Source organism: Sporosarcina sp. Y352 (genome assembly GCF_056786535.1).
The window spans coordinates 403,700-519,042 of record NZ_JBXCJE010000002.1 but is presented as its reverse complement, the minus strand read 5'-3'; the positions used below and the strand labels follow the sequence as shown (position 1 = coordinate 519,042).

At 40.4% G+C, this 115,343-nt stretch carries 101 protein-coding genes and 1 pseudogene (1 of these 102 cut by a window edge); 13 read left to right on the top strand and 89 right to left on the bottom strand.

The genetic code is table 11. The annotated features are described in order from the left end of the window. Positions 1–639: 639 nt before the first annotated feature. The 4 genes from AC1TO6_RS05440 to AC1TO6_RS05425 all read right to left on the bottom strand — a co-directional run bounded on the left by AC1TO6_RS05440 (position 640) and on the right by AC1TO6_RS05425 (position 3,215). Complete coding sequence (locus AC1TO6_RS05440) at positions 640–819, bottom strand: hypothetical protein (RefSeq protein WP_482100582.1); 180 nt, start codon at positions 817–819, stop codon at positions 640–642. A gap of 55 nt (positions 820–874) precedes the next feature. Continuing rightward, positions 875–1,489: a hypothetical protein gene (locus AC1TO6_RS05435; protein ID WP_482100581.1), complete on the bottom strand. Its 615-nt coding sequence runs from the start codon at positions 1,487–1,489 to the stop codon at positions 875–877. Positions 1,490–1,517: 28 nt separating this feature from the next. Next, positions 1,518–2,147 carry a hypothetical protein gene (locus tag AC1TO6_RS05430; RefSeq protein WP_482100580.1) on the bottom strand — a complete coding sequence of 210 codons (630 nt, stop codon included), beginning with the start codon at positions 2,145–2,147 and terminating at the stop codon, positions 1,518–1,520. Between the two features lie 78 nt (positions 2,148–2,225). After that, on the bottom strand, positions 2,226–3,215 hold the full coding sequence (locus tag AC1TO6_RS05425; RefSeq protein ID WP_482100579.1) for a helix-turn-helix transcriptional regulator: 990 nt from the start codon (positions 3,213–3,215) through the stop codon (positions 2,226–2,228). Between the two features lie 405 nt (positions 3,216–3,620). On the opposite strand from AC1TO6_RS05425, the gene AC1TO6_RS05420 reads away from it, so the two are divergent. After that, entirely contained in the window at positions 3,621–4,262 is a 642-nt protein-coding gene (locus AC1TO6_RS05420; protein ID WP_482100578.1) for an SDR family oxidoreductase, read from the top strand. A gap of 140 nt (positions 4,263–4,402) precedes the next feature. On the opposite strand, the gene AC1TO6_RS05415 is transcribed toward AC1TO6_RS05420, so the two are convergent. The 4 genes from AC1TO6_RS05415 to AC1TO6_RS05400 all read right to left on the bottom strand — a co-directional run bounded on the left by AC1TO6_RS05415 (position 4,403) and on the right by AC1TO6_RS05400 (position 6,907). Then, positions 4,403–5,110, bottom strand: a complete 708-nt coding sequence (locus tag AC1TO6_RS05415; RefSeq protein ID WP_482100577.1) for a DUF421 domain-containing protein — start codon at positions 5,108–5,110, stop codon at positions 4,403–4,405. A 1,133-nt stretch (positions 5,111–6,243) separates the two neighbouring features. Beyond that, positions 6,244–6,492 carry a hypothetical protein gene (locus AC1TO6_RS05410; protein ID WP_482100576.1) on the bottom strand — a complete coding sequence of 83 codons (249 nt, stop codon included), beginning with the start codon at positions 6,490–6,492 and terminating at the stop codon, positions 6,244–6,246. 93 nt (positions 6,493–6,585) lie between these two features. Beyond that, entirely contained in the window at positions 6,586–6,774 is a 189-nt protein-coding gene (locus AC1TO6_RS05405) for a hypothetical protein (RefSeq protein ID WP_482100575.1), read from the bottom strand. Then, positions 6,761–6,907, bottom strand: a complete 147-nt coding sequence (locus tag AC1TO6_RS05400) for a hypothetical protein (RefSeq protein ID WP_482100574.1) — start codon at positions 6,905–6,907, stop codon at positions 6,761–6,763. Before AC1TO6_RS05400 ends, AC1TO6_RS05405 begins: the two co-directional genes overlap by 14 nt. A gap of 849 nt (positions 6,908–7,756) precedes the next feature. Between AC1TO6_RS05400 and AC1TO6_RS05395 the strand changes: the two genes are divergently transcribed. Continuing rightward, positions 7,757–8,902 (top strand): YsnF/AvaK domain-containing protein, encoded by a 1,146-nt coding sequence (locus tag AC1TO6_RS05395; protein WP_482100573.1) that lies wholly within the window; start codon positions 7,757–7,759, stop codon positions 8,900–8,902. Between the two features lie 334 nt (positions 8,903–9,236). Here AC1TO6_RS05395 and AC1TO6_RS05390 read toward each other — a convergent pair whose 3' ends face one another. Continuing rightward, positions 9,237–10,538, bottom strand: coding sequence for a DUF4179 domain-containing protein (locus tag AC1TO6_RS05390; RefSeq protein WP_482100572.1), 1,302 nt, complete (start codon positions 10,536–10,538; stop codon positions 9,237–9,239). Beyond that, positions 10,539–11,036 (bottom strand): RNA polymerase sigma factor, encoded by a 498-nt coding sequence (locus AC1TO6_RS05385; protein WP_482100571.1) that lies wholly within the window; start codon positions 11,034–11,036, stop codon positions 10,539–10,541. A 449-nt stretch (positions 11,037–11,485) separates the two neighbouring features. On the opposite strand from AC1TO6_RS05385, the gene AC1TO6_RS05380 reads away from it, so the two are divergent. After that, positions 11,486–12,169 carry a VCBS repeat-containing protein gene (locus AC1TO6_RS05380; RefSeq protein WP_482100570.1) on the top strand — a complete coding sequence of 228 codons (684 nt, stop codon included), beginning with the start codon at positions 11,486–11,488 and terminating at the stop codon, positions 12,167–12,169. Positions 12,170–12,291: 122 nt separating this feature from the next. Here AC1TO6_RS05380 and AC1TO6_RS05375 read toward each other — a convergent pair whose 3' ends face one another. Continuing rightward, the gene (locus tag AC1TO6_RS05375) at positions 12,292–14,460 is read right to left on the bottom strand and encodes a transglycosylase domain-containing protein (RefSeq protein ID WP_482100618.1); all 2,169 of its coding nucleotides are present in this window, start codon (positions 14,458–14,460) and stop codon (positions 12,292–12,294) included. A 508-nt stretch (positions 14,461–14,968) separates the two neighbouring features. Here AC1TO6_RS05375 and AC1TO6_RS05370 point away from each other — a divergent pair. After that, positions 14,969–15,898 (top strand): ABC transporter ATP-binding protein, encoded by a 930-nt coding sequence (locus AC1TO6_RS05370; RefSeq protein ID WP_482100569.1) that lies wholly within the window; start codon positions 14,969–14,971, stop codon positions 15,896–15,898. Then, a complete protein-coding gene (locus AC1TO6_RS05365; protein ID WP_482100568.1) occupies positions 15,882–16,739 on the top strand; it encodes an ABC transporter permease in 858 nt (285 codons plus the stop codon). Before AC1TO6_RS05370 ends, AC1TO6_RS05365 begins: the two co-directional genes overlap by 17 nt. 119 nt (positions 16,740–16,858) lie before the next feature. Here AC1TO6_RS05365 and AC1TO6_RS05360 read toward each other — a convergent pair whose 3' ends face one another. From AC1TO6_RS05360 to AC1TO6_RS05345, 4 genes are all read right to left on the bottom strand, one after another. After that, a complete protein-coding gene (locus AC1TO6_RS05360) occupies positions 16,859–18,361 on the bottom strand; it encodes an NCS1 family transporter (RefSeq protein ID WP_482100567.1) in 1,503 nt (500 codons plus the stop codon). A gap of 189 nt (positions 18,362–18,550) precedes the next feature. After that, positions 18,551–20,338 carry a hydantoinase B/oxoprolinase family protein gene (locus AC1TO6_RS05355; protein ID WP_482100566.1) on the bottom strand — a complete coding sequence of 596 codons (1,788 nt, stop codon included), beginning with the start codon at positions 20,336–20,338 and terminating at the stop codon, positions 18,551–18,553. Positions 20,339–20,354: 16 nt separating this feature from the next. Next, the gene (locus AC1TO6_RS05350; protein ID WP_482100565.1) at positions 20,355–22,490 is read right to left on the bottom strand and encodes a hydantoinase/oxoprolinase family protein; all 2,136 of its coding nucleotides are present in this window, start codon (positions 22,488–22,490) and stop codon (positions 20,355–20,357) included. A 477-nt stretch (positions 22,491–22,967) separates the two neighbouring features. Continuing rightward, complete coding sequence (locus AC1TO6_RS05345) at positions 22,968–24,305, bottom strand: ArgE/DapE family deacylase (protein WP_482100564.1); 1,338 nt, start codon at positions 24,303–24,305, stop codon at positions 22,968–22,970. A 179-nt stretch (positions 24,306–24,484) separates the two neighbouring features. Between AC1TO6_RS05345 and AC1TO6_RS05340 the strand changes: the two genes are divergently transcribed. Continuing rightward, a complete protein-coding gene (locus tag AC1TO6_RS05340) occupies positions 24,485–25,402 on the top strand; it encodes a LysR family transcriptional regulator (RefSeq protein ID WP_482100563.1) in 918 nt (305 codons plus the stop codon). 229 nt (positions 25,403–25,631) lie between these two features. Here the strand turns inward: AC1TO6_RS05340 and AC1TO6_RS05335 are convergent, their stop codons facing one another. The 15 genes and pseudogenes from AC1TO6_RS05335 to AC1TO6_RS05265 form a co-directional block, all read right to left on the bottom strand. Next, the gene (locus AC1TO6_RS05335; RefSeq protein WP_482100562.1) at positions 25,632–26,594 is read right to left on the bottom strand and encodes a 3-hydroxyacyl-CoA dehydrogenase family protein; all 963 of its coding nucleotides are present in this window, start codon (positions 26,592–26,594) and stop codon (positions 25,632–25,634) included. A gap of 382 nt (positions 26,595–26,976) precedes the next feature. Continuing rightward, positions 26,977–28,317, bottom strand: a complete 1,341-nt coding sequence (locus tag AC1TO6_RS05330) for an MFS transporter (RefSeq protein WP_482100561.1) — start codon at positions 28,315–28,317, stop codon at positions 26,977–26,979. 187 nt (positions 28,318–28,504) lie between these two features. After that, on the bottom strand, positions 28,505–29,848 hold the full coding sequence (locus tag AC1TO6_RS05325; RefSeq protein ID WP_482100617.1) for an MFS transporter: 1,344 nt from the start codon (positions 29,846–29,848) through the stop codon (positions 28,505–28,507). Positions 29,849–29,916: 68 nt separating this feature from the next. Further along, positions 29,917–30,939: an amidohydrolase family protein gene (locus AC1TO6_RS05320; protein ID WP_482100560.1), complete on the bottom strand. Its 1,023-nt coding sequence runs from the start codon at positions 30,937–30,939 to the stop codon at positions 29,917–29,919. 113 nt (positions 30,940–31,052) lie between these two features. After that, on the bottom strand, positions 31,053–32,069 hold the full coding sequence (locus tag AC1TO6_RS05315; RefSeq protein ID WP_482100559.1) for a VOC family protein: 1,017 nt from the start codon (positions 32,067–32,069) through the stop codon (positions 31,053–31,055). A gap of 70 nt (positions 32,070–32,139) precedes the next feature. Continuing rightward, complete coding sequence (locus AC1TO6_RS05310; RefSeq protein ID WP_482100616.1) at positions 32,140–32,358, bottom strand: 4-oxalocrotonate tautomerase; 219 nt, start codon at positions 32,356–32,358, stop codon at positions 32,140–32,142. Further along, positions 32,359–33,147, bottom strand: a complete 789-nt coding sequence (locus AC1TO6_RS05305; RefSeq protein WP_482100558.1) for a 2-keto-4-pentenoate hydratase — start codon at positions 33,145–33,147, stop codon at positions 32,359–32,361. It lies immediately after the preceding gene. A gap of 12 nt (positions 33,148–33,159) precedes the next feature. Next, positions 33,160–34,185, bottom strand: coding sequence for a 4-hydroxy-2-oxovalerate aldolase (dmpG, locus tag AC1TO6_RS05300; RefSeq protein WP_482100557.1), 1,026 nt, complete (start codon positions 34,183–34,185; stop codon positions 33,160–33,162). A gap of 20 nt (positions 34,186–34,205) precedes the next feature. Then, on the bottom strand, positions 34,206–35,087 hold the full coding sequence (locus AC1TO6_RS05295; RefSeq protein WP_482100556.1) for an acetaldehyde dehydrogenase (acetylating): 882 nt from the start codon (positions 35,085–35,087) through the stop codon (positions 34,206–34,208). 20 nt (positions 35,088–35,107) lie between these two features. Then, the gene (locus AC1TO6_RS05290) at positions 35,108–35,896 is read right to left on the bottom strand and encodes a 2-keto-4-pentenoate hydratase (protein ID WP_482100555.1); all 789 of its coding nucleotides are present in this window, start codon (positions 35,894–35,896) and stop codon (positions 35,108–35,110) included. 16 nt (positions 35,897–35,912) lie between these two features. Then, positions 35,913–36,062 (bottom strand): annotated as a pseudogene (locus tag AC1TO6_RS05285) (aldehyde dehydrogenase family protein); the annotation flags it as partial. 2 nt (positions 36,063–36,064) lie between these two features. Beyond that, the gene (locus AC1TO6_RS05280) at positions 36,065–36,313 is read right to left on the bottom strand and encodes a ferredoxin (protein WP_482100554.1); all 249 of its coding nucleotides are present in this window, start codon (positions 36,311–36,313) and stop codon (positions 36,065–36,067) included. A gap of 94 nt (positions 36,314–36,407) precedes the next feature. Then, complete coding sequence (locus AC1TO6_RS05275; RefSeq protein WP_482100553.1) at positions 36,408–37,448, bottom strand: NAD(P)/FAD-dependent oxidoreductase; 1,041 nt, start codon at positions 37,446–37,448, stop codon at positions 36,408–36,410. An 87-nt stretch (positions 37,449–37,535) separates the two neighbouring features. Next, on the bottom strand, positions 37,536–38,015 hold the full coding sequence (locus AC1TO6_RS05270; RefSeq protein WP_482100552.1) for an aromatic-ring-hydroxylating dioxygenase subunit beta: 480 nt from the start codon (positions 38,013–38,015) through the stop codon (positions 37,536–37,538). Next, entirely contained in the window at positions 38,012–39,283 is a 1,272-nt protein-coding gene (locus AC1TO6_RS05265; protein ID WP_482100551.1) for an aromatic ring-hydroxylating oxygenase subunit alpha, read from the bottom strand. The genes AC1TO6_RS05270 and AC1TO6_RS05265 overlap by 4 nt, the downstream gene beginning before the upstream one ends. An 875-nt stretch (positions 39,284–40,158) precedes the next feature. Between AC1TO6_RS05265 and AC1TO6_RS05260 the strand changes: the two genes are divergently transcribed. After that, complete coding sequence (locus tag AC1TO6_RS05260) at positions 40,159–41,049, top strand: LysR family transcriptional regulator (protein ID WP_482100550.1); 891 nt, start codon at positions 40,159–40,161, stop codon at positions 41,047–41,049. An 814-nt stretch (positions 41,050–41,863) separates the two neighbouring features. Here AC1TO6_RS05260 and gnd read toward each other — a convergent pair. From gnd to AC1TO6_RS05200, 12 genes are all read right to left on the bottom strand, one after another. Continuing rightward, complete coding sequence (gnd, locus tag AC1TO6_RS05255; protein ID WP_482100549.1) at positions 41,864–43,270, bottom strand: decarboxylating NADP(+)-dependent phosphogluconate dehydrogenase; 1,407 nt, start codon at positions 43,268–43,270, stop codon at positions 41,864–41,866. Between the two features lie 14 nt (positions 43,271–43,284). Continuing rightward, complete coding sequence (gene gntK, locus AC1TO6_RS05250; protein WP_482100548.1) at positions 43,285–44,835, bottom strand: gluconokinase; 1,551 nt, start codon at positions 44,833–44,835, stop codon at positions 43,285–43,287. Then, positions 44,832–45,560, bottom strand: coding sequence for a GntR family transcriptional regulator (locus tag AC1TO6_RS05245; protein ID WP_482100547.1), 729 nt, complete (start codon positions 45,558–45,560; stop codon positions 44,832–44,834). The genes gntK and AC1TO6_RS05245 overlap by 4 nt, the downstream gene beginning before the upstream one ends. A gap of 275 nt (positions 45,561–45,835) precedes the next feature. Continuing rightward, positions 45,836–47,188: a gluconate:H+ symporter gene (locus AC1TO6_RS05240; protein WP_482100546.1), complete on the bottom strand. Its 1,353-nt coding sequence runs from the start codon at positions 47,186–47,188 to the stop codon at positions 45,836–45,838. Positions 47,189–47,349: 161 nt separating this feature from the next. Next, complete coding sequence (locus tag AC1TO6_RS05235; RefSeq protein WP_482100545.1) at positions 47,350–48,351, bottom strand: LacI family DNA-binding transcriptional regulator; 1,002 nt, start codon at positions 48,349–48,351, stop codon at positions 47,350–47,352. Positions 48,352–48,383: 32 nt separating this feature from the next. Next, a complete protein-coding gene (locus AC1TO6_RS05230) occupies positions 48,384–49,220 on the bottom strand; it encodes an SDR family oxidoreductase (protein ID WP_482100544.1) in 837 nt (278 codons plus the stop codon). Beyond that, complete coding sequence (gene uxuA / locus AC1TO6_RS05225; protein WP_482100543.1) at positions 49,217–50,293, bottom strand: mannonate dehydratase; 1,077 nt, start codon at positions 50,291–50,293, stop codon at positions 49,217–49,219. Before uxuA ends, AC1TO6_RS05230 begins: the two co-directional genes overlap by 4 nt. 13 nt (positions 50,294–50,306) lie before the next feature. Beyond that, positions 50,307–50,927, bottom strand: coding sequence for a bifunctional 2-keto-4-hydroxyglutarate aldolase/2-keto-3-deoxy-6-phosphogluconate aldolase (locus AC1TO6_RS05220; RefSeq protein WP_482100542.1), 621 nt, complete (start codon positions 50,925–50,927; stop codon positions 50,307–50,309). Between the two features lie 16 nt (positions 50,928–50,943). Beyond that, on the bottom strand, positions 50,944–51,963 hold the full coding sequence (locus tag AC1TO6_RS05215) for a zinc-binding alcohol dehydrogenase family protein (protein ID WP_482100541.1): 1,020 nt from the start codon (positions 51,961–51,963) through the stop codon (positions 50,944–50,946). A gap of 10 nt (positions 51,964–51,973) precedes the next feature. Next, positions 51,974–52,930, bottom strand: coding sequence for a sugar kinase (locus AC1TO6_RS05210; RefSeq protein ID WP_482100540.1), 957 nt, complete (start codon positions 52,928–52,930; stop codon positions 51,974–51,976). A 1,954-nt stretch (positions 52,931–54,884) separates the two neighbouring features. Then, positions 54,885–56,324, bottom strand: coding sequence for an MFS transporter (locus tag AC1TO6_RS05205; RefSeq protein WP_482100539.1), 1,440 nt, complete (start codon positions 56,322–56,324; stop codon positions 54,885–54,887). A 250-nt stretch (positions 56,325–56,574) separates the two neighbouring features. Beyond that, entirely contained in the window at positions 56,575–56,679 is a 105-nt protein-coding gene (locus tag AC1TO6_RS05200; RefSeq protein WP_482100538.1) for a creatininase family protein, read from the bottom strand. Positions 56,680–57,544: 865 nt separating this feature from the next. Between AC1TO6_RS05200 and AC1TO6_RS05195 the strand changes: the two genes are divergently transcribed. After that, on the top strand, positions 57,545–59,194 hold the full coding sequence (locus tag AC1TO6_RS05195; protein WP_482100537.1) for a PucR family transcriptional regulator: 1,650 nt from the start codon (positions 57,545–57,547) through the stop codon (positions 59,192–59,194). A 65-nt stretch (positions 59,195–59,259) separates the two neighbouring features. On the opposite strand, the gene AC1TO6_RS05190 is transcribed toward AC1TO6_RS05195, so the two are convergent. The 7 genes from AC1TO6_RS05190 to AC1TO6_RS05160 form a co-directional block, all read right to left on the bottom strand. Continuing rightward, the gene (locus AC1TO6_RS05190) at positions 59,260–59,673 is read right to left on the bottom strand and encodes a cupin domain-containing protein (protein ID WP_482100536.1); all 414 of its coding nucleotides are present in this window, start codon (positions 59,671–59,673) and stop codon (positions 59,260–59,262) included. A 313-nt stretch (positions 59,674–59,986) separates the two neighbouring features. Next, positions 59,987–61,168, bottom strand: a complete 1,182-nt coding sequence (gene solA, locus AC1TO6_RS05185; RefSeq protein ID WP_482100535.1) for an N-methyl-L-tryptophan oxidase — start codon at positions 61,166–61,168, stop codon at positions 59,987–59,989. A 279-nt stretch (positions 61,169–61,447) separates the two neighbouring features. Then, positions 61,448–61,873, bottom strand: coding sequence for a GlcG/HbpS family heme-binding protein (locus AC1TO6_RS05180; protein ID WP_482100534.1), 426 nt, complete (start codon positions 61,871–61,873; stop codon positions 61,448–61,450). 46 nt (positions 61,874–61,919) lie between these two features. Beyond that, positions 61,920–63,185, bottom strand: coding sequence for a formaldehyde dehydrogenase, glutathione-independent (fdhA, locus tag AC1TO6_RS05175; RefSeq protein ID WP_482100533.1), 1,266 nt, complete (start codon positions 63,183–63,185; stop codon positions 61,920–61,922). 416 nt (positions 63,186–63,601) lie between these two features. Beyond that, complete coding sequence (locus tag AC1TO6_RS05170; protein ID WP_482100532.1) at positions 63,602–64,888, bottom strand: cation:dicarboxylate symporter family transporter; 1,287 nt, start codon at positions 64,886–64,888, stop codon at positions 63,602–63,604. Between the two features lie 374 nt (positions 64,889–65,262). Continuing rightward, positions 65,263–66,153, bottom strand: a complete 891-nt coding sequence (locus AC1TO6_RS05165) for a response regulator (protein ID WP_482100531.1) — start codon at positions 66,151–66,153, stop codon at positions 65,263–65,265. Positions 66,154–66,164: 11 nt separating this feature from the next. Further along, complete coding sequence (locus AC1TO6_RS05160; RefSeq protein ID WP_482100530.1) at positions 66,165–67,430, bottom strand: ATP-binding protein; 1,266 nt, start codon at positions 67,428–67,430, stop codon at positions 66,165–66,167. Between the two features lie 207 nt (positions 67,431–67,637). Between AC1TO6_RS05160 and AC1TO6_RS05155 the strand changes: the two genes are divergently transcribed. Next, positions 67,638–67,910 carry an alpha/beta-type small acid-soluble spore protein gene (locus tag AC1TO6_RS05155; RefSeq protein WP_482100529.1) on the top strand — a complete coding sequence of 91 codons (273 nt, stop codon included), beginning with the start codon at positions 67,638–67,640 and terminating at the stop codon, positions 67,908–67,910. A 148-nt stretch (positions 67,911–68,058) separates the two neighbouring features. Here the strand turns inward: AC1TO6_RS05155 and AC1TO6_RS05150 are convergent, their stop codons facing one another. Both AC1TO6_RS05150 and AC1TO6_RS05145 read right to left on the bottom strand, forming a co-directional pair. After that, positions 68,059–68,310: a DUF3886 domain-containing protein gene (locus AC1TO6_RS05150; protein WP_482100528.1), complete on the bottom strand. Its 252-nt coding sequence runs from the start codon at positions 68,308–68,310 to the stop codon at positions 68,059–68,061. Between the two features lie 19 nt (positions 68,311–68,329). After that, on the bottom strand, positions 68,330–69,514 hold the full coding sequence (locus AC1TO6_RS05145; protein ID WP_482100527.1) for an acetyl-CoA C-acetyltransferase: 1,185 nt from the start codon (positions 69,512–69,514) through the stop codon (positions 68,330–68,332). A 78-nt stretch (positions 69,515–69,592) separates the two neighbouring features. Between AC1TO6_RS05145 and AC1TO6_RS05140 the strand changes: the two genes are divergently transcribed. Together AC1TO6_RS05140 and AC1TO6_RS05135 are read left to right on the top strand one after the other, a co-directional pair. Next, positions 69,593–70,495, top strand: a complete 903-nt coding sequence (locus tag AC1TO6_RS05140) for a hydroxymethylglutaryl-CoA lyase (RefSeq protein ID WP_482100526.1) — start codon at positions 69,593–69,595, stop codon at positions 70,493–70,495. 15 nt (positions 70,496–70,510) lie between these two features. Next, the gene (locus AC1TO6_RS05135) at positions 70,511–71,437 is read left to right on the top strand and encodes an alpha/beta hydrolase (protein WP_482100525.1); all 927 of its coding nucleotides are present in this window, start codon (positions 70,511–70,513) and stop codon (positions 71,435–71,437) included. Between the two features lie 162 nt (positions 71,438–71,599). On the opposite strand, the gene AC1TO6_RS05130 is transcribed toward AC1TO6_RS05135, so the two are convergent. The 6 genes from AC1TO6_RS05130 to yneA form a co-directional block, all read right to left on the bottom strand. Further along, complete coding sequence (locus tag AC1TO6_RS05130) at positions 71,600–71,854, bottom strand: YneF family protein (RefSeq protein ID WP_482100524.1); 255 nt, start codon at positions 71,852–71,854, stop codon at positions 71,600–71,602. A 181-nt stretch (positions 71,855–72,035) separates the two neighbouring features. Further along, the gene (sirA, locus tag AC1TO6_RS05125; RefSeq protein WP_482100523.1) at positions 72,036–72,485 is read right to left on the bottom strand and encodes a sporulation inhibitor of replication protein SirA; all 450 of its coding nucleotides are present in this window, start codon (positions 72,483–72,485) and stop codon (positions 72,036–72,038) included. 179 nt (positions 72,486–72,664) lie between these two features. Then, entirely contained in the window at positions 72,665–74,671 is a 2,007-nt protein-coding gene (tkt, locus tag AC1TO6_RS05120; protein WP_482100522.1) for a transketolase, read from the bottom strand. Positions 74,672–74,746: 75 nt separating this feature from the next. Further along, complete coding sequence (locus tag AC1TO6_RS05115; RefSeq protein ID WP_482100521.1) at positions 74,747–74,980, bottom strand: DUF896 domain-containing protein; 234 nt, start codon at positions 74,978–74,980, stop codon at positions 74,747–74,749. Between the two features lie 64 nt (positions 74,981–75,044). Beyond that, complete coding sequence (locus tag AC1TO6_RS05110; RefSeq protein WP_482100520.1) at positions 75,045–75,707, bottom strand: YneB family resolvase-like protein; 663 nt, start codon at positions 75,705–75,707, stop codon at positions 75,045–75,047. Then, positions 75,700–76,014: a cell division suppressor protein YneA gene (yneA, locus tag AC1TO6_RS05105; protein WP_482100519.1), complete on the bottom strand. Its 315-nt coding sequence runs from the start codon at positions 76,012–76,014 to the stop codon at positions 75,700–75,702. The genes AC1TO6_RS05110 and yneA overlap by 8 nt, the downstream gene beginning before the upstream one ends. 202 nt (positions 76,015–76,216) lie before the next feature. Between yneA and lexA the strand changes: the two genes are divergently transcribed. Continuing rightward, complete coding sequence (lexA, locus tag AC1TO6_RS05100; RefSeq protein ID WP_482100518.1) at positions 76,217–76,837, top strand: transcriptional repressor LexA; 621 nt, start codon at positions 76,217–76,219, stop codon at positions 76,835–76,837. A 106-nt stretch (positions 76,838–76,943) separates the two neighbouring features. Here the strand turns inward: lexA and AC1TO6_RS05095 are convergent, their stop codons facing one another. Further along, entirely contained in the window at positions 76,944–78,203 is a 1,260-nt protein-coding gene (locus AC1TO6_RS05095) for a methionine gamma-lyase family protein (RefSeq protein ID WP_482100615.1), read from the bottom strand. Between the two features lie 144 nt (positions 78,204–78,347). Here AC1TO6_RS05095 and AC1TO6_RS05090 point away from each other — a divergent pair, with 144 nt between their 5' ends. Beyond that, positions 78,348–78,947: a trimeric intracellular cation channel family protein gene (locus tag AC1TO6_RS05090; RefSeq protein WP_482100517.1), complete on the top strand. Its 600-nt coding sequence runs from the start codon at positions 78,348–78,350 to the stop codon at positions 78,945–78,947. A 40-nt stretch (positions 78,948–78,987) separates the two neighbouring features. Here the strand turns inward: AC1TO6_RS05090 and hfq are convergent, their stop codons facing one another. The 31 genes from hfq to AC1TO6_RS04935 all read right to left on the bottom strand — a co-directional run. Next, on the bottom strand, positions 78,988–79,215 hold the full coding sequence (gene hfq / locus AC1TO6_RS05085; RefSeq protein WP_482100516.1) for an RNA chaperone Hfq: 228 nt from the start codon (positions 79,213–79,215) through the stop codon (positions 78,988–78,990). Positions 79,216–79,248: 33 nt separating this feature from the next. Next, the gene (gene miaA / locus AC1TO6_RS05080) at positions 79,249–80,208 is read right to left on the bottom strand and encodes a tRNA (adenosine(37)-N6)-dimethylallyltransferase MiaA (protein WP_482100515.1); all 960 of its coding nucleotides are present in this window, start codon (positions 80,206–80,208) and stop codon (positions 79,249–79,251) included. Further along, entirely contained in the window at positions 80,201–81,127 is a 927-nt protein-coding gene (locus AC1TO6_RS05075; RefSeq protein ID WP_482100514.1) for an alpha/beta fold hydrolase, read from the bottom strand. The genes miaA and AC1TO6_RS05075 overlap by 8 nt, the downstream gene beginning before the upstream one ends. 417 nt (positions 81,128–81,544) lie before the next feature. Further along, complete coding sequence (gene glpK / locus AC1TO6_RS05070; RefSeq protein WP_482100513.1) at positions 81,545–83,038, bottom strand: glycerol kinase GlpK; 1,494 nt, start codon at positions 83,036–83,038, stop codon at positions 81,545–81,547. Between the two features lie 25 nt (positions 83,039–83,063). Continuing rightward, entirely contained in the window at positions 83,064–84,878 is a 1,815-nt protein-coding gene (gene mutL, locus AC1TO6_RS05065; RefSeq protein ID WP_482100614.1) for a DNA mismatch repair endonuclease MutL, read from the bottom strand. Positions 84,879–84,883: 5 nt separating this feature from the next. Then, entirely contained in the window at positions 84,884–87,448 is a 2,565-nt protein-coding gene (mutS, locus tag AC1TO6_RS05060) for a DNA mismatch repair protein MutS (protein WP_482100512.1), read from the bottom strand. Positions 87,449–87,677: 229 nt separating this feature from the next. After that, the gene (gene cotE / locus AC1TO6_RS05055) at positions 87,678–88,232 is read right to left on the bottom strand and encodes an outer spore coat protein CotE (protein WP_482100511.1); all 555 of its coding nucleotides are present in this window, start codon (positions 88,230–88,232) and stop codon (positions 87,678–87,680) included. A 123-nt stretch (positions 88,233–88,355) separates the two neighbouring features. Continuing rightward, entirely contained in the window at positions 88,356–88,787 is a 432-nt protein-coding gene (locus AC1TO6_RS05050) for a YlbF/YmcA family competence regulator (RefSeq protein WP_482100510.1), read from the bottom strand. Further along, the gene (gene miaB, locus AC1TO6_RS05045; RefSeq protein WP_482100509.1) at positions 88,787–90,328 is read right to left on the bottom strand and encodes a tRNA (N6-isopentenyl adenosine(37)-C2)-methylthiotransferase MiaB; all 1,542 of its coding nucleotides are present in this window, start codon (positions 90,326–90,328) and stop codon (positions 88,787–88,789) included. The genes AC1TO6_RS05050 and miaB overlap by 1 nt, the downstream gene beginning before the upstream one ends. 193 nt (positions 90,329–90,521) lie before the next feature. Then, positions 90,522–90,794: a stage V sporulation protein S gene (locus tag AC1TO6_RS05040; RefSeq protein WP_067211081.1), complete on the bottom strand. Its 273-nt coding sequence runs from the start codon at positions 90,792–90,794 to the stop codon at positions 90,522–90,524. 86 nt (positions 90,795–90,880) lie between these two features. Continuing rightward, the gene (locus tag AC1TO6_RS05035) at positions 90,881–91,678 is read right to left on the bottom strand and encodes a TIGR00282 family metallophosphoesterase (RefSeq protein WP_482100508.1); all 798 of its coding nucleotides are present in this window, start codon (positions 91,676–91,678) and stop codon (positions 90,881–90,883) included. Positions 91,679–91,742: 64 nt separating this feature from the next. Beyond that, complete coding sequence (gene rny, locus AC1TO6_RS05030) at positions 91,743–93,302, bottom strand: ribonuclease Y (protein WP_482100507.1); 1,560 nt, start codon at positions 93,300–93,302, stop codon at positions 91,743–91,745. A 339-nt stretch (positions 93,303–93,641) separates the two neighbouring features. Continuing rightward, positions 93,642–94,703: a recombinase RecA gene (gene recA / locus AC1TO6_RS05025; protein ID WP_482100506.1), complete on the bottom strand. Its 1,062-nt coding sequence runs from the start codon at positions 94,701–94,703 to the stop codon at positions 93,642–93,644. A gap of 175 nt (positions 94,704–94,878) precedes the next feature. Beyond that, the gene (locus AC1TO6_RS05020; protein ID WP_482100505.1) at positions 94,879–96,132 is read right to left on the bottom strand and encodes a competence/damage-inducible protein A; all 1,254 of its coding nucleotides are present in this window, start codon (positions 96,130–96,132) and stop codon (positions 94,879–94,881) included. Between the two features lie 14 nt (positions 96,133–96,146). Next, positions 96,147–96,725 carry a CDP-diacylglycerol--glycerol-3-phosphate 3-phosphatidyltransferase gene (gene pgsA, locus AC1TO6_RS05015; protein ID WP_482100504.1) on the bottom strand — a complete coding sequence of 193 codons (579 nt, stop codon included), beginning with the start codon at positions 96,723–96,725 and terminating at the stop codon, positions 96,147–96,149. Between the two features lie 49 nt (positions 96,726–96,774). After that, positions 96,775–97,641, bottom strand: coding sequence for a helix-turn-helix domain-containing protein (locus AC1TO6_RS05010; protein ID WP_482100503.1), 867 nt, complete (start codon positions 97,639–97,641; stop codon positions 96,775–96,777). A 16-nt stretch (positions 97,642–97,657) separates the two neighbouring features. After that, on the bottom strand, positions 97,658–98,455 hold the full coding sequence (locus AC1TO6_RS05005) for a DUF3388 domain-containing protein (protein ID WP_482100502.1): 798 nt from the start codon (positions 98,453–98,455) through the stop codon (positions 97,658–97,660). A 480-nt stretch (positions 98,456–98,935) separates the two neighbouring features. Then, positions 98,936–99,670 carry an elongation factor P 5-aminopentanone reductase gene (ymfI, locus tag AC1TO6_RS05000; RefSeq protein WP_482100501.1) on the bottom strand — a complete coding sequence of 245 codons (735 nt, stop codon included), beginning with the start codon at positions 99,668–99,670 and terminating at the stop codon, positions 98,936–98,938. Further along, positions 99,667–100,965: an EF-P 5-aminopentanol modification-associated protein YfmH gene (gene yfmH / locus AC1TO6_RS04995; protein WP_482100500.1), complete on the bottom strand. Its 1,299-nt coding sequence runs from the start codon at positions 100,963–100,965 to the stop codon at positions 99,667–99,669. Before yfmH ends, ymfI begins: the two co-directional genes overlap by 4 nt. 1 nt (position 100,966) lies before the next feature. After that, a complete protein-coding gene (yfmF, locus tag AC1TO6_RS04990) occupies positions 100,967–102,241 on the bottom strand; it encodes an EF-P 5-aminopentanol modification-associated protein YfmF (protein ID WP_482100499.1) in 1,275 nt (424 codons plus the stop codon). Positions 102,242–102,395: 154 nt separating this feature from the next. Next, positions 102,396–103,355 (bottom strand): ABC transporter permease, encoded by a 960-nt coding sequence (locus AC1TO6_RS04985; RefSeq protein WP_482100498.1) that lies wholly within the window; start codon positions 103,353–103,355, stop codon positions 102,396–102,398. A 1-nt stretch (position 103,356) separates the two neighbouring features. Next, positions 103,357–104,403, bottom strand: a complete 1,047-nt coding sequence (locus AC1TO6_RS04980; RefSeq protein ID WP_482100497.1) for an ABC transporter permease — start codon at positions 104,401–104,403, stop codon at positions 103,357–103,359. After that, positions 104,393–105,949, bottom strand: coding sequence for an ABC transporter ATP-binding protein (locus AC1TO6_RS04975; RefSeq protein WP_482100496.1), 1,557 nt, complete (start codon positions 105,947–105,949; stop codon positions 104,393–104,395). The genes AC1TO6_RS04980 and AC1TO6_RS04975 overlap by 11 nt, the downstream gene beginning before the upstream one ends. A 141-nt stretch (positions 105,950–106,090) precedes the next feature. Further along, positions 106,091–107,158, bottom strand: coding sequence for a BMP family lipoprotein (locus AC1TO6_RS04970; protein WP_482100495.1), 1,068 nt, complete (start codon positions 107,156–107,158; stop codon positions 106,091–106,093). Positions 107,159–107,203: 45 nt separating this feature from the next. Continuing rightward, positions 107,204–107,932, bottom strand: coding sequence for a GntR family transcriptional regulator (locus tag AC1TO6_RS04965; protein WP_482100494.1), 729 nt, complete (start codon positions 107,930–107,932; stop codon positions 107,204–107,206). Between the two features lie 157 nt (positions 107,933–108,089). After that, a complete protein-coding gene (locus AC1TO6_RS04960) occupies positions 108,090–110,420 on the bottom strand; it encodes a DNA translocase FtsK (protein ID WP_482100493.1) in 2,331 nt (776 codons plus the stop codon). 97 nt (positions 110,421–110,517) lie between these two features. Further along, complete coding sequence (locus tag AC1TO6_RS04955; RefSeq protein ID WP_482100492.1) at positions 110,518–112,185, bottom strand: ribonuclease J; 1,668 nt, start codon at positions 112,183–112,185, stop codon at positions 110,518–110,520. Positions 112,186–112,293: 108 nt separating this feature from the next. Next, positions 112,294–113,184 (bottom strand): 4-hydroxy-tetrahydrodipicolinate synthase, encoded by an 891-nt coding sequence (dapA, locus tag AC1TO6_RS04950; protein WP_482100491.1) that lies wholly within the window; start codon positions 113,182–113,184, stop codon positions 112,294–112,296. A 27-nt stretch (positions 113,185–113,211) separates the two neighbouring features. Beyond that, entirely contained in the window at positions 113,212–114,237 is a 1,026-nt protein-coding gene (locus tag AC1TO6_RS04945; RefSeq protein WP_482100490.1) for an aspartate-semialdehyde dehydrogenase, read from the bottom strand. 177 nt (positions 114,238–114,414) lie between these two features. Continuing rightward, positions 114,415–115,005, bottom strand: coding sequence for a dipicolinate synthase subunit B (locus AC1TO6_RS04940; protein WP_482100489.1), 591 nt, complete (start codon positions 115,003–115,005; stop codon positions 114,415–114,417). A 12-nt stretch (positions 115,006–115,017) separates the two neighbouring features. Then, a protein-coding gene (locus tag AC1TO6_RS04935; RefSeq protein WP_482100488.1) for a hypothetical protein crosses the window boundary here: on the bottom strand, positions 115,018–115,343 show its 3' end. It continues 448 nt past the right edge of the window; only the last 326 of its 774 coding nucleotides appear in the window; its start codon lies off the right edge, out of view; the stop codon is at positions 115,018–115,020.

The following is a 115,343-nucleotide window of genomic DNA, read 5'->3' as shown; positions in this document are numbered from 1 at the left end:
ATTTCAACTCTTTTGAACGTGCATTAATATAAACTATTACGCGATAAGTTAACAACGTAAACAATTCACATACCTGAATAAATGATTTGGTTTTATCGAATCGCTGGGCACAAGAAATCCCTTTAGAATAAGAGAAATACTATACTATCAAATAGTTTTCAAATTATTTAGCTTGAAGTGGTTTATCTTACTCCACCACGGGTATAGTTAGATTACAAGGCGGAACTACCGGAGGATGAACCGAGTAGACGAGTAACCTACGGGTGAATCTGACGATGAACTGCACAGCCTTGACGGAAAATTTGCTTTGCTGGCGATGTTTCACTTTTTAAGAACCGTGTGAGTGGGTTCCGATTTAATGTGTTGATCAAGCAGTAAGCGTAACGTTTTTTGTTTAAAGTGCAACTAGATACTGACTTCAATGAGGCGGATCGCGTACCAAACATCTTGCGACTGCATGGCCGAATGGCTAAATGAGTCAGCTCCATCAAACTGCACGGACGCGTTTTACGTATTAATCGTCAGCAAGAACAGTTTGTGCAATTGAAAAAACTATCAAATTTTCCGAGTACCCCCCTTTTATTGGGGAATGGAAAAAGCATGATCCTCTCAATCTGAGGTTCATGCTTTTTCTATGATTTATCTAACTTCTTTCATTTGTAGCCCCAGCTGTTTATTCAACTTCACAAATCCTACACCTGTAAGAATTGCAGTTATGGCACCAATTGCTGCGGCAATTCCGATATCGCCAAACATCATCGTAGATAAGACCAATCCAATTACGCCAACAATGAGTAAAAGTATTCCAATGGTTTTCATATTCATCCCTCCTCGTATTCGGTGAGTGCCCGGTGTGTTAAACAGAACTATCCACTCATTCCATTTCTTCCAACGCATCCGGATAAACAGTAGTGCCAAAGATTTCTCCTGTGGTGGCATCTTTTGAATGCACAGTTACGCTCAGTTTTTCTGCATTCGTTCCGTCGAACGCTTGGTAGTACATACCCGACATTGCAAGGCCTATCGTGGCAAATCCGTCAAAACTGTTTTCGAAGGCATCTTTGTCGACGACTACTGTGAATTCAGAGAAGGATCCATTATGCTTAATGTCTTGAATCGATGCGAAGTCCTCATCAATTATTATTTCATCGACATAGGTCGTTACGTTCGTTTTCATTTCTTTCATCAATTTTTTGTGCTCTGCTTTTGACATTTTGTATGTAACAGATCCGTCTTCATTTTTAGTAACGTCTTTAATGCCATCCTTTTTTGCCTCAGCAACCACGTTGTCGATGTCTTCCCCTTCCATAAATGTAGCGGGAATGGTCACTTCAACTGTTAAAAGTCCTTTATCAACTTCAAGCGCGCCCCCTGTTTCCTCTGTCTTTTTCTCATCTGATTTTTCTTCTTTACTTGAGTCATTACTAGCCGAACAAGCCGATACAATAAACACCACAGCTATGAGGACTGCAATCAATATTTTCTTCATCCGTTTCATCTCCACTCTTTCTTATCAGTTACTGTACATAAAAGAAAACAGGCGAACCTTCACTCGAATCATAGGAAACTTTAAAGTCATCCCCTATTTTCACTTGGCCTGCGATAAAGCCCTCACCTGTACCACCATTGTAAAGCTCTTTTGACAATTCATTTGGGACAACAGCTGATGCCCATTCATATACTTCTCCTTCATTGGAAACGAATTTAAAATTCATGTTCGAAAAATAGAGACTGTCGTCATCTGTTTCAGATTCCTTTAACAATCCTTTCACCTTGATCAATACATATTCAAATCCCTCAGCTGCTGGCTCGTTGTACATATTTTCTTTTTCGATAATTGCCCAAGCTGCATCTCCACGAATCGTTTCAAGTAGCGTTATCTCCAAGAGTGATTCATTGGCATTATAACTATCATCATAAATGTTTTCCTTCACTGTTATCGTTTCTCCGAACGGTAGCGGATTTGACCTTATACCGATTGGCTTTTCAACGACTTCTTCCGCTTCTTCCGCAACTACCTCTTTTACCTCTTCTGCGGCTGCTTCATTTTTCGGTGTCACTTCCCGGCTGTTTTTCTCATCGATGTCACCACAAGCCGCTAGTACCAACAACAATAATATACTTCCTATCAACATGATTTTCTTCATATCAATGACCCCCTCTTAGTGTTTACTCTCTCATTGTAAGTGCCCATAAAAAATAACCTTTGCGTATATCCACAAAGGTCATCGATATTGCTCGTACATTTTTTCTGCTTCTTGTTTCATCCGCTGGGCAAGTTGGCTTGGATGCAGTACTTTGACGTCGCCGCCCCATCGGAATAGCCAACGGACAAGACCTTCGCTCATAGCCACTTGCGCCTTCAATAAAATTGTCCCGTCCTGTTGATCTACAATGTTGGCATCTAAACCAAAGCGATCAATGACGACATTAACCAGTTTGTCCTGAAACCTCGCTTCCAATGAAATCATATCTCCGCCAAACATATGAAACATCCCGCTCGTATAGGTTTTTAATTCGAAATATGGATCAGCTACAAACCGCTCTTCGAGTATACGAACAGTTCGCATGCGGTCGACACGATATTGCCGAATTTCATCTTCTTTAATAAAATGAGCTACTAAGTAATAGCGATCATTATTCCACACGAGCCCAAGTGGTTTAACAAAATAGTCGCTACCATCATGACTTACGTTAAATTGAAGGTTTTTTCCGTACCTTCCATATTGAAATGCAACCATTCGTTGGTCATGGATTGCTTCATGCAATGACTGAACAGTAGATATAATTTCGACTGCTCCTTGTGTTGATTCGTCAGCTACAACTAATTCATTCGTCAACTGCTTGGCCAAACTTCGGCTTGTCAGTTTTCTAATTTTCATGAGCAATTGATTTGTATCTCTTCGAGGAATGAATTTTGCTGCTGAAATGGCATCCATCAATAAGCGCAGTTCATGTATTTCGAAAAGCCGACCATCATAATAATACTTTTTGAGTAACCCTTTTTTCTGCTGGACAGCGATAACTGGAAAAGCAATCGAATTCTCAAGAGATTGGACATCGTCACGAACTGCCCCGATTCCTACTTTTACATGTTCCGGGAAGAGACCATGGACATCATGAATCGTCAACATCGTTTTTTCATCCGTATACTCTTGTAAAATGCGGATGACTTCTAACAAACGATCTCTTGCTGTTAATGGTTCAGTCGTCATCGAATTTCACACCCTTTTTCGGGGAATTTTCAGTACCTGCACGACGCATGCAAGTTCTTTAGAAAGTGGCTGCAGAAATTTATTAAAATATGATAGATTGTCCATGTGACATTTCTCTTAATAGTCTTATTTTATCACACTGAAACTGGTACTGCGCTTCCATAATGTAGTGAAGCTACGCATAGTAAGATAAGGTTTCCACTTCCCTGTCATCGAATTGATATAGGAACCAAGGCAATGTTAATCTTGATTGGTACCCAACAAGGGATTCCATTGATACAATCAATCTAGGTGCTGAACAACTTAAATACACAGAAAGTTCAATTAACAGCTGAAGAAATCCAAACAATTGAACCTATTTTCGGAGAATCATTAATCAGCACAATAGAGAGGGAGTTGTTCATTGTGAAAGTTTTTGTTGTTGGAGCAAACGGACAAATTGGTCAACATCTTGTACATCTTTTAATAGAAAGTAATGAACATACAGTCAGGGCTATGGTTCGTAAGGAAGAGCAAGCAAAGGCTTTTGAGACAATTGGTGTAGAAACAAGGCTTGCGGATTTGGAAGGAAGCGTAGAGGAAATTGTTGAAGCTGCGAGAGGCTGTGATGCCTTTGTTTTCACCGCGGGATCTGGCGGACATACTGGGGCAGACAAGACAATCTTGATTGATTTGGATGGAGCGGCTAAATCGATAGAAGCTGCTACAATACTTGGCGTCAAACGATTTATTATGGTAAGCGCCATTCATGCCAATAAAAGAGAAAACTGGAGCAGCATTAAGTATTATATGGTTGCCAAACATCACGCAGATAAAATCCTTGAACAAAGCGGCTTAACTTATACGATTATTCGTCCTGGGGGTCTTCTAAATGAACCAGGTACCGGAAAAGTTTTGATTGCCGAAGACTTACCTACTGCATCTATTCCTAGAGAAGACGTAGCCAAGACGATTCTAGAAACTTTAACGCTGGAAAACACTTTTAATCGTTCATTTGATCTTGTGTCTGGTGAGGATCAGATTTTGGAAGCATTAAATAGGGTTTAATCGAATTAAAAATTTTAGTTCATTACAGGGTGTTCTACAGTCTTTGGACATGAACTTGCAAATAAGAACTCATTAACCAATAAGTAACTCCATTATTCAAAGCGTCATAAAACAGTTTCGACTGATTTATGACGCTTTTATCATTTATTTTCGGCTCTGCTATCCACATATAAACTTCCATCAGCTTGAATTTCTGCATAATAGACTTGCTCGATATGTCCGATACCCTGTTTTTTCAACTGCTCGTACAACCACTCTTCTGTTAAACTCAGTTCTTTTAAATTCTTTTTGACGACTTTATACTCAGATATGATTTCCATTGGAATATATTTCGGTTGGGGTGCAGGTGCGTTCACATCTTTTTTCGTAGCAGGTTCCTGCCCCGCTTTTTTCAAAACACTTAAGTTCCCATTCGTTTCCAAAATGGCATAATCGACGTCTTTAATTGAAAAAATCCCTTGTTCCCGTAGCATCATGTTCAAATCATTAAGACTGAGACGTGATTTTTTCATGGATTTTTCAATTAATTTCCCGCCATGCATGACAATTGTCGGCTCGTCGTCAAGAATGACACGCATTTTCTGTGATTTGAGTGTAATAAAACTCATGAGCAATGTCAGCAGCGCCCACCAAACCATCGCTAAGAGACCATCCAAAAAAGGGCCCCCTGATTTACTAGCAATTTCAGCAGCGATGGAACCGATTGTTATGCCTGTTACGTAATGGAAAAATGTCAATTGGGAAACCTGTTTTTTCCCCATAAGGCGCGCAAGTATGAGCAGGACAAAAAATGAGAGCGTTACCCTTATTATCATTTCCCAGAAATCCAATTCCCACATTTCACCCATATCCTTTACACCTCCATATCATGAGTGTTCCCTACAGTCTTTAGTATATACGAAAAAAAAAGCCTCAAACGGGTAACTACATTCGAAGGATTGCGCCACTTTTTACTTCATAGTGAGAGGTACTTGTGTCAGACACTAAGACAAACAATTCACATTTTCAAGTCTTTATACAAAAAGTAAAGAAAAATCGCATCGGTGTTGATTTACCTTGTATTATTTTTGAATTGCATTGTATTTACTGAATAGTTTCGCGCACAGCTACTTAAAATTAACGAGGGCAACTCCAAAGAAAACGACGCAATGACTTGTTTTCTTTCATTACGAATACCATGCCAACAACACTCCATTCTATTATTTTCCCGTCCAGAATTTACAGATAATTTCATATTACTCTACAATTATTGTAATACTGTTAATTTAATGTAAAAATACGTAAAGTGATCTAATATCACTTTTGAAGCACTTACTGAAGAAATGTAACTGAATACTAAATGGGGCATTAGATTTGAAGTTGTATAGCGGTTTTGGAAATTAATTGAAATAGGATTCGAAGATTTAATAGAACTGCATGAATATATTTCAAGTTTCCTATCCAGCCGGTCGGACTTGTTGTAGAAGATATATATTTCAGAATGACTGGCCTCGACGTACACAGAGTGAAAATCCGGTTGCTGAAGACGATTGCGGAAGTTATCTCTACGCTGAAAATGGAAAGACAATAAATCGTAATTTGAAGATTGGAATATTTTGAGGAACTAGCTGAAGTCGCAAAAGTACTGAATAGTGCCACGCACAGGCGCCTAAAATTAGTAGCATTGAAGCATTTAATGTAATGAATACAAAAAAGCCTTTGTTTTTCAGTCAGTTCATCCGACTCAACAATAGGCTCTTTTATCTCTTTATTCGGTTTCATCCTTTTCGAAATGGTTGCTTCCTTTTGTTTTTTGGCTGCATCTTTCTTAGATGGACCTCTTATCCAAGCTTCACATCATGCTTTTCAGCTAATGCAGCAAGTGTTATTTTTGTGGTTTCCCACTCTCTGTGAATCTCTTCCCAATTAGGCACATCACATCACCGTCCACCTCCATTATTTTTAGCCATAGAAAAAGCACCTCTGGATAAGGTGCTAAATTTTAATAATTCAATGTAGACTCAAACTCTTGAGCTTCCTCTTTATTTAAAGAGATTCCGATACTTACAACTTGGTCTTTTCTTATTTGATTTTTAACATAGTCTTTAGAAATAAAGTGATACCACATTTGACTGTGCTCATTAGTAATTTCATCAATTATTTGTTTTTTACTTACTGCATTTTTAAAAAACAAGTAGTTTTGTCCGTTTTCCAACGATAAATGCACTTCATAAGATTTTATCTTTCTCACCTCCCCTCAGACTAACATTCGTCATAGAAGGTGAAAATCCTTTAAGTTTATTTATTTTAGGCATAGAAAAAGCACCCCTAAGGATGCTTTCGTTCACTCTTTCCCGACATACTTTTCGAATTCTTCATCATCCAACTCTAGTATACCCTTTAATTCTAGCATTTTAATTTCATTAAATATCTCATCAGCTTCATATTTGAATTCTTCTTTTGTAGTGAGATCATTCTTAACCAACACTTCTATAATTGTCATATCAATAGCTTTTGATTTAAATTCCTTCATCAAGTTGAATTTCAATAGGCGATTTAGACGGGTTACGTTTAGCGACTTCTGAATCGACGAGAGTGTCGGGATTCTTTTCTTTCCATCTAGTCAAACCTTTTGTGAAATTGCTATCCAAACGAGGTTGTAACACTTTCTTTCCTGCATCCGTATCTAGGAACCCTTCCCCCCCTCAACTGTAGGCGTTGAAAGTTCTTCGAGGTACTTTTACATCGGCGTTATCTTTATTGGCTAAGAGCCATGCTGTGATTTCTTCTAAATTAATTGATAATTCCTCCTTGTGCCCTTATAGTTCGCGTCCATAAGAGCACAATAAATAAGCTTCTTTTAGGTCTGTGCTCAAAGACCGGTTGCATAACGGAGCAACGAACCGAGATAGCGGATCACTTCCTCACTAAAATATAATCGCGTTTAACAATATATCCGTGAAGCAAAATGACCCACCTCCTTTACCGTAATTTCAACCACAGTAACAATATCATTATACCCGAGGCGAACAGGACTGCACCAAAATAACCACTCCTCTGATTCTATTTCCCCTTAGCCCATTCCTCATAACTCACATACGGAATCACACGACTAGGTGGCGTATACTGATCAATCATATCCGCTAGTTTCTGCTGATACTTGTCAGATTCAAAAAATACATTCTTGGAATTTCACTTACAAAATTATAAGTTAATAGATTTAACTCAATTTCTAAATTTCCGATTTCGATTTCGATTTCGATTTCAATTTCAATTTCCAATGCACGATAATTTTTTCCCTTTTTTACTAACCCGAGTCTTTTATGTAATAAAAAACCAACCATTTTTTCATTTCAAGTTTAGTTATAGAAATGAGCGTATTCTCCTCTAAGTATTGTAAATTATTATATTATTCATTTTTTAGTTGTTTCAAGTGAAGATCTCTCGGGTAGTTATCTAATACATGTGAATGTTATTACTTTTCATATGTAGTATATTTTGGGAGGATGATAGATATGGAAAAAAGAATTGTTGGGAGCTTTAATTCAGATGAAGAAGTCTTGTTTGCAATTGAAGGATTGAAACGTCAGGGGCATCGAGAAACAGATATGATGGTGGTAGCAGAAAATAAAAGTGCCATTCCATTAGTCACTTCTCGCACCGGAGTCATGGTAGAGGCAGATCAACAAGTGAGTACTATAGCAGGTGTTATGATGAACAGCTATTTTTCCATGTTGTCAGCAGGAATGGGCCGCACACAGGCTAATTCCTTGTCCAGCAAGCTAATTGAAAGGGGCCTGCCAGAATATACAGCAAAACAGTGTGAAGAGGTAATAAATAAGGGGAAAATAATATTGCTGGTTGATACGAATACAACTTACGACAGTCCTGTCTATAAAACACAATATGAAACTGAAAACTCAACAGCTGTCCGACTCCATGAAGAACAGCTTGAAATTACAAAAGAGAATGTCCAAGTTGGAGAATTACAGCTCCGTAAAGAAGTAGTGGAAGAACAGAGAACCTTTCATGTTCCACTATATCGAGAAGAAGTATATGTAGAGCGACGTCCTGTCATAGATGGAAAGTTAGATGGCAGCCCTTTTAGAGAGGATGAAATTATTCGCATCCCCATTATGGAAGAAAGAATAGAGGTAACGAAAAGAGCTGTAATTGTTGAAGAGGTAATTATAGGCAAGAGAAAAATTCAAGAAACAAAACAGGTACAGGATACCATTAGAAAAGAAGAAGCTCGGATTGAGCGTTCAGTCCCTACGGCAATCGCAGCAGGGAAACTAGTTTACCAAGACACAGTAGGGCACGTAGAAGATATTACAGTAAGCCCTAATATTTTGATCGTGGAAGGCAATCCCGATATTGAAAGCATAATGGCGGCGGAGGACAAAAAGGAAGAAACCCGCGAAAAACGCACAAGCTCCCTCGCTGTACAAGGAGAGAAAAACAAACCAGTATCAGCTGTCAGTAAAAAGGACGAGGTAAGCGGGACACTAACAGATTCTCCTGTTAGTAAGGAAAGTAAAAGTTCCGAACCAATTTCAGCAGCTACTGTAAAAAAGGAAGAAGCAATCCACAACAACGAAAATTCCTCAATCGATGAGGAAAATAAAAATAATAAAAATCAAATAAAAAAGAAAAAATAATAATTCTCAGTAATAGGTTTGGAAAGGTTATGCGTTTCTTAGATATTATACAAAAAAAGGCTGATTTCAAAGATCACTTAAAGGTGACCTTTTGAAGTCAGCCTTTTTTAAAAAGAGGTACCTGTGTCAGACACTCAGACAAACAATTCACATTTTCAAGTCATTATACAAAAAGTAAAGAAAAAACGCATAGGTACCTAAAATGAATTTGAAAATTAAAAACGATGCCTCTATGAGATTTCATTTACTCATAAGAGACATCGATTTCATTATGTTTTAAAACCTGATAAATTGATCGCCTATATTCGATTGGTGAGTAGGATACGTAAACCTGTTAATCAAGTGGAATATCCACTTCTGCCTTGCCGTCTAAATACAGCGGATAGCTGTTTATATTGAAGCGAATTGGATTCATTTCATTATCAAAGTCAAATGTAGAGACTGCTTTGATATAAGGTTCTTCTCTGCTAACATGCATTTCGATTAGACTACTACTTAAATCATTGCCTTCTCTGTCAACTATTTCAGACAATAGTTGATAATCGCCGGTTGGATAAGTGACTTCCAATGTATTCCGTGATGATACTTGCACATCGCTATCCAGTTCACTCGGCATATACAGCACTTTCTGTTGCTCAAAATCTACCTCGATATAATCAGAACCTTTAGGAAGTGCTTCGATTCTCTCCATCACCAACGTTAGTTTTTTCGGCTGCCTGAAGTAATTGCTTTGCATGAATAGAATCACTTCACCGTCACGCAATAGACCGCCTCCCCCAGCGCTATTTCTTAGTTGGCCCCAATCTTCACCATGCTCATCAATTAACCGAACCGATGTAAATTTTAGTAATTGCATTGTATTTTGTTCGTCAGCTGCTAGTCGGATTTCTGCACGTAACGGCGAAATTTTCAACTGTTTGATGTTGATTTTTTGTCCATCTACAACAACAGATTGGTTCAATTCATATACTTTTGGTTGTTTAATGGGCTTGGTGAGTGTGAATGGCACGGCAAACTTTGTCTCTGCTGCACCACTCAAGTGTAAATTAAATTCAAATGACCTATTGTCATATGATAAATCATCGACAGACGTAATTTCAAGCTTGTCTTCCTGTACGGTCCTTTTACCAGAACTAGAGACAATGTAAGAATTTACGACACCAAATGGAATGCCTTTTTGGGATACCTCTAAAGAATTTATACTCACTTTGGAAAGATCAAAGGGGGATTCAATCTTATAGAAAATCGTCATACCCGAATGATCAGCTACGACATTCTGTAAAGTTAAGGTATAGTCGCCTTGCGTTACTACAATACCGAGTTCTTCATAGTAATTATTTTCAACAATGTCACTGATTCCTTTATCAAAAGCAATCATGCCAACGATAGGAGAAAACCCTGGAATTTTGGCCACTGCCTGTGCAAACACAGGCGAAACGCGAATCGACGTCACAAACAGTAGCAGTACAATAACAGCTACACTGGCCACTGCATACAGACGACGCTTCCTCTTCCTGGTCAGCCGATGCTGCTGCACAGCCTTTGCACGTGCTTGGTGTAAGGCTTCTTTTGGGATTTCAATCGCATGTAATTCATCCGTCAACTTCTGCCAGTCCTGCTCATTCAAGTTGGTCATTTATAGTTCCTCCTTTTCAATGAGTACGCGTAGTCTCTTTAACGTCGTGTGTAGCCTTGATTTCACAGTGCCTTCGGGAATTTGCTTCAGCTGTGCAATCTCCCCGTTCTTCATATCCTGGAAGTATTTTAAGTAAACCAATTCCTGTTGCTCAATCGGCAAACTGGCAATTATATCAGCGATTTCGAATGGTTGATGATCTATCGATGCAATTTCCAGATTATGATTGTAGACAAATTTCTCTTGCTTCTTTTTCATATCTAAACAAATATTGATGATAATTCGAACAAGCCATGTTGCTATGTGCGATGGTTCTTTGACGGTATGCACCTTTTTTAAAGCCCGATACGTCAGTTCTTGTATAGCGTCAACAGCATCCTGCTCATTTTTCAGATAAGCATAAGCCGTACGATATAGCGTATCTTCATGGCGTGCTAACAGCTTCACCAAAGCCCGTTCGTCACCCGCAATGGCCCTTTTCGCCAAATCCATCTCCATACACTCACCCCCTGTTACTGATTAGACTGTACAACATGACCAATCGTTCATTTTTTTTACGATAAAAAACGAGTTCAACTAAATGTAGTGAACTCGCTGCTTAACTCCCTCTATTAGTAAGAAAAAAATGAGTGAAACAACTCCTGACACCATTTATCTTATGGAAATAAGGAGGAGACTTAAACGAGGTACTTGTGTCGAACGAATAGACAAATAATTCGCACATCTAAGTAATTATACAAAAGATAAATAAAGCGCATAGGTATTGATTTACTTTGTATTATTATAGCATTGAGTTGTATTTACTAAATAGTTCCGCGCACAGGTACCTAAAAACTTGTGTTTTAATTTGTAGGGAAGTGAAAATCAACAAGCTACTATCAGCATATATTGCAATGAACAACGATTGTATTTGAATAGGAGGGATTAATTTTAACGGAAATAGTACATTGCTGGACTGGAAGAAAGGGGATATCAATGGAGATGGCATTTTAGATACCGTCTATTTATATGGTAATGTCGATGGACCACCAAGTATCTTTGCCGACAACATTACGCTTGTGATTCGTGATGGGTGGTCAAATAAATGTACAACCGTTCATCTCAAAAACAACGCGGGATATAATGCTAGGTTGTTTCTTGGCGACTTTAATAAAGATAATATACCTGACATTATGGTGAGTATTGATATGGGCGGGAGTGGTGGATATGGCATCTTTTATATCTATTCCTTCAGAAATAACATTTTAAATGAGCTGTTTAACTTTGATAAATACAATGGAGAATACACATTCCAAGTAAATTTCGACGATTTTTATAAGGTTCGTGTTGAAAGTCACTCGCCTAAAAGGTTGTTCATTATAGACATTAGCGCAAAAGGACCTGATTATTTATCACAGTATTACGACGCTAATGGACTACTTAAAAACCCAGTAGTAGGTGGGGTTCTTGCCCTAGGAGCTGTTAATCCAATCATTACAACTAACAAAAACTACAATTATGACTTAGTAGCTCTACAGCGTATAATTGGCCCAACAAATGCAGATACGTTAGGTTACGTTGAAAACCTCCTGTCATGGAATGATACACAATTTCAATCAAATCGCTTGTCTGTATCAGTACCATTTGAATGAAAAAAGCCCTTCGGAATTTAGGAATGATCCTAGTTTCCAAGGGCTTTTTCAATCAAAGAATGTTAAACATTAAATTGCTGGAAAGCTTTCCTTACCTCTTCAGGACAAGTAATCATGTCTCTCTAGTCATCTTTATCCTTTTTGTCTTTGTCTTTGTCTTTGTCTTTGTTTTTCTCCTTATTTCTCTTGTCCTCCTTATCCTTTTTGTTTTCTTTGTCTCTGTCTTTACCCTTATCCTTCTTGTCCTCTTTATCCTTCTTGTCCTCTTTATCCTTTTTGTTTTCTTTATCTCCGTCTTTCCCCTTATCTTTCTTATCCTCTTTATCCTTTTTATGTTCTTTATCTTTTCTCTGACCGTTATCTATCATTTTACTTTGTTTCTTTTTCTTCTTTTCAACCAATGGTAAATTAAAGTCCTTGTTGGGCAATTCACTCATGGATTTAGCTACTATTTGTTGGAAGATAGTTGTGACTGTGACACCACTAGTTGCTGTTAAGTAATGGTCTTGATCTGTTTTATCATACCCTAACCAAATTGCACCAACGATGTCTGGCGTATACCCAACAAACCAGTGATCCTTCGAACCAGCTACACCTGGGAAAGGTAGTTGTGTAGTACCGGTTTTTCCAGCTACGTCTAGTCCTGGTATCTGTGCATTTTTAGCTGTTCCGTTTTCGACAACATCTTTTAGCATATACGTCATCTTTTGAGCAACTTCCGGTTCCGTAACTAGTTCAGATTTTCCACTCCAACTTCCAACTATTTTTCCTTCTGCATCCTTTATTTCTGAAATAGCATGAGCTTGCATCATTATTCCATCGTTAGGAAATGCGGAAAAAGCCTGGGCCATTAACAAGGGTGACGTTCCTCGGTGTAAGCCCCCTAGTGCTAGTCCGAGATTATGATCCTCTTTTTCTAAAGGAATACCAAACCGTTCAACTGCACTAAAACCCTTTTCAACGCCCATTTCATTTAATAGCCAAACTGCGGGTATGTTATAAGAATTAATTAGTGCATCGTACATTGTGACTGTTCCGCGGTATTGTTTATCAATATTTTGTGGTTGATAACCGCCTATATTGATTGGTTCATCAACCAGCATATCCCCAAATTCATAACCCTGCTCCAATGCAGATGTGTAAACCGCGAGTGGTTTTAATGCTGATCCGGGCTGCCTTATTAAATTTGTCGCATTATTAAATCGTTTGTAAGTATATTCTCCTCTTCCTCCAACTAACGCGCTAATCCCACCTGTTTTAGGATTAATAAATATGGACCCACTTTGAATCAGTTGATCAGGCTTGCTATCTGGAAAATTGTTTTCATTCTGGAATACTTCTTCCGTAGCGTCCTGAATAACAGGATTTAGTTCCGTATAAATATGAAGTCCCCCAGACAGCACTTCATTCTCAGTTAACTGGTACTTATCTACTGCTTCCTGGATTAGATAGTCAACATAATATGGATAATTCCCTTTATAATCTACCGTCTCTTTATCCGTTAATACAATGGGTTGATCTAGGTTTTTTTCGAAATCCTTTTGACTGATGTATCCTTCGCTTTTCATTAATGACAGAACGATATTTCTTCGATCAACCGCTTTTTCCATGCTTTTATAAGGCGATAAGTTAGACGGGGCTTTGACTATCCCCGCTAGTGTAGCTGATTCGTTTAATGTTAGGTCACTAACATCTTTACCAAAATAAACTTGTGCTGCTCGCTGAATACCCCATGCGCCTTCACCAAAATAAATTCGATTTAGATAGCGTTCCATGATTTCATCTTTTGAGTACTTTCTCTCAATTTTCTTAGTAAATATAAGTTCTTTGAATTTACGTGTATAAGTGCGTTCCGCTGTTAGAAATACATTTTTCGAAAGTTGTTGCGTAATTGTACTACCACCAGAAACGACTTTACCTGAAACTAGATTTTGCATGAATGCTTTGGTAATACCAAAGTAATTAATACCGTTATGCTTATAAAAATGTTGGTCTTCTGTAGCGACAAAAGCTTCAATGAGTTCTTTTGGAATTTGATCCAGACTAACTCCTTCAATTTTAGAGTTAGAAACTTTACTTGCTACCTCGCCATTTATATCATAAATAAATGTAGGTCTTGGTTCAACAATATCCAATTTACTTACATCGCTTAACGATATTAAAATAGTAAATACCAATAGACCAAACAAGATAATGCCTATAGAGACTACTAATAGTCTACTAATGAGTTTTTTTGATTTAAACCATTCTTTAATGCTGCTTAATCGTGTCTTTTTTTTCCTACGTTCCATTCTACCCAAGCTAATACCACCCTCTATATTGTTGCAAAAAAATAATGAAGCCATAAATTACACAGACTTCTTGACAATGCATACCTAGTATCCAACACTAAACTAAAGCCAATACGATATCAATAGTGTCAATGTCGCATTCGGTGCTGCTTACAGATGCCCTTGTCCATGCGCATGCTTGAAAACAATAAATACGATCCAACCTTACAATTGGCTTTTAGATAATTTATTCCATGTTGACCCAAAAGAGACGGAACAATATTAATCTTCAGATTGCAATGAGTGTAGGGACAGAGAATTCTGTTACACTTGTTAATATATACAAAAAGAGAACTATATTTCTCTAAATAGTAATACAGCCGTATGAGTTTGAATAATTAATAGAAGTTATTGCTATTGATTTATTTGACAATCCACTTATTCCCAATCGGAATCGGATTCATTGTCGACCCAGCGAGTGCAAATCGAATGAATACAATTATTCAAAACCGAAAAACGGAGGGATTTCATGAATAAAATCATCGAAGTGAGTGGGCTGTCAAAATCATTTGGGAAATTGGAAGCTGTGAAGGATATCAACTTTCACGTTGAAGAAGGTGCTTTGTTTTCATTTTTAGGCGCAAATGGCGCAGGTAAATCAACGACCATATCCATTTTATTAACGCTATTGAAACAAGATATAGGCGAGGTGAAAGTAAAAGGATATACGTTAGGAAAACAAGACGATAAAATTCGTCAGGAAATTGGTGTCGTCTTCCAAGACAGTATATTGGATCCTTTGTTAACAGTCGAAGAAAATTTAAAAGTTCGAGCATCGTTTTATGGAATGTCGAAGGAAGAAAAGAATAAGGCAATTCAACGAGTAACGGCTATTACAGATTTACATTCATTTATTAAACGTCCTTACGGAAAACTATCGGGCGGTGAAAAAAGAAGAACTGATATTGCTCGGGCACTCATACATACGCCCTCGATTTTAATATTAGATGAACCGACAACCGGCCTCGATGCCGGGAGCCGAAAAAGTATTTGGAACACGATTTTACAACTTCAAAAAGAAACAAAAATGACTGTTTTTCTAACGACGCATTATATCGAGGAAGCGGCCAATTCTGATTACGTGGTTGTGATGAAAGCGGGTGAAATCATTGCAAAAGGAACACCTGAACAACTAAAAAACGACTATGCATCTGATCTCCTAGTCATCACAGCAGTCGATGAGAGAGCGATGAGGAGTCTATTATCCGAAGATGAAATTGAATATAAAGTAGATAAATCACTATTCTATGTACCGCTACAAGAAACAAAGTCGGCAATTCCAATACTAGTGAAACATGCAGATGATATCTCTTCTTTTGAAGTCCGAAAATCAAGTCTAGATGACGTGTTCATCGCGATAAACGGAAAGGACGTGAACAGCGATGATGGCATTCACTAAAAGAAATATTTTATTATACTTCCGTGACAAAACAACAATCTTCTTTTCATTTCTTTCAGTTATTATACTCATCGCTTTGTATGTTCTTTTTCTAGGAGATTTAACGTCAAAAGGACTTCCTGACTTCCCTTCAAAAAAATTATTACTCGCCTCCTGGTTCATTGCAGGAATTCTAGCGATTACTTCGATGACGACTACTTTAGGATCTTTTGGCATTCTAGTAGAGGATCGGACATATAAAAGGTTTATGGATTTTTATGCCTCCCCTATTTCTCGTGCTAAATTGGTTGGCGGCTATATTTTAAGTGCATTATTTATTGGGTTTATCATGTGTATATTTACATTAATCGTTGCAAACGTCTTTCTTTTCCTATCTGGCGAAGGACTGTTGGCTTTTGACAAGACAGTCTTATTGGTTGGTGTCATAGTATTAGCAGTTGTCTCAAGTGGCTCAATGGTTCTGTTTGTCGTCTCATTTTTCAAAACAACAAATGCTTTTGCCGCCGCAAGCACAGTCATTGGCACGCTGCTCGGTTTTTTGGCAGGCATCTATATTCCAATCGGTACGTTACCCGACTACCTTCAAACAATCGTAAAATTATTCCCAGTTTCCCATTCTGCCTCGCTGTTTAGACAACTTTTAATGGAAAATTCATTGGTCGAGGCTTTTGCAAATGCACCTCCTGGATTAAAGGAAGATTTCTTATCCAATATGGGCGTCGTTTATGATATGAATGGCCAAACAATAACGAAATTGATAAGCGTACTGTATTTAATCGGTACAACGATTGTCTTTTTCATACTTTCACTTATCGTTATGAATAGAAAAGAGAGAAGTTAATCCATCACATTCATTAAGAGCATTGAAATAACGATAGCCCCTGACTGAATCGTCAGGGGCTACCGAGTAATTTTTTTCAAGATTATAGACCAACTAGACAGTTTGGTTAGTAGGTAAATTCAACTTAGATGTACGGTGTCTGGGCTGGGTGATAATGAGTCATCTGTTTCATCAACTGGGTTACCATACTTTTCACTTACAAATCCACCTTGAGTATATACCCAATCCTGATGTACACTCGTTGATAAATATTTGTCATCATAGTTTGAATCAATCTCGGCTTGAGGATATTTTGGTATAATCCAGAATTTCATTAATACGTAATAGATAACAAATCCTAGCGGAAGCCCGACAAGATATGCAATTGACAAAAATTTAATTGCGATAGCACCCGCTACTACCCATGCAATTAGTCCAGCAGGATTATATCCTTTCATATAGCGAAATTGACCATCTTTTTTATATAAATCTGGTATATTGACTCTTCTACGCCGGATTAAGAAGTAATCACATATCATGATCCCCCCTATTGCCGATAGTGCTCCGCCATAGAAACCGAGAAATACGTATAAATGTTCCAATATCAACCATGGCATAGTAGCAGTGCCAACAACTCCCGCTAAAACGACCCCCATTTTATAACTTATTTTAGGTGCAAGCGCATTTACAAATGCAAGTGTAGCCGGAATTAAGTTTGCAGCATTATTTGTTGACCATTGAGCAATTATAACTAATCCTAATAATGCGATTAGAATTAAACCACTTTGGTTTTCTTGAATAATCGTAATTGGATTCCAATTACCAGTCGCAATAAAGGCAACTGCTCCAATAAACGCCATAAACGTTGAAAGGATAGGTAATGCAATAATCTGAGCAGCAAAAATGTTTTTATTCCGTTTAAAGAATTTTTTGTTTCCCGAATTAACTTTAATAAAACGTGAGATATTGGGAACATCGACTGCTAATGCTGCCCAAAGAGATAGATTGGCCATGAAGATTAAAAGTAAGGAAGTATTCCCCTCACCAACAAATGTCCAAATATTGTGACCACCCATTTGAGCAAGACCATCCAAATAAAAATACATCCAAACCGATATACCAATTAATATGGGTGCAGCCAAACTAGCAAACTTTTCTACAGCCTTAATACCTAACATCGTATTAATTACTTGTACTGCAGCAAATAAAATATACCAAATGATCCAATTATCATATCCTGTCAGATATTGAAAGATACCATTTAGAGCAAGGGCTCCTAGGTATGTTTGAATTCCAAACCATGCTGCTGCAACAATTCCGCGAGATACCCCTGGGAAATGGGTACCATATATTCCAAATGGTGCGCGAAGATAAACTGCAAACGAAAGGCCATGTTCTGTTCCAATATCCGCTGACAATAACATGACAATACCAATCGTAAAATAAGCAAGTAAAATAGTTAGCATACTAATGATAATTGAATGTGAATTAACTGCATCCCCGCCAAATTGGTAAGCAACAATCATAACAACGATACCGACCCAAATGAAAAAGTAGCCTAACATACCAACTGTACGCCTATTATTTGTTATAGGAAGGATGGACTCTTCTATTAAATGGTTACTTTCGTTATTTTTGCTCATTAATCGTTAGCCCTCCTGGTATTGGATACTTTTATAGAAGGTAAATGGCGGTTTTAGTTATTTTGCATTCTAGGTGCTTAGTTCAGATCAACTTTCTTTTGAAAATCCCCTTAATTTATAATGCTTCAAAGAATGGATGATTTTTTAGCAATCACCCTTCCTTTGAAGCACCTTTATCAACATGAAAATTTAGTGAGTATATAGCTCTACTTTACCTCTTTGTGCTCGCAGTTTTTTTCTAATTTCTTTTGAGCCTTCTACATCGAGTTTTCTATTTTTAATGACGACCCCGTAATCCCTTAGTGCCGTTTCCTGCGATACATAATCATCCAATACATCTTCATATACTTGTTCTGCTGGTCTGTCTAGCGGATCACCATAGCCGCCAGAGGATGGAACCGAAACCATGATTGACTCTCCCGCTTTAAGCGTATAGCCGTTTAATTTGGAACTAAGATGTTCTGGATTTGTATCGGGATTCTTAATGAGGCTTGCGCTAGTGCCCGGCAATCCTCCTTTGAATCCCCATGGACGGACAGTATGTTTATCCCCCTCCATTGTCATAAATCCATCAGTTAACATACGATTTTTACGGACAATTCCAAGACCTCCACGCCAGCGACCTGCACCGCCCGTATCTTCACGCAATTCATATCTATCACAGACCATTGGTACATGCATATCGAGATCCTCTATCGGGTTGTTACGAGTGTTCCATGAGCTGAAATCCATTGCATCCATTCCATCTTGGCCTGGACGACCGCCATAGGAACCTTCGTTAACTTCAATATATACCCAGTAGTCGCTATTCTTATCTAGGCCTGCATAGGAAGCAAATTGGATATTGGCTGAGCTTCCTGCACATGTTTGTTCCGGCAGTACTGGTGCTAACGCTTTGATGATCAAATCCGCAACTGTATTTACCTGATTCGCTCGACTAAATGTAGCAGCTGGTTTAATCGGATTAAATATACAACCTTCTCGAGCTGTTACTGTAATCGGACGGAAAGTTCCATGATTGGGTGGGATGAATTCTTCATGTACAGCAGTGTCTAAAAATATGGAACGCAATACACTGTAAACGCTTACACAAAGGGCACCTGAATACGACGCATTGAATGCCGTAGGTGTCTGATCCGCCGAGCCGGATACATCCACTTCTAATTCGTCCCCTTCGATATTAATTTGTACATGTACTCTTAGTCGTTTGTCCAAATTACGACCGTCGTCATCTAACCATGATTCTGCTTCATATGTCCCATCTGGAACCTTTGCAATCTGTTGCCTCATCACACGCTCTGAATAGTCCATAAGCTCTTCAGAGGCCTGTAACACAGTATCTTTTCCGTATTTGTCCATCAATTCAACGAAACGTTTAACACCAAGACGGCAACCAGCTACTTGAGCTTCTAAATCACCTAGTACCTCACGAGGTGTCCGCACATTTTGACGCACAATCTCGGCTACTGTCTCATTTCGCACTCCTTTTTCATAGTACTTAATGCCATTCATGATCAATCCTTCAGCATATATATCAGGAACATCAACCATTAATCCAGGTTGTGCTCCGCCGATATCCAGATGATGTGCTGAAGTTCCTGCATATCCAACTATCTCGCCTTCATAAAATATCGGTTGACAAAGTGCAATATCCGGTGAGTGTGAAGCACCAGCATATGGATCATTATTCCAAATGATATCCCCTGGATTTATATTATCGCCTAAGACACTTTGAAATCCTTTGATATACCCCGGTAAACATCCTAGTTGCATTGGTGTTGAATCAGCTTCAGCGATTGTATGGCCAAACTTATTAAATACACCCGCTCCTAGATCTTCTGATTCACGAATAAGCGAAGAGTATGCCATCCGTTCAATTACATGGGCCATTTCTTTCGCAATTGTATGAAGTGCACCGCCAATAATTTGCAGTGTCACAGGATCCATTTTTCCCCTGTTTTCATTTGTCAACGTCATGTCATTACTCTCCCCTTTATATACCAATTTTTTCTAGCTGTTGCTCTTTTTCTACTGTTATGTTTTTAGCTGCTACCAAGAGCGTACCGTAAATTGAAACAGTAGCTTCCCAGTTTGGTGGGATTAATGTTGTAGAATCGCGTTGCACGACAACAGCTGGTCCGCTTACTAAGTCAAAGGCTAGTAACTTATCTCGTTTGAATCGTGGTGTTGGTATTCGCTTTATTTCTCCATCTATCTCAAAAACGGTATCACGTACGTATGCGATGGCCTCTTTAGGGTTATCCCTATTTCCTTTTTCCAATTTAGGCAATTCCATAGGAGGTATATTACCAGTTCCAATGACACGTAAAGTTATAATCTGTACATGCGTATCTGGGAAATGATGTCCATACTCTTGTTCATGTACCATATGGAAGTTCTTGTGAATTTCCTTCATTGAGTCTTCTGTCAGTTCCCCTTCTGGTAATGGAACGCGTAATTCTATTCCCTGACCGACATAACGACATTCTGCAATTTTTTCAATGCCAATAAACTCTGAGTTAATGCCATCCTTTTTCAATTGAGTTTTAGCTTGATTCACTAGTCCATCAAAATCGATATTGATTTTAGCAATGAGCTCTTCAGAAATGTCCTCTGAACTCGCTACACGTGATTTTATGAAATCATATTTAAGGTTTCCTACCAACAGACCTATTGCCGCGGCGACTCCTGGATAAGTTGGAACAACTACTGATTTGGAATCGACCGTGTCAGCCAAGTCAACGGCATGTAATGGACCTGCCCCTCCTGCAGCAAACAAAGAATACTCCCTAGGATCTGTTCCTTTTTTAACAGAGCTTGCACGGATTGATAATGCCATATGGCTATTGATGATCTTAAGTACGCCTAAAGCAGCTTCTTCTGTGGTCATATTCAGCTGTTTGGCAAGTCTTTCCATCGCTTTAAAACTTAGCTCTGGATCAATATTGAGATCACCACCGAGAAATTGTTCTTTATCTAGTCTACCTAACACAATATTAGCGTCAGTTACACAGGGATCTTGACCGCCTTGATTGTAACAAGCTGGACCTGGATTTGCACCCGCGCTTTTTGGCCCTACTCTGAAAGCGCCGCCAGCGTCAACGTATGCGATTGACCCACCGCCAGCACCTATTGTTTCTACATCAACCATTGGAGTGAGCACTGGTGAACTATTAACAGTAGCATCAAGAGAATTGACAAGCTTAGCTACTCTATTTGGAATGACTGATATGTCAGCAGAAGTCCCACCAATATCTACACTAATCAAGTTATCAATATTATCTAATTCTCCCCATCTGACTGCGGCTAAGACACCTCCAGCTGGTCCTGATTTCAGTAAAGTGACAGGTGTTGCAGTTGCCATCTCAACGGATGCCATTCCTCCAGATGATTGCATAATGTGTAATTTTCCCTTGCTACCAATACTTTCTAGTGAATTTACCAAATGGTCTACATAACGACTTACCTTAGGCGCTACATAAGCATTCATGGCTGTCGTACTAAACCGTTCATATTCTCTAATTTGCGGGACTACTTCACTAGATGTAAAGCACTGCACTTCTGGCCATAATTCATTTACAATTTCTTTTGCTCTACGTTCATGAACATCATTAATGAACGAGAACATGAAACAAACAATTACCACGTCAACACCTGACTCTTTCAGTTGTTGAACAGCCAAACGCACATCTTCTTCATTTAAAGCTGTCGTAATTTCACCATTTGGAGCAGATAATTTCTCTGTAATCGGAAGCCTATTGCGACGCTTTACCAATGGTTCTGATTGCCATGGTAAATCTTGTTGAATCGAAAAGTTTTCAACCTTTTTGTGACGTGCAATGTGTAAAATATCCCTGTAGTTTCTCGTGGTTAACATGCCTACAGTCGCTCCGTCTCGTTCAATTGTAATATTTGTAGCGACTGTCGTTCCATGAAGTATATAATCTACATCGGAAAGTGGTATATCTGCATTTTCACATATTTCTTTAATGCCTTTAACTACCCCAATCGATTGATCTTCAATTGTGCTTGGTACCTTATGGACAGTGAATGTATTTGTTTCTTCACTTATTATGATTAGATCGGTAAATGTGCCCCCAACATCAACTGCAAGTTTAGCCTTAGCCATTATGTGCACCCCTTTTTTGAGTAGAATCAAATTTGAAATATTCCAGTATTTTTTTCAAGCCATGAAAAGTACGAACAAAATTCTTCTTTAATTCAATTGCAGAATATAAGGTAGAAATCTACGAAGCTAGTCCTACCCATAAAAAAAGTTTGGGTTGAGTCGGTATCAAGTACCTGATTCTCCTCCTTACGTTTAGTTGGCATACCTTCTTTCCCATTCGCTTATATTTGATCCTTCATTAATGATATTCGATTTTACGACACCAATTCCTGCACGTTTTTTTTCCACTTCTATTAGTTACAAAATTCTCTCAATTATAAAAAAAGAAAAGTGCCTTCTTCAAATCCGAATTTATGAGAATAATTTCTCAACCTTTCACAGACCAGAAGAATGCACTTCAATAACACAAGGACACAAATTATTGAACTATCTTTCTTGAAACTTAGACTTTTTGCGAGATTACATCATTGACGGTTCTTAACCAACTTCTTCAAATCCACACCATTCAAGGATGTTTAGGACGTTAATTTCAACACATTGAAGCCACTCTTCCAGGTTTAACCATTCATCAGCACCATGTAAATTACCGCCAGTTGGACCGTAAATGATTGTCGGAATATCCAAGTGTAGAATTGATAAGCGAATATCACTAAATGTAGGCATTCCTAGAATCTCAGTGTCTTTCCCAGTAACTTTGTCAATATTTGACTTGGACAATGTCACAAGGGGATGATCGGGACTAATTTCCGCTGCACTTGTTTGCCATTCCCAACTAATTACAGGTGGATGTTCAGTTAGCCATTCATCTTTAGCTGCAACTTTATTAATCGCTGCTACAATTTGTGCTTTTACATCTTCTAGTTCCTCATTTGGTGGGTAACCAATTGTTCCCGTTAGTTCACATTCGGCTGGAACTTTATAAGCCCAATCACCAGCGCTTATAATAGCTGGCGTTAAGTTAGTAGAACGAACTGGCATATTGGAAGCTTCAAAATACCTTTCAAAAGGTGCGTATTTAATCGTTTTAGCCCGTTCCTCATCTAACTCTATTAATGCTTCATATATTTTGATAGCCTTACCAATCGCATTTACACCAATTTGTCCATTCAAATTATGTGCAGCAAGCCCTTTGACTTTAACTTTAAAAATAAGTCCTCCAGCACAGGCGATCTGAGGTGCTAAGCCCGGAGTCAGTGGGTGTGGATAAATACAAGCATCTGCCTTAAATCCTTCCTCTTGCAATCGTTGCGTCATTGCAACGGCACCTGCAGCGCCTCCGACTTCCTCATCCACTACAGATATTGCCGTAATGTCTGCATTGGGTTTTAAACCTAAGTTATGGATAATTTCTAATGCCGCAAGGATAGATCCAAAACCACCTTTGTTGTCAGCGGTTCCTCGTCCATACATGATGCCCTTATCAATTACCCCCTCAAGTGGCGGATAACTCCAATGAACAGGATCTCCTACAGGAACAGTGTCTACGTGAGTAAACATTAATAAGGATTTCCCTTTACCTCCCGAACCTGCCCATTTTCCAACCACATTTGGTCGACCTTTAAAGCCAACCTCCCGCTCAACTTCTGACTCTGTGTATTCGGGGTGATTTCGAACCGATTCATCTGCTTCGAACGTATCAACATCAAGGCCAAGGCCGACCATTATCTTGCGAATATGTTCCTGAACAGGCCCTTCATATCCTGATTCACTTGGGATTTGAATTAATGTCTGGAGATCGGACACTAGCTTTTCCCGATTTTCTTTTAAATAAGTACTAACTCTTTCTTTTACATCGCTAGATATCGCTGTTGTCATTTGAACATTCCTCCACTACTTTAATTTCAAAAACAGAAATCATGTATATGTCTCACCCGTAATATACATTTAATTCTGAATCTTTGATACAATTAGCTTATAATAGAAGAATGCAAATGTCTAATACTTGTTTTAGTAGACTTTAATACTTTAAAGATATCAAGGGGGAATCATTACTTATGGAATTACGTCATTTGAGGTATTTTATTGCTGTAGCAGAAGAACTTCATTTCGGAAGAGCGGCTATCCGCCTACAAATTTCACAGCCCCCATTAAGTCAGCAAATTAAACAACTTGAAACTGAATTAGGTGTATTGCTTTTTACACGAACGAGACAGCGTGTAGATTTAACCACAGCTGGGAAATCTTTTCTAATGAATGCCTATAAAATTACGAATCTTGCCGTTCATGCGTGTGAAGAAGCGAAAAGAGTAGATCAAGGTGAATCTGGGCAATTAATATTAGCCTTTACAGGAGCAATTGCCTTTGACCTACTCCCAACAATTCTTAGGGCATATAAAGAAAAGTATCCAAATATAAATGTCATTTTAAAACAAATGACAACAGCAGATCAAATTTTATCTTTTAAAAGAAAAGCGATTCATGTTGGTTTAGTCGTCATGCCAGTAACAAGTAAATTAGTAAACATTGAATTATTGTATGAAGAGCCATTTGTTGTGGCATTACCAAAAACACATCATTTAGCTCAGCAAAAAGGCGAAATCAATTTAGTTAACCTTCTTAATGAACAATTCATTATGACGCCAAGAAATTCAGGTGAAGGTTATTATGATTCTATTATTAGTCTTTGTCAGTCTGCAGGCTTTATTCCAAAGAAAACGCAAGAAGCGGAAGAATTGCATACTGTCGTCTCCCTCGTCGCTTCGGGGATGGGGGTTGCCATCTTACCTTCATCCATTCAATTTGTAAAAAACGATGATATTGTCTATATTCCATTAAGTCCTAATTCACCCACTTATAATACGGGTGTAGCTTGGTGTAAATCAGAGATTTCTCCAGTTGTGCATTCCTTTATTTCATTTCTTAGAGAATCAATTATCCCTGACTTTTCTAGTAATAATGGTCAGAAAATATAACTCAAAGATGTATTTATTTGTTATTCTTTATAGCTAGTGAGTCTATTATGAAATTGATCAGTTCCTTTATTAGCAACACATTCTCCCAGAAAAAGCATGGTATAGGGGTTACTAATTAAAACCCCTATACCATGCTTTTTCGCCAAAATTTTCACCCTACTAAAACGCTTTGAAAGTTTCTCAAAAGGTCAAAACGCTAGTCAAGGCCACAAATCATTCAACACATTTATCATTTTGAAGCGGAAACAGTTTTACCCTTGTTCTCTTTGCTGTTTTGTAACTTTAGAAGGTCTAGGAAATGATCGTCACGTGTATGGATCGCTTTTTCACCATGGTCATCATAGTTGTAAAAACCTTGATTCGTTCGAATGCCATGTTGCTCATTATCCACCATTTCTGTTAAGAAGGAAGGCACTTCTCTTGTATTCGATAAATCTTCCATAATGTTTCCAACCATCGCTTTTGTTGTTTGCAGACCAGCTAAATCCTGACTTTCCATTGGACCGCAGAAAGCCCATTTAAAGCCCATGCTTCCTTTCATGGCGATATCGATATCTTCAGCAGTAGCTACTCCCATCTCCATTAAGTGGAACGCCTCGCGAAGCATAGCTACTTGAACACGGTTAACGATAAAGCCTGGAATCTCCTTTTTTAGCACGACTGGAGATTTTCCGATTTCCTTCATTAAATCGTAAGTTGTGTTTATAATGTTTTCATCAGTCTTCTCGAATTTAACGATTTCCACAATTGGTACCAGTTGTGGCGGGTTAAAGAAGTGCGTAATGATAAATCTTTCCGGATGCTTTGCCCTTTGAGTTAACTCTTTCAATGGAAAAGTAGAAGTATTAGACGAAATAATCGTTTTATCAGAGACAACGCTCTCAATAATTTCATAAATATCTAGTTTGTTTTCGAGAACCTCAGGAATGGATTCAAGAATGAAGTCAGCATCCTTAATAGCTTTAAGCACATCTGTTGTATATGTGACACGGGCTAATGCCTGTTCCATTTCATTATTGGTCAGCATGTCTTTTTCGACCATAATTTCCAAACTGTTTGTCATGAGTTCTCGTGCTTTTTCCAGGGATGTCTCGCGTCGAGCTTGTATATGTACATGCATGCCTGCTAGGGCAAATAATTGAGCAGCACCATGCCCCATAATTCCTGCTCCAAGTACCGTAATGTTTTTCATTTGAATACCCCATTTCCTCTGTATTTTTTAATTAATTACATCGTATCGCCCGTTCATCTACCTTTATTAGTAAAGCAGGTTTGGAGTCTCAAACCTGCTCGTCTTAATTAAATATCTAGTTCCGAATCCGAAATTAATGATCTCAGATGAATATTCTAACATTTACATTATTTCGTAGTCGATTATTCGTTTGCATGGATGAGTTCCGTTGATTGAAACGTAAGGCGGCGACTCCAGCGGGAAAAGCGCGAGCTGAAAGCCCCGCAGGAACGCAGTGACGAGGAGATTGAAGCCGTGCCCGCGGAAAGCGTCCGCCTGGAGTGTAAATCAACCACGTTAGGATTTTATTTAGCATTCTCTATTATGAAATTGACTCAGTTGGTTATTCCGTAATAGAACTCGCCTTCACGTCAAGAACAGGCACCTTTTTAGGTTTTCTATCAATCAAGAAAACGGCCAATGCTGCAATAACGCCTGGTAATGCAAAGACCATAAAATTGAATTGTAGAGATAAAGTCGAAGCCAGTAAAAAACCTCCAAGCAGAGGACCTACGATTCCCCCGATACGTCCAATTCCTAAAGCCCAACCTAAGCCCGTAGAACGAATGGAAGAAGGATAGTATTGAGAAACATAGGAATTGGCAAGGTTTTGGGAACCAATCGTTGTAGCCCCCGCAATAGCCACTAGTACGTATAAAAGCAGCATATTACTCGTAATTCCTAAACTCATAATCGTAATCGCAGCAACAATATAGAACATAATAAGCGCTTTTTTAACGCCCCAAAGATCAGCTAACCAGCCCATCATGATGGCTCCGACTGTTGCCCCTACATTCAAAGCAAGTAGAAAGCTTAAACTAGATCCAAGTGGAAACCCTGCTTCATTCATTAATTTTGGCAACCACGTATTTAATCCGTATATCATGAGAAGTGACATGAAATACGCTATCCAAAACATGACCGTCGAAGATGCCCTGCGTTCAGTGAATAGAGATTTAACTGGTGAAGAAGACATTTCAGTGCCATTCATAACAAATTTTTCGCGTTTCTTTGGATTGTATAAAGGATTGACTTTAACGAGTAATTCTCTCACTTGTTTATATTCTTTCTTTTTCATATGTGATCCTACTGTGTCAGGTAGTGAACGTGCTAAAAACGGGAGAAGCAATAATGGCATAGCACCAAAGAAAAATACGGATTGCCATCCTAGGTAGGGGATAATCACCATACTAAGCGTGGCAGCAATAACTCCTCCGATTGAAAAACCAGCCATTATGGTAGCGATCATACGACTTCGCGTTCCTTTTGGAGAATAATCACTTACGAGAGCGATGACATTTGGCATAACCCCACCTAATCCTAAACCTGTTATAAATCTGCAAAGTCCGAATATCTCGGGACTAGGAGCGAGTCCCGCAAATAGCATAAAGAGACTGAAAATAAAAGTACAGATTAAAATTACCTTTTTCCTGCCAAATCTGTCTGCCATTGTTCCGAAAATTAATGCCCCTAACATCATCCCAATTAAAGCATAACTACCAATCATGCCTGTCTCAACTGCTGATATATTCCACTCATCCATTATGATTGGCACGACAGCCCCATAGACTGTCAAATCATAACCATCAAACACCATGATCACCGCACCCCAAAAGAGCAGCATACCGTGAAACTTATTAAACTTTGCTTTTTCAATGATTTCTTCAGCATTGGTAACTTGCATAATCTAGCCCCCTTCACTATAATTTGTTATTCACCCAGGTATAGCTTTCTAGATCCTTCGTTATCTACTAAAACAATCTTCCTTGTTTCAATAGGTAGGGAATTCTAAAAAAAGTCCACGTAAAGTGGACTTTTCGGCGTACACTAAGTAGTTACCACACCTGACATTTCAATTTACTTTACTCTTTTTACAGATTTTTGGCTGACTTATATATTTCAGGAGCTATTTGTGTCGACTGTATCGAATTCTTCTTTTCACGTACTAAGGAAATAGCAATAGCGGCTATAATTCCCGGTATAGTCAATACCAAAAAGTTTTGTTGAAGCGGCAAATTAGCAGCCAATAGAATCCCTCCGAACATTGGGCCAACGATTCCACCTAATCTACCTACACCAGATGCCCATCCTATCCCTGTTGAACGAATTTCAATTGGATAATATTGTGATGCGTAAGAATAAAGGATAATTTGTGTTCCGATCGTTGTAGCACCTGCGATGGCTACAAGAACATATAGCACAAATGCATTTGGATGAGTTCCCATTAAAGTTAAAGAAACTACATTCAAGGTGAAATAGATGATCAACACTTTTTTAGTATCCCAACGGTCTGCCAGCCAACCGCCAATAAGCGACCCTAAAATACCACCTACATTTAACACTAAGAGAAACGTTAAACTTGACCCTAAAGCATACCCTGCTTGGGACATTAACCTTGGTAGCCAGGTACTTAATCCATAAGTGATTAATAAGCATAAAAAAAAGTTTGTCCAAAATAATAAAGTACTCGGAGTCCGTCCATTTGCAAATAATTTTTTTACAGGAATACCCGTTCTAGAAGGAATGACAATCTCATACTTGTCATCATCCTGAGGCGTATAAGAAGGATCTAGTTTGGATAATAACTGACCGACCTTTTTCTTTTGATTTTTGGCGACAAGAAACCCAAGTGACTCAGGTAGAAATTTGTAAATAAACGGTATGGCGAGTAGGGGCAAAGCACCTACTAAAAACATGGATTGCCAACCAAAATTAGGAATAAGGAAAATTCCTAGTCCTGATGCTAAAATCCCGCCAACTCCATAGCCGCATAACATTAGCGTAACTAACGTATTTTTCATTTTTCTTGGTGCGTACTCGGTCATTAATGCTACTGTAACCGGGAACACCCCTCCTAATCCTAAACCTGAAACAAAACGATAGATTCCAAATTCCGTAGGGCTATTGGCAAATGCAATTAGACCCGTGAAAGAGGTGAAGAGAAGCATACAGAAAATTATAATCTTTTTACGTCCAATTTTATCAGCCAGTGGTGCAAAAATAAATGCTCCAAACATCATACCAATTAGAGCATAGCTTCCTATGGTACCTGCTTGAACGGATGTTAACGACCATTCATCCATTAATACAGATACAACAGCACCATAAACCACTAAATCAAATCCGTCACAGACAATGATAAAAGCACACCAAAACACAATAAGGGCGTGAAAACGGTTAAATTTTGAATTATCTACGGTACGGCTAACATCGATTGAACGCAGAATTTTTTCCTCCTCTATAAACGCTAATGTTATTCAGGTGCCTAATAAAGCATTGGAATTTATTTAGAAACAGCCATTTCATGCAAACCTAAAAATGTAAGCGCATTTTGCCCTAGAATTAGTTGAGCATCTTCCTCTGACAATGATGTCAATTCGTCTACAACTCTACCTGATGGCGCTTCACGTAGTAAGAACGGGTAATCTGATCCAGCAATGATTTGTTCCGGACCAAATCGTTCAATCATGTATTGAAGATTCCTAGGGTCGTAAACGAGAGAATCATAATATAATTTCTTTGCATAATGACTCGGTGGATGCACAGTATTTCTGATTTCCGGCCAAACTTCCCAAGCTTTGTCCATTCTAGGCAATAAATACGGTAAAGAACCGCCGCCATGCGCAAAACATATTTTCAAGTCAGGGAACTTGTCCATCATGCCACTCATAATTAAACTACCTGCTGCAAGTGCCGTTTCAGAAGGCATTCCAATACTATACATAAAGTTATGTCTCGGCATTCTCTCTCCGCCTAATGTCTTCCATGGGTGAACGAAAAGTGGAACATTCCATTTCTCCGCAGCTTCAAAAAATTTCTCCATGGAGCTGTCATCCAGATTTAGATCATTGACATTGGAGCCAATTTGAATCCCTTTTAACCCTAATTGATTTACCGCTCTATCCATTTCTGCAATCGCAATATCTATGTCCTGCAAAGGGACTGTACCCAAACCGATAAACCGATCAGGTGTCTCATTGACCACTGAAGCGATAAAGTCATTTTGTACCTTCGAAAGTTCTAAACCAGCTTCAGGATCCGACCAATAAGCAAATGTGACAGGTATCGGAGATAAGACTTGAATATCGATGCCTTCTTTGTCCATATCCGCAAGGCGTTTTTCCACATCCCACGCCTGGTCCGTTATTTTCCGGAAGGATTTACCTTTAATCATAATCTCAGCACCACAATCGCATGTCCGATTCATCGTCGGCCAACGATCATCTCCGTACTTAGCTGCCATATCCGGGAAAAATTCCGGTATGATATGCGTATGAAAATCAATACGTAAATTCTTTTTAGACAACAAAAACATCCCCTTTTCATTAAATCTTTATAAAAATGGAGTGAGGTAGACATATAACTCTATCTACCTCACTCGTAAAACCCTATTTTTTTCTACATCTCAAGATCATTGAATTACAGTAATTTTGTTCCGTACTTGAAGTAACTTTCTGGAGCAACGCTACCCCATAGGTCAAGACCCAATAGTCCAACTTCTGGATTCCATTCGATTGGTTCCCAATCTGGTGCGAAGATCAAGAAGCCACCTGTCCAAATTTCTACACGGTTTCCAGAAGGTTCGATGACATAGATGAACTGTGCACCACTTGTACCATGTTTACCTGGGCCCCATTCGATTTTAATATCATTTTCAGCCATTAAGTTCGCTGCTCTGATAAGCTCGTCTGGTGAATCCAAATAGTAAGCCAAGTGATGGAAAAGTGCGCCATCCTGATTTGCATTACGCATTAAAGCAATTTCGTGTGCAACATTTGTACGGCTCAACCATGAACCGATACGAACATCTTCCTGATTTTGAACATAATAACGGTGGTGAATGCCTAGTAATTCACTCCACCATTTCTGCTCTTCTTCCACATTATTCACCATAAAGTTGACATGGTCAAAGCGGCGTGGTGATACCCCTTTACCTGTGTATTTACTAGGATGACTTGGTAGTTTCGAAGCAATCTCTGGATTACTCGTCCGGTCATACTTTTCTTTCTCCCAATACAATTCAACTGGTAAACCTGCAGGAGATCTAAATTGAATCGAATCGCCTTGTGCTTTTTTCTCTCCAGCTTCAATCCACTTGTGATCAATGCCCATATCCTTGAATTGTCTTTCAAATGCTTTCAAAGCTTTTTCCGAACTTACGCGCCAACCCACTTGTTTAACGCCAGATGTATCTGACTGCTTAAGAATAAGTGTATGATGATCGAAATCTTGCCAAGCCCTTAGATAGACTCTGCCATCTTCAGTATCAGTATCAGAAACATAAAGACCCATTACTTCTGTGAAAAACCACAATGATTTTTCTAAATCAGTCACGCCAATTTCTACGTGCCCTAGATGTGCAATACTTCTCGTGTACTGTTCTAATTCTTTCAAAAGTGATTGTTCCTCAACGATTTTGTCAGCTGATATACTCATAATTTCATTTCCCCTATCCAATGTTTTATTTTTTAATAAAAGAATACGCTCAATTTAGTAAGACTATATTTTATTTCGTTTGTTCCGAAATTGGTTTTCCGGATTTACCCCAATGCGTTTTAGGTATCTCTGTAACGAGTACTCTAATATTTTCTACTGGTGCATCCAATGTTTCAGAAACCGTTTGCGTAATATTTACAATCAATTCAGAAACTTTCTCTTTCGGTCTACCTTCTATAATACTTACCTGGATTAACGGCATACTTGAACACCTCTCTTGCTTTAGAATTTATTCGGTTACAGTAAATGATACTTCGCCAAGACCATCAAATTTGCCGCTCACTACATCGCCTTTTTCAAGTAACACGGCACCTGTGATTGCACCTGATAGAATGACGTCGCCCTTTCGAACTTTGTCGCCTTTTTTAGCAAGCATATTGGCGAGCATTGCAATCGCATTCGCAGGATGACCAAGAACAGCCGCTCCAGCTCCTGACTCTTTCAATTCACCATTAATCGTTAATGTAGCGCCGACTAGATCCAGTTCAAATTCGTCTGGACTTTTCAATGTCGTACCAAACACGACTCTTGACGTGGATGCATTGTCTGCTACAACATCAGGCAATGTGAAATTGAAATTTTCATAACGGCTATCGATAATTTCCAGCGCCGGAACAACCAATTCGGTTTTCGCCAACACTTGAGCACCTGTCACGCCAGGTCCTACAATGTCTTCCCCAATTACAAATGCGATTTCCGCTTCCACTTTCGGATGAATCAAATCGCTAAGGGATACTTCCCCTCCGTTGTCGATTAGCATATAATCGAAAACGTATCCATAAATCGGTTCATCGACATTCATTTGGTCCATTTTTGCTTTGCTTGTCAATCCCATTTTAGGACCAACAATCTTACGGCCTTCAGCCAATTTCATTGAAACAAGCTCTTGTTGAACGAGATACCCTTCTTCAACCGTTAATTCGGGCCTCAATCGTGCTGTCACTTTTTCAATTTCACGCTTTTCTACTTCACCAGCAACCAAATAACTAGCAATTTCTTTCACTTTTGTCGCTTCCATTAAATAGCCCCCTTATACACCAATTGCGATTTTTTTCTTCGCAAGCTCGGCTGCCACATCCATGATCATGTCTTCTTGGCCACCAACCACTTGTAACTTGCCCAATTCCACTAAAATTGACCGAGAATCAATACCGAACTTTTGTGCAGCCTTTTGTGCATGTAACAAGAAGCTTGAATAGACGCCCGCGTAACCAAGTACAAGGCTATCTCTCGTAATTTCTTGTGGTTTTTCCAACATTGGTGCAATCAATTCTTCTGCAATATCCATCATCTTGAATACATCAATTCCCGTTTTAATGTTCAATTTTTCGAGAACAGCTACTGCGACTTCTGTTTGCGTATTGCCTGCTCCTGCTCCAAGACAGCGAATACTACCATCGATTCGCGTCGCACCTTCTTCAATAGCGACAAGCGTATTAGCCAACGCGAGTGACATATTATTATGGGCATGGAATCCGATATCTACAGACAAATTGGCTTTCAACGCGCGAATTCTTTCTCCTACTTGATGCGGTAAGAGTGCACCCGCCGAGTCAACTACGTAGACTGAATCCGCCCCATAGCTCTCCATTAATTTCGCTTGTTCCACGATTTTTTCGGGTGGAGCCATATGGGACATCATTAGAAATCCGACTGCTTCCATTCCGAGCTCTTTCGCTAACGCGATATGCTGATGCGATACATCGGCTTCTGTTACATGCGTTGCGATTCGTGCCATTTTCGCACCAAGTCCCGCCGCCTCTTTCAACTGAGGCATTGTTCCAATTCCTGGTATGAGAAGAACGGCAATTTTAGCTTGCTCAACAACGGAGGCTGCTGCCTCGATCAGTTCCATCTCATCTGTCAAAGACAAACCAAATTGCAGTGAAGATCCGCCAAGGCCATCTCCATGCGAAACTTCGATATATGGCACATTCGCTCCATCCAATGCTTTCGCGACATTCGTCACTTGTTCCACCGTAAATTGGTGACGGACGGCATGACTCCCATCCCTTAACGCTACTTCTGTGATTAATACATCCCGCGTTTCTGCCATTGTTTCTTTCATCTCCTTTTTCACACGACTGCGTTTTCTACTCTATGTTTGGCCCATGCTTCAGCCACTTCCACTGATGCTGCCGTCATAATATCAAGGTTTCCAGAGTAGACTGGCAGGTAATCGCCAGCTCCTTCTACTTCGATGAAGACTGTGACAGACGATCCATCAAAAATGGGCTCTTGTCTGATTCTATAGCCCGGCACATACGCTTGAACTTTTGTTTCCATTGCTCGAATAGAAGCGGTTATTTCCTCCTGCTTAGCTTCACCTTCCACCAATACATGAACTGTATCTCGCATTAGAATTGGTGGTTCTGCAGGATTTAAAATGATAATGGCTTTCCCTTTTTTGGCACCGCCAACTTCTTCAATGCCTCGGGAAGTTGTTTGCGTAAACTCATCAATATTTGCCCTCGTACCTGGACCTGCGCTTTTACTTGAAATTGTCGCTACAATTTCTGCATAATCAACAGGCTGTACTTGGTGAATCGCATTGACGATCGGAATCGTAGCTTGACCGCCACATGTGATTAAGTTGATATTTTCAGCATCCAAATGATCTAGTAAATTGACCGGTGGAACAACGATTGGACCGATTGCAGCAGGTGTCAAATCAATTACTTTAATACCGGCTTCTCCTAATAGTTTTGCATTACGGATATGTGCTTTTGCAGAAGTTGCATCAAAGACGATATCTGCAAGCTCAGGTCTTTCCATAAATCCATCTATTCCATTATCAATCGTGACATAGCCTAATTCCTTGGCTCTTTTCAAACCGTCCGATTGGGGATCAATACCAATTACCGTCGTTAATTCTAGAACTGTAGATCTACTTAATTTCATCATTAAATCAGTTCCGATATTGCCTGATCCTAATACTGCCACTTTTACTCTACTCATGATAATCTCCTTTCCTTCTATTAAAAATGAACACTTACTTCTCCCAAATGGGCAAACTTAACTGTGAATGCGTCTCCTTCTTTCGCTTCTACCGCTGCTGAAAGTGCTCCTGAAAGAATTACTTCTCCAGCAAGAAGAGGGATGTCGAAATCCGCCAATCGATTGGCTAGCCACGCAACACATTTTGCCGGATTTCCGAGTGCGGCTGCGCCTACACCCGTATTGACGATTTCACCATTTTTCGTTAATACCATTCCGATCAATTCAAGATCGACATCTTCTAGCTTTGTCGGTTTCCCGCCAAGGACATAGAAGGCGGATGAAGCATTATCGGCAACTGTATCCGGCAACTTAATCTTCCAGTCTGAAATTCTACTATCTACGATTTCAATAGCAGGCAATATGTAATCCGTCGCTTGTAAGACATCAAGCGTTGTCACATTTGGCCCTCTTAAGTCTTTCTTCAAAACGAATGCGATTTCACCTTCCACTTTCGCTTGAAGGACTCTTTGTTTCGGGACAGCACTTCCATTTTCAACGACCATACTATCGAGCAGATGTCCATAATCTGGTTCATCGACTCCAAGTAGCGATTGCATTGCTTTTGAAGTTAGTCCAATTTTCTTTCCTACAATCTTTTGACCTTGTGCTACTTTTCTCTCAACATTTTCTAGTTGGATAGCGTAAGCTTCTTCAATAGTAAGCTTCGGCTCAACTGAAGTAAGTGGTGATATGCCAATTAGCGTCTCTTCTGCTTCTACTAATTGATCAGCAAACTGTTTACGTTTCGTTGCAACTTCGGTTGTCATCCCTCTACACTCCCTTTTATAACTTAATCGTGACGTTTGATAGTTCCGAGAAGAATTCAAGGCTATGTGAGCCACCGGTTCTTCCGATTCCGCTATGCTTCATCCCACCAAATGGCGTTCTCAAGTCACGAAGGAACCATGAATTTACCCAAATAATCGACGCTTTTGTTAACTGGCCACAACCTTTTCACAATTAAAAGGTTCATCCGCCATTAATATTGAATTCGATGGACAACTTTCATAAGCGTCTTCTAAGTCTTCTACCAAATCTTCCGATACAGGTGTATTTCCTATGTTGTCATCTAGGATAGCAAAGGAAATTCCTTCATCATTATAATCAAATAAATCTGGTGCTGCTGCACCACATGCACCGCAGGCGATACATGTATCCTGATCAACCGTCGTGTATTTGACCATTTTGACATCTCCTCATCTAGTTTTTGGTTTACGCACTATTTGCCATACTACCTCTCACGGAAGCATGCAATTTAGTAGAGTTCATAACGACAGCTTATAGTGATGAAGTTGCGCCTACTTTTTCTCTTTTCGATTGTTCTTTATCATCCATTATGGTTGTACTGTGCGGAGCTTGAAATCTCACTGTAGGATCTATAAACACTTTTGCATTGCTTACGGCTATAGGCGATTCACCAAATCCAGTCGCAATCAACTTCACTTTTCCTTTATATGTGCAAATGTCTCCAGTTGCGTAAATACCGGCAATATTCGTTTCCATATTGGAATTTACAACGATAGAGTTCTTCTCGATTTCCAGTCCCCAATTTCCAATAGGCCCCAGAGAGGAAACAAATCCATAATTGACAAGCACTGCATCTGCTTCAATTTCAATTATTCCATCGCCCTTTGCTTCTTTGATGATTACTTTTTCAACTTTCTCATCACCCACTAGTTCTATGGGTATATAAGGAGTTAACGCTTCAACTGTGGATCGTTTTAACAACTCAACACTATGCTCGTGTGCACGGAACTTATCCCTTCGATGAATAAGTGTGACCTTTTCCGCGATTGGCTCAAGCATTAATGCCCAATCCAGCGCGGAATCCCCACCACCAAATAGAACCACTTTTTTACCGGCAAATTCATTTATATTTGTAACAAAATAATGAAGGTTTTTATCGGCAAATTTATCTTCACCTTCAATATTCATTTTCTTAGGTTGAAATGCGCCGTTTCCAGCAGTAATAATGATTGTTTTTGAGTAATGAATGTCTGTAGATGTCGTTATTTTAAATACATCATCTAGCCCTTTTTCAACAGTCTCCACAGCTTGTCCCAGACAGGTTGTCGTTTCAAATTGCTTCATCTGCTCCGTTAGTCGATCAACTAGCTCCTGAGCCCCTACTTTAGGGAATCCAGCAATATCGTATATATCCTTTTCCGGATACAGAGCTGAAAGTTGTCCTCCTAGTTGTGGTAGGCTTTCAATGATTTTTACAGATGCTTGACGCATACCCGCGTAAAAGGCAGTAAATAATCCAACTGGTCCTCCACCGATAATCGTTATATCAAATACTTCATCCTTTTTATCCATATCCATCCTCCTGAATAGCTTTAAAATCACTAAGACGCGAGTGTTTAATCCGAAAACTTAGTTTTTTATAGAGGGAAATCAAGACCTTTATAAAATCAGACTTATTTTCCCGTGAGGTCGTAAACTATCAAGTTTTAGTGTCACTTTCTTTTCTTGTATGATAATTTCATTATCATTCACAACAAATTTGTAATCGATAACCCCAACGAAACAGTCGAGCACATCACGTTTTGTTCGATAGGTAGAGAAATTGCATCTGACACTCACTTCATTACCTTCTTGGCTTTTGATCCTTACATTGTGGATGTTCCTTACCGTTTTTGAATGTGGATATTCTACATGTGCTTCTTTTTTCAATAATCTTTTCGCTCTCTCTTCTAATCGAGCTCGGTTATCGTCTATATAAAAAATTGATTTTGCTGGATCTGCATCAGGATTGCCAAGTGGTGGGACTTGGTAAATACCATCTATTGAAAATAATGCGGCCCACTCTTCCAATTGCCATTCATCGAGAAGTTCTGCCTCATGATATAGAAAGTCCGTAATTTCTTGACGTGTAATTGTCATATCAAGGCCTCCTCTTTCGCTTCTACTTTCGTTATTACTTTATTCCATTGCCTCCAAAAACTACGCATTTGCTCTTCGTCCGTAGCATGTGGTTGTTCTCTGTTCATTCCTTTGGATATATCATTCCATTGAACTTCTTTATTGTTCAGGTAACCTTCCTGACACAGTTCAAGTGCTTCATTATCATCCGGAGTAGCAAAGCCGCCTGGCCCTAGGAATTCAAGGAAATTATCGTTTCTTCTACGTCTAAATTTGTCACTTTCGCCTACAGGTGCTAGTGAATAACCAGTAACCTCCATATAATCGGGTTCAACCGGATAATAAGTCCGAGCAGTAACAGCCATGATGTCGTTAATCACTAAGTTAGGGAATATCAAGATGTTGCGATTATAGTCTGAAATTCTTTCAGCTCTTTCCTCACCGAATCTTTCAACTAACTTATTCTTAAGTTCGTTTATTTCTTCTTTATCTTCTTCTTCCCAAGCTCCTGTCCAATAGGCGACTGGCCTTCCCCAAGGGGCTTTGTATTCAATAACTGCATGGCCGTTTCCTAGGTCTTTGCCCGTACCTTCAAGGACTACTTTTTTCACATTAGGATCCTGTGCCGCTTTAATATCAAAGTAGGTTTTATGTGTCGGCATCCCATGATACAGATCGACACTGTTTTCAGAGATTAACTTCCAGTTTGCACGTACGCTGTATTCCTGTGGATCATCTAGAACTTCCATTCCTAATTCTGATTGATCGGCAACTAGGTCAATGTATTCTTTTGCATTTCCGAGATAGTCTTCTAAGGAGATGGCTTCATTATCAAAGTTTACAAACATGAAACCTCGGTAACTTTCAAGTCGTTTAACCTGTGTCATGTTTTTGTCGCCATCACAGTTAAATGAATCTGGAAAACCATCTTTTCCTGGCATTCCAACTAATGTTCCATCATTCTTAAAACTCCAAGCGTGGTAGAAACATCTAAATACTTTCGTGTTTCCTTCACTTTCTCGGCTTATTAAAGCGCCACGGTGCGGACATGAATTATATAGCGTCCTGATAATCCCGTCGCTGCCACGTGTGAATAGCAAGTTTCTTCCGCCAATTTTCCTTCTCTTAAAATCTCCATTTTTCGGTAGTTCTGTTTCATGTCCAATATACAACCAACACTTACTAAAGATTTCATCTCTTTCTGATTCCAAAATTTCAGGGTCTGTAAAAACGCTGCGGTGGACTGCAAATTCACATTCTTGTTTGTCTTCACGAATATAACTCTTCATTAAATTTCCTCCTAGGTATAAATCGTATTTAAACTTTAGAGAGTACAATTCAACAGCTTTTGCTAACGGGGATACTAAATTGATTCACCCATCTACGAATCAAATGGTCTACCTTTAAAACTCTGACTTCACCAATGATACGAATCACTTGCCCCTAGATGAATTTCGCTCTATCTGTAGCTGAAATTCTATTTGATCTGCAACTTCTTCTATAAGAAGTGTTACATCTATATTGAACTTCTTTTTCTCCTCGCATAGAAAACGCTTACAAATATCCTCTATGTAAATACTTGGATTCCCCTCAGTACTTTGAGGACACTTCCGTTAACTATCAATATAGATTTTCATCGGCAATGCTTAAATCTTGATTGACACTGGTCTCACACCTTCCCATTCATAATCTCACCGCTTTTTAGCTAGCCCTTATCTAAGTAATTTTGAAAGTTTATGTATACTTTTGTCCAATTACCAAAGGATTAGCGACATCATTTTGCTAGCGCGAGAGCTCATTAAATAGTCTGTATATTTGACTTACTCTTAGTATATGGACTACTCTGACTAAAGACCAATCGAATATTTTTTGTGTTTTAAGTCTTTTTTAAGATATTTTCTATACATCATTTCTAGGGAAGAAGTGATTTCACAAGAATGGGTGATGCGTGAGAGGTTAAGTGTAGAGGGATAAAGTCAACTTGCATGTGCCTTTGTAATTGATATAATAAGGTAATACGGTTCCATAAAATTCCCCGGAATGCATTTATTGGCGAAAATACAAACTTAGGGTCTTTTAGACCGGATTTGAGTTTGATTTCAGAATACACCAATTTACATTATGCTCTTATGATTCTATTATTTAAAAGGAGTGATTGATTAATATGGACCAAACTCAATTAGAGACTTTCCTGGCAATTGCTGAACATAAAAGCTACTCAAAAGCGGCGAAACTATTAAACGTCACCCAACCTACAATAACCGCGAGAATAAAAAACTTAGAAAATGAACTGCTTTGTCAATTATTCGAAAGAGTGGGAAGAGACATTATTTTATCCAGAGAAGGAATTGTTTTCTTCGAATATGCCACAAGCATATTAACTTATATATACCATTCAAAAGAAGTGACCAGCTCCTCCAAATACCCCAACATAAGAATAGGATTTTCACCAGGTTATTCATATTCATTCATCATAGAACTATTATCTTCCATCATAACCATTGAAAATTTGGGCATAAAAATTATTGAGGGGGAAAATTCCAATACTTTAAATCAGCAAATCTTATCTGGTGAAATGGACCTCGTTTTCACTAGAAATGTTTTGTCACATAAACCTGAAGTTGTCTCTGAATATCTATTCGATAATAAATTAGTTGTTATCATCGGGAAAAACCACCCCCTTGCCAATAAGGAAGTGATCACTCTTGATGATTTAGAAAATGAAACATTGATAAGTTATCAACGTAATTCCCCCCTTTGGACAGAAATTGAACAACAACTAATCGGTATCCCCAATATAAAACGTATTGAAGTTGATAATAATGAAATGTTAAAAACAATAGTCGAAAATGGTTTAGGGATTGGGATTACACCATCACTAGGAGTCGACGCATTGAATGAAAGCGCTTTAATTGTGAAGCATATTAAAGAAATTGGAAATATCCCAAATGATGTCTATGTACAATATAGAAAGAACTCAGTAATTGCAAAGCCTATTAAACAAATCATATATTCAATTATTAATCATGAATTGAATAAAACCACGTTAGTTTAATGGACATAGTATCGTTGAAATGAATGCAAAAAAATAGAATCAGCCATTCCCACATGGCTGATTCTAGTATTTTTACTGCAAAATATGTTGTTGGAGACTTCACCTACTCGGATGAATATTATCTACACCAAACTATATATGTTGATCAAACGAATACGGGAATCCACTAAAAAGTCACGAAACAAGTGAATGAATTAGATTCTATGCTAATACCGCTTCGGTGCTTTGTGAATGCCTCCGAGAGCACTGAAAAAGTCCGATTCCCTTCAATCCCGTTGATTTCCGTTCCGAGCGGACGCTTTCCGCGGGCACGGCTTCAGCCTCCTCGTCACTGCGTTCCTGTGGGGTCTTCAGCCAGGGAAGAGTGAACTTCTTTCTCTTCCTAGCTGTTCCCGCTGGAGTCGCCGCTCTCCACTACAATCAACTAGTTCTTATTATAATAAAGATCTTTTTCAGTGGCCTCAATGCCTCCTGCGATAGTCAAGAAAGAAGACTAGGAAGGGATTGAACTGCATACTGTAGTGAGTCTTTCTTCAATGAAATTAGTTTCAATTAGTAATCACATTATAATCTCAGTTCATACATCTCAATTTCATTTTCAATAATGGAAAACTCCAGCGCAGGCGCGTCAAGGGGTAGCCGAAGCCATGAGACTGGATGCGAAGCGTTAATCCAGGCTCATGGCCAGAGGCATCCCCAAAGCGCCAAGCGATCTATAATCCATACTCTGAATTACAACTCACTCTCAATAATGTGCACCTAGAGCGGCTCAGCAGACTCTACAGGGTTTTTTATTCAACATATAGAGTACCCATCATTTCCACTTCGTATGAAATGCCCCTTTTTCATCAATACGCTCATACGTGTGCGCACCAAAATAATCACGTTGCGCTTGAAGTAAGTTCGCATTTGATTGACCCGTTCGATAGCTGTCATAATACGTAAGTGAAGCACTTAGTGATGGGAACGACATTCCTGACATGACGCTCTCCGCTAAAACTTTCCTCAAACCTGTTTGATATTCTTTCGTCTTTTTCACAAAGTATGGGGCAACCAATAAATTAGCAATTCCCGCATGTGCATCCTCATAAGCTTCGCTGATTGTGTTTAAAAATTCAGCGCGTATAATACAGCCGCCGCGAAAAATTAGAGCGATGTCTTTTAATGGTAAATTCCAATCATTCAGTTCTGAAGTCTTTTTGTATTGCGTAAACCCTTGCGCATACGCACAAATTTTCCCCATATACAAAGCTTGGCGTACATTTTCAACCCACACTTCTTTATCCAACTCTTCATTTCCTTGTGCTGGGCCTGCTAACACACTTTCGGCATACACTCGTTCCTCTTTTGAATGGGATAGATAGCGCGCGAATAGCGATTCCGTAATAATTGATACGGGAATCCCATTATCGATTGCTTGTATACTCGTCCACTTTCCTGTCCCATTTTGGCCTGTTTTATCAAGAATCATGTCGACAAGCGGCAATCCTGTTTTGGCATCTTTTTTCCTTAGTATATCTGCAGTGATTTCAATTAAATAACTTTTTAATTCTCCTTGATTCCACGTTTCGAAAAAGTCTGCGATTTCATCTAAAGGAAGCTGTAGTCGTCTTCTTAAAAACGTATATGCCTCAGCAATGAGTTGCATATCCGCATACTCAATCCCGTTGTGCACCATTTTCACAAAATGGCCTGCCCCTTTTGGACCGATGTAAACGCAGCAAGGGTCCCCTTCCACTTGGGCAGCAATTTTGGTTAGAATCGGTGCCACTTTTTCATATACTTCTTCGATGCCACCAGGCATAAGTGATGGACCTTTTAAAGCCCCTTCTTCCCCGCCGGAAACACCGATTCCTAAATAGTCGATTCCAATGGCCTTTAATTCATCAAATCTGCGTGCTGTGTCCATATAATTTGAATTGCCGCCGTCCATGATGATATCGCCTGAATCTAACAGTGGAATCAGTGAAGAAATGACTGTATCGACCACTTTACCCGCTGTCACCATTAGAAAGATTTTTCGTGGCGATTGTAGAGATTGTACAAAATGCTGAAGCTCATAATAGGGATGAATTTGTTCGTTTTCACTTTTTTGTATAAGTTGATCTGTTAAATCCCTAGTGTAATTATAAACCGCTACATCTTCACCTTTGCTTGCCATGTTTAACGCGATACTGCTGCCCATCACGCCAAGACCCATAACGCCAATTGTATGATTCATCAATTTTCGACTCCTTATTTATCAAGTTTCGGTAAGTTTCTTTGATAATTCGCGATACTTTCATATTCATTTCCTAAAACCCTAGAGACATTAATGAATATCGGTAAAAGCTTCACGTATTCTTCTACAGCAGATTCTACTGGTGTGTGACGATTTGTACTGCCTATCATGTCAGATACAACGTCAAATGAATCGATTTTACCTGTTGCATATAATCCTAAGATACAAGCGCCCAGACATGAGCTTTCATAACTTTCTGGAACAATCACTTCCATGTCAAATATATCTGCCATCATTTGGCGCCATGTAGCTGATCTTGCGAAGCCGCCTGTAGCTTGAATTTTCGTTACAGGCTCGTCCATAACTTCTAGTAAGGCTAAAAACACGGTGTACAGATTGTATAAAACGCCTTCAAGAGCTGCCCGAATCATATGCTCTTTCTTATGCGACATTGTTAGTCCAAAAAATGAGCCCCGCACATCTGGATTCCATAAGGGTGCACGTTCGCCAGCTAGATAAGGATGAAATAACAACCCATCCGATCCTGGTCTGACTCGTTCGGCAATCTTGGTTAACACTTCGTAAGGATCAATGCCAAGCCTTTTTGCGGTTTCTACTTCTGATGCTGCAAATTCATCTCTAATCCAGCGAAGAATCATTCCGCCATTGTTGACTGGCCCACCAATTACCCAGTGTTTTTCCGTGAGCGCATAACAGAATATCCGACCTTTGTCGTCTGTTTGAGGCCGGTCAATAACTGTTCGGATTGCGCCGCTCGTACCGATTGTCACTGCGACTTCTCCCTTACCGATTGCATTCACACCTATATTGGAGAGCACTCCATCACTTGCGCCAATGACGAAAGGGGTTTGTGGATTAATGCCCATTTTTCTTGCTATTTCATAATTACAGTTGTTAAAAATCTCAGTAGTCGGGACTAGTTCAGATAACTGCTCCCGCGTGACACCCGCGATTCCCAACGCTTCTTCATCCCAATCGAGTGCTCGTAGATTCAACATGCCCATCGCTGAAGCTAAAGAGTGATCCACAACATAGCGATTAAAGAACTTTTTAAAGATGTATTCTTTTATGCCAATATACTTTTTTGCTTTTAACGCAATTTCTGGACGATCATGTACAATCCAAGCAATTTTACTTAACGGGGACATTGGGTGAATCGGTGTCCCCGTCCGTTTGTACACTTCATGACCATTTAGTTCTTCTTTTATTTTCCGTGTCCACGCTTCACTTCGATTATCCGCCCAAGTGATACATTGCGTCAGTGGCTGATTATTTTCATCCATCGCTATCACGCTATGCATCGCGCTGCTGAATGAAATGAACAATAATTTTTCCGGAGGAATGTGGGAATGTTTCATTATAGTTGAGATTGCCTTCAACACGGCTTGATAGATTTCTTCAGGATCCTGTTCAGCTGTAGAGATATCTGGCGTGTAAAGTGGATAACCGATATTCTCTGTTTGGATGATGTCACCTTTTTCGGTGAATAAAACCGCTTTCGTACTTGTCGTACCTATATCTAAACCTAACATATAATTCGTCATTTTTTTTGCTCCCTTCCTTTGGTGAGCAATTGTTGCGACATCCAAAGGTCTTCTACTTCATTTTGAACATTATCGAAGTTTTGATGCAATGCTTGAATCATGATAGCTCTGTCTTTTGTATGTATGGCTTCAATATAAAGCGCATGATTTGTTAAGATCCGTGAAAAATCATCGTCTTTTTCGCTTAATCGCGCCCGCATCGATAAAAGAATTAAGCTTTCCATCACAGGTTTCGTATTATTCCAAATCAGTTGGATGTAAGAATGGTCGATTGAACGAATAATCGTTTCATGGAAGAGTACATCTTGATAGGAGAACTCATCCGCATCTTTGTATTTAATGGCAACTTCCATCATTTCGAGTATTTTACTTAAGTCACTTACCAATTCACTTGTGTCTATTTGTGCTATCCGTTCATAAACGAACGTTTCTATGAGCAAACGAACATCATAAAACTCCTTAATGTCTCGCTCTGACAAACCAACTACAACCGCACCCATTCTTTCCAATCGTATAATGTTTTCAGAAGCCAATATCTTTAGGGCTTCGCGGATTGGAGATCGACTTACTTCAAATTCTAATGCCAACTTGTTTTCTGATAAAACGGTCCCCTTTTCAATTATGCCCGAAATAATCCGCATGCGAAGTTCACATGCTAAACGGACGCCTGTAGAAGCGCTCGTATTCCATTTTACAGGGTATAGAGTCTCTTGGGATTCACTCATCATTTCACTTCCTTGCTAGAAATTCCACATACTTGTATACAAGTATGATAGTATACATATAAGGATATGTAAACGTCTTTGCCTTATTTTAAGACAATAAAATCTAAACACTTTTCAGTTCTATTTTTATAAAGCTGTTTCAATAATTGTTGTCATTAACTCCGTACCCGTATACAGATAAAGAAATTCATCCTCATAAAAAACTGCCCGCATAAGTCGAAGTATTTCCAACTCAAGGGGCAGTCCTTTATGAACTTAAAATATTTGATTATCAGTTAGACAAATAGGCTTAAAAGTAAAACGAAACCAAGTCCAGTTACTGAGATAACCGTTTCTAGCACTGTCCATGTTGCAAATGTTTCCTTCATCGTTAAACCAAATGACTCTTTAACAATCCAGAAACCAGTATCGTTAACGTGTGAGGCGATGATACTACCCGCACCTGTTGCTAATACCATTAGTTCCAAATTGACATCCGTGCCCGCCATCATTGGAATCACGAGTCCAGCTGTTGTTAGTGCCGCAACTGTTGCTGAACCTTGAGCAATTCTAATGACTGCAGCGATAAGCCAAGCTAATACCAACGGTGAAATTGCACTACCTTCAAAGAGGACTGCGACATAATCACCAACGCCTCCGTTGATCAACACTTGCTTAAGCGCACCACCGGCACCAAGAATCAGTAACATCATACCGATTGCCCGAACCGCAGTTTCTGCAGATTCCATAAGATCTTTCATTGGAATTTTTCGCGCGATACCCATTGTGTAGATTGCCAGTAATACTGACAGCAACATAACAGTAGTAGGAGATCCAATCATAGTCACTAGATCAAAAAACACGTTTGCAGTTCCACTTTCATCTTGTACTAATTTAACAATAGTTGAAAATGCCATTAAAATAACTGGGAATAGCGCTGTAAATGCACTGATTCCAAATCCTGGTGTATCTTCTAGTTTAAATTGTTTTGTTTCACCGATTGAAGCGATACTACCGCTTGTACTATCTTTATTAAAAGCATTTGGTACAAACTTCTTCGCGAATTTTGTAAATATCGGACCTGCAATTATAACGATTGGAATTGCAATGATAAAACCATAAAGCAATACCAATCCTACGTTTGCTCCAAACTCATTGGCAATAACTGTAGGACCTGGATGTGGCGGTAAAAATGCATGTGTTGCTGAAAGTGCTGCCGCCATTGGAAGCCCTAAGTATAGAAATGGTACATTTATTTGTTTAGAAATTTGATAAACGATAGGTATTAATAACACAAGGCCAACTTCAAAGAACAACGCAATTCCTAGGATGAAGGAAGCGGTAACAACAGCCCATTGAATATACTTCAATCCGAATTTATCAATCAATGTCATTGCAATACGTTGAGCACCGCCTGAATCGGCGATAAGTTTACCAAGGATTGCCCCTAGTCCGAAGACTAACGCAATACTACCTAACGTTCCTCCCATACCACTTTCAATTGATTTTACAATCTCATTGATTGGCATACCTAATGCTAAAGCAATTAGGAATGAAACTACTACTAATGAAATAAATGTGTTTACATTAAATTTCATGATTAATACGAGTAAAACAATAATCCCTAATGCGACGATTAATAATGGCATAATTTTCTCCCTCTGATAAGTATAGAATCTTCCCAAACAATGTTTGTACTATTCTATAGTTGATCTCTTTTATTGGTTGATATAGCTATCTGTGCTTTTAATTATGATTCCATGAAGTAAACCGATTTATCTACCTAAGTTAATACTTCTTGCAAATTAAATCAACTAGATCCTCTTGCCATTAACGTTGGTTGTAACCGGTGGATCTCCGGTTCCCCTTGTTCTTTTTCATTTATTTGCTTCATGAGTAATTTGACAGCCAGATTAGCCATTTCAATCATCGGTTGTGAAATGGTTGTGATTGAAGGCGTGTAAAAACTGGCAAATGGTACGTCATCTATCCCGATAACAGCTACATCTTCTGGTATTTTTAAATTATGCTGTTTTATGAATTTCAATACTTCCATGAGTACGAAATCATTTCCTGCTAATATTGCCTCAGGTGGTGCTTCAAGCTCGAACAATTCTTCGAGTGCTGAAGAAATTGCATCCGAGTCAGCAGTCTTCACATAATCTGTGTTGATATTCAATTGATGATGCGCTAGCGCACTTTTATATCCTTGAATACGTTCAATCCGAGGACTTATATTTCTAATAATTGACGTAGTGACAATGGCGATTTTGTCGTAACCGCTTTCAACGAATTGACTTACAGCCAATTCCGCCGCTTTTTCATTATCGAGCAAAACAGTTTCAATCCCTAAATCAGGGATTGTTCTGTCCATAAAAACAAGTGGAAAACCGGACTTTTTCATCCTCTTATACAAGTCGATATTTCCGCCTGTTGGAAATATAATAATTCCATCCACTTGCTTTGCCAAAAGCATATCGATATATTCTTTTTCCTTATCTGGTTCATCATCCGCATTACAGACGATGATATGAAAACCATTTTCATAGAACTTGTTTTCAATCGCACGGATAATATGAGTTGAGAACGAGTGAAGAATATTAGCGACAATGACTCCCACAGTAAATGTAGATTTCTGTGTTAGACTGCGCGCGACACTGTTCGGGCGATAATCCAATTCTTCGACTGCGACTTCTATTCGTTCTCTTGTAAGCTCACTCATATACTCATAGCGTTTATTTAAAAATTGAGAAACTGTACTTTTAGATACCCCTGCTAATTTTGCTACATCTGCTATTGTAATATTCTTCAATTTATCCAACTCCATTTTCTAACTACACACCATTATACACCGGAGTAGGCCATGAAGCCTCCATCTATTTGAATTGTTGTGCCTGTAACAAAACCGGAACACGATTCATCAACAAGAAACAGTAATGCGCCAAGCAAATCTTCAGGTTTACCGAATCGTTTCATCGGTGTAGCTGCAATAATTTTACTTGAACGTGCAGTATGGCTACCGTCTTCATTGAGTAGCAAGTCACGATTCTGGGTTGTTAGGAAAAAACCAGGTGCAATCGCGTTTACTCTCAATCCAGTTTCCGCAAAGTGGACAGACAGCCACATCGTAAAGTTATTAATGGATGCTTTTGCTGCACTGTACGCTGGCACTTTCGTCAACGGGGTATATGAACTCATTGATGACAGATTGACGATTGAAGGTGTTTCTGATTTCAATAGTTCTTTTCCGAATACTTGTGTTGCTAGGAACGTACCCGTGAAATTTGTAGCAAATACATTCGTAAAGCCTGACTCATCCAAGTCGAAAAAAGATTGTCCTTCCGAATGTTCATCATAGCTCTCCGGATCGGTTACAGCATCTGGATGATTGCCACCCGCTCCGTTAATGAGCATATCAATACGACCAAATTGTTCCACGATTTTCGATTTTGCCTGTTCCAGAGACGTTCTGTCTAATACATCCGCTTCCACTGCAAGCGCTATGCCACCAGCTTGTTGAATGCTGTCAACGACTTCCTGTCCTGTTTCGACATTGCGATTCAAAATCGCCACTTTAACGCCTTGGCGCGCTAATTCACGCGCCATTTCTGAACATAAAACTCCACTTCCACCTGTAATAACGGCTACCCGTCCATTGAGTAAGTCATGAATTGGAATCATGATTCACCATTCGCTTTTTTCGTTTCATATGCGTCCCATAATCCGAGCAAATACATGATGCCTAAAGCACGGTCATACAACCCGTAACCCGGTCGGCAAACTTCTCCCCAAATATGGCGGCCATGATCCGGTCTGACGTATCCGTCGTAGTTTTGCTTATGCAACTCTTCTACAACACCTTTGACGTCAATTGATCCATCTTGCGTATAATGAGATGTTTCTACGAAATCACCGTTGTCATAAATTTTCACATTACGGATATGCGAGAATGGAGCACGTGATGCGTATTTTTTCGCGACTTGAACCATATCGTTCTCCGGATTTGCGCCCATTGAGCCCGTACACATTGTAAATGCGTTTGACTCGGAGTCAGAAATGGCAATCAGTCTTTCGTAACTTTCTGGACCTGTCATAATGCGTGGCAGACCGAAAATCGACCAAGGTGGATCATCCGGGTGAATCGCCATTTTTATGCCGCAAGCTTCTGCAACAGGTAGGATTTCTTTTAAGAAAATCTCAAGATTTCCCCATAGTTGCTCTTCGTCCACTTGTTTGTAAGCTTCGAAAAGTTCATTAATCTTATCTAATTTCTCCGGTTCCCATCCAGGAAGCGTCAAATCGGAAGCTTCACTTACAGTACGGATCAATTCTTTCGGATCAAGCCCGTCCACTTTTGCTTTTTCATAGAATAACGCAGTAGATCCATCTTCTAATGGATGGAACATTTCCGTACGCGTCCAGTCAAATATAGGCATGAAGTTATAACAGATGACTTTAACGCCAAATTCTGAAAGATTGCGGATCGTCTCTTTATAGTTTTCAATGTATTTATCGCGATCTTCATTGCCAATTTTGATGGCTTCATGGACGTTTACACTTTCAACGACGTCCGCGTGGAAACCGAATGATTTAATATAATCGACTTCTTCTTTTATATCTTCTTTTTTCCAAACTTCTCCAGCAGGCACTTGGTGCAACGCCCATACGATACCTTTTGTTCCAGGGATCTGTCTGATGTGATCGAGTGTGACCGTGTCATTGTCTCTTCCGTACCAACGAAATGTGATATTCATCATGCCACTCCTTTTATTGTGCAATTTTGTTTATATATTCTTTACTCAGTTCCACTACTGCTTCGTACCCGCCCGATTTGTATGCTTTGTTCAAATCGCTGCCGATCCCCACAGCTACTGCGCCTGCTGCAAGCCAATCATTCATATTATCCAGACCGATGCCACCTGTTGGCATAATCTTCACTTGCGGCAATGGTCCGTTCACAGATTTGATAAATGAAGGGTCAAAGCCGTTTGCTGGGAATAGTTTCAATACATCACAACCAGATTCAAGCGCTTTTACCATTTCACGGATTGTCATACAACCTGGGAAATAAGGAATGCCGTAGCGGTTGCAAATGCGTGCAACATCCTCATTAAAGTGAGGACTGACGACAAACTTTGCACCGGCTAAAATGGCATGACGCGCAGTTTCAGGGTCTAACACTGTTCCTGCCCCTAAAAGCATGTCTTCATGCTGCAATTCCTCAAACACTTTTTGAACATTCGGCGTCGTATACGTCAATTCGATTGCCCGAATTCCGCCTTCAGCAGCCGCTTTTGACAACTGGATGGCTTCCTCAGCATCACTCCCGCGAATGACTGCTACGACCTTAGATGCCGCTATTTGTGCATGCGTCTCAAACTTTGACATGATTGTATAGCCTCCCTTAATCGAATACAATAACAGCTTTGCGAACTTTGTCTGGATTATTCTCAACAAAAGTAAATGCTTCTTGCACATCTTTAAGTTCAAAAGTATGTGTGATCAATCCGTCATGACGAAGTTTTCCTGCGTTTAAAAATTCAACAACTTTTGGCATTTGATTCGTTTGCAATCTAGATCCAACAATTGTGATTTCTTTTTTCGTAATTAATAATTGCGGAATTTGAGCTGGTCTTTCATCGAAACCAAGCACAACAACCGTTCCAGCAGGAGAAACTACTTCAATCCCCAGTTGAAATGTCATTGGTAGACAAACTGCATCGATGACAACGTTCGCCCCTTCGCCTTTTGTCCACTCTTTCACGCGTTCTTTCACATCTTCCGATCCTACTTGAACCGTAACATCCGCTCCACTTTCCCGCGCAAATGCCAGACGTTCCTCGCTCAAGTCTGACATCATAACAGATGCACCTTGTAGTTTGGCGAATTTCAGTATACATATACCAATCGGTCCCGCTCCTTGGATCAGAACCGTATCTCCTGGTCCCACTTGACCTCTCCAAGTTGCTTGAGCACCAATTGTGTATGGTTCTGCCATAACAGCTTCGTTCCAATCTAGCGTCGAATCGACTGCGTGGAGTTGCTTTTCAGGAAGAACGAAATACTCTCTCATTCCACCGTCTTCATGAACTCCGAACACCGACAACTGTTCACATACATTCGGACGCCCTTTACGACATGCGTAACATTCGCCGCAGTAGCTAATCGGTTCTACGACTATATGGTCCCCTACTTTGAGTGTTGTTACATCTGTTCCTATTTCCACCACTTCGCCCGTCACTTCATGGCCAACAACACGCGGCAATGTCGCAAGCGGATTCGTTCCGTGGTAAATATGCATATCCGATCCACAAATTCCGACGCGCTTCGTTTTCACCAGTACATCCGTTGCAGAAACGATTTTAGGTTGTTCGACTTCATTGATGACAAGGTCATGCGCTTTTCTGACTTGAACAGCTTTCATCTTGTTCACCTTACCTTTCGATACCTTTTTCTTGTCTGACGAATGGCAATAGCTCTTCCAAGTAAGGAAGTCCTTCATTGTCTCCGGATACTGTCGTAACAAGAGCCCCGACGCCATTTGCAAGTTCCAATCTTTCTTCTGGAGAGAACCCATTCAAATACGCATAAATATAACCTGCATCGTACCCGTCACCTGCACCTACTGTGTCCACAGGATTGACTTTAAATGCAGCCTTTTCATACCAAGTACCCTCTGTAAGAATTCTTGAACCGTTTGCACCGTCTTTTATCACAAATTGACTTATTTTAAAACGCTCTGCACAAGCGACCAGCGCTTCATCAGAAGATTCTCCAATAATCAATTCAATTTCATCAAGCCCAGTCAGTAGAATATCAACATACGGGAATACTTTCAATAATGTCGCTCTCGCCTCTTCAATAGTCCACATTTTCAACCGTAGATTCGGGTCGAATGACACCGGAATCCCAATTTCTTTTGCAGTTTTAAGCACTTGTATTACTATTTCGAAGTTTTTTGGATCTATCGATAAAAACACGCCCGTAAGATGGACCACATCAATACCTTCAAACATGTCTTTCGTAATATCTTCTGGTTTCATCGTCAGTATTGGTGACTGATGGCGGTAATAAAACGTCTTCCCTGAACCGTCTTCTTGGATTTCTTTAAAGTTCAACGAAGTAGGATACCCTTCCATCAGCTCGACATTAGACACATCGACACCTTCACCGCGTACAAAATTATAAATGACTCGTCCAAACTCGTCTTTCCCTAAACGGCTCACCCATTTTGATTTCAGGCCAAGGCGAGCACATCCAATTGCAAAATTCAATTCTGCCCCGCCTACTTTGCGAGAAAAATTTGATACAAATCGTAAAGGGCCTGTATCGGCCGGATTCATCGTAATAAGACCATCACCAAGTGTCAAAACACTAAATTTTGAAGTCACGTAATTCCTCCTCTTCTACCATTTCTGGTAGTTATCATCCATACAATTATTTCTATAAATCGGTTTAGTAAAACGGTTTAGTAAATTATACAATGAAAAGGCTTTCACATTCAAGTATTAGTATTTAGTATTTGACTAAAAATTAAACATTCTTCTTTTACTCTAGCTTGCGCGTCCTTTTAGGATCTGACATTAGGTCAATTTCGGATGAATACGCCCTTAGTGATTACCAAAGTTAACCAGCAGATAAATGGAACGCACAAGGTGCTACATGTAGATTCGTTTTCGGATTGCTTTAGATTGAACAACTTCTATACCATTATCGAGTTTTTTTAATTAGTAGGGATGCGACTTCGTCGCATCCCTACTAGTTTTTTCGTTAATCGTATGGTGGTTGTTCATCCGTCGCTCTCCAAATTCACTGGTACAAGTTATGCCGAAGCTTTTCGGAACGATTGAATTGTTTGCTTCTCACCTGGAAAGGTGCGGCCAAAGATACAATTTTGGCCGCGCTAACCTTCTACTATAGTAATTAATTTTCATTTAAGAGATGTGTCACTTTCTTATAGAGTAAAGCAGAGAATGCAGTATACGACGTACTAGAGTGCCCGAAATTTCATCTTCGGGCACTTATACTCTTTATAAAGAGTAATCTATTCTTTTCTTTCAAAGCATCTGCATTTTTCACTTGGATATTGTAGGAACGCGACAGGCGATTAATCACAACAAGCAATACCTGCCCCACGGTTTAGGTGTAGTGATTAATTCGCCGAAAGCGGTTCGGAAATAATCATGTGAAAAATGGCGATTCTCAAACTTTTCTCGCCAACATTTAGTATACTAACATCTAATTCTTGCACTCTAAAATACTTTTTAAAGTTTTTTAAAAAAGAGGTTTAACTTAAATGTAGCCGGGTATAATTAGATTACAAGGCAGAACTTCCGGAGGATGAACCCGGTAGACGAGTAACCTACAGGTGATTCTAACGATGAACTGCACAGCCTTGGCGGGAAATTTGCTTTACTGGCGATGTTTCACTTTTTCAGAACCGAGTATGTGGGTTCCAAGCTAATGTGTTGACCAAGCAGTAAGCGTTATGTTTTTTGTTTAAAGTGCAATTAGATACTGACTTCAATAAAACAGATCGCTTACCGAACATCTTGCGACTGCATGGCCGAATGGCTAATTGAGTCAGACCCGTCAAACTGCACGGACGAGTTTTGCGTACTAATCGTCAGTAATAACAGTTTGTGTAATTAAAAAACTATCAAATTTTCCGAGTGCACCCCTTTTTATTAGGGAATGGAAAAAGCATGAACCTCTTAGTTTGAGGGTCATGCTTTTTCTTTGTGGGGACAAACAATAATCTGCGAAATGGTTGGTAAGACGCCGCTTTGTTGGTCCCTTCTTTATAAGTAATAGTGGTAATTCACATAATGTACTAGTGCCGCCGAATAATATTTAATCTTCCAAGTTTGCAACAGTAATAATTTCCATTACCTGCGTAACAAGCAATTAATGATTTTTTAAACTCACACGATAGTTTGTACCTAACACTAATTTATAAAATAATCTTTAGCTATTGGGCTAATAATGGCAAAATCCCCTCCATTTTGTATAGGCTTCTGCATGAGAATCGACCGGCTTGTAACGAGTATTGAATACTTAACCTATTGCTTTACAAGAATGCCTCCTGCTTTCATACATATCTGAAGTCCTTTTGAATTTAAAGCGCTTTTAAATCTGAGTTCAACAATTCCTAACCGCTTTAATCCTCCCATTTAATTTTGTTAATTCTTTCTTAACTAAGTTATATGCAAACTCAATAACGGTATAGAACAACGGGACCTATCACTTAAGTTTATATGAGCGTTTCGCATTATCATTTGTGCCCCAATTCCATGTAGGATAAAATAGTCGATACCTATTTAATGCCGTTATTTTTTTAATTGATTAGGTTTCGCTTTTAAGAACGAGCAATTTTTCATCTTCACCATTCACAACTGAAAGCTCGGTTATCATTTTCCCCTCATTATCCGGAATTGTTAGCATTATGAAGATTAATGACGGGATAGCAAAAGCTATGTTTACCATGATCCCTGCAGATGCTGCCAATTCCATGTTACCGGTTGCTACGATTGCACCATAAACAGCTGTTGAAATCGCTATACCAAATGAAAAGCCAAGTGAGCTAGACATTTTATAAATACCTGAAGCAACGCCAACTTTATCCCCTGGAGTATTTACCACAGCGGTATCCATAGAAGGAGTTGCGTATAAACCAAGTCCAATACCTGAAAGCATGAAACCAAGGAAGACTGTGATTATATAAGCTGAGTCAGGTAAGAATGTTAACGCTGTTAAACTAATCCCAAGGGGAGTTATGATTGAAGCTGCAATCATTGGTTTTCTAGCCCCTATTTTTTGCATCATTTTCTCACCTACACGAATCATTATGAGCACAGCAACTAAGTTACCAATCGTTAATAAACCTGTTTGAAATGCTGTAAACCCTCTTGCCAATTGCACATACGTATTTGCAACCACAACAGTTCCACCGATCGCGCTTTGTAAAAAATTTGAGGTTACTGCTCCGGTATATGCTTTTGATTTGAATAAGGAAAATTCAATGAATTTACTCTTTTTCTTCATTTCAACTAGAAAGAATATTACGGTTCCAATTATAGTTACACTTATTAAAGTAATCGTAAGCGGACTCGTCCAACCAAACTCATGTCCACGTGTAATTGTTAAATTTAGTGCCAGCATAATGAAAATAAAGATGAGAAGGCCAGCAAAATCAAATTTTGAATGGCTTTTTTGTTCAGCTTTACTTTCTGGTATGTCTTTTAATAGGTACATCGCAATTAATGAGATAACAATGGATAGGACAAAAATATATCTCCACCCCAAATACGTAGCAATGGCACCACCTACTAAAGCACAAGCACTGGCTCCACCCCATGAACCGAATGACCAATAACTAAGCGCACGTTGCCTGTCTTCCCCATCAAAATATGATTTAACTAAAGCAATGGTTGCAGGCATAATACATGCTGCAGAAATACCCTGAATGATACGCCCAACGATTAAAAGTGGAGCATTTTGTGCTAGAACAAGGCATAAAGAGCCAATAATACTTAAAAGCAATCCTAAAAAAGTCAGTTTCTTACGCCCTGTTCTATCTGAAATTCCACCAGCAGCAACAATAAACATACCTGAAAATAAGGAAGTTATACTAATAGCGATATTTAGAGTTCCTAATGATATACCTAAGTCTGCTTGAATTGCGGGAATAATATTTACCATTGACGAAGCAAACAACCAAAATGTGAGGACGGCCAATACGATTCCAATAATCATTTTATTTGAACCTTTCTTCCCTACCTCCATTGTGAACCTCCTATAATTTCGTCTTAGTCCTTATTTCCATAATTATCCGCGAAGATACCCTAAATTGTTTCTTCAGAAATAAAGCGCTTTCGACAACTTACTATGGAGAAATATTTAAATTCCATGTTTACCCACAATTTTCTTTATCCAGGTTTATCTTTTAAGGTTAACGACCCGCCTAATTCGTAAACGTTACGGCTTACTGAAACGAGTTCACAATGCAAACTAATGATAGTTGAAACGGGTAAGCCTAGGAATCACCAAGTGGTAAATGCGGTCCGTGTTGTTCCGTTGACCCTACAGGTAAAATAAGTATTCTTTCCTTGGTACTAGCTTCGTATTCTATCCACGTCATTTGCTGTTCCTCTCCTATCCATAAGTTACTATTTGATGAAGACACCACTTGGAGTGCTCACCTTAACTTGGCGGAACCTATCATGTCGGTATACTTCAAACCAATCCCTAGAAAATCCTCTACAGTACTATCCACCGCTTTCATTTCTAATTGCAGAATCCACTGAACTCCCTTCTTAACGGTATTGCAACCGCTCACAATACCTTTCCCAATTTATTTTCTACTTCTTAGAAACCTGGCTATATACGTTAAATACACTGTATAAAAAAAACTTAAGAAAACCCCATCTTTCTAGACTCGGTATAATGGGATTAGCACTTAACCATTCACAGACCAAAAGGATGCACATTTACTAACAGGATTAAATAAAGTTGATCGACCTATTCGGAAGAATCGGGTAATTTCACTTTGATTACAATTTCAGAATTTTCTGTTTTATAGATCACTTATTTATTAAGATACAGCTCGCTACCTCTTTTGACAATTGGAAGGTTGAGCTAATCTTTATTGGTAACAAAATACTTTTATATGCCCGATGCACAACAGAAAAAAGCACTATTTTAAAGCCTCAATACTCCGTCCCAAAAAGGTACCTTTGCAAGATCGCTTACGTAATTCATCAACAATAAATGTATCTAAATCGCATTATTCAACATAATACTGCGCCGGAATCTAATTATGCACTATTTACTCCTGATAGAGGGCCTCATTTATTAACGGTAAGTTAACACGCCGCTTTGTTAGACTCTTCTTCTAAGTGATAGTGGTGATTTACATAATGTACTAGTAACGCAAAATAATATTTAATCTTCCAAGTTTGCAATAGTGGTAATTTTCAGTACAATCATACTAAGGGGGAGAGTAAATGATCACCGTACAAGAATCATTAGGTTTGCCCGAATTACAAAAGATAATCGTCAGGTCCGGGCAAAGTGGGTTGGCTCGAAAAATTAGTTGGGCTCATGTAATTGATCATAATGATGTGGCACATTTTCTTGAAGGCCAAGAGCTTTTATTGTCATGTGGACAAGTGTGGCCAAAAGATAGAGAATTAGAAGAAAAATTTCTTAATTCATTACTAAGGCATCAAATTTCCGGTATTATACTTGCGACTGGCCGCTATTTAACACATTGTCCTCCTGCCCTATTAGAATTCGGAGAACAATACTCTATTCCCATTATGGAAGCACCATTTCAGGTACCTTTCGTACGGGTAACCCGTGCAATCCATCAGGAAATCATGGAACGCCAGTATAAAACTAGTGAATTAGTCCATCAGGTTCCTATAACTCTCTCGGAATTAATGCAAGTTGCAAAGGACAGTAAAGAAGTTTGCGAAATTCTAGCCTCCTTTCTCAAATGTACTGTTGTATTTACCGATGAAACAGATGAGGCATTGATAGTGGCGGGTCTAGAAAATGAACAACTAAACAAATTCACACCTAAAATGAAAGGTTTTACTAAACAATTAAAAAACGAGCATCCATATGGTGATAGAGCTATTAGCGTAACTGAACGAAATATAGAGGCGATTCAATTACAGACCGTCTCCCCTTATGTACTGGCGGTTCCTGTATTTATAGAAGGTAATGAATATGGAACGCTTTGGCTTCTAAACAATGACAATATCTTAGATGAGTATCACACACTTGCACTGGAACATTCAGCCCACATCCTCATCAATCTTTACAGGCTTCAGCAAGAAGAAAACGTCAAACGTTGGCAATTGCAATCTGAGGTACTAGGACTACTCATCGAAAATTTGGAAACAGCTAGTCTTGTCATTGATAGGAAAATGCATGAAATAGGTCTAATACAAACGGGACAATGGATGGCTGGACTTATCCTTTCAGGCAAAGATAATTTAGCCGAACAAACTCTTTTGGAATTGGGATTAATTCGAGGGGTCTGTAACAATTGGTTCAAGAAACAAGAAGACATTAGTGGTTTCTGTGAAATATACAACAATCAAGTAGTGTTGTTGTTTTCTTCGGGCTTGGAGAATGCCGAATTAGACAAGCGTTTAGCAATTTTAAGTCAACAAATCGTGAATATCAATGATCAACTTAACCCCGTTATTCTAATAGGCGATGCGCAAACGGAACTGATATCCTACGAGTTAAGTTACAAGAGTGCACAAACCCTAGCTGCAATAGTTCAATTTAAAACGAATTCAGGCCATATTTTCTTTACCTCACAATTTCGTCGCGAGATTTTGCTCTATGGAAATATGAGCCCCGCCGAAGCACACAATCTTCTCAACAAATTGTTACCAGAGGCGTTGCGTTTTGAAAAAGATGAAGTCCTTTATGAAACGTTAACTTGTCTTGCATTGCATAACTTTAACCGTGAAACAGTTGCAAAAACACTACACATTCATCGTAATACATTGCGCTATCGAATTAAAAAAATTGAAGAACTCCTTCAAGACAGTTTATCTTCACGCGATTGTCAATTCTGGATCCAAACAGCTATCAATATCGAGCCACTTTCTAGACAATATAAATCCACCTAATTTCCTGTTAATTAAAACGTGCCTACACGTATTGCGCAGGCACGTTTTGTATTGGATCCGTTTACTTACAAATAACTAGGGTTAGCTACTACATTTTTGAAATATACAGCTTCTCCATTGCTTTTCCCATCAAAAATAACCGTCGTATTTGGAGAAAACACCAATACATCCCCAACTTCTCCCACATACCTATTTCCCTCTATATCACGAACAATCATTGTTCCACTCGTTACAACTTTTATTTCAATGAAATCGAAGTCTGCAGAATAGTCTTCCGAAGGTTGTAGTGCAAAGTAACCCATTGTCAATTCTGCCTTTTCAGTTGTAAGAGGAACATCAACAATTTGCCCTTTCAGATTCGGAGTTCCACGTAGCTCGCTCAATTCATTAAGTTTATATGTCCCTGCTTTTATTAATTGAATACCAGGCTTAGCACACAATAGTTTCACTTCATTTTTCGTTACTGTTTTTCCAGACATTCTATTACCCCCTAATTTTTTTGAAAAGTAACATGCATGAACATAATACGGTATATACATGGAGCAATAAGATCGGCAGCGAAGAAAACTGTTTTATACCAAGCGCTTTCTCTTCAGAGCTATCTGTCAAACACTAATCGTCTTCAACGACTACTAAATACCACTCTTTTTTCCCACTAATACAGCTCCATTAATACGAATATTCAGTTAAATGTTGGTATAAAAATATAAAAGCTAGCATAGCTGTTCATTTATCAAAGCCAACATACGCGTTCTACTTGTATCAATCTTGTTGAAATCGCTTACAGTGTCCCTATAATCCCGCTGTTTCCAACATTGGTTTCAAAGCCGGGCGATCGATTGAAAAAATGGATATATCATGCTCTGTTTCACCAGATACCGCCAGTTGACTTAACACTTCTCCCACAACACTAGCAAACTTAAATCCATGTCCCGCAAAACCCGCCGCAATCGAAATATGTGGATGTTCCGGATGCTTATCGATGATAAAGTGTCCATCTGGCGTTCTGGAATACATACAGATTGCGCCTCTCTTGAGCTTTCCTGCTGCCTGTGGCATGAACTTTTCCAAGAATTCGCGAATATGTCCTTCGTCATTCTCATCGGAGCCAAATTCACGATTCATCGTATCTGGATCAATTTTATCAATAAATTCATGTCTTCCAGCCTTTACGCCACATCCCCCGAAAGTTGGAAAACCATAATAGATTGCCTTTGATGTTTCAGTTGGAACTTCAACCATAAAGGTAGGAAATGCATTCGTATTATAAAGCGATTCTTCAGCTTCAAACCATGCTACTGGCTGACGTGTAGGCGTAATTGGTAGATTTAGGTTTAGGCTTTTGGCTATTTTCCCACTCCAAGCACCACCGCTAAGAATTAACTTATCCGCAGTAAATGTTCCCTTATTTGTAATTACTTTGACGGAGTCGTTAAAAACTTCGATATCTTCAACAGGATTGTTTACTGAGAACTCGGCACCATGATGTTCTGCCAGCTCCCGATAGGCTCTTATACAATTTTCACTGTATAAAAACCCCGAGTTATGTTCATGGAATGCAATATAGTCCTCAGGGACAGTTAGCCCCGGCCAACGTTCATTCATTTCTTTGCCCGTTAGGAGATCGATTTCCAGATTATATTCTTTTCCACTGGCAATCGCTTCATCAATAAATGCAGATTCACCTTTGGGACCAAAACCGATTGAACCTACTCGTGAAAATATTTTGTGATGGGTAATCTTCTCAAGTTCATCCCATAGCTCCTGAGATCTAAGTGCAAGCGGGACATACTCTCTTCCCTCGCCATATGCGTGCCGAATGATTCGTGTATCACCATGGTGGCTACCCTGTGCATGGGGCGGATCATGTGAGTCTATCAGTAGAGTTCTAACGCCTTGTTTCGCTAAAAAATAACCTGCAGCCATTCCCATTGAACCTGCGCCTACAATAATTACTTCATAATTCTTCACCATAATAATACTCCTCTCAATATAAAATAGGTTTTGACATTACTCATCGCAACCTCCATTGAAAAAATGCCTTTTACTAGGAGTGGACTAACTTTAAAATAGCCATTCAATCATGTAAAAGACATTTGTTTTTAGGTGTATAAACAGAACATTAGTGACATATCAAGGGCAGTCGAAACCATAAGCCTGGTAGCGAAGCTGTCAGGCTTATGTCGAATGCATCCCCAAAATGCAGAAGCGTTATTAAGGAATTCTTTACTTCAAATTATACAAATAAAAGTGTTATCTAACCGCAACTTTATTATTTTCAAAAGCTTTTACAGCAGCTTCAGCCACTTTAACGTCGTTAGGGACTGCACTTCCACTTACTCCTACAGCACCGACTACTTTACCGTCTGCTACTAGTGGAATTCCTCCACCAAATACAACGATTTTCCCGCTATTTGTAGTAGTTAGCCCGTAAAGTTCAGCATTTGGTACTGTAGCGTCAGCTAAATTTGCTGTCGGTGCTTTAAGTGCTACAGACGTCCATGCTTTATTTTCAGAGATTTCGATACTTGCAATCCATGCATCATCCATGCGGTGTTTTGCAATTAGATTTCCACCCTCATCAACAACCGAAATCACCATATTAAGACCTAGATTTTTTGCTTCCTGTTCTGCACCTTCAATAAGTTTTTTCGCGATTTCCAAGTTAATTTTTGTCATTTTTAATTTCCCCCTAATTTTAAGTTTTTAGTTTGCCTAGCATTGTTCATTTTTTCAAAGAACCATGTGGATCAATAACATACTTTCTGGCTGCCCCATTATCAAAAGCACGATAAGCTTCAGGTGCATCGTCAATTGAGATAACTGTAGCATTTACAGCCTTAGCAATTTGCGCTCTACCGCTAAGAATCGATTTCATCAAATATCTATGATATTGCATAACAGGTGTTTGTCCTGTTACGAAAGTGTGCGCTTTTGCCCAACCGAGTCCGAAACGGATTTTAAGCGTTCCAACTCTCGCGTCTTCATCGATTCCACCTGGATCGCCAGTTACGTACAGTCCTGGAATTCCTAGTTTACCAGCAGCGCGCGTAATATCCATAATTGAATTCAATACAACCGCTGGAGCTTCTCCTTTTTCTCTGCCGTGCCCGTGGGCTTCAAAACCAACAGCATCAACAGCTGAATCTACTTCTGGAATACCCAGAATTTGCTCGATTTGTTCACCTAAATCATCATGCTGACTTAGATCTATTGTTTCACATCCGAAGCTTCTCGCTTGCGCTAATCGTTCCGGAATTAAATCGCCAACAATAACTGTTGAAGCTCCTAATAGTTGAGCCGAATGTGCAGCTGCTAATCCAACAGGACCTGCCCCAGCTATATACACCGTAGATCCGGGACGTACACCGGCACTATATGCACCATGATACCCCGTCGGGAATATATCGGAAAGCATTGATAAATCCAGAACTTTTTCCATCGCCTGTTCTTTGTCCGCAAATTTAAGAAGTTGGAAATCTGCATACGGAACCATTACATATTCAGACTGACCACCAACCCATCCACCCATGTCTACGTAACCATAAGCTGATCCCGGACGATCCGGATTAACGTTGAGACAAACATGCGTATTTTGCTCTCTACAGGATACACAGCGTCCACAAGCAATGTTAAATGGGACAGAAACTAAGTCACCTTTTTTTATATACTCTACGTCGCGGCCTACTTCAATAACTTCACCCAAAATTTCATGCCCTAGGACAAGACCTACTGGCGCTGTTGTCCGACCGCGAACCATGTGCTGATCACTACCACAAATATTCGTTGTGACTACTTTTAAGATGACACCGTGTTCACATTTCCGACCGACGTTTCTCGGGTTTACACCAGGACCATCTCTTAGTACTAAATCCGGGAAGCTAATGTCCTGTATTTCAACTTTCCCTTCACCTGCATAAACTACGGCTTTATTTCCAACTGCTCTTGTTTTTTCATTACTAGTCTTAATAATTTCCTTGTTACTAACCATACCCATTTCCTCCTTTAAAAATATGTCTTTAAAGAACAAATACCCCTATCAATCTAAGTAAAATTACAACATGGGATTGTGTAAGTTAAACGTGATTTGATAGAATTCTGGTTATTGTCATAACTATGATGAAACGCACGCACATCAATTAATTTAATACTCTTCCACAATTTCTAGGTTTGAGTTAAATCCCAATCTCAAAACCGTCGGAATAGTTAATTATTTGATTAGTCTTAGCATATATCAATACATTGCATGTAACAATTGGATGCTAATGCTCAAAATACCAAGTGAGAATTAGAATTCATTGTGCACGATGTACAAGTCATGAATAAATAGGGAACAAAAAAGCATGATCCGAGTAGGACCATGCTTTTTTTGTAATAAACTACTTTCCTATTTTAATTTCTTATACCTTATACGCTCACGCTAGTTTTGCGAATAGTAGCCAGATATTTTACCTCTTTACTAGCATCGAATCGACCTTCCCACTTAGACATAACAACGACTGCCAATGCGTTACCGACTACATTGACAACTGTTCTTGCCATGTCTAGAATCCGATCGATTCCTGCGATGAAGGCAAGTCCTTCTAGTGGAATTCCTACAGTACCGAGTGTCGCAAGTAGAACTACGAAAGAAACGCCAGGTACACCCGCAATTCCTTTAGAGGTAACCATTAATACGATCATCAATGTAATTTGTTGCATAATACTTAAATCGATTCCATACATTTGCGCAATGAAGATCGCTGCAAGTGCTTGGTAGAGTGTGGATCCATCCAAGTTAAATGAATAACCCGTTGGAATGACGAAGGACACAATGTCTTTCGGACACCCGAATTTCTCCATTTTCTCCATGACTTTCGGCAATACCGTTTCTGAACTAGACGTGGAGTACGCCAACAATAATTCATCTTTCAGTACTTTCATAAGACTGAAAACACTCGTCCCACACATCTTCGCAATTGCGCCTAGAATTACCACTATAAAGAACGCCATTACTGCGTACACTAACACGAGTAATTTCCCAAGTGGAATTAAAGACTCTAACCCGAATTTCGAAACCGTCACCCCGATTAAGGCAAACACACCAAATGGAGCAAATTTCATAATGAGATTCGTAACCCAGAACATTGCATCTGCAGTCCCTTGGAAGAAAGAAAGTATCGGTTCTCCTCTTTTACCAATTGCTGCGACACCTAAACCAAATAACACTGAGAAGAAAATAATGGCAAGCATGTCGCCCTCAGCCATTGATTGGATAATATTACTAGGAACAATGTTTACAATAATGTCCATTATCCCATTACTCTCTACTTCTTCAGTTGTCTGTACGTATTGTGAAATATCCCCTTTTTCCATTGTGGAAATGTCCAAACCTACGCCTGGTTTAAATAGATTTGCAGCTAGTAAACCAACGATAATTGCAACTGTTGTAACAATTTCAAAGTAAATAAGTGTTTTTCCACCTAGTTTACCTAATTTTTTTAAATCCCCGGTTCCCGCAACTCCAACGATTAACGTAGAAACAATAATTGGAACTACAATCATTTTAATCATCCGGATAAACATATCTCCAATGGGCTGCAAATACCTTTCAACCGCAGGGTTTCCAAAGAAAATCGCCCCGATAGTAATCCCAAGGATCAATCCAAGGAGTATTTGATACGCCAATGTGAATTTAAATTTAAATCTTTTCATAGGATCCACCTCTTTTCCATTGATGAAAATGCTTACTTATTAGTAAGCATATGAGGGGATTACAGAATCCGACAAAAACCGACATTTAATTTTAATATATTCATTTTACCAATGCCGAAATGGAAAAATCCTCCTACTTAATGTAAAGCCATTGAAACAACTATGATGAAAAAAACAACTTCCCGCCAATTTGGTAGAAGTTGTTTTATCCATCTAATAGACTATAGACATTTTCCGACGGATTACCAAGGAATAACAAGCGCAGATGGGAGCCACCCACAATTCGCCGAAGAGCCTACCCTGGTGATTCCTCAGCACTAACGTTAGTTACGGACTTTTTCAGTGGCCTATTTTGATGTACGGAGTTTTGTTAGTCAGGATTGATTGTGCTTTTCAGCCGTATCGAGATACATCACTTGAAGGAATTTTTTTATATTTATTTTGACTTTCGTTAATTCATTGCTGTTTTCATCAATCTCTTTCATCCGCCGCCGTATTTCCTCAAATTCAAAGTAACGCGACGCATAGTACTCAAACTTTGGATTCATGTAATCGATTAAGCCAAGTGTTGCAAAGTTCGTGACTGCAGTAAGTATCGTTCTGCGGATCCGCTGCTCAATTGACTTACTTTCTTTCTTTATTTCAATATCATCCGTTTTATGTAAACTCGCTACCGTCTCATATAGGTCTTTCAAGGGTGGAAACTGAGTATCCGTCTGTTTACGATCCATTAAATGCTCCATCATTAAGACCATATCCTCACTACCTGGCTCACCGATAATGCCTAAATCATTTAACAAAGCTAATACGATTTCTTTTATATTTTTCCTCTTAGGTTGAGCAATCGGCGTACCGATATGAGCTAACGATTCTCGGATGGACAGTAAAGACTTTCTTAGACGAGATGTTTCCGATAATTTTTTCAGGATACTCAGTACTTCAACGCGATTGATAGGCTTATGTATAAAGAACTCTACACCTTTTTCGTATGCTTCACCAACCATTTCTTTATTCACAATTTGCGAAATCATAATGAATTGGCCCTGAAACCCTTGCTTTCTTATTTGTTCCATCGTTTCGATTCCGTCTAATTCAGGCATTAGTAGGTCTATTAAGATGAAATCGGGATTTGTTGAATTTATAAGGGGGAGTGATTTTACTCCACTTTCTGCCTCACCAATTACGCTTCCCAGTTCGCCTTCCGTAATAATTTTCGCCAACATTTTCCGACTGGCTGTATCATCATCTACAATAAAATAACGCAACTCGATTCAACCTACTTTCTAATATTCTTCGTTGGAATTCGGAATCGAAAAACCGTTTCTTTGGCCGAAGATTCAACGCGAATCTGACCTTCAAGTGTTTGAATAATATGTTGCACATGAGACAATCCTATACCCGTTGCTGCGACACCATGATTATTAAATTTCGTCGTATAGCCCGCCTCAAAAATGATGGGCAAATCCGCTTCTAGAATTTCATTTCCAGTGTCTTTTAGTATGAAACAGGTATCGTCAATGTCCTCAAATATCGTTAATTCGATTTCACCGTGTTGGTCAATTGATTCTACTGCATTTGCGGTGAGGTTATTCAAAAGAGCAAGCAATGGGATTTGTTGATTTGTTTCAAAGTCAACAGTGAGTGATTGATGAAAAACGACTTTTTTCTTTAGCAGCATACTGTATTTTTCATTTGCAGTAACGACCAAGTTTAGCACTTCGGAAAGATAGATGACATCATTTCTTTTTTCCGTAGAAATTCTTGAAATCCCGGAAAGAATCCGCTGAGCATCCTTTTTCACTTCGTGTATTTCTTGCGTAATTAGCAATGCTTGCAAGCTTAAATCTTGAAGATTTTCCTTCTTCAATTTCCGATATAACTCATGGCTTGCTGCCGTAATTTGTTCGATATGATCTAATGACTTTTGCAGATAAAGACTTTCTGCATAAAGGTCTGCCCCCACTTCAAGCATTTCTGACATCTGTTTCTTTTGTTCTGAAACCGTAATCATGCTATAAAGTCCAACCACAAAAAAGCTTCGAAATAAAGCCATCCCTCCTACCAAAGCCCACTCTTGACCACCTAAGTCAACATGTGTCGCTAATAAATAGCGCATTAAATGCTCCGCACTATTTCCAATGAATTCGAATAGGAAAGCCCATGCCCCTAAAAGCAATGGAGTTGCTTTGTATGATTCTATTTTAATAATGCTGAATCCAAGCGCGAATATAAAATAATACAAGAAGGAAGGAAAGTGAATTTGTAAACTTGTCATAAAAGAAACTGACTCATTCGTCAAATCGCCAATTAGTCGAAAACAAACGACTGTCATCCCCGTGATGAACCCCGTTCGAATCATAGGCACAATAGGACGAATGAGAAGTAGTAAAAAGAACGCTATACTGCCTAACCCGAAACGAAAATGCTCCCCGTTGAAAGGGGTTACTTTTATTTCACTGAAAACCGTGGTCAATAAAGCGATTAAAACGTAAGAAACGCTATTAACCCCGATAATTTTTTTAAGTTTAGTTATTGAAGACATTAATTTCTCCTTACCGACATGATTAAGCAACATATGCCCTGTCCAACTGTTTATTAATAATTATTATCGACCTATTCAATGAAAAATGGAAGGAAAGAATAGTTGGCTATTCGCGAAAATGCCTGCAGTATTCGAATTTTGACGTTTTTTTCATTATCTAGTTGTGATTTTCCCATTCTGGGAACACTACAATTAGGAGGAGATAAAATGGCAAGCAAAAATAGAATTTTAGTTCCTAGTGCAAGAGATGCGTTGGATCGACTAAAAGCAGATGTCATGAAAGCACAAGGCTACGACATCGATACGTCTGAGCCTAATAACGTGAAATATGAAATAGCAAATGAACTAGGGATTCCATTGTCGAAAGGCTATAACGGAAAATTGACATCTGAAGAGGCAGGAAAAATTGGCGGCCCAATTGGCGGCAATATGGTAAAAGAAATGGTGAGGATGGCGCAAGAACAAATGTTAAAGAAATGAATCTAACGCTTGTCCCAGGCTACATGGGACAAGCGTTTTTTTGTTTGACACTTCAGCATTTTTGTTGGACTCTCTACCGCGTTCGTTGGACTACTCGGAAACCAGGCACATAGAAAAGCACCGACCAAATTGCGGCCGGTGCTTGTTATTAGGACTTCAAACCATCCTCTTCGTACTCTTTCAGAAGTTCTCCAAAGCTTTTGTTCTTCTCACGTTCTATCCGTTCGATGCGCAATTGCTCTTGGCGTTCTTCTTCTTTTGTTTCTTCAGTAGCTAACAAAGCCTTTTTTGCCGCTTTTAACTTTTCAAGAATGTCATCATCAAGTGCATCGGAAAATACCGATCCTTCATTGTTTCTCTTTTTTGGCTGTGGTACAGCTTGTTTACGTTTTTTAGCCATTTGTTTCACCTGCCTTCGTTCACCCGCGTTTAACGATTGTTGCGACGCCTTGTCCTCCGCCTATGCACAATGTAGCAAGACCGGTTTGCACATCACGACGTTTCATCTCGTGCAGAAGTGACACGAGGATACGCGCTCCACTCGCTCCGATTGGATGGCCAAGTGCGATTGCGCCGCCATTGACATTCAGTTTGGACTCTTCAAATTCAAGTTCTCTTCCAACTGCAATCGCTTGAGCCGCGAAAGCTTCATTCGCTTCAATTAAATCGATTTGGGATAGTTCCATATCTGCTTTATTGAGTGCTTTTTTAACTGCCTCGACTGGTCCCAGACCCATAACTGACGGATCAACACCTGCATTGCCATTAGCTACAATTGTTGCTAGCGGCGTCAAGCCAAGCTCGTCAGCTTTCTCTTTCGACATGATAACGAATGCTGCTGCACCATCGTTAATGCCTGAAGCATTTCCTGCTGTTACACTACCATCTTTTTTGAATGCCGGGCGAAGTTTACCTAGCTTGTCAGCAGTCGTGCCTGCTTTGACGTATTCATCTTGATTGAAAATAATAGGGTCGCCTTTACGTTGCGGAATTTCAATCGCAACGATTTCTTCTGAGAAAGTCCCAGCTTCGATAGCGGCTGCCGCTTTTTGTTGTGATTTTGCTGAAAATTCATCTTGCTCTTCACGTGTAATCGAATAACGTTCACAGATGTTTTCCGCAGTCACACCCATATGGTAATCGTTGAATGCACACCATAGTCCATCTGAAATCATACTATCAATAATTTTCTGGTCACCCATTTTAAAGCCTTCACGACCGTTTTTCATTAAGAATGGCGCTTGGCTCATATTTTCCATGCCGCCTGCAACAATAATGTCTGCATCCCCTGCAATGATTGCCTGGCGAGCAAGATGAACAGCTTTTAACCCAGAACCGCATACTTTGTTAATTGTCAGAGCAGAAACCGCTTCTGGAAGTCCCGCTTTCATAGCAGCTTGCCGAGCTGGATTTTGTCCTAGCCCAGCTTGTAATACATTCCCCATGATTACTTCGTCAACACTGTCCGACGCCACTCCAGCACGTTTTAACGCCTCTTTTATGACCGTTGCCCCAAGATCTGTTGCTGGTACATCTTTCAACGAGCCAAGGAACGACCCGATTGCTGAACGAACTGCACTGACTATTACGACTTCTTTTGACATTTCTTTTTCCCCCAATTCTCTTTTTAGGTTGCCTGTATATGCATCCCTTCATTACAATATACTATAAGGAGGGATGATATGTTTAGTTTACCAAACATTTCTACAATAATCGAGGTTGGACCTCGAGATGGGTTACAAAATGAAAAAAAGCATGTCAATGAAAATGATAAACTAGCATTTATTGAAGCTTTACAAGGGGCAGGTATTCAAGAAATGGAGCTGACTTCGTTTGTTTCACCGAAATGGGTGCCGCAAATGGCGGATGCACAAAAAATTGTTGAAAAGTCGAAGAAAGTCGGAAGACAATTCGTTCTTGCGCCAAATGACAAAGGTGCCGAGCTTGCGATTGAAGCAGGTGCTACTAGTATTGCCGTGTTCGTTGGGGTGAGCAATACTTTTAACATGAAAAACATTAACCGTTCTACGGATGAAAGCATCGAAGCACTCCAGCCCGTCTTTGAGAAATTAAAAAAAGATGGCATTTTTATCAGGGCTTGTATTTCAACCGCGTTTTATTGTCCGTATGAAGGGAAGATAGAGATAGAAGATGTTGTTGCACTTTGCAAACGTTTTGTAGCGATGGGTGCGGATGAATTGAGTGTCGCGGATACTATCGGCAAAGCCAATCCCCGTGAAAGTTACCTATTGTTCAAGACATTGAAAGAAGTATTTCCAGACGTGTTGTTGACAGCTCATTTCCATGACACACGCAAAATGGCGATTGCCAATATTTTTGCTGCGCTGCAAGCAGGTATTGATCGGTTTGATACTTCTGCAGGTGGCCTAGGCGGCTGTCCATTCGCTCCAGGTGCAACAGGCAATGTAGCGACTGAAGATGTAGTGAATATGTTACATTCTCTAGGTATCGAAACGGGTATCGATGTAAAAAGGGTTTGTGAAGCAGTCCGAGTGATTGCGCCGCATGTGTCACGGCCAATTGACACAGGTATGTACAGATTGTTCGAAAACGGGCAATTGTAGAAGGAGTTGAGTGGTTTGAAACGGCGCGTTCTTTATCTCTCCGGTGTGATTTCCAGTGTTTTTACGGCTTTACTGACCATTTTCGGGGTTGTCGCAACGAATAAGCTAATGTTTTTAAAGTTGAAGGATTCCGATGTTATTTTGGAACGTGAAATCATTGCGAAACGATTTGATGAGAGATGGTATGAAACAGTACGTAAAGATAATATGTGGATTGAATCACCGAATGGGTATCTATTGAGAGCGATCTTTTTGAAGCCACTTGAAACAGCAAAAACGGTGATTATTTGCCACGGTGTTACTGAAAATAAAATTAATTCGATGAAGTATGCCCGTCTTTTTGAACGACTGGGTTACAATTCGGTCATATTCGATCATCGACGTCATGGAGATTCAGGGGGAAAAACGACGAGTTTCGGTTATTATGAAAAGATTGATTTACAAGCGATTGTTCATGCCGTACGTGAGCGGATTGGTAAAAGGGCCTTGCTCGGTATCCATGGCGAATCGATGGGAGCCGCTACGACATTATTGTATGCGGGTACGTATGAGGACGAAACAGATTTCCATATTGTCGATTGTCCATTTTCGGATTTCTCCGAACAAATTCTCCATATTTTACGAAAAAGTACACCTATCCGATCGACGATGGCTTTGCGGGTTGCAAATATTTTTCTCAAAATGCGTGACGGCTATACACTAAACCTGGTATCTCCTCGTGAAGTCGTGAAAAACATTACCAAACCCGTACTTTTCATTCACAGTATGGAAGATGATTTCATCCTTCCCTATATGACGCAGGAATTGTACGAGGCAAAACCTGGCGACAAAATGCTGAAATTGTTTCAAAATGGCATGCACGCCAAGTCGTTCAATGATAATCCAGTTCAATACGAAAAAACAGTGCAAGAGTTTCTAAGCCGTTTCGGTTTTTCGGCTTAAAAAGAGAAAGTTCATTCGTCTAAGGATTCCGCTGGAACAGCACATGAATTTAGCCTAATCCCGTGGAATACACTTCATTGCTTAAGAAAAGGAGGCGATTCGTTCAAATTTGAACGAATTGCCTCCTTTTAGTTTACATACAGTCTATGGATAAGTACGTTTTTATTTTTTTGTTTCTTTCTTAACTTTTTTGTCTTTCTTATCACTTACTTTGTTCATTTGAATCATCATTTGATTAATTTTTTTCTGGGAAGGTTTTTGTCCCATTTGCATCATCATCATACGTAACATGTCTTCATTAATTGGCGGGTTGTCTTTCAAATATTTCATCATATATTGACGTGCAATGAAAAATCCAAGGGCCAAACCTGCTAATAGCGCGACGATGATCAAAACAATCCACCATACAGTAGTCATCCGCTATACCTCCTCTATCTCTATTATTCGAGTTTACTCTACCATCAAGGATTATACAACAAAGCCGCAGTGAATAGCAATGGACCTAGCTATTAGATTTTATTTTTCTCGTTTTTCAGGCAAAAAAAAAGGCCCCTAAGTGAATATTTAGGCAGCCCCATTGGTATGTATGCCTACTCTTTCATAGGTATACATTTTCTTCATATGGACGAAATTCAGTTGTTTTAATTGGTTTAAGCCATCCCCACTCCCCATGCCCGTCCATGACTGCAAAGAAACGGTCGTCTGCACCCGACAAGGCTACAAATAAGTCCAAATCCAACATGCGCGATCCGTCACAAAGAACATTAAGTGAGTAAGTGGAACAGGAAATTAGTATGGAGCCTTTGACGGGGTGTGTCAGTTTATATTCCCCATCTCGCGTTTCAATCGATGAGAAACCTTTACCAAGGTTCGCGATAATTGCTTCATCAATCATTTCCGCTTCAAGTCTGTCACATAAGTAATGAACTTCCGGCATAGACTCAATCTCTTGCTCATCTTCTTTTAAAAGATCATATAATAACCGTTCGCGTCCAATGACGAATGGCTGGTACATCTCCTTTACCTTATAAATTCCATATGCTCTCAAAAACGCCACCCCCTACTAATAGATTACATTGATTGAGTCAAGAAAAGTGTCACATTGCGGAACGGAACGACACTATTACTGTCGGAAAATATGAATAACTGAATCTTTCGTCAAATGACAAAAAAAGCTGTACTGTCAGCCTGGTTTTTTTCCAGACAAACAGTACAGCTTCATTTAAATTAGTTACTGATTAACATTTTAACTCTAGCTATTACATTCTCTTCAGTAAATCCAAATTCTTTGATGACAGTATCTCCCGGTGCACTTGCGCCAAATGTATCAATAGCGATGATTGCCCCTTCGTCACCAACATATTTATGCCAGCCAAGTGAGACGCCCATCTCAATACCAAGACGTTTTTTAACATCCTTAGGCAATACGCTTTGTTTGTATGCATCTTCTTGTTTCTCAAACAGATCCCATGAAGGCATAGAAACTACCGCTACGTCTATTCCATCAGACAACAATTGCGCTTGTGCAGAAACTGCAAGACTCACTTCTGAACCAGTTGCAATTAAAATCGCATCTGCTTTGTCTTTGGTTGCTGGTGAAACGATATATGCACCCTTTTTAACGCCTTCCATCGCTAGTTCAGCCGATTTTGGAAGGACAGTCAAGTTTTGACGGGACAACACAAGTGCTGTCGGCGTATTTTTTGACGATACGGCAATGTTCCAAGCAGCTGCTGTTTCATTCGCATCTGCCGGACGGATAACAGAGAGTCCAGGCATTGCACGAAGGGAAGCCAAATGCTCGACCGGTTCATGCGTCGGACCATCTTCACCAACCGCTACGCTATCGTGTGTGAATACATATGTGACCGGTACACCCATCAGTGATGATAATCTAATTGCTGGACGCACGTAGTCACTGAACACGAAGAAAGTACCTCCGAATACTTGTAACCCGCCATGTAAAGCCATTCCGTTAAGCGCTGTACCCATTGCGAATTCACGAACACCAAACCATATATTACGTCCGCCATAATTAGATGGAAGGAAATCGCCTGCACCTTTAATTGTCGTTTTGTTCGAACCTGCTAGGTCTGCACTTCCGCCAAAGAACGAAGGAAGCTGTTTGGCAATTGCATTTATTGCTTCACCAGAAGCAGAACGTGTTGCGTGTGAAGAACCGGCTTCATAGGCGGGCAAAGATTTCTCGAAGCCTTCCGGTAATTTACGGTCAATTGCATCTTTCAATTGCTTCGCGAGATCTGAATGCTTTGCTTCGTAATCTGTAAATAGTTTGTTCCATTCCTGTTCTTTTTGCGCGCCTAATTTCTCTGCCGCCTCTTGGAATGTTTCATAGACACCTTCAGGAACATGGAAGTCTTCTTCAAATGTCCATTTGTAATATTCTTTTGTTAATTTCATTTCATCTTCGCCTAGTGGCATACCATGTGCATCTGATTTTCCGGATCTGTTCGGTGAACCATAACCGATGACTGTTTTAACTTCAATCATCGTCGGGCCTCCAACATTGCCTTTAGCTTCTTCAATTGCTGTTGAAACAAGGCCTATGTTGTTGCCGTCTTCAACACGGATGTAATTCCATCCGTATGATTCAAAGCGTTTACGGATATTTTCAGAGAATGACATGTCTAGTTCACCATCAAGTGAAATATCATTGCTGTCATAAAGGACAATTAATTTATTCAATTGCAGGTGTCCAGCTAGTGAAATCGCTTCTCCCGCCACACCTTCCATGAGATCGCCGTCGCCGCAAAGCGCGTACGTGTAATGATCCACAACGTCAAAGTCAGTTTGATTGTATGTAGCAGCAAGGTGTTTTTCAGCCATTGCCATACCAACCGCCATACCAATCCCTTGTCCAAGCGGACCTGTCGTTGCTTCAACGCCTACCGTATGGCCATATTCAGGATGTCCAGGTGTTTTTGAGTTCCATTGTCTGAAGTTCTTGATTTCATCCATTGGGAGACCGTATCCACCTAGATGAAGGAGGCTATATAGAAGCATCGATCCATGACCTGCTGAAAGTACGAATCGGTCGCGGTTAAACCACTGTGGGTTTGAAGGGTTATGATGCATATGTTTTGTCCATAGCGTATACGCCATTGGAGCTGCGCCCATCGGTAATCCCGGATGTCCGGAATTCGCTTTTTCGATTGCGTCAATTGAGAGTGTACGAATTGTGTTGATAGCTAGCTGGTCAATCTGTTGAGTCATTGTGTACATCCTTTCCCGTGATGTCTATTTATCTTCATATCCTAGTTTAGACAATCAGCGCGGTGATTGCAAAGTTCAATTTAGGTATTTGCCATTACGTGCGTTTTTCACCTTGTCGGGTGTCACGTCATTTCCTTCTGGATCAAGCACTTTGACATGCTCGATTGTGTCCCGCATCGATGAGCGAAATGTCTCAAGATATTCTTTCCGCAATTGTGTTTGTTCTTTAGCTTCTTCGATAGATAGACCTGTTGTTTTCGATTTCTTTGAGAGTTCATTAATTCGTTTGATTTTATCTGGTGATAGCATATTTTTTCCTCCATTTTGCGTTATAAATACAAACGTATACAAAAAAAACAGAAAGTGCAATAAATCAGACTCCCTGCTCTGTTTCATATTCTTTAAAGCGCCGATGGACAGTCGCTTTACTGATGTTATGACCGAGCCCTTTCAAGACGCCCGTAATTTCTTCATAAGTCAGCCCTTTTTCTCTCAAAGAGACAATTTCACTGATTGGCACTTCGATACGCTCTCGGCCTTCAACGTTTCCTCTGTTTTTCAAATTGCGTTCAGGACGATACCCCTCCCTGACAGCACGTTTCATGCCCCGTCTGATTTTGGCGTTGTGCACTTTCCGTTGATATTCTTCAACTACTGCCAAAATTTCAAGTAACATCGTATCCATTTCATTAAGTGCAATTGGCCCACTATCATTGCGTGAATAAACGGCTGTGTCAGTTTTCAACAACAGATGCAAAACAGCCATCCTAGCATTCCCACGTCCGAGCCTCGTCTCATCTTGTATCAGTACTGCATCTACTTCTTCATCGCGGATGTAATCCAGCATACTAAGCAATCCTTCTCGGTCAATGTCGTAACCGCTATGTTTGTCCTCGAATGTAGCGACAAGCTCTAAATTGAGTTCACTAGCCAAATCTTCAAGTTCCTCTTCTTGCCTCGTAAGTGATAGTTCCTGCGATTCTTTTTCTGTGCTCACTCGGCAATAAATGACGCACTTCTTTCGCGGCTCAGTCATCAGTACCACCGGCCAGTTGTACACTGTCGTCTTCATGTGTCTGTATAGTTGGCAAAAGCAAATCTTCTCCCTTCTTGATTGTTGCAGAGGACAGATTATTTAGAGTCATCACTTCTTTAATCCATTTCTCTGACGACATGTTTTTCGAGTGGTGAAATGCAAGGCCCCAGAGCGTGTCCCCTTCAGTAATTGTAATTGTAGTGACTTCAGCTTGCTTCGTTTCATATTTACCAACTCCTATAATTGCAAAACCTAAACATAAAATAACAATAAATATACCATAACCGTTGTTTTTAATGAAAGTCATCATTTTTCCCCCTTGCGAATGTTTGTTCGTACCACTGTTTTCATTATAGGAAACTCAAAACTGGATGTCAACACTTATTAGAACTTGTGTTTGCCATTACTATAGTGGGCTGATATAATGAATCTATTGAAATAACTCGAATTTCGGTGAGACTTTCACGATTTTTGATTGTTGTAAGAATTTTAGTTAAGGGGTGATTGTTGTGAAGAAAATCTCAAAAAGACAGGAAGACATTCTGACATTCATTAAATCAGAGGTAAAGAAAAAAGGGTATCCACCTTCCGTAAGGGAAATTGGGGAGGCTGTGGGGCTAGCTTCAAGTTCAACTGTTCACGGTCATCTAGCTCGTTTAGAAAGCAAGGGCTTCATTAGAAGAGACCCGACTAAACCTAGAGCAATCGAAGTCCTGGATCCTGAAGGGTTGGAAACGATGAAACCCGGAGTTCTACATGTCCCTCTTGTCGGTAAAGTTACTGCAGGTCTTCCGATTACGGCCATTGAAAACATTGAAGAGTACTTCCCTCTCCCTGAATCGTACGGCACTTCGGAGGACAACCTCTTTATGCTTGAGATTGTTGGGAATAGTATGATTGAAGCAGGAATCCTTAATGGTGATTATGTTATCGTTAAACAGCAACAGTCAGCTAATAATGGTGAGATTGTCGTAGCAATGACAGAAGACGATGAAGCGACGGTGAAACGGTTCTTCAAGGAAAAAAATTATTTCCGTCTTCAACCTGAAAATGAATCTATGGATCCAATCATTCTTGATAATGTATCGATACTCGGTAAAGTCGTTGGTGTTTATCGTACGATTCATTAAGGATAGACATGTAATTCCATGTTGAAGCTATCTGCAATGCAAGACAATCCAATACTCTCAGAAATGACAAAGAGCTATTCCTTTATTAAAAAGGAATAGCTCTTTGTCATTTCTCTATTAAGTTTTCCTTAACCAGTTTTCCAATGGATGACAACACAGCCACTTTCACATGCTCGTATGTGAGGCCGCCTTGAACGTATGCGGTATAAGGCGGCCTGATTGGACCATCTGCCGTAAGCTCGATGCTTGACCCTTGGATAAATGTACCAGCCGCCATGATCACATCGTCTGTATACCCCGGCATATAAGACGGCTCGGGTGCATAGTGGGCATTGATGGGCGAGTTCTGCTGAATTGATTGGCAGAACGCAATCATTTGACTGGCATTATTGAAAGATACAGACTGAATTAAATCGGTTCTTTTTTGCGTGTAATGCGGTGTTGTCTCGAGTCCAAAGCTTTCGAGGAGAGCAGCAGTGAAGAGCGCCCCTTTCACTGCCTGGCTAACAACATGCGGTGCTAGGAAAAATCCTTGGTACATTTCCCGTAAGGTATCAAGCGATGCCCCAGCTTCCGCTCCAAGACCAGGAGACGTCATTCGAAACGCACATTTCTCTACAAGATCTGCACGCCCGGCGATATAACCACCTGTTCTTGCAATGCCGCCACCTGGATTTTTAATGAGTGACCCTGCCATTAGATCAGCACCGACTTCTGTTGGCTCTTTCTCTTCGACAAATTCGCCATAGCAGTTGTCAACAAAGACAACTAGTTCGGGATTGATGGCTTTTACTTTACGAATCATTTCGCCGATTTCATCCACCATAAAGGACGGGCGATCTGAATACCCCTTTGACCGCTGGATTCCTATCATTTTTGTTTTAGCATGAATATTTTTCGAGACTTCTTCAAAATTGACCGTTCCATCATCATTTAGCTCAATGTGTTTATATGTAATACCGTAATCCAGAAGTGATCCAGTATCTTTTCCTTTTCCTGATACGATGGATTCCAAGGTATCATAAGGTTTTCCTGTGATATAGAGTAGTTCGTCACCTGGGCGAAGAATTCCAAACAGACTTATTGAAATTGCATGGGTTCCGGAAATTATCTGGTTGCGAACGAGACAGTCTTCCGTTTTGAATACATCGGCATAGACTTGTTCCAACACGTCACGCCCTGTATCATCGTATCCATACCCAGTTGTGCCATGCAAGTGAAAATCGCTTACCCTATTTTTACGGAATGCGTTCAGCACTTTCCGTTGATTGTAAAAAGCAGTTCTTTCAACACTTTTAAAAAAAGGTGCAAGTTTTTCTTCGATTTGTTCTGCATCTTCAAGCAATAAATCTTCTTGTTCAGTCATCATGATTGGTATTCCTCATCTCATTAAATAGTCACTATATATCTTATCAGTCTGTTTACAGAGGTCAATGTTTACAAAAGCGTTCATTGAAAAACCACGAATACCTGTTAGAATTTTAGGGGTCTATTGATTGGGGGGAGTTCATTGGCTTGGGAAGTTTTTAGCTTAATCGGGACTGTGGCATTTGCCATCTCGGGTGCAATTATTGCAATGGAAGAGGAATATGATTTTTTTGGCGTATATATTTTGGGGATAGTCACCGCATTTGGCGGAGGTGCTGTTCGTAATGTTTTGATAGGTGTGCCCGTTTCTGTTTTATGGGACCAAGATTTTCTCTTTATTGTTGCTTCTGTTTTAATAACTGTTATTTTCTTTTTCTCACGATATCTTCTATCTCATTGGAACAGATGGGGAAATTACTTTGATGCAATCGGGTTGGCGGCATTCGCCATTCAAGGGGCGATGCTTGCCATTTCTCTGAATATGTCGCTCTATGCAGTTATGGTAGCAGCTGTTCTTACAGGAGCTGGAGGCGGTGTCATCCGTGACCTGATGGCTGGTCGTAGGCCCTTGGTCTTTAAACGGGATATCTACGCTGTATGGGCTGTAGGCGCTGGACTTGCGGTGGGTCTTGGTCTGTATGAGTATGACATAGCCCTCTACGCATTGCTTGTGCTAACTGCGGGACTGCGTATTCTTTCGGTCATGTTCCATTGGAAACTACCAAAAGGTACATTACATTAAAAAGGCGGAAATGGATTGAAGCATCCATTTCCGCCTTTTTTCACTCAAGCTCTTCTTTTAAAATGACCGGTTTCGATGGGACATATGTGGAAATCGCATGCTTGTAAATGAGTTGTTGTTTCCCGTCTGATTCTAGGAGAACGGTATAATTATCATACGATTTTATAAGTCCTTTCAACTGAAATCCATTCAGTAAAAATACCGTTACAAATGTATTATTCTTTCGTAACGAGTTTAAAAAAGTTTCTTGCATATTAACCTGTTTCATACGTCGAGTCCTCCAGTTGTCATAACTATATTTCTACTGCCTACTTAACCTAATTCGACTTGGATGATTTAAATCCTTCATGATTGTCAAAATTTCCTTAACAATCTCATTTTTGTCTATGCTTGCGTCAAACCAGGCTATGTCCAGTTTGTTGCGGAAATACGTCATTTGCCGTTTTGCGTAGTTGCGTGTATTTTTCTTAATCATTTCAATGGCTTCATCCAAAGAGTGCTTGTCTTCAATGTATTGATGGATTTCCTTATAGCCGATTGCCTGCACCGATTGTGTACCACGAATGCCTTCATGCCATAATCTAGTAGCTTCTTCGGTTAGGCCTTTTGCCATCATTATGTCTACACGCTGATTAATACGGTCATACAGCACGTCACGGTCCATTTCAAGGCCGACAATCAAATGTTCATAAAGAGAAGCGTGCCCTACCCCTTCTTCATGATCCCCTTTTGTCTTGCCAGTCACTTCGATAATTTCTAGTGCTCTGACAAGCCTGCGGTGATTATTTGGATGAATTTTTTCCGCGGTAGCCGGATCCAAACCTACAAGTTTTTCATAAAGCACCTGACCACCTTCTTCGGCCAGTTCCTGCTCGAGACGTTTCCTTACTTCTAAATCCGCAGCTTCTTCTGTAAACCGAAAATCGAAAAGAACCGATTGAATGTATAATCCTGTCCCCCCCGCGATAATCGGTGTTTTTCCTCGGTCGGTTATATTTTTTATCCACTTTCGGACTTGTGTTTGATATTCTGCAACAGAAAAAGGTTCGTCTGGCTCTAACACATCGAATAAATGATGGGGAACGCCTTCCATTTCTTCAACTGTGATTTTAGCAGTTCCGATATCCAGCCCTTTGTAGACTTGCATTGAATCACCATTAATAATTTCTCCCCCAATGGCTTTGGCCAAACGAACACTGAGAGCCGTCTTTCCTGACGCTGTAGGGCCTACAATTGCGATTACTTCAGGATACTTATTCATTTTTCTCAATCCAATCTCCGACCGCTTTAAATACATGTTGTCGATTCGTTTCATGAAGCATTTCGTGTCTGCCGCCTTCAAATAACATAAGAGTCACTTCTTCCATACCTGCTTTTTCATAGCGTTTCGCTACTTCCAAAACGCCTTTTCCATTGTTCCCCACGGGATCTTCATTTCCTGAAAAGAGGAAGACTGGAAGTTGTTTCGGGATTTTATTTATTTCATCTGAGGCATTAATTTCTCCAAGTCCTTTGAATAAATCTATGAAAAATTGAGTTGTTGGGACAACTCCGCATTGAGGATCTACAATGTACTTCGCAACAGCTTCAGAATCTCTAGATAACCAATCAAAAGGAGTTTTTGGTTGGTCAACCGATTTATTGAATCCTCCGAAAACCAGTTTGTTCAGGAAGTGATTTTGTTGGTCAAAACCATTTTTCTTGCCTTGCAAATAAGCAACCCCCAGGCCCGCAAGACGGCTTGCACCTGGGTCTCCACCTGTCCCTGAAAATATGGCCATGTCTATTCCACTGCCATGCAGCTGAACATATCTTCTTGCAACAAACGACCCCATGCTATGACCAAATAGAATGAAACGAGGTGTAGGATATTGTGACCGAAAAGCGGATATAATCTCGTATGTATCCTGCACAACACGGTCAAATCCCAGTACATCTGCAAAATAACCTTTTAACCCATTCATGGTAGCGGTTTTTCCGTGACCTCGATGGTCGTGCCCCGTAACGATGTATCCTCTACCCGTTAAATAATTTGCAAACTCTTCATATCTGCCAATATGCTCCGACATGCCATGAAGTAAATGGATATGCCCGACAGGCGTACCTGTTGGTTGCGCTATACATGTATTCAACCGAAAACCATCTGTCATTTCAATTGTCAATTCCTTAATGATGAACACCTTCTTTCACTTTGGCTTCAGCAAGTGGACAGTTCAGTTCGTTCAAATAGCGTACTCATTCGCGCTGACTCATATGAAAGGAGTTTCGCCTTATACACTGTAACTGTCTCTTAAAACATTTCTACAATATACCGCCTGTTGAGTGGAAAACGAATCAATCTATACCAATATGAACACCTTTCGTCAAACGTAGTCTCTTCATATTGGATAGTTCATTTTTTCCACGCAACCTATCAACACAAGGGTCTTTTTCGGCTACAGACTCACATAGTTGTTATAAACAACTTAACCTACCGTGTACAAGCTTTGTGGACCGACTGGATGTGCCTGCTACAAAATCCTGCATCAACCATAGAGCGACTGATAAACCGCGTATAACCGCATCCAGTGCAATCTCCTGTCCTGGTAATTCCTACATCAAAGTTTAAAGATGCGCGTAGCCTCTACAGCTTTTTTCCAACCCCTATACAACTGATCCCGTTCTTCAGTTTGCATTGTAGGTGAATATGTTTTCTCTTTTGTCCATAACGTTTCGACATCTTCGAGTGTACCGAAAAAGCCTGTTGCGATTCCCGCTAGATAAGCAGCACCAAGCGCTGTTGTTTCTTGATATTTTGAAAGTTCGACATCCGCTTGCAGCAAATCACTCTGGAATTGCATTAGAAATGCATTTGCCACACCGCCACCATCCACTCTTAATATACCAATATCCATGCCGGCGTCCTTTTCCATCGTGAGCAAGACATCTTTAGACTGATAAGCAAGTGATTCCACAGTTGCTCGGATGAAATGTTCTTTTTCTGTACCGCGCGTCAAACCGAAGACGGCACCCCGCGCATCAGAGTCCCAATAGGGGGTTCCAAGTCCGACAAAAGCCGGAACGACATAGACGCCGTCTGAGGATGCTATACGTGTTGCATACGCTTCCGTATCCGATGCCTTTTTAAACATCCGAAGTCCATCCCGAAGCCATTGAATTGCAGAACCGGCGACGAACACACTGCCTTCAAGCGCATATGTTACTTTGCCGTCTAGCCCCCAGGCAATCGTTGTTAAAAGACCATTGTCTGACCGCACCATTTCGTCGCCCGTATTGAGGAGCATGAAACAGCCAGTACCATACGTATTTTTAGCCATCCCTTTATGGAAACATGCCTGCCCGAAAAGAGCACATTGCTGATCACCCGCTGCGCCTGCAATCGGGATTTCAGCACCAAAAAAGACTGACTTGGCTGTTTTGGTGTAAATTTCAGAAGAGGAACGGACTGCAGGGAGCATCGATTCAGGTATTTCGAGAAGATTGCATAATTCAGTATCCCATTGCAGTTCAGCAATATTATAGAGCATCGTCCTGGATGCGTTGGAATAATCCGTTACATGGACCGCCCCGTCAGATAACTTCCAGATGAGGAAAGAATCGACTGTTCCGAACAATAATTCTCCTTTTTCAGCCCGGGCACGAGTACCTTCTACATTGTCTAGAATCCATTTCACTTTTGACGCTGAAAAGTAAGGATCTAATTTCAAGCCTGTTTTATGTTGGATTGTTTTTTCATGACCCGCTTCTTTTAACGCATCAACAATTCCCTGCGACTGTCTTGACTGCCAAACGATTGCGTTGTACACGGGCTGTCCCGTCTTTTTATCCCAAACGACGGTTGTTTCCCTCTGGTTCGTAATCCCGATGCTGTCAATGTCTTCAGGCTGTTTACCACTTTCCGTTAAAACCGATGCGATTACAGATAGGACGGATCCCCAGATTTCGCTGGCATTGTGCTCAACCCAGCCTGGTTTCGGAAAAATTTGTTTGAATTCTCGTTGCGAGGAATGGACTATTTCTCCTTGCTTGTCAAAAAGTATTGCCCGTGAACTGGTAGTGCCCTGATCGATTGCGAGTACATACTTCTCCATTTCCCTTCCCTCCTTCACATTCAATTTACATAACTCGTTTAAACATTTTTTCAATTTCGTACGTCGTAAAATGAATGAGTACAGGTCTGCCGTGTGGACAAGTGAACGGATTTTCGACGTTCCCTAAATCATTCAGAAGTCTTTCCATATCAGCAATTGTTAAGTGGTGGTTTGCTTTGATGGAACGTTTACAACTCATCATTATGGCCGCATCTTCACGCAGTTTGCCGATATCTATTATTCGTGTATTCAGTACTTGCTCAATTATATCTTCTATGATGATGGACTCTTCTCCTGCCGGGAACCAAGAGGGATATTCTTTTACTGCATAAGAAGACGGTCCAAACTCTTCTAGAAAAATGCCGACGTCTTGCAAAAGGGTGATATTTTCTTCTATTTTTGTTTTATCATCCGCTGCGTAATGAAATATGAGCGGGATTAGTAACATTTGTCTTTCGCCATTATCGGTTTTACTTAATTTGTCGCGGAAAAACTCATATTTTATTCGTTCTTGTGCAGCATGTTGGTCAATCATGAAGAAACCATCTTCATTTTGTGCAACGATATACGTTCCATGGACTTGACCAACGGGAACGAGTGCCGGAAAGTTTTTATCTTGTTCAGGTTGTGCTACATCGTCTTGTACAAGTGATGGTTCATTGACCGTCCAAGGTACTTGGTCCTCAGCTTCCACTTCTTGTGATAAATAAGGCTGATACGCTGGTTTTTCGAGTGGAGTCATCGATGGTTCGGTGACTGGTTTAGGTCGTTCGGTTCTGAATTCATTCCACATATTTACTTGCTCTGATTGAATTTTTTTAGCCGGTTCTTTTTTAATGGCATCCGGGACAATTGTGTTTTTTCGAATGGCCTTCTGAATGGCTTCTTTAATAATCACGAGCAACTCGCCTTCTTTACTCATGCGTATATGTTGTTTGGAAGGATGCACATTGACATCAGTCAAGTAGGGATCCCCTTCAACATTGATAACTGCGATTGGGGATCGTCCGATTGGCAAATAGGTATGAAACGCATCTAGTACCGTATGATTGATGGCTTGGCTTTTTACCCATCTGCCATTAACAACTATAGTCATATAGTTTCTTGAAGCACGTGTCATTTCCGGTAATGTTATAAAACCAGAAACTTTGTAATCCGCATTCTCGCCTTCAAAGGGCACCATTTTACGAGCGACAGCCATACCGTATATATCAGATAGAACCCGATGCTGATCATTGCTTCCCGCTGTTTGCAATAACACTTGCGTGTAATGCGTCAGTTTAAATGAGATTGCGGGGTGACTGAGCGCAAGTCGATTGACAAGGTCAATGGTATGTCCTAATTCCGTCTGAATTGTTTTCATGTATTTAAGGCGTGCAGGCGTATTGAAAAACAACTGGGAAACAGTAATATCTGTCCCTTTTCGAAACGCTGCAAAATCATGTTTGACGAGTCTACCGCCATCAATTTGCACTTCTGTGCCTTCCGTTTCACCGTCAGAAGTCCACATCATTATCTTAGACACCGATGCAATACTCGCAAGTGCTTCCCCGCGGAAACCAAGTGACCGGATTCGGAACAAATCATGATCCGTCGTAATCTTGCTTGTCGCGTGCCGCTCAAATGCCTGAACAGCATCAAGTCTTGACATTCCATTGCCATTATCGGTCACACGAATGTTCAACAAGCCTGCTTCTTCGAGTGCAATTTCAATCACCGTGCTTTTTGCATCAATCGCATTTTCAACTAGCTCTTTTACGATAGATGCAGGTCGTTCTACGACTTCGCCCGCAGCGATTTTATTGGACAGTGTATCGTCCATCACTTTGATGATATCTATCGGTCTCACCCTTTCTTAGTTCCGAGCTTTTCTTTCAACCCATGCACGTATTGCAACGCTTGAAACGGCGTCATATTCATTAAATCCGCCCCGGCTATATCCGATAGCACATCCTGCTCTTCTGTTGAATGGTCATTTTTCTCTTCATTGTTCAAGTCGAAAAAGTTCAATTGGATCGGCTCTTCGCGAACTGTTTGGTTTTTCACATTTTCAAATGTATCTAGTAATGCTTTTGCTCGACTCAGGATTGTTTCAGGAAGGCCTGCAAGATCCGCAACGTAAATTCCGTAACTTTTGTCTGCCGGACCTGCCATCACTTTATGGAGAAAGACGACTTTACCATCTTGTTCCATTGCAGCGACATGGACATTTTCAAGTCGGGATAGTTCGTTATCCAAATTGGTCAGTTCATGGTAATGGGTAGAAAACAGCGTATTTGCTCCAATTTCATCGTGAATATGCTCCATCATGGCCTGCGCCAATGCCATACCATCATATGTAGAAGTGCCACGCCCAATTTCATCGAAAAGGAGGAGGCTCTGCGCCGTTGCATTAGCGATGGCATATTGTGATTCCATCATTTCCATCATGAATGTACTCTGTCCTGAAGCCAGGTCATCCGCGGCCCCGATTCTCGTGAATATTTGATCGGTGATTGGCAGTAATGCTTGATCACAAGGGACGTAACAACCAATCTGTGACATAACGACAATGAGTGCTACTTGTCGCATATACGTACTTTTACCCGACATATTAGGACCAGTGATAAGCAACATATTCGCTTCATCACTCAATTTACAGTTATTAGGTACGTATAGAGAATGGTCCATCATTTTCTCAACGACGGGATGACGCCCATTTTTAATTTCTAACGATTTCCCATCATGAAATACCGGTTTCACGTAGTTGCGTTTTTCTGAAACCGCTGCGAATGAAAGAAGGACATCCAGTTCGCTCAGGACGCTTGCAAGATGCTGGATATGCCGAATATGCGTTTTCATGGAATCGCGAACCGCACTGAATAATTGATATTCAAGCTCTTGTCCATCTGCTTCCGCGTTTAAAATAAGGTCTTCTTTTTCTTTCAGTTCAGGGGTTATGTACCGTTCTGCATTTGCCAATGTTTGTTTTCTTTCATATCGCTCTAAGTCTGCAAGATGGATATTGGATTTCGTAATCTCGATATAGTAGCCGAAAATTCTGTTATACCCTATTTTTAAAGATTTAATGCCTGTACGCTCGCGTTCTAAGCGTTCTAGTTCTGCAAGCCATGTTTTACCATTCCTTGAAGCATCCCGGTATTGGTCTAGTAATGGATTATATCCATCTTTGATAATGCCGCCCTCTTTAACGGATAATGGAGGATTTTCGGCGATTGCGTTTTCGAGTATTTGCAATGCTTCATCACAACCATCAATTCTTTCAGAGAACTGATGAAGCAATGACCGATCGGATTGATGAAGTGATTCTTTGATAGCGGGAACTCGTCTCAAGGAATTCCGAAGTTGCGCTAAATCCCTTCCACTTGCGCTCCCCATTGAGATTCGTCCAGCAAGCCGCTCCAAATCGTAGACCTCTTTTAGGCTATTTTTCAATTCATCCCTTAGGAAAAACTCTTCAATTAGGTCAGTTACCGCATTGAGCCGATTTTCTATTTCTCTTTTTTCGGCTAACGGTTGATGGATCCACATTTTCAATTTACGGGCGCCCATCGCTGTAACTGTCTCGTCAAGCAACCAGTAAAGCGTACCCTCTTTACTTCCGCTCCGAATGGATTGAATGAGTTCCAAATTACGCATTGAATTAGCATCAATCGATAGTTTTGCTTGTTTTTGCAAAAATTCAAATGGACGTATATGATCGAGTGCTGTTTTCTGCGTGCGCTTCACGTAGGAAACAAGCATGCTGCAAGCCCCTGTGACATCGAATGGAACTGCGTCGAATAAATCCTTCGTCTCGAACTGCTCTTCACCGTACTCTACAGACAACATAATATTGCGTTTCGCCATGCTACCACCGAGCGTGAGATGCAGTCTTTCATCGACAACGACCTCTTTCATGCCAAGTGCTTCAATTTCGGCAATTAGCGTCCGCTCATCGCCTTTTACACACTCTACTTTCCCTTCTCCAGTTGCCAAGTCGAGATAAGCCAACGCATACCTGTTGCTGCCTATACTATCAGCAGAACCGATGAAGTGATTGGTATTCGCGTCAATTGTTTTTCCTTCAGTCATTGTACCGGGGGTAATGATTTTAACGACTTCTCTTTTTACAATCCCCTTCGCATGCTTCGGATCTTCTGTCTGTTCACAAATAGCCACTTTATGGCCTTTACTAATAAGTGTCTCGATGTAGCCTGCAGCCGCGTGATAAGGAACGCCGCACATCGGTATTCTGTCACGACTCCCAGCATCCCGGCTCGTTAACGTAATTTCAAGAATTTGAGATGCTTTCTCGGCATCCGAGAAAAACAATTCATAGAAATCGCCTAATCTGAAAAACAAAAATGCATCTTCATGCGCTGCCTTTACTTTTAAATATTGCTGAATCATTGGTGTATGTGTTGTCATTCTCTTACCTCACTAGGTTTACTATTTTTTATTATTATACCAAACCTGGACAACGAAGGGTCCAGGTTCTGCGTGATTTTTGCGGTCTTCAAAAATCTAAGCAAAGCCTCAATTCGAAGAGCCCAAATTCTGCGTGATTTTTGTGGTCTTCAAAAATCTAAGCGATCAGTTTTCCCTTTTTCATCTTAACGTAAAAAAACCAAAAAAAGCCGGTAGTGTTCTCCGGCTCTCAAAATGAGGATGATTCTTTTCCTTTTTTAGCATCGTGTCCAGAAGGGCCGCCTTGACCACGTGCTGATTTATGTCCCTCATCATGTGAGGATGATTCATCATTGACTTTCCATTCTTCTTCAAAACTTTGCGGATGAATCGTAATTAATACTTTAGTTTCTCCAACGACTTCTGCCATTAATTCGCGTTCAATCGTGATTTGGAACTTCTCACCGCTCTCCGAAATGACCGCTTCTGTACAATTCGGATGCTGGATGACATCTACAATTACCTCTTCGTGACCTGACGTCGGTTCATCTCTATAATGTAGCCGAATCTTGTCTCTGTAAGGAATTGACTCTGTAAATACAGATGTTTTTGAATGATCCTGATGGGAATACCAAACGTTGACGTCGAACTTACCACTCACTTCGATGTATTTACCAACCTTCTTCGCCTGATGTGTATGGTTGATGACCCAACAGCCGAGTATACTCGTGGGACTATTCGGCGGCTTAAGTGACACCGTCGTTTCGGTCCGCTTCTTCCCCTTGGCAATAACCGTCTTCGTCACAATCTGGCGTAAATTTTTCAGTTTAATTCCTCCTCCATTCGCTTCAATCCATTCTATGCAAGAGAAGCCCAGAGAGTGAAAAAAATCGGCAGAAAATTTATTTCCGCCGATTGGTATGATTGATTATAGTTTTTCATATGTTGTGTTTTTTACATAAGAACCTGTTTCGCCTCGTCGTACATCGCCATCTGTCGCTTCGATGATTTCATCTGTGACTGTATTTGCAATTGTATTCGATACGAGTTGAAGTAAATCATTCACTTCGCCTTGTGATTGTTTGAATTCCTGGACGATAGGAACTTCATCGATATCTGCTTGAATCTTCTCGATTTTACCTTCAATAATACTTAAAGCTTTTTCTTTACCATACTGTTGGAAATTGACGGCCTGTTTTTGCAATGATTTCAGGCTCGCAATGTTTTCACGAATTTTTTGGTTTTCATTAATCTGTGCTTCCGCACGTTTGAAAAACTCAACCTGTTCCGTGTTGGCAATCATGTGTGCAATTTCGCGTGCTTTTGCAATAATTTCATCTTTTGTATATATCTTTTCCATTATGACATCACCTTTTCCTTTTCTACAACGCCGATGAATTCACCGTCGAGTGACCACGTTTTGGCCTCTATTATTTTTACGTTTACAATTTTCCCAATTGCCGATTGGGGTGCTTTGAAATTCACCAGTTTATTTTTCGATGTATATCCTGCTAGCACTTCTGGATTCCGCTTGCTTTCCCCTTCAACCAACACTTCCACGATTTTTCCTTTGTAGGGTTTCATCGCTTCCGCGGATAATTCATTAACAAGATTATTCAACCGCTGCAGACGTTCTTTTTTCACTTCCATTGGGATATTGTCAACCATTTTTGCAGCTGGTGTACCTTCCCTTGGTGAATAAATATACGTATAGGCGATATCGAAACCGACTTCTCTATATAAGGACATCGTCTCTTCAAACTGCTCGTCCGTTTCATTCGGGAATCCAACGATAATGTCTGTTGTTAACGTTACATTCGGAATCGCTTTTTTAATCTTCCCGACTAGATTAAGATAGTGTTCGCGTGAATACTTGCGTGCCATAATTTTCAATATATCACTTGAACCGGATTGGACGGGAAGATGGATGTGATCGACTAAATTTCCACCCTTAGAAAGCACTTCGATTAAATGGTCATCGAAATCACGGGGATGGCTTGTTGTGAAACGAATTCTCGGAATATCGATTTTTCGTAAGTCGTCCATCAAATCACCGAAACGGTAGCCGATATCATCAAAGTCTTTCCCGTAAGAATTGACGTTCTGTCCGAGCAATGTTATTTCCTTATACCCTTCTGCCGCTAACTGTCGAACTTCTTGAATGATGTCTAGTGGTCGCCTGCTGCGTTCCTTGCCTCGTGTATAAGGAACGATGCAATAGGTACAGAATTTGTCACAACCGTACATGATGTTAACCCATGCCTTGATATTACCATGTCTGACCTTTGGAAGGTTCTCAATGATATCCCCTTCTTTTGACCAAACATCGATTACCATCTCTTTTGACATGTATGCCTCATGTAAAATGTTAGGAAGTCTATGAATATTATGTGTACCGAAAATCATATCAACTTGATCATACGTTTTTAGGATTTTATTCACAACTGATTCTTCTTGGGACATACATCCGCAGACGCCAATCAGGACGTCAGGGTTCTTCTGCCTAAGAGGTTTGTAGTGTCCAAGTTCTCCAAAAACCTTATTTTCAGCGTTTTCTCGTATGGCACATGTATTGAGCAATATAAGATTTGCTTCTTTGACATTTTCTGTAGCCTCATAACCTAGCCCCATTAAAATACCTGCAATTACTTCTGTATCATGTTCGTTCATTTGACAGCCAAACGTTCTGATAAAAAACTTCCGATTGTTTCCCATTCCTCGGAAACGTTCGTCAATTTTGAAATCATCGTGATAGGCAATTTCTTCTTTGCCACGCTTTTTCGCATCTTTCAACGATGGTGGTGCGTAGACTGTCTGAAAGTATTGGCTATAGTCCTTTTCTGGCGGTTTAACATGAGCCGGTTCCAAAAGCCCGGCATTCAGGCGCTGTTCTTCACTCATCTAAATTGCCCCCTTTCCTACGAAAATGTAGGAATTTAAACATATTGTTTCATTATATCTAATTATAGACCGGCTATACAAGAGTGAGTCTGCTTTGTCGATTGATTGTCACAGTTCCACTAGGCTTTTTATTTTTAAACAACTAAAAGACCACAGGAAAATAGTGGCTTCCTGTGGTCTCAACTTTTCTAATTTACATATTGCGCTGTCGCTTTTCAACAAGCAATTTCAAAGCTGTTCGTCCCTCACCATTAATTTCGATATCTGTGAAGGCCGGTGCACAAATGAGATCACCACCACTAGGAGCGACGAATCCTCGTGCAATTGCAATTGCTTTTATAGCTTGATTTAATGCACCTGCACCTACTGCCTGCATTTCTGCGTACCCCTGGTCCCGTATAACTGCGACGAGTGCTCCAGCAACGGAATTGGGATTCGAGCGAGATGATACTTTCAATGGATTCAACATAATTCCTCCTTATTTTTCGATGTCTATGGAACAGATATCTCCATAAACCATCCTATGACTCGGAGGTTACGTTTAGACGCGAATCATCCTTTGAAAGGTCGGTCATCATTGATAGAAACACGTTCAACTTTTACAGCATGCCCTTTTTCATCATCCAATTCCACAAAAAGTCCATTTAACTGGGAACGTCCCGATTTAGGTACTTCAAAACGGACTGGTAAATTGGTTTTGAAACGATAGAGGACATCCTCTTTTTTCATGCCTAGTATTTCATCATACGGGCCCGTCATACCTGCGTCAGTCAAATAGGCTGTACCTCCTGGTAAAATGCGATCATCCGCCGTCTGAACATGCGTGTGCGTCCCTACAACTACTGACACTTTCCCATCAAGATGCCAACCCATAGCTATTTTTTCACTCGTTGCTTCAGCATGAAAATCGACGAAAACAAGCGGGGAGATTTCTCTCGCCTCTGCTACCAGTTCATCCGCCTTTTCAAATGGATCCCCGTGTGGAGGTAAAAATACCCGTCCGTGCAGATTAATGATGGACAATGTAACACCATTACGTGAAATCGTTGTCATCCCTTTACCGGGTGCTTCATCTGAAAAGTTTGCTGGACGAATTAGATAATCAGTATCATCTATAAAATCATAGATTTCTTTCTGATCCCATGTGTGATTCCCCATTGTTATGACATCCACACCTGCGCGTAACAACTCGTCAAATATTGATTTTGTAATGCCTCTTCCAGCTGCTGCATTTTCACCATTGGCAATAATGACATCAGGGTTGTACTTTCTTTTTAAGCGCGGTAAATAATCAAATATCATATCCCTACCAAGCGAACCGACAATATCACCTATGAATAATACTTTCATTTAAAATATCTCTCCCAATAAAAAAGAAGTTCCCGGACCGAAATCACGGAAACCCCTTTTTTTACTATTTTGCGTATTCGACCGCACGTGTTTCACGGAGGACCGTTACTTTAATATGACCTGGATAATCGAGTTCTTCTTCAATTCGTTTCCGAATATCTCTCGCTAGACGATGGGCTGAAATATCATCAATCTGATCTGGACGAACAATCACTCGGACTTCGCGTCCAGCCTGGATTGCAAATGATTTCTCCACACCCTCATACGATTCAGAAATCTCTTCAAGCTTCTTCAGTCTGCGAATATAATTTTCAAGTGTTTCACTACGTGCTCCCGGTCTTGCAGCTGATAATGCATCTGCTGCTGCTACGAGTACCGCAATTACCGATGTCGCTTCTGTATCCCCATGATGGGAGGCGATACTGTTTATAACGACAGGGTGTTCCTTGTATTTCGTTGCTAGTTCTACACCAATTTCTACGTGACTGCCTTCAACTTCATGATCAATCGCTTTTCCGATATCATGGAGTAGTCCAGCCCGTCGTGCGAGTGTAACATCTTCTCCAAGTTCAGCCGCCAATAATCCCGCGAGATAAGCAACTTCTGTTGAGTGCTTCAGAACATTTTGACCATAACTTGTACGGAAACGCAGTCTTCCGATGATTTTGATAAGGTCTGGATGCAAATTATGAATTCCGATATCGAACGTTGTCTGCTCTCCAGTTTCACGGATGAGCTCATCCACTTCACGTCTAGATTTATCAACCATCTCTTCGATGCGTGCCGGATGAATCCGTCCATCTGCCACTAATTTCTCAAGTGCCAGTCGTGCAGTTTCACGACGTACCGGATCAAATCCTGACAAAATGACAGCTTCCGGTGTATCATCGATGATCAGGTCAATTCCTGTCAACGTTTCGAGCGTTCGAATGTTTCGTCCTTCACGGCCAATGATGCGGCCTTTCATCTCATCATTCGGCAGATTAACGACCGATACAGTCGTTTCAGCAACATGGTCTGCAGCGAATCGTTGTAAAGCAATAGATAGAATTTCACGCGATTTCTTATCTGATTCCTCTTTTGCACGTTGTTCAGACTCTTTCGTCATGACAGCGATGTCTGTAGCAAGTTCTTTTTCTACTTCACTTAAGATGAGCCTTCTTGCTTCATCTCTTGTCAGTGATGATATCTTTTCAAGTTCAGTTTTCTGAACCGTTACTAATTCTTCTGCCTTGCGTTCCATCTGTTCTATAAGCTGTTGTCTTCCTGTAAGCGCTTCTTCTTTACGCTCCAGACCTGAGTCTCTTTTATTGAGAGCTTCATCCTTGCGATCATGATTTTCTTCCCGTTGTAAAAGACGGCTTTCCTGCTTTTGCAGTTCCGCCCTTCGTTCACGGATCTCTGATTCCGCATCAATTCTCAGTTTGTGAGTTTCATCTTTCGCTTCTAGTAGTGCTTCTTTTTTAAGAGACTCTGCCTCACGCTTCGCCTCTTCGACGATTTGTTCTGCCGAGTTCTTGGCACCAGTCACTTTTGAATCATTCACTTTCTTACCAAAGATATAGGTAACAACTGCACCGACGAACAGACCGAGCAAAGCGAAGATGATAAATTCTACTAACATCCAGCTCACCTCCTCCTGCTATTCTTTTCATTTTCAGTCGGCTCATATATCTACGTACAATATACTGCCAAAATCATTTAAAGGGTATGAAATTATACAATTCTAATTGTATCTATGTAAATTTGACATGTCAAGGATACGGAGGTCTTCAGAACGCATTATTCAATGAATTAATTGCAGTTTTTATTCCTGCATTTTACAACTACCACAGGTTTTATAATTGATAATGCCATTGAATTTCTTACTTTCAGTTTCAAAATGGTAATCTCCCATTCCCTTGCCCTCAGCATAAAAAAACCGATTGTCCAAAGTAAAGGACAAATCGGTTATTAAACGCTGTTATTCTTTTTCAAGAAGTAGTTCTAGCTCTTCGTCTTCTTCGTCTATGTCATTTGTAATAACAACATTTTTTGCACCATCGAGTCCATATGATTCACGAATTTTGCGGGAGATTTCCGCACGGATATCCGGATTTTCCTTCAAGAACTGTTTCGAGTTCTCGCGTCCCTGCCCCATTCGTTCACCTTCGTATGAATACCATGATCCACTTTTTTGAAGTACTTCGGATTCTGCACCAAGATCGACAATTTCGCCTTCTCTTGAAATTCCTTCTCCGTACATAATATCAACTTCCGCCAATTTGAAAGGCGGTGCAACTTTATTTTTAACAACGCGAATTCGTGTTTTATTTCCCATAATATCATTGCCTTGTTTGATAGCTTCTCCACGTCGTACGTCTATCCGAACAGAAGAGTAAAACTTCAATGCGCGTCCCCCAGGTGTTACTTCCGGGCTACCGAACATAACACCCACTTTTTCACGGATTTGGTTAATAAATATGGCAATCGTGTTGGATTTATTAATAGCACCTGAAAGTTTACGTAAAGCTTGGGACATAAGACGGGCTTGCAACCCGATGTGCGAATCACCCATCTCCCCTTCAATTTCCGCTTTAGGTACGAGTGCAGCAACGGAGTCGACTACAAAAATATCGACAGCGCCACTTCGTACGAGTGCTTCAGCGATTTCAAGTGCTTGCTCTCCCGTGTCAGGCTGAGAAAGTAGCAACTCATCGATGTTGACACCCAATTTTTGTGCATAAAGCGGATCGAGCGCATGTTCAGCGTCGATAAATGCCGCTGTTCCTCCTGCAGCCTGCACTTCTGCGATGGCATGAAGGGCAACTGTCGTTTTACCCGAACTTTCAGGTCCGTATACTTCAATGATACGCCCGCGTGGATATCCACCTATACCGAGTGCAAGATCCAGTGTAAGGGAGCCTGACGAAGATGTTTCAAGTTCCAGGTTTGTTTTTTCACCCAGTTTCATAATGGATCCTTTACCGAATTGCTTTTCAATTTGTTTTAACGCAATATCTAATGCTGCTTTACGGTCGCTCAAATTATTTCCTCCCTGAAGGTGATGTTCTGTTTTTCTTACTACCCCTACTATACTCCTTTAATGAGAAATACTCAATATAAAAGCGAACATTTATTCGACTATTTTTTATAAAATGTAGTTTTAAGTGAGAATAGAGGGATAAATCGCATTTTTAAATGAGAACAGGGGCTAAACTTTAATTTTGACTTTCTTTAGCCGTGAGATATTTAATAAGATAATAGGTCGCAAATCTAGCTGCTCTGAGACGATTTACGTTTCTTGAACCCGACAAAAATAATTTGTGTGTTTCTGTAATTCCATTGGAGGAGGCGATACCAATCCAAACGGTTCCCGCTGGCTTACCATCATGTGGATCCGGACCAGCAGCACCCGTGAGTCCAATACCAATGTCTGACTTGAACTTTCGTTTAACGTTCTCTGCAAGAGAAGCCGCACATTCCGAACTCACAACGCCATATTCCTCCAATAGTGACTGCTCAACACCGAGCTGTTCCATTTTGGTTTTTTCATTGTAGACAACAATGCCGCCTTCTAGTGACGAACTGATTCCTGGTTCCATAGCGAGTTCGGACATGAATAGGCCAGTAGTCAAACTCTCCGCTGCCGCCAATGTCCAACCGTTTCGGATTAGAAGTTCAGCAGCTTTGGAAGACAATGTATCTTCATTTACCCCATAGATGAAATCGCCCACTAGAGAACGGATTTCCTCTTCTACAGGAGCAATCATTTGTAGCGCTGCATCGTTCGTTGCCGCTTTTGCAGTAATACGCAATGTCACTGCATCCGCTGTTGCTAACGGTGCAATTGTTGGGTTTGTTTGTTTTTCTAATATGGACTGGATCCGGTCCTCAAGTTCCGCTTCACCTATCCCATAAAATTTCAATACTTTAGATGTAATGACTTCATGCTTCCCTGTTAGACCTAACAAGTATGGTATTGCCTCATGCTCAAACATCGGTTCCATTTCATGTGGTGGACCTGGCAGGAGAACATAGCGTATACCCTCTTTCTCTACCGCCATTCCCGGAGCCATGCCATTCCGGTTAGTCAATACTTTAGCGCCTTTGAAGACCAATGCCTGTTTTTTATTATTCTCTGTCATTACCCGACCGCTACGTTCAAAATACTGTTGGATATGACGAAGCGCATCATCATCGCTGACAAGTGTCGTACCAATATGCTTCACTATTGTTTCTTTTGTCATGTCGTCTTTCGTCGGTCCAAGTCCCCCGGAGAAAATTAAAATATCTACTCGTTTCCTTGCAATTTCAATCACTTCATCTAAACGCTCAGGATTATCACCGACGACCGTCTGATAATGGACGTCAATGCCTATTTCGGCAAGTTTCAATGAAATGAATTTGGCATTTGTATTCGTTATTTGTCCTAACAGCAATTCAGAACCGATTGCAATTATTTCTGCTTTCATATCCATCCACCTCCTTACATTGACTCCAACAGAATTTTTCTGTTTTTATAGAAGTAGTCAAAACCTGACCAAACTGTAAACACCAATGCGATATAAAGCATAATTACACCGAAAGGAAAACCAATCGATTCGAAAAATATATTGTTCAACAATAGTGAAGTAATCGCTAGAATTTGTGCCACTGTTTTAATTTTACCAAGTTGGTTTGCCGCTACAACTTCCCCGCCACCTGCAAGGATAAGTCGTAAACCTGTCACAGCAAATTCACGGCTGATAATAATAATCACAATCCAAGAAGGTGCTGTACCAAGCTCAACGAGTATGATAAGAGCCGCTGAAACGAGTAACTTGTCTGCTAGTGGATCTAGAAATTTCCCCATATTTGTAACAAGATTGTTTTTTCTAGCGATATAACCGTCTAGCCAGTCCGTTATAGAGGCAATGATAAAAATGAGTCCGCCGATTAAATGTTCTTTCATCATTTCAGTTCCAGCCACTGCGATATCGCCCATGCCAAAATCGATAAGCATGAAAATCATGAAAACTGGAATAAGTAGGACACGTGATACTGTTATTTTGTTAGGTAAATTCATTAAGAACACTTTCCTTTCAAAGAAAATAGTCATCTGAAGTAGATGACTATCATTCTTTCGTGTATTTGATCATTATGTTTTGCGGAACAGTATCCTGTGGCGTTACACCATATTCAAGTAGTTCGCCATTCACATAGATTTCAGTTGACTTAGGACGTCCTACCCGAATTCGGACGGATTCTGTTGCCGTCACATCGAATTCAATCGTTTCCCCAGTGTTCATGATGCGTGCGGGTGTCATCCACTCTTTACCTGTATTGTCTTTAACACCTATCCAAGAACCTCCGTTTAAACGAATTTCAAGTTTGAACGCTTCAGCATTAGTAAGTTCATAAATCGACGTTTCTCCACTTGCGCTTTCAAAAGCTAGAGCCTGTTGTGTTTTTTCAGGTTCCGGTTCTTCTTCCACTGGATCTTCGTCTGTCGTATCATTTTCAACCTTAGATGGATCCGGGTTACTATTCTCCATCGTTACCGGCTGATCGGTCTCTATGATATCCACACCAGGTGAAGTATCTGATGTACCTTTAGAGAGGGTCCAGACAACAACCAAGATGAAAATGATAAACAAAGCAACGATAATTTTCGGCATAATTTCATTTAACCGGGTATTGCTTTTCAAGCCCCTTCTACGAGTTAACGTCGTTGAAGGCAACTGTCCTGCCTCATCTTCAGCCGACACGGCAGGAGAACTGTCCTTATACATAGTTAGCATTTCATCCGGGTCGAGACCCACTGCTTCTGCATATTGTTTTATAAATGCCCTTACATAAAAAGAACCGGGCATCATGCTGTAATCTTCATTTTCGATACCGGAAAGGTACCGTTTCTGTATTTTCGTGATTGACTGTAAATCTTCCAACGTAAAACCTTTATCCGTTCTCGCCTGCTTGAGACGGTCACCTAATCCAGTCACCAAAAACACCTGCCTATCAAAAATTGAATAAACCTGAACCGTCCGTCGACCCATTGCCCGACATCATATGGTTCTTCTCCATCATTTCATATGTAATTTCTTGCTCTGGATCTGTTCTCAATTCGATAATGTAATCGAAGTCCTCAATGCTATATTCAGAATGCTTAACAAACATATCCGGATGCTCTACAACTTTAATAGAAGGCATTCGCATCATCTCTCTGACGAGTTGCATATGACGCTCATCATCTGCACGGCGTGTAACAATTCCATCCAGGATGAAGATATTATCCTTCGAAAACTCATCGCCTGCCAAGTTTTTCCGAAGTGTTTGCTTTATCATTGTTGAAGATAGAAAAATCCATTTTTTGTTCGCACAGACACTAGCTGCGACAACCGATTCAGTCTTTCCTACGCGTGGCATTCCACGTATCCCGATTAACTTGTGACCTTCCTGCTTAAATATCTCCGCCATAAAGTCAACAAGAATTCCAAGATCGCTTCGCAGAAAACGGAAAGTTGTTCTTTCATCCGCATCACGCTGAATATAACGCCCGTGTCGGACCGCTAAAATATCGCGCAATTTCGGTTCACGGATTTTTATCACCTGAATGGTCTCCATCGTCTCGGCAATTTGTGCGAATCGTGCGATCTGATCATCGTCTTCGGTCCGCAGCAGCATACCACGGTGTCCGCCGTCAACTCCATTGATTGTAACAATGTTCACGCGTAGCATTCCGAGTAGTGATGATATATCCCCCAGAAGACCAGGACGGTTTACCTGAATTTCATATTCGAGATACCATTCACCCATCCGACACACTCCCCTTTGTCCATTTTTCAAACAATCTACTACTATATGACGCACAGAAAGCAATATAGTTCTATGATAGCGGATTCTAGGCATTATGAAAAGGAAAAAGAGTAAAAGAAAAAGGGGATTGTCGAACTCCCCTTAGATCAATCACGCCTCGGCGTGATTGCGTCAAAATTTTGAATTGAGCTTGAGGCCTACAGGGGGGAAGGATTGAACTGCATCCTTCCTTGTAGGTCATGCGGTAGGGAAGGATTGAACTACATCCTTCCTTGTTGCGACAGGACGTCGCGAACTTAGACTTCCTTCCTCATAACTCCCTTCAAAATCTCTGACATCCGCCGGAGGCTTTAACAAGGAGAAATGGAACTCAATTTCTCCCCATTCAGCAAGGGTTTGATCCCCCGCTGAATTGCTGACTGCGTTCGCATTCATTTCGCCACTTATAGAAGTGGATGACTTATGCTGAATGAAGTTAAATCAAATATACCAACCGCCATTTACTTTCAAAATCTCACCCGTTATATAATCCGCCTTGCCGCTCAATAGAAAATTAACTGCGTCAGCGACATTTTCTGGTGTCCCGCAACTCATTAGCGGGATCGTATCGATAATCATTTGTCGTTCGACCATTGGAATGTCAGCATTCATCCGCGTTTCAATCCATCCGGGGGCAACTGCATTCACTCTTACTCCTGAATAGGCCGCTTCTTTTGCATATGCTTTAACAAATGCATGTTGCGCACCTTTTACGGCCGAATACATCACTTCTCCCGCCGCCCCCGTATGGCCCCAAATCGAGCCAATCACAACGACATAGGATCGATCAAATGCTCGCAGTTGAGGCGATAACAGACTGATTAGCCTTGCCGGGTTTTGGACATGAACTTTCCATAAGGCATCCATGTCTCCAACAGTTGTTTCCGTTAACAATTTAAGCATGGATTGACCATTCGATACAACAACTGCACCTGCACGAGGAACTTGTTTGGCCAGTAGGTCTGCTCCGTCGATTGCACTAAAATCTGCTTGCACTATTTGAAAGTCCGCTTCCGGATAAGCCGAAATCAGTTCCGACTGAAGAAGAAGCGCTTGTGCTGTATTTTCATTGTAGTGAAGGTATAACGACCATCCTGTAGATGCCAGATTCCGACTGATTGCTCCGCCAATCCCACCGGATGCACCAAGGATGACACAGTATTTCCTGTCTGTCATTGTGCTTTGTCGGCTGGGATAATTGAATAAACAGTATGACCGCTTTCATCTGAAAACGTATGGAATGCTTCTTTCAATTTTTCAAGCGTTAATTTTTCAAGTATCGGAACAACGTCAAATAGATTCATGTTATTGAACGTGTACCGTGTAAATTGATTGGCGATAAATTCAGGTGAATTTAAAGAACGCATAAATTGGCCTATTTTTTTCTTTCTCATCCGATTAAGTTCCACATCAGTAATTGGCCACGCCTCTGCCGCATCGCGTACCGTTTTTCGAATGGCTGCTTCAAGTTCTTCTGGCTGATCAGTATCCGAACCAACCATTGCAAATCCAAATCCTTTTTCCATTGTAAAATCATAAGAGAAGGATTCATCGATAAGACCGTCTTTGTATGATTCCGTAAAGAATTCAGAAGATCTGCCAAATAGGATATCTAGAACAAGGCCTGCTGAGAGTTCTTGAATCAGCATCTCTTCCCCTTCGATGTCCGTATTGTTGCATTTCATCCCCATATTGAATTTCGGTTTAGACACATCCATTGCGAGTGTACGATTCGCTATGGCTGCCGTTTCCTTTTCAGTTGGGAAGCGGCGTTCAATTTCGGCTGGCTCATCGAATGTTTTTGAGTCTTGGTTCTTTTTGATGAATGCCATCATCTCTGCAGGATCAACAGCTCCGACAATAAACAGGACCATATTTGACGGATGATAAAAAGTTTCATAGCATTCATACAAATGTTCAGCAGTGATATCTTGAATCGTCGCGACCGTACCTGCGATGTCTATTTTTACGGGATGTTCATAGAAAAGATTCTCAATTGTACCGAAATAAAGGCGCCAATCGGGTTGATCGTCGTACATGGTAATTTCCTGTGCGATAATCCCCTTTTCCTTATCGACCGTCTGTTCAGTAAAATACGGTTCTTGAACAAAATCGAGGAGAACTTCCGTGTTGTCGTATAACTTATCTGTAGCAGAAAAAAGATACGCAGTCCTCGTGAAAGAAGTGAACGCATTGGCAGAAGCTCCATTGACACTGAACTTCTGAAATACATCTCCATCTTCTTTTTCAAACATTTTGTGTTCGAGGAAATGAGCGATACCATCCGGAACAGTTACTTCTTCCGTTTTACCACGCGGGACGAAAGCCCGGTCAATTGAACCGTATTTCGTCGTGAATGTCACGAATGTTTTTGAGAATCCCCGTTTCGGTAGAATATAGACATCCAGTCCGTTGTCGAGCGTTTCGTTATATAATGTTTCCTGCAAATTATCGAATTGAATTTTTTTCATATTAATTAGCCTCCTTGCCGGATAACAGATAGACGATTTCTAACGTAATTTCAGAAGCCATCTTTTTAATATCCTCTTTTGTTACGGATTCCCAACCGGATATAATTGTTTGCGCTGTGAAATGTTCATCAAGTTCTTTGTATTGATCAAACACTTCAATCTGCCCTCTTGCTGAATCGAATGCACTCTTAATACCGTTAGCGAGCAACGCCTTCGTCTGTTCGATTTCAAGGTCTGTAATATCTCCGGCTTGTAGTACCTTAAGTTGTTCCTTGATGAGGTTTACGGCTTTCTCTTCAAGTTCAGCATCGATTCCTGCAGTCACATAGAGAAGTCCATATTGCGAAGAATACGAACTGGAAGCATAATATGCCATGCTTTCTTTTTCACGAACATTTACGAATAACTTACTATGAGAAAATCCACCGAAAACACCATTTGTCATTTGCATTTTCGCATAGTCAGGATGATGGAAAGTCACAGGTGTACTGAATCCAAGGTGTAATTTCCCTTGCTTCATTTCCTGTTTTTCCTGCACATGTTTAACTTCATCCGATTTCACAACTGGTTGTTTTACATCCTTTTTGCGTTCATACGCTTTTCGGGCGTTGAATGTGAATGTTGTTTTTATTTTTTCTATCATTGCGTCTTCGTCGATATCACCAACAACGTAAATATCAATTTCATCTTCATTAATCATGTTTTCATACGTCTTGTAAAGATCTGCAGCTGTAATTGCATCCACATCCTTATCCGTTCCGTAGGAAGATGAAGACGCTGCGCTATTAGGCCGAAGCAGTTCGAGCATACGTTTTTGAGCATATCGCGACTTGTCATCATAAACCGAACGAATCCGATCTTTGACAGACCTCTTTTCACGGTCGACAACTGTTTCATCAAATTTCCCATCCACTGCGTTTGGGTCAAATATGACAGTTTGAATTAGGCCAAGAACTTCCTCAAGAACGCCGCCTTCAGATAAATACTCATCGTTCACACATTCTGCAGCCAGGGAGACAATATGTGTTTCTCCGCGCTTTCCTGCATCCGTGTACAATACCGTTCCATACAATTCGTCTAATGCATTTCGGAATTCAGTTTGTGTCCGGTAACGACCATTTGAATCTTCTAAAACATTTGCCAATACAGCACGAAGAGCGGATTTTTTATCATCAAGAACCGATTTCCACTTCACAGAGAAGTTGACGGTTTTGAATTGTTCTGACTTACGGATATATAATGTGACGCCTTCTTGTAGCACTACTTTTTTGAACATATGAACACCTCTGTTTTAGTTAATATGCGGAATCCTAACTTCACTATACATTCCGTGAGTCGAAAGATGCAAATATACCGGCGGAAGTATTGTCATTTACTCAAAAAAACTGCCTAGAAGTCTGTTGTAGCAGACTATCTAGGCAGTATCATTTTTATCGATTTCCTTTAATATACGGTTGTCCGCTTGCTTTTGGCGCATTCGACCTTCCGATAAAGCCTGCAAGTGCGAGAATCGTCAACGCATAAGGCAAGATGTATAAATAAACGGATGGTACATTTTCCATGAATGAAATACTAGATGAGCTGATAGCAAGTGCCTGTGCGAATCCGAAGAACAATGCAGCTCCCATCGCACCCATTGGATGCCATTTCCCAAAAATCATTGCAGCCAGTGCCATGAATCCTTGTCCATTAATCGTTGCATGACTGAAATCATTCGTCATCGTCTGTGAATAGATAGCTCCACCGATGCCCGCAAGTCCACCTGAAATGATAACTGCAATATAACGAATTTTGGTTACTTTGATTCCCATTGTATCGGCAGCCATTGGGTGTTCTCCGACGGATCGTAGACGAAGACCAAATGGTGTTTTATAAATGATGAACCAAGCTAAGAAAGCAAGTGCTATAGCGAGTATCGAAGACCCATAAATCCCTTTAAAAAAGAGTGGTCCGATAAACGGAATTTCATGTAAAATCGGAACGTTGAAGCGCGGAATACTATGCTGTATGAAATCCGTCTGTCCTTTGTCGAAAATCATTTTTACCGAGAACAAAGCAATCGCAATTCCGAGCATGTTAATAGCGACCCCTGATACGACTTGGTCAGCACGGAATGTAATCGAAGCGACTGCGTGCATAATAGAGAATATTGCAGAAACAACCATTGCGACTAGTAAAGCAATCCACGGTGTCCAAGCCCCGAATGTATCCGCATAAAACAGATTGAACAAAATACCGATAAAAGCACCCATAACCATAAGACCTTCAAGGCCAATGTTAACAACACCCGCACGTTCTGAAAATACGCCTCCGATTGCAGTGAAGATGAGAGGAGCGGCATATGAAATGGTTAACGGAATGATGAAATATAGTATCTCTAGGAAACTCATATCATTTTGCCTCCTTTTTCTTTTTCATCTTGCTCAGAAGAACTCGGATGATATAACCTGAAGCGACAAAGAATATGATTAGTGCAATAACGATGGAAACGATTTCAACAGGAACTCCTGCTTCATTCGGCATATTACCAGCACCATATTTTAATGATCCAAACAATGAAGCACCGAAAACAACACCAAGCGGCGTATTTGCCCCTAATAAAGCAACGGCAATCCCGTCAAATCCAATACCTGTAAACGCACTACGTGTCACCATATTACCGAACGTTCCAAGTGCTTCCATTGCTCCACCAAGTCCAGCAAATGCACCAGAGACTACCATCGAAAGAATAATATTCTTCTTTACGTTCATCCCTGCATACTGAGATGCATGGTCATTGAAACCGACCGACTTAAGCTCGAAGCCTGTTTTCGTTTTTTCCAAGATGAACCACATGACTACAACCATCGCAAGTGCAACGAAAATTCCATAGTGCATAGTTGAAAAATCAGTCAGATTGGATAAGAATTCCGAACGAAGTGATGCGGTAGGATGAATTTTTTCTGTCTTGTAGCCACCATCGGAAACTGCTTTTATTAACGCATTAACTGTATGAAGTGCAATATAATTCATCATAATTGTGACGATAACTTCGTGCACGTGAAGTGTTGCTTTTAATATTCCCGGTATCAGTCCCCAGAGCGCTCCTGCGAGTGCCGCCGCAAGAAGCGCAAGAGGTAAGTGGATGATTGTAGGTAATTCAAACGCCATACCCACATAAGCTGCTGCAAACCAACCTACAATTAGTTGACCCTCCACACCGATATTGAACAGTCCTGTGCGGAATGCAAAAGCAACAGCTAGACCAGCTAGTAAATAAGGGCTTATTTGACGGATTGTTTCCCCAATTGAGTACATATCTCCGAAAATACCATTCCATAATGCGATATACCCGGCAATCGGATCGTATCCGCTAAACCACATCACGACTGCTCCTACTAGCAGACCCAGTATAATTGAGATGATAGGTACCAGTATATTTACAAACCTATTCGACATGGTTATCATCACCTTCTTTCAGCTCGGAGGTAGCTTGATCCTTAGATTGGCCTGCCATCAGAAGACCTAGTTGCTGTTCAGTTGTCTCCGTGGGAATAACCGTATCGACAATTACACCATCATAAATAACTGCAATCCGATCAGAAACATTCATAACCTCATCAAGTTCAAATGAAATTAGAAGAACGGCTTTCCCATTATCACGCTGTTCGATTAATCTTTTATGGATGAATTCAATTGCTCCGACGTCAAGCCCACGTGTTGGGAGTGCAGCAATTAGTAAATCTGGATTACGAACTATTTCTCGTCCAATGATAAGTTTTTGCTGATTTCCTCCAGACAACGCACGGACTAACTCATTCTCCCCTTGCGTCCGTACGTCAAACGTTTCTATGATGTCATTCGCTTTTTCAGACACGAGTTTATAATTCATGATGCCATTTTTGGACAAAGGTTTTTTATAATACGATTGCAATGCCGCATTATAACCAACAGTGAAATCAAGGACGAGACCATGCTTGTGTCGGTCTTGAGGAATATGGCCCAAACCGATTTCAGTTATGTCACGCGGTTTTTTTCCTGTGACATCCTTTGAATCCATCAAAATTTTTCCACTTTTCACTTTTCGCAGACCTGTAATAGCCTCTATCAATTCCGATTGGCCATTGCCGTCAATTCCTGCAATACCTACAATTTCGCCTTTACGGACAGATAGATTCAAGCCTTTCACTTTTGGAATACCGCGGTAATCTTCAACAACAAGATTTTCAATGCGAAGGACTTCCTCTTTTGGATAAGACGGTCCTTTTTCAGTTTTGAATGTTACTTGACGTCCAACCATCAGTGTTGCCAACTCTTCAGGATTGGTTTCGGCAGTTATGACCGTACCAATCCCCTGTCCTTTACGAATAATCGTAACCCGATTGGACACATCCATTATTTCTTGAAGTTTGTGTGTGATGACGATAATCGACTTACCTTCACCAATCAACTTTTTCATAATTGAAATCAGTTCAGTAATTTCTTGAGGTGTTAGAGAGGCTGTCGGTTCATCGAAAATCAAGATTTCCGCCCCACGATAAAGCGTTTTTAATATTTCTACCCGCTGTTGCATACCTACTGATATGTCCTCGATTTTTGCATATGGATCCACATCAAGCCCGTAAAGCTTTGAAATCTCAGCCACTTTTTTCGCAGCGTCTTTCACATTAATCATGCCCATTTTTTTAGGTTCATTTCCCAGAATGATATTTTCAGTAACAGTGAGATTTTCAACCAACATGAAATGCTGGTGAACCATTCCTATTCCTAAACTGTTTGCGACATTGGGATCTGTAATTGCAGTCGCTTTCCCACGTACACGGATTTCTCCGCCGTCAGGTTGATAAAGGCCAAACAGCACATTCATCAATGTTGATTTCCCTGCACCATTCTCTCCTAATAAAGCATGTATTTCACCTTTTTCAAGTTGAAGAGTAATATCATCATTCGCAACAAAATTACCGAATTCCTTTCGGATATTCAGCATTTCAATAACATATTCCACTGGGTTCACTCCCTCGCATATACGTATATAAGTTTAAATTAACACAAGAAAAAATTCCTTTTACGGAATCCTTTATTCTATTAATTTAAATGGAAATCATGAAGACCGAATTGAATCGACCTTCATGATACCTTTTCAGACTTATTTCTTAGTGAATTCCGGAACTTCGATTTCACCATCTGCAATTTTCTTAGTGAATTCTTCCACTTCGTCCATTACTTCTTGTGGAATTGCTCCACGTGAATCCGCAAGTGCGATACCATCGTCAGCAAGACCGAACGTAGTTATTTCGCCGCCTGGGAATTCACCTTTAGCTGCTAATTCAGCAGTGTTTTTAACTGCGATATCAACACGTTTAAGCATTGAAGTCAATGTAATGTTATCGTCGCCTACTTTACCTTCATCATACTGGTCAGAGTCAACGCCGATTACCCATACATATGCATTTGGATCTGCTTTTTTACGTTCTTTTGCTTCAGAGAATACACCTGTACCTGAACCGCCGGCAGCGTGGAAAATAATATCTACGCCTGAAGAGTACATACGGTTTGCCGTTGCTTTACCAAGTTCCGCTTTTGCAAAGTCGCCTGTGTACTGAACGTCAACTTTTAGTTCAGGTTTTACTGCAGCAACTCCCGCAAGGAATCCAGCTTCAAAACGTTCGATTACAGGAATTTCCATACCGCCAATAAAGCCGATTTTATCGGATTTCGTCATACGAGCAGCTGCAACACCTGCAAGGAATGCGCCTTCTTGCTCTTTAAACATAAGACTTGCTACGTTTGGAAGGTCAGAAACCTCGTCTACTAGTGCGAAATTGTTGTCAGTACGCTGTGAAGCAACCTCTTCAATAGACTCTTTCAACAAGAAGCCAACACCTACGATTAGGTCGAAATCACGTTGTACAAGTTTGTTTAAGTTAGGAAGGTATTCAGCGTCTTCTTTTGATGCTAAGTAATCAAAACCGCCATCGCCTTTTTCTAGCTTGTTTTCTTCACCGTATTCTTGGATTCCTTTCCAAGCAGATTGGTTGAACGATTTGTCGTCCACTCCGCCTGTATCAGTTACCATTGCAATTGAAAAAGTATCTTCATTCGTACCGCCTGTAGACTTCGTATCCTCTTTTTCTTTATCCGTTCCGCATGCACCAAGAATTGTACCTGCAGCAAGAACCATTGATAAAGCTAGTCCAAATTTACGTTTGCTCAATTTTGGAACCCCCCTGTTTTTTTATTAGTAGGACGTATGAACGTCTTATACCCTTTTACGAACAACATGAAAACTGAACTTATCAGCCCGAAAATAGTTTTTAGAGTAGAGGACCATTTCGCCTTCCTCACTGTAATGATGCTGTAGGAGGACAAGTAATGGTACATCTATCCCACATCGGAGAATGGATGATGCCTCATCATCATACCCAATTGGTTCAATGTGTGCCACTGCTTGAGCGATATGGATCGCGCCAGATTTTTCTATTGCATCGAAAATAGACTCATTCAATAGTTCTTCCGTTCCTGCTGGAAGATTTTTTGAAAGTACCTGATCAATACAAAAAACAACTGGATCGCTATCTGCAGTCCTAACTCTTTTAATCGTAACGAGATTATCATTTTCACCGCACTCAAATCTCGCTTGACTCTCTTCACATGGAATGGATTCTGAAACATCCATGAAAATCGTTCCTGGTTCCATCCCCGCATCGCGAATCATTGATGAAACGCTGGATAATTGTTCAATGCCTGATGAAAATAACGGCTTCGGCTTTACGAATGTACCGACACCGTGCTTTCTGAGAATGACTTTGTCCTCTTCCAGCACACGAAGTGCTTCGCGGAGTGTTGCACGGCTTACACCAAGCGTGCGGGCAAGTTCAAACTCAGAAGGGAAACGCTCATTTTCTTTAAAGATACCCAGTTCGATGTCTCTCTTCAGACGTTCAATCACTTGCACATATAGATGCCTTTGATCCGTCTTTACCATCATTACATCTCCCCCTGCGAGGTCAGACCTCTGATGTTAAACGTCAACTACTAATCATCCATACTATATCACTTTTGTCTTATAAAATAAACAACACGAATGAAATTATTATTAGTTCGGATTTTGCGGGTATTTTATTGGACCTATTTTGATTCCTTTTTCATGAGTGGATATCCGTATCGTCTTTCCCCATCAAAACTTGACGTGGTTTACTACCTTCGGGTGGCCCAACAACGCCACGCATTTCCATTTGATCGACTATACGCGCAGCTCTCGAATAACCCACTCTGAATCGGCGTTGCAATAATGAAACTGAAGCAGTTTGCATATCTGTTACAAGTTGGACAGCATCATCATACAAGTCATCCGTTTCTTCATGCGGTGCCACTTCTTCTATTTCTGTCGGAATCATTTCTTCTTGATATTGCGCTTTCTGTTGTTCAATAACAAAATCGACAATGGCCTCTACTTCACTGTCCGTAACGAAGGCGCCTTGAATTCTAACTGGTTTTGCAACACCCGCTGGAAGAAACAGCATATCGCCTCTGCCGAGCAGTTTTTCTGCCCCGCCACTATCCAAAATTGTTCTAGAATCGATAGATGACGATACTGCGAATGCGATTCGTGAAGGAATGTTCGCTTTAATAATCCCTGTGATAACATCTACACTTGGCCGCTGTGTCGCAATGATCAAGTGGATTCCTGCTGCACGTGCCATTTGTGCAAGACGGGTAATGGAATCTTCCACATCACTCGATGCAACCATCATAAGGTCTGCAAGCTCATCTACGATGACTACGATATAGGGCATGCGTGGATGCTTTTCTTCATTTTCTTCATTCCATACTTCGATATGATCGTTGTAACCTTCAATATTTCTTGTTCCCGTATGTGAAAACAGTTCGTATCTTCGTTCCATTTCAGATACAACTTTTTTTAGTGCTTGAGATGCCTTTCTAGGATCTGTGACGACGGGTGCAAGTAAATGTGGAACGCCATTGTAGACATTTAGTTCCACCATTTTAGGGTCTATCATCATCATTTTCACTTCATGCGGTTTCGCACGCATTAAAATACTGACGATTATCCCATTAATACAAACACTTTTACCACTGCCTGTTGAACCTGCAATGAGAACGTGAGGCATCTTGTTCAATTCTGCAAGCATGGCTTGCCCTGTTACATCGCGTCCCAGCGAAATCATTAATTTTGAATCAGGACGGTTGTTCTCTTTCGCTTCGATAACTTCTCGAAGACTGACGACAGCTACGGAACTGTTTGGTACTTCAATTCCAATTGCAGATTTCCCTGGTATCGGCGCTTCAATTCGGATACCACTTGCTGCCAGTGCCAGTGCGATATCATCTGCAAGGCTTACGATACGGCTTACTTTAACACCTGTGTCCGGCAACACTTCATACTTCGTGACAGCTGGTCCAAGATGTACTTCGGTAACTTTTGCTTTAACCCCGAAGCTAAGGAACGTTTTTTCAAGCTTTTGTGCATTCGCTTGAATGGAGTTGTATTCTTCAGATTGATCAACCAGTGGCGTCTGTCTCAGTAAATTTACTGGAGGCAATATATACGACTCGTTCTCTTCTTCTCCTGTGACACCTTTTATATAAGTACTAATTTCACCAGTGATTTCTTTTTCTTCTTCAACGACTGCTGCCTGCTCATCGCTGGGTGCTTTGTCAATTCGTTCACTGAATGCCGAAATAATTGGTTGTGATACAACTTCCTCAATTTCCGCTTGGGAACTCGGTATGTCTATTTGCGGCGGTTCATCAGCAACTTCAGTTCTCTTCGATTTTGAGCGGGTCGTTCTTGGTGCAGTCCGGTCTTTTTCGACTGCCTGCGCTTTTCTTGTAAATGTACCTTTCATATTTCCGGCAAGCTTAGGCAAACGTTCAGCAAGATAGGGAACGAGCGCTTTCCCAGTTATGAGTATGAGACCAATGATAAACAACAAGACTCCAGCGACCGTTGCTCCAGCTGAATCGAACAAGGAAAAAAACATTGTGAAAAGAAATGCGCCTGCCATTCCGCCGCCAAGTGCTCCACTCCTTGACGTAATACCATCATTCGTAATAAGCACTTTCCATGTTTCCCTTAGTACTGAATCAGTCATAAGGACACGACTTTCATACAATTCTTTGAACAAATGGACATGGCTAAAGAGAATCAGACTTGCGAGTATGAAAAGGCTACCTGCGACAATTCGATTTTTCCAGCCGCCCATTTTCTGCTTAATCATAAACATGAGTGCCTGAATAATGAGTAAAAGCGGAATCGCGACATGCCAATTCCCAAAGATGAATCTTGATAATGAGGACAAGCCTCTTCCGGCAACTCCGAATTCAAATATGATGATGATTGCTAGTCCAATCATTGCGATGCCCATCACTTCATATAATAACGGTTGCGATTCAGTGGTCTTTTTTTTCCGTGCATTGGATTTCTTTTTATTGTTCGCCTTCTTTTTCGCCATTTCCTTCCGCTTCCTCCTTTTTACAAAAAAGGGTTTCCCGCCGGTCAGACGGCAAGGAAACCCTTCGAAGCGTTTTTATCGATTCAATTTTCTTGAATCAGTATTCCATGATGATAGGAATAATCATCGGTCTTCTCTTGGTCTGTTGATACAGATAAGAGCTTAGTGTATCGCGTATCTCTTGCTTAATGTTTGTCCATTCAAACGTCTCTTTATTCACATACTTCTCTACAATTTTTCTAACGAGTTTTACTGACTCATCAAAAAGCTCTTCGGATTCACGCACATAAACAAATCCGCGAGAAACAATTTCTGGTCCTGAAGCAATGCGTTTCTGTTTGCGATTCAATGTAACGACCACGGTGAAGATCCCATCTTGTGATAGTAATTTACGGTCCCTTAGAACAATATTTCCAACGTCTCCAACACCGATTCCATCAATCAAAATATTCCCCGCTTGTACTCGTCCACTCATGCGCATTTTATCATTTTTATATTCGACGATATCGCCTTTGTCTGCAATAAATATTTGCGCCTTTTGAAGCCCTGTTTCCTGAGCCAGTTTAGAGTGAGCGATTAGCATCCGGTATTCACCCTGAATTGGAATGAAGTACTTCGGTTGCATCAAGTTCAGCATCAGTTTCAAGTCTTCCGAGCTACCATGCCCCGAAACGTGAACATTCTTACTTGAAGTGAGTACATTTGCACCTGCTTTCGCAAGGTCATTCATAGTCTGGAACATGGATACTTCCATTCCTGGAGATGGTGTGAATGTGATTAGAACAGTATCCGATTCTTTGATGCGAACGTCTCTATGCTGTTTACGGACAATTTTTTCAAGCGCTTCAAGCGGCTCGCCTTGGTTTCCTGTCACGATCACTACGACACGGTCATCATCATACTTTTCAATTTCCTTAACTGGAATGACGATATCATCCTCAATTGTTAAATAACCAAGTTTCATGCCGACTTCGAAATAACTCTCTAAGCTTTTTCCGACGACTGCCACTTTTTTACCTGTTTCAAATGCCGTGTCGAAAACTTGTTGAATCCGGATGAAGTTTGACGCATAAAGCGCAACTAGAATACGACCTTCAGCTCCGTGGAACGTTTTAGATAGGCTTTTTTCGATAACGGACTCGGAAGTTGTATAACCCGGGCGCTCCGCTTCTGAAGAATCTGACATGAGGATGAAAACACCTTCCTCACCAAGTAAGGCCATCTTTGCAATATCTGGACGGTACTTGCCTTTAGCGGACTGATCAAATTTAAATTCTCCTGTATGGACAATTGCTCCCTCACTCGTGTGGAAAACGATTCCAAGCGAATCTGGAATACTATGAGTCGTATTAAAGAATGTAACATGCGTACATTTGAAATTCATGCGACTTTTGTTTGTAACTTCAAAAAACTTGACGTTGGAAGGTGCTGGCATCGCTTTCAGATGTTCTTTTGCAAGCGCAATTGTCAATTTAGATCCATAGACAGGTGCTTGTACTTTTTGCAACAAGTACGAAATTGAGCCGATTGCATCTTCATGGCCGTGCGTTAGGAAGATTCCTTTCACACGTTCTTTGTTTTCTACAATATAACTTATATCTGGAATGACGATGTCAATTCCAAGCATTTCTCCTTCAGGGAACATAAGCCCAGCATCAACGATAAATAGTTCTTCATCGACTTCGACCACGTACATCGCTTTCCCGATTTCCCCAACTCCACCGAGTGGAATGACTCTAATTACTTCATTTTTTGGTTTTGTCACTTTGTTTCCTCCTATTAATAATTCCCGTCCATAACGACTAATTTTCATTATACGGGAGAGTAGCAATCTGTACAAACAAAAAAAGCCGGTATTCGCTACCGGCTTTGATTAATTAAATATATGAGACTGCTTTTTATAGTTATCCCATACTTTATCAAATTGGATATCTACTTCTTCAAAAGGAACTAACGGGAGTCTTACCCCTCCGGTTTCAACACCAATTTTCTTCAATGCATATTTCAGAGGTACTGGATTCGGATCGGAAAACAGTGCGCGGAATAATGGAACCAAAGCCCTGTGCATTGCTCCTGCTTGTTCTGTTCTACCCTGTTTAAACGCATTAACCATCTGTTGCATTTCGTTTCCGACGACATGTGCCGCTACCGATACGACCCCTTTTCCGCCGATTGCAAGAAGCGGAAGTGTGAGTGCATCGTCACCGCTATAAACTGAGAACCCATCGTCCGTTCCCGAAATGATTGCTGACATTTGCTCAAGACTACCGCTTGCTTCTTTTATTGCGCGGATATTCTTCACTTTTGACAGTTCAATAACAGTCTCCGGAAGCATGTTCACGACGGAACGTCCCGGAATATTGTAGAGCAGTACAGGCAGTTCTGTTTCGCCTGCAATTGTTGAAAAGTGTGCGTACATCCCTTTTTGATTGGGCTTGTTGTAGTAAGGCGTGACAAGCATGATACCATCCGCCCCAAGTTTTTCGGCCTGCTTTGTCAGCAGTATGGATTCAGCAGTACTATTCGTTCCAGTTCCCGCAATTACCGGTATTCTTTTATTTACTTGTTCAATTGTAAAAGCCAGCATAGCTTCCTTTTCTACAGTCGTAACGGTCGGCGACTCACCCGTTGTACCATTGACGACCAGTGTATCTGTTCCATTTGCAATCAAATGCTCTATCAGTTTAGCTGCTCTATCGTAATCGACTTCACCTGTAGATGAAAAAGAAGTGACCATCGCTGTAGCAATCTGTCCAAGTTCCATTTATGATCAACCCTTTACTGAGATTTGTTATTTAATCAAAGCTTCTGCGATTTGTACTGAATTCAATGCTGCCCCTTTTAGAAGATTGTCCGATACAATCCACAGGTGGAATCCTGCTGGATGATTTGGATCTTTCCGTATACGGCCAACAAATACTTCGTCTTTTCCTTCTGCGAATAATGGCATTGGATACAGTTGTTTGGAAGGATCATCTTGGACAACAACGCCTGGCGCATTTTCCAGTAAAGTATGAAGTTCTTCCACGGATACATTTTCTGAACCGATTTCAATATAAACGGATTCGGAATGCCCCGTGACGACAGGCAAACGAACGCATGTCGCTGAAACAGAAATTTCTTGATCACCAAATATTTTTTTCGTTTCATTCATCATTTTTAATTCTTCAAGTGTATAGCCTGACGGATCGAATGAATCGATCTGTGGAATTGCATTAAAAGCAATTGGATAGTGACGTTCCGCTGATGCAGATGGTAAGACAGCTGCTTCAATCTCTGAACGTTTTTCAAACTGCTGGCTTTGATTTTCCAATTCATCAATCGCTTCGGATCCTGCACCTGAAACCGCCTGATATGTCGAAACAATAATTCGGTTCATACCGAATTTTTCACGGATTGGCTGTAGCGCAGTTACCATCTGAATCGTTGAACAGTTTGGATTTGCAATGATTCCAGTATGGTTACTTAAAGCATTCGCGTTCACTTCTGGCACTACTAGAGGAATTTGGTCTTTCATTCGGAATGCGCTCGTATTATCTATAACGACCGCACCTCTTTTCACTGCCTCAGGTGCAAATTTTTCTGAAATCGATCCTCCTGCACTGAAAAAAGCGATATCAATGCCTTCGAATGATTCCGGTACTGTTTCTTCAACGATATATTTAAGGCCACCTGCAGTAATTTCTTTTCCCGCAGATCGCTTCGAAGCTAATAGTTTAATTGTTTGTACAGGATAATCACGTTCCAGTAACTTTTCAAGTATTTTTGTACCAACTGCCCCCGTCGCGCCTACTATTGCTACATTCACTTTTTTCATCTCTATCTCCCTTTCAGCTTATACAGATGTATAAATAACCAGGACGTGTATAAATAAGTCTTATTTCCGCATCGCTACATTATGTAGCATATTTAATGGAAATACTTTAGTCCTTAACATCGTTAGCAGTTCATTGGAGGAATTATATCATATAAAAGAATATTCTGCCCTGTATTTTTATATTTTTTTATGAATAATCAATAATGGTTGGAGTTGTCTTTTTTCGAGGGCTGCAACAGTTGCGGGTACCATAAGTGTAAAATCAGAGATAAGTGAATTCGGTTTTTTGATTGGATCGTCCTGTCCGAACGGAATAAAAAAGACATTTTTCATATTTACCAGCTTCATGAGGTTCATCGCATTTAAACCGAGTGCATCGTTCGTTGAAATTCCAATGAGTACTGGACTATCATTGCGCAACGTAGCTTTTGCCGCCATCAATACAGGCGAATCCGTGGCAGCATTCGCAAATCTACTCATTGAATTTCCTGTCATCGGTGCGATAATCATGCAATCGACAGGGGTACTTGGACCGAATGGTTCTGCTCCAACAATGGTAGAAATTACTTTTTCTCCCGTCGCCCCTTCGATACGTGCAATCCATTCTTCCCCTGTTCCGAAGCGCGTTGCAGCGGTTAAAACTGAGTGAGTGATAACTGGTATAACGGTCGCTCCAGCGTCTTTTAGTGAATCGATAACCGGAATAATTTCTTCATACGTACAATGTGAAGCTGTAATGCCCAGTCCTACTCTTTTTCCCTTTAACATGGAGTTCCCCTTTCATCTTCTATAGATCCTCTCTAGCGCATCCGCTAATGCGGCTGCGGCGTCAACAGGAAAATGTTTTCCCGGTAATCCTAGGAGTACTGTATAGTATTCAGACGAAAGCCGTTCCTTTAGGCAACCCGGGGCTGATGCGAGGTCGAAAATATGCATACCCGGGGTTTCTGAAAGCTCCAACCATTTTGCGGGAATCGTATTAATGAGCGTACCCTCTAGCATTGACCACTTACTCGTTAAACGTTCGGTCTTATATCCATGAATGGATGCTTCCCCCAGTTGTTCATCGGACCTAGCGACAACGGTAATATGGGCTCCTAGGGATG

Coding starts and splice junctions, on each gene's coding strand:
- AC1TO6_RS05440 (WP_482100582.1), bottom strand. CDS start 819: ATGAAAACCATTGGAATACTTTTACTCATTGTTGGCGTAATTGGATTG.
- AC1TO6_RS05435 (WP_482100581.1), bottom strand. CDS start 1,489: ATGAAGAAAATATTGATTGCAGTCCTCATAGCTGTGGTGTTTATTGTA.
- AC1TO6_RS05430 (WP_482100580.1), bottom strand. CDS start 2,147: ATGAAGAAAATCATGTTGATAGGAAGTATATTATTGTTGTTGGTACTA.
- AC1TO6_RS05425 (WP_482100579.1), bottom strand. CDS start 3,215: ATGACGACTGAACCATTAACAGCAAGAGATCGTTTGTTAGAAGTCATC.
- AC1TO6_RS05415 (WP_482100577.1), bottom strand. CDS start 5,110: ATGGGTGAAATGTGGGAATTGGATTTCTGGGAAATGATAATAAGGGTA.
- AC1TO6_RS05405 (WP_482100575.1), bottom strand. CDS start 6,774: ATGAAGGAATTTAAATCAAAAGCTATTGATATGACAATTATAGAAGTG.
- AC1TO6_RS05395 (WP_482100573.1), top strand. CDS start 7,757: ATGGAAAAAAGAATTGTTGGGAGCTTTAATTCAGATGAAGAAGTCTTG.
- AC1TO6_RS05390 (WP_482100572.1), bottom strand. CDS start 10,538: ATGACCAACTTGAATGAGCAGGACTGGCAGAAGTTGACGGATGAATTA.
- AC1TO6_RS05385 (WP_482100571.1), bottom strand. CDS start 11,036: ATGGAGATGGATTTGGCGAAAAGGGCCATTGCGGGTGACGAACGGGCT.
- AC1TO6_RS05375 (WP_482100618.1), bottom strand. CDS start 14,460: ATGGAACGTAGGAAAAAAAAGACACGATTAAGCAGCATTAAAGAATGG.
- AC1TO6_RS05370 (WP_482100569.1), top strand. CDS start 14,969: ATGAATAAAATCATCGAAGTGAGTGGGCTGTCAAAATCATTTGGGAAA.
- AC1TO6_RS05365 (WP_482100568.1), top strand. CDS start 15,882: ATGATGGCATTCACTAAAAGAAATATTTTATTATACTTCCGTGACAAA.
- AC1TO6_RS05360 (WP_482100567.1), bottom strand. CDS start 18,361: ATGAGCAAAAATAACGAAAGTAACCATTTAATAGAAGAGTCCATCCTT.
- AC1TO6_RS05355 (WP_482100566.1), bottom strand. CDS start 20,338: ATGACGTTGACAAATGAAAACAGGGGAAAAATGGATCCTGTGACACTG.
- AC1TO6_RS05350 (WP_482100565.1), bottom strand. CDS start 22,490: ATGGCTAAGGCTAAACTTGCAGTTGATGTTGGGGGCACATTTACCGAT.
- AC1TO6_RS05345 (WP_482100564.1), bottom strand. CDS start 24,305: ATGACAACAGCGATATCTAGCGATGTAAAAGAAAGAGTTAGTACTTAT.
- AC1TO6_RS05340 (WP_482100563.1), top strand. CDS start 24,485: ATGGAATTACGTCATTTGAGGTATTTTATTGCTGTAGCAGAAGAACTT.
- AC1TO6_RS05335 (WP_482100562.1), bottom strand. CDS start 26,594: ATGAAAAACATTACGGTACTTGGAGCAGGAATTATGGGGCATGGTGCT.
- AC1TO6_RS05330 (WP_482100561.1), bottom strand. CDS start 28,317: ATGCAAGTTACCAATGCTGAAGAAATCATTGAAAAAGCAAAGTTTAAT.
- AC1TO6_RS05315 (WP_482100559.1), bottom strand. CDS start 32,069: ATGAGTATATCAGCTGACAAAATCGTTGAGGAACAATCACTTTTGAAA.
- AC1TO6_RS05305 (WP_482100558.1), bottom strand. CDS start 33,147: ATGGAAGCGACAAAAGTGAAAGAAATTGCTAGTTATTTGGTTGCTGGT.
- dmpG (WP_482100557.1), bottom strand. CDS start 34,185: ATGGCAGAAACGCGGGATGTATTAATCACAGAAGTAGCGTTAAGGGAT.
- AC1TO6_RS05295 (WP_482100556.1), bottom strand. CDS start 35,087: ATGAGTAGAGTAAAAGTGGCAGTATTAGGATCAGGCAATATCGGAACT.
- AC1TO6_RS05290 (WP_482100555.1), bottom strand. CDS start 35,896: ATGACAACCGAAGTTGCAACGAAACGTAAACAGTTTGCTGATCAATTA.
- AC1TO6_RS05280 (WP_482100554.1), bottom strand. CDS start 36,313: ATGGTCAAATACACGACGGTTGATCAGGATACATGTATCGCCTGCGGT.
- AC1TO6_RS05275 (WP_482100553.1), bottom strand. CDS start 37,448: ATGGATAAAAAGGATGAAGTATTTGATATAACGATTATCGGTGGAGGA.
- AC1TO6_RS05270 (WP_482100552.1), bottom strand. CDS start 38,015: ATGACAATTACACGTCAAGAAATTACGGACTTTCTATATCATGAGGCA.
- AC1TO6_RS05265 (WP_482100551.1), bottom strand. CDS start 39,283: ATGAAGAGTTATATTCGTGAAGACAAACAAGAATGTGAATTTGCAGTC.
- AC1TO6_RS05260 (WP_482100550.1), top strand. CDS start 40,159: ATGGACCAAACTCAATTAGAGACTTTCCTGGCAATTGCTGAACATAAA.
- gnd (WP_482100549.1), bottom strand. CDS start 43,270: ATGAATCATACAATTGGCGTTATGGGTCTTGGCGTGATGGGCAGCAGT.
- gntK (WP_482100548.1), bottom strand. CDS start 44,835: ATGACGAATTATATGTTAGGTTTAGATATAGGTACGACAAGTACGAAA.
- AC1TO6_RS05245 (WP_482100547.1), bottom strand. CDS start 45,560: ATGAGTGAATCCCAAGAGACTCTATACCCTGTAAAATGGAATACGAGC.
- AC1TO6_RS05240 (WP_482100546.1), bottom strand. CDS start 47,188: ATGCCATTATTAATCGTCGCATTAGGGATTATTGTTTTACTCGTATTA.
- AC1TO6_RS05230 (WP_482100544.1), bottom strand. CDS start 49,220: ATGATTCCAATTCATGACTTACTCAATGGACGGGTAGCCGTTATTACA.
- uxuA (WP_482100543.1), bottom strand. CDS start 50,293: ATGAATATCACATTTCGTTGGTACGGAAGAGACAATGACACGGTCACA.
- AC1TO6_RS05220 (WP_482100542.1), bottom strand. CDS start 50,927: ATGTCAAAGTTTGAGACGCATGCACAAATAGCGGCATCTAAGGTCGTA.
- AC1TO6_RS05215 (WP_482100541.1), bottom strand. CDS start 51,963: ATGAAAGCTGTTCAAGTCAGAAAAGCGCATGACCTTGTCATCAATGAA.
- AC1TO6_RS05205 (WP_482100539.1), bottom strand. CDS start 56,324: ATGGAGGTAGGGAAGAAAGGTTCAAATAAAATGATTATTGGAATCGTA.
- AC1TO6_RS05200 (WP_482100538.1), bottom strand. CDS start 56,679: ATGACGTGGATAGAATACGAAGCTAGTACCAAGGAAAGAATACTTATT.
- AC1TO6_RS05195 (WP_482100537.1), top strand. CDS start 57,545: ATGATCACCGTACAAGAATCATTAGGTTTGCCCGAATTACAAAAGATA.
- AC1TO6_RS05190 (WP_482100536.1), bottom strand. CDS start 59,673: ATGTCTGGAAAAACAGTAACGAAAAATGAAGTGAAACTATTGTGTGCT.
- solA (WP_482100535.1), bottom strand. CDS start 61,168: ATGGTGAAGAATTATGAAGTAATTATTGTAGGCGCAGGTTCAATGGGA.
- AC1TO6_RS05180 (WP_482100534.1), bottom strand. CDS start 61,873: ATGACAAAAATTAACTTGGAAATCGCGAAAAAACTTATTGAAGGTGCA.
- fdhA (WP_482100533.1), bottom strand. CDS start 63,185: ATGGTTAGTAACAAGGAAATTATTAAGACTAGTAATGAAAAAACAAGA.
- AC1TO6_RS05170 (WP_482100532.1), bottom strand. CDS start 64,888: ATGAAAAGATTTAAATTTAAATTCACATTGGCGTATCAAATACTCCTT.
- AC1TO6_RS05160 (WP_482100530.1), bottom strand. CDS start 67,430: ATGTCTTCAATAACTAAACTTAAAAAAATTATCGGGGTTAATAGCGTT.
- AC1TO6_RS05155 (WP_482100529.1), top strand. CDS start 67,638: ATGGCAAGCAAAAATAGAATTTTAGTTCCTAGTGCAAGAGATGCGTTG.
- AC1TO6_RS05150 (WP_482100528.1), bottom strand. CDS start 68,310: ATGGCTAAAAAACGTAAACAAGCTGTACCACAGCCAAAAAAGAGAAAC.
- AC1TO6_RS05145 (WP_482100527.1), bottom strand. CDS start 69,514: ATGTCAAAAGAAGTCGTAATAGTCAGTGCAGTTCGTTCAGCAATCGGG.
- AC1TO6_RS05140 (WP_482100526.1), top strand. CDS start 69,593: ATGTTTAGTTTACCAAACATTTCTACAATAATCGAGGTTGGACCTCGA.
- AC1TO6_RS05130 (WP_482100524.1), bottom strand. CDS start 71,854: ATGACTACTGTATGGTGGATTGTTTTGATCATCGTCGCGCTATTAGCA.
- tkt (WP_482100522.1), bottom strand. CDS start 74,671: ATGACTCAACAGATTGACCAGCTAGCTATCAACACAATTCGTACACTC.
- AC1TO6_RS05115 (WP_482100521.1), bottom strand. CDS start 74,980: ATGCTATCACCAGATAAAATCAAACGAATTAATGAACTCTCAAAGAAA.
- AC1TO6_RS05110 (WP_482100520.1), bottom strand. CDS start 75,707: ATGACTGAGCCGCGAAAGAAGTGCGTCATTTATTGCCGAGTGAGCACA.
- yneA (WP_482100519.1), bottom strand. CDS start 76,014: ATGACTTTCATTAAAAACAACGGTTATGGTATATTTATTGTTATTTTA.
- AC1TO6_RS05095 (WP_482100615.1), bottom strand. CDS start 78,203: ATGACTGAACAAGAAGATTTATTGCTTGAAGATGCAGAACAAATCGAA.
- hfq (WP_482100516.1), bottom strand. CDS start 79,215: ATGAAACAGGTTAATATGCAAGAAACTTTTTTAAACTCGTTACGAAAG.
- miaA (WP_482100515.1), bottom strand. CDS start 80,208: ATGAATAAGTATCCTGAAGTAATCGCAATTGTAGGCCCTACAGCGTCA.
- glpK (WP_482100513.1), bottom strand. CDS start 83,038: ATGGAGAAGTATGTACTCGCAATCGATCAGGGCACTACCAGTTCACGG.
- mutS (WP_482100512.1), bottom strand. CDS start 87,448: ATGACAACACATACACCAATGATTCAGCAATATTTAAAAGTAAAGGCA.
- AC1TO6_RS05050 (WP_482100510.1), bottom strand. CDS start 88,787: ATGGAAAAGATATATACAAAAGATGAAATTATTGCAAAAGCACGCGAA.
- miaB (WP_482100509.1), bottom strand. CDS start 90,328: ATGAGTGAAGAACAGCGCCTGAATGCCGGGCTTTTGGAACCGGCTCAT.
- AC1TO6_RS05035 (WP_482100508.1), bottom strand. CDS start 91,678: ATGAAAGTATTATTCATAGGTGATATTGTCGGTTCGCTTGGTAGGGAT.
- rny (WP_482100507.1), bottom strand. CDS start 93,302: ATGTTAGTAGAATTTATCATCTTCGCTTTGCTCGGTCTGTTCGTCGGT.
- AC1TO6_RS05020 (WP_482100505.1), bottom strand. CDS start 96,132: ATGAAAGCAGAAATAATTGCAATCGGTTCTGAATTGCTGTTAGGACAA.
- pgsA (WP_482100504.1), bottom strand. CDS start 96,725: ATGAATTTACCTAACAAAATAACAGTATCACGTGTCCTACTTATTCCA.
- AC1TO6_RS05005 (WP_482100502.1), bottom strand. CDS start 98,455: ATGGGTGAATGGTATCTCGAATATGAAATTCAGGTAAACCGTCCTGGT.
- ymfI (WP_482100501.1), bottom strand. CDS start 99,670: ATGACAGACAGGAAATACTGTGTCATCCTTGGTGCATCCGGTGGGATT.
- yfmH (WP_482100500.1), bottom strand. CDS start 100,965: ATGAAAAAAATTCAATTCGATAATTTGCAGGAAACATTATATAACGAA.
- yfmF (WP_482100499.1), bottom strand. CDS start 102,241: ATGTTCAAAAAAGTAGTGCTACAAGAAGGCGTCACATTATATATCCGT.
- AC1TO6_RS04985 (WP_482100498.1), bottom strand. CDS start 103,355: ATGAGTTTCCTAGAGATACTATATTTCATCATTCCGTTAACCATTTCA.
- AC1TO6_RS04980 (WP_482100497.1), bottom strand. CDS start 104,403: ATGTCGAATAGGTTTGTAAATATACTGGTACCTATCATCTCAATTATA.
- AC1TO6_RS04965 (WP_482100494.1), bottom strand. CDS start 107,932: ATGATGGTAAAGACGGATCAAAGGCATCTATATGTGCAAGTGATTGAA.
- AC1TO6_RS04960 (WP_482100493.1), bottom strand. CDS start 110,420: ATGGCGAAAAAGAAGGCGAACAATAAAAAGAAATCCAATGCACGGAAA.
- dapA (WP_482100491.1), bottom strand. CDS start 113,184: ATGGAACTTGGACAGATTGCTACAGCGATGGTCACTTCTTTTTCATCT.
- AC1TO6_RS04945 (WP_482100490.1), bottom strand. CDS start 114,237: ATGAAAAAAGTGAATGTAGCAATAGTAGGCGCGACGGGGGCAGTTGGT.
- AC1TO6_RS04940 (WP_482100489.1), bottom strand. CDS start 115,005: ATGTTAAAGGGAAAAAGAGTAGGACTGGGCATTACAGCTTCACATTGT.